Source organism: Paenibacillus gallinarum (genome assembly GCF_014836635.1).
Lineage (GTDB): Bacteria > Bacillota > Bacilli > Paenibacillales > Paenibacillaceae > Paenibacillus > Paenibacillus gallinarum.
The window spans coordinates 574,096-689,438 of the sequence record NZ_JACSQL010000001.1; the positions used below are offsets into that span (position 1 = coordinate 574,096).

Below are 115,343 nucleotides of genomic sequence, written 5' to 3' on the forward strand. Positions count from 1 at the left end.
ACGATTTAAAATAGCAAAACGGTAAAATGAAACAGTCTGAACTTCGGTTCGGACTGTTTCTCTTTTATTTGGCCGATAATGCAGGAGAGTGCACAGTTAATTCGTTTTGTTTTTTGAAGCAGAGTTCCCATGTGTTATCATATAGGGAGAAGTGAAACAAGAGAGGTGTATCTATGGAAAAGTTTATTTTGATTGATGGAAACAGTATTATTTATCGAGCCTTTTTTGCCATGCCCCCGCTGACGAATTCGAGCGGATTACATACAAATGCGGTGTACGGATTTACGACCATGCTTCTTCGGTTGCTGGAAGAACACAAGCCGACACATATGATGGTGGCTTTTGATGCAGGTAAAGTAACGTTCCGCCATGAAGGTTATGAAGAATATAAGGGAGGAAGGCAGAAAACACCGCCTGAGTTATCGGAACAATTCCCTGTACTTAAAGAACTGCTTACCGCTTTCGGTATTGCTCAGTTTGAACTATCTGGATATGAAGCCGACGATATCATTGGAACACTCACAAAACGTGCCGATGAAGCGGGCCGCGAAGTCCTTGTGGTTACGGGTGACAAGGATATGTTACAGCTGGCATCTGAGAACGTAAATATTGCATTGACTCGGAAAGGCGTATCTGAAATTGAAAATTACGGTCCAAAAGAAATTGAAGAACGCTACGGCCTTACTCCGCTCCAGATTATTGATCTTAAAGGGCTCATGGGAGATACCTCTGATAACATTCCTGGTATTCCTGGAGTAGGAGAAAAAACAGCACTAAAGCTGCTTCATCAGTTTGGATCAGTTGAAGAGGTACTAAGTAATACTTCTGAACTGAAAGGGAAGATGAAAGAGAAAATAGAAACTCACGCAGAAGATGCACGGCTCAGTAAACGGCTAGCTACCATTTACCGAGAAGTACCACTTGAGAAAACTTGGGATGACATGGTTTTTGGCGGTATTCAAGAAGAGTCCGCAGCTCCGGCCCTCGCGAAGCTGGAATTCAAATCACTGTTAGAGCGACTTGCCTTCACCGTTAAACAGGCAGATGCGGACGAGAATACACCAGAAGAAGAGGCGATTGAGACCGTTATTGTAATGGAAGATAACATAGCAGACTTGCTGCCGTTACTTCCTCGTATCAAAATTGTTCATGTTGAATCACGAGGAGACAACCCTCATCACGCTGCTTTGATTGGGATTGTGCTGACGGATTGTGAGAAATACTATTTTATCTCTCCAGAGGTGCTCTCTTCCGAAGCTTGTACAGGTATTAGAGAATGGCTGGGAGATTCGGAGAAGCCTAAACAGGGATATGATTTACACAGGGTTGATCTTGTTCTACATGCGAATGGCTTGCCATTTGCGGGAGCTGATTTTGATGTGCATCTTGCGGGTTATCTGCTCGATCCAACGGATTCAAATCAGACGCTATGGGGAGTTGCATCGAAATATGGTCTGGCTCGTCTACAGTCAGATGATGAGGTATTTGGTAAAGGGGCTAAATACAAACTTCCAGAAGAGAAGGTTGTATGCGAGTATTTATGCCGTAAAGCAGAAACGATCTCTCGTCTGATTTCTCTACAGCAGAAGGATTTGGAAGAGACAGGAATGCATGAACTTTTCTATGATCTAGAAATGCCCTTATCACGCATACTCGCTGACATGGAGAAGCAAGGAATCAAAGCGAATGTAGACGAACTTAAAGCACTTGGTTCTGAATTTGAACAGACGATATCTTCATTAGTTGCGAAAATTTATGAGATTGCGGGAACTGAATTTAATCTGAACTCGCCAAAACAGCTAGGCGAAATTCTTTTTGATAGATTGGGATTGCCGGTTATTAAGAAAACAAAGACAGGTTATTCTACAGATGCAGAAGTACTGGAGAAGCTGGCTCCGTATCATGAAATTGTTCAGCATATTTTAGAGTACCGCTCGATTGCGAAGCTACAATCGACGTATGTAGAAGGATTACTGAAAGAAATTTCAGATAAAACAGGGAAAGTGCATACGTATTATCGTCAAACGATTGCTGCCACCGGCAGACTTAGCAGTCAGTTTCCGAACCTGCAGAACATTCCGATTCGCCTGGAAGAAGGACGTAAGATCCGTAAAGTGTTTGTTCCTTCCGAAGAGAATTGGTACATTCTCGCTGCCGATTATTCGCAGATCGAACTTCGTGTGCTTGCTCACATCTCGGATGACGATAATCTAAAAGAAGCTTTTGTACATGATATGGATATTCATACAAAAACGGCAATGGATGTATTTGGAGTGGAGGAATCAGCAGTAGACAGCAATATGCGGAGATCAGCGAAAGCTGTTAACTTTGGAATCGTGTATGGAATAAGCGATTACGGTTTGTCTCAGAACTTGAACATTACAAGAAAAGAAGCATCCCAGTTTATTGAACAGTATTTTGAAGTGTTTAAAGGTGTTCGTAAATTCATGGATGATATCGTGAAACAGGCTAAACAAGATGGCTATGTAACTACGCTTCTCGGGCGCCGCCGGTATTTGCCAGAAATTAATGCAAGCAACTTTAACCTTCGTTCTTTTGCAGAACGTACAGCGATGAATACGCCAATTCAAGGAACCGCTGCTGACATTATCAAGCTGGCTATGGTTCACATGGATGCAGCACTTACGGAGAAAAAACTGAAGAGCCGTATGCTGTTGCAGGTACACGATGAATTGGTATTTGAAGTACCGGAAGAGGAATTAGAAATAATGAAGGAATTAGTACCTGAAGTGATGGGGAAAGCCTTGGAATTAGCCGTTCCACTTAAAGCAGAAGTCAGCTTCGGCAGAAACTGGTATGAGGCGAAGTAAATCCAAGTCAAAGGGTATAAGATTGCCTCAAAATCCGCTATAATGGAGGATGAGGTGAAGACATCATGCCGGAACTTCCGGAAGTAGAAACAGTCAAAAGAACATTAAATTCGTTAATCGTAGGAAAATATATAGATCGTGTTACCGTTCATTTACCGCGAATCATTCAGCGGCCAGATGATATTGATGCATTTGCTATGGAGCTTGTTGGACACACCATCCAAGGTGTGGAGCGAAGAGGTAAATTTTTGAGAATCCTACTGGATGGACTTGTACTTGTCTCCCATCTTCGGATGGAAGGACGATATGGTTTATATCCTGAAGATGAACCCTTAGAGAAACATACTCATGTAGTATTTCATTTCTCTGATGGAACAGAGCTGCGTTACAAGGACGTAAGACAATTTGGAACCATGCATCTGTTCCGCACGGGGGAAGACCTTACAAACAAACCATTGATGAAGCTTGGGCTTGAGCCGCTCGACGAATCTTTTACACTGGAAGCTTTTCGTAAAGTGATTGGGAAACGGTCAACTAAGATCAAAGTAGCTCTTCTAAATCAGGAATATGTCGTAGGGATCGGGAATATTTATGTTGATGAGTCGCTTTTTAAGGCAGGGATTCATCCTGAACAACCCGCAAATACGCTCACTGACGAGCAGTTTGAACTGCTTCATCAGTCTATCATTGATACACTCCTTGAAGCGGTACAAGCTGGCGGATCTACCATTAAATCTTATGTTAACGGTCAAGGTGAAGTGGGCATGTTTCAACATCAGTTCAAAATATATGGCCGTCAAAATCAGCCTTGTGAAAATTGTGGAACAATGATTATTAAAACAGTGGTAGGTGGACGCGGTACCCATACTTGCCCAAGATGTCAGGTGTTGACGTAACGAATTAGTATAAACAAGCTCCAGGTAAGCGAGCCTTTATGAATAGGCACCCTTTTAACCCGGTTCCCATATACTGCTAGGGCAACGCAGTCTTAGGCATTAGCCTGCTTCCTGCTTTTGAAGCAGCTTTGTGGCCTAGTTTTGGGAGGAATGAAGGGTGCCTCATTCATTGACGTTATTTTTGCTTGCTTTTGCGCTTAGTCTGGATGGCTTTGGTATAGGCATTACATACGGCCTTCGCAAAATGAAAATTCCTTGGCTATCGATCGTAATTATCTCCATCTGCTCTGGTCTTGTTATTGGAGTTTCCATGCAGCTTGGAGTTTTATTATCTACTTTCGTATCTCCGGATGTAGCATCGTGGATCGGTGCAGGGATTCTCATTGGTATGGGAACCTGGTCATTGATTCAGTCATTCAGGTCCAAAGCCGCGGATACAGAGACAGATCCTTGGAAAGAAAAGGCGAACTTATCTTCAGATACATCGTTGTCATCTCGGCAATCGGGGAAGGACAGTACGGTTGAGGGAGAATCGTCCGATTCGGAATCGAAAACAACCGTTTTTTTATTGGAAATTCAAAAGTTTGGTCTTGTGATCCAAATATTAAAGAAACCTTCCGCTGCTGATATGGACGATTCAGGAAGTATTTCGGGATATGAGGCCATGTGGCTTGGGATTGCATTATCTTTAGATGCCTTTGGCGCGGGACTTGGTGCTGCACTGCTTGGTTTACCTCCTTTATTAACCTCGGTAATGATCGCTTTTTTCAGCGGTATGTTTCTCGTCTTTGGTTTAAAGGCAGGTTTTCGTTTTGCAAACTCAAGTTTTGTACAGTCACTTACGGCTTTACCTGCAATTATGTTAATTATTATGGGAATATTGAAGCTGATTTAATTTGAGGTGAATACATGAATATTGGATTAACAGGCGGAATTGCGTCAGGTAAAAGCAGTGTTTCCAAGCTTCTTGTAAGCCTTGGAGCGATTTTAATTGATGCAGATCAGATCGCTCGGGAAGTCATGCTTCCCGGGCACCCTGTGCTTGCTGCTGTCGCGAAACAATTCGGACAAGTTGTTCTGCTGGAAGATGGATCACTGAACCGTAAGAAGCTCGGTGAGCTTGTTTTTAATCATCCAGATCAGCTTCAAGCATTAAATCAAATTACCCACCCTGCCATTCGTCAGGAGATGAGAGATCGTAAGCATAAATTCGAAGTGCAGTTCCCAGGTCGTCTTATTGTTTCTGATATTCCTCTTCTCTATGAGTCAGGACTTGAAGATGGGTATGAACAGATTATGCTGGTATATGTACCGAGAAAAATTCAATTAGAACGGTTAATGAAGAGAGATGGACTGGACAAGGATCAGGCGATCCGCCGTTTGGAAGCTCAGATGGATATAGAAGAGAAGAAGCAAAAAGCAGATATTATTATAGATAACAGCGGGGATTTCGAAGATACGAAGAAGCAAATTTTGGCCTTTTGGCGTGACGCGGGTTTATCATGAGATGGCTTCGTAAAAAAAGAGTGTTGCTTGTTATTCTTGTTTCCTTTTTATTTCTTCTATTTTTTAATACCAATTGGATGTCTTGGTTTTATCCGATTCATTATAAAGATGAGATTCGTACACAAGCAGAAGCTTATGATGTAGACCCATTCCTCGTAGCCTCCATTATTCGAGTTGAGTCCAATTATAAACTGAGTCGTGAATCGAAAAAGGGTGCCATCGGTTTAATGCAGCTGATGCCAGACACTGCGAACTGGGTTTTGGAGAAAAAACAGAAAAAGAATGTAACGATGGATGAACTGAAGCATGAACCTGAGGCAAATATAGAAATTGGTACATGGTATCTTGATTACTTATCCGATCATTTTGATGGCAATCCGATCGCAGCGATAGCGGCTTATAACGCAGGACAAGGGAATGTAGGCAGCTGGATTAAAAAAGGCTTATGGGATGGGAAACTCGACACCATTAATGAAATTCCGGTTGGAGAGACTCGGCATTATGTACAGCGGGTTATTTATTATTATAATCAGTATAAAGATATTTATAAGGAATTCTGATTCTTATCATCTCATTGGTTGAAATGCAAATAAGTGCTGGACAGGCCAGCCTAATGGCTAACCTGTCCAACACTTTATGATTACTTATTATTGAAATTGACCAGCGAGTTGTTGTTCACCGATAGTTACAAGACGTTTAGTAATGTAACCCCCGATAGAACCGTTCTCGTAAGAAGTCATGTTACCTTGGTATCCATCTTGTGGGATGCTGATACCTAGTTCTTGAGCGATCTCATACTTCATTTGCTCAAGAGCACCAGAAGCGTTTGCTACAACTAGTTGGTTAGAGTTTCCGTTGTTACCTTGTGCCATTGCCTTTCACCTCCTTGCGAGTTGGTAAAAGTATTATGTCTCGTATCTGTGATTTTCATTACACTTTTTAAAAGAAAAATAGTTGGAAAGTATATACAATAAGAGGAGTGATGTCCGTGAAATGTCCGTATTGCGCGTACGGAGGTACGAAAGTACTTGATTCTCGCCCTGCTAATGAAAACAAGTCCATTCGCAGACGCCGCGAATGTGAACAATGTAACCGCAGGTTTACCACTTTTGAAACGATTGAGGAGACACCGCTGATCGTTATTAAAAAAGATGGAAGCAGAGAAGAGTTTAGCAGAGAAAAGCTGCTTAGAGGATTGATTCGAGCATGTGAGAAACGTCCTGTATCTGTTGAACAACTTGATAATATTGCGTCTGCCGTAGAGTCCTCTTTACGAAATACTGCAGTTGCTGAAGTAGAGAGCAGAGAAATTGGAGAACTTGTCATGGAACAGCTGTATCCCGTAGATGAAGTTGCTTATGTACGCTTCGCTTCGGTATATAGACAGTTTAAAGACATTAATATGTTTATGAAAGAACTAAAAACGTTATTATCCAAAGAGCCCTACGAAGAGTAAGTATACCTATACGATAAAGGAGAATTCACTTTCATGATACATAGTCGTAAGTTATGGCTTGAATCGATGTTTCGAATAGCAGATCCTGTATTGGAAGCTTTATCGAACCGGAAATTAAAGGAACTCATGCCTGTGGATTCTCCCTCAGCGGATAGAGAAACCTATGCTTACCTCGAAGCACTTGGCAGATTACTTGCTGGAATGGCTCCTTGGTTAGAACATAAGCAGGATGGAGAAGAAGAAGTTCTAAGGAATAAGTATGCAGTAATGGCTAGACAAGCTATTGATGCTGGCACGGATCCGAATTCAGTTGATTTCATGAATTTTACAGAAGGCGGTCAGCCGCTTGTAGATGCAGCTTTTTTAGCTCACGCGATCGTGAGAGCTCCTCAGGAACTTTACGGACAGCTTGAACCGAGAGTGAAGCAGCAGCTTATTGATTGTTTGAAGAAGACTCGCCGTATAAAAGCCGTTCCTTCGAACTGGCTATTATTCTCTGCTATGGTTGAGGCGGCCTTGTATATGATGGGAGAAGAGGACTTTGATGTGATGAGAGTCGATTACGCTCTCAAACAGCATGAGCATTGGTATCTAGGGGATGGAACCTACGGAGATGGTCCGCATTTTCACTGGGACTACTATAACAGCTTCGTTATTCAGCCTATGCTTATCGATATCCATCGTACATTTAAAGGGATGTACCCTGATTGGGACTCGGCTTACGAGTTCGTACTGTCCCGAGCACGAAGATATGGCGCAGTGCTTGAACGCATGATTTCACCAGAAGGAACGTTTCCTCCAGTAGGTCGTTCGCTTGCATACCGTTTTGGTGCTTTTCAGCTGTTATCTCAACTCGCACTCATGGAAACGCTTCCTGAGGAATTGGATTGTGCAAGTGTTCGCTGTGCGCTTACCGCAGTGTTGCAAAGAACAATCACTGCCGAAGGTACATTCGATGAGAAGGGATGGCTTCGGATTGGCTTTTGCGGCAATCAACCAGATATAGCGGAAGGATATATTTCTACAGGGAGTTTATATTTGTGCAGTACCTTATTTCTGCCGCTGGGACTTTCAGGTGATCATCCATTTTGGGCAATGCCAGACGAACCCTGGACACAGAAAAAAGCATGGAGTGGGCAATCTTTTTCGCTGGATCATTCAGTGTTCTAACTATCAATTGGAGAGGTGATGAAGATGAGCAAGATGCAGATTGCAGAAAAGCTGTGGAATACCTTCTTGTTTGCTTTACTCTTTATCCTTTTTTATATTGCAGGTAAATATATAATCTTCTCTTATGTTCAATTGGATTCGTTGTTATACCAGAATTTAATTGAAATGATCTATGTTGTTATTACAGTAGTATTATCTCGATTGTTGTCTGTGACTGTATTATCATTTGAGCGAATGAATCCTAGTCATCATCGAGCCGTAAATTGAATGTTATATAAAAGGTGTTGCGTGCCTAATATGATTATTATCAGTCCCATGATTATGCTGATTACCCCAGCGAACTTAACATAGGAAAGCCACATATCACTGGGTTCTTTATCATAACCTATTCTTTTGAATAACCAAGAAACAGGACGCTTAATAGAGAGGATCCCAAGTGCTATTCTATTTGTGAGTTTGAATTTCAATAAAAAATACTTGCACCGATGCGCACTTAAATGTATAATAACTAAGTCGGAAAGTTACTGAGTTGACTTTACGTCAGATACAAATTAGTAGTCAACTACATAATTAAGGGGCCTTAGCTCAGCTGGGAGAGCGCATCGCTGGCAGCGATGAGGTCAGGGGTTCGATCCCCCTAGGCTCCATCTGTTTATCAAATAAACCACGTCCATTGGACGTGGTTTATTTTTTATGATGTTAGTACAAGTAGAAAAGGCCAGTGGGGGAACCAGGCGCCGGGCTTTTGTATGAACTCTATACGATATCGATTGTCTAATTACTAAATAGGTCTGGCAAAATATTATAAATATACTGGTTCTGCCAGTTCCAAGCATGCGTGCCGCTATCGGCTGCGAGGAAGTAAAAATTTCCCTTCTTTGTATCCGATGAATAGATGAATACATCCGTTAATTTCCTCATTGCATCGACTTGGGGCTTCAAGTTTGGATATGCGATATCAAGCTTACCCGTAGCACTGAAGATGTAATAGTCCTGCGGCTTATAACCGGATTTTTTTGCAACATTTGCAAGGTACTCTGCTGTTTTCTCTGGTTGAAGACCGCCTCCGCGCTGTTCAATGACCCAGCTGTCACCACTTAACGGAATATAATATTTAAAATAGTCTAGAGCATGAATAAAGGTATACCAAGTCGTGACCGAACCCATGGAGAAACCACCGAATGCTCGATGCTCCCGAGATGCTTTCAAATCTTCCAAACTTCCTGATTTGGCATAGGTATTATACTTGTTTTCCACCAACGGAACAATGGTGTCCATCAGTTCCTCGTGGAAGAGTGCGACGTCATTTTTACCGTCATTAAAGGTAGGCGTCACAACGATAAGAGGTTCAATATCTCCTGAGGCAATCATATTATCTAAAATTTTCTTCAATTCTTTGCTCTGGCCAGGTCCGCCGAAGAGAAGATCTTCATTCTCTCCGCCGCCATGCATCAGATAGAGAACATTGTATTTCTTATTTGCAGCTGAAGCATCATAACCGTATGGAAGATAAACATTCAATTTTTTATCGTCCGTACCACCCTTTACATTAGGCGTTTTGTAGTGAATGCTTTCAATTTTTCCTGGCTTGGTGTTTTCGGCTCGATAAGCATTCGGAAGCGGCTTGAAGTATTTCTCATTCGCGGCTTCTTCCGTCATTTCAAGCTTGCTGATTGCAGCTGTAATTGCAGCATATTGACTGTCAATTTCTTTCTGGGTAACCTTATGACCATTGAGTACGCTTTCAGACACAACGTTAGTAAGAGCATCTGTTACGATATTCGCATTTTTATAAAGCTTGAAATCAAGCTTTAGTGTATTTTCAACCAAATTAAATAGATTGTATGGATTTAATCCGCTGACATCGTTTTTTGCCTTTCCAGTAAGTAAAACTTCGCCGAATTTCGATGGATCTTGCCATGCAGTTCCTGTTGCATCAAACAAATTTAAGGAACCTATACGTTCCGATCCTATAGCATCGTTAATCTGTAATTCAATACCAAGCACTTTTCCGTTTTCTGGTTTCGTCTTCAGAGCAATTCTTGTTTCAATTACGTAACCGTCTTTCACTTTTTTCGCTGCTGTATAATACAGGTTTGGATCTCCGTTATCCACGGATAACGCATTTTCGTAGTTGACGCGGATATGCAAATCTTCTGCGCCATAGTCTGTCGTTTTGTCATTGTTCTCGTCCAGGAATATTTCCACCGAATCTTGCATGTGTGGTGTTCCAGATTGAACGGACAGATTCTTATCTTTGACTTCTGCAAGAATGTATAGTGCGCGGTCATCCCATAATGCTTTAAATGTAGCGGAGGTATCTATGTTAGCGGATACATGCTTAGGTGATACTTTATGTGCCTTATTCCATATCGGATCAACATTTCCGTCAATGACTGGGGAACCAAAATGAGCCACCATTCTTCCATTGGAATCCAAACCATCCGTACCCACAGATATTTTGCCAGGGTCTGTTTTCATGGGTGCCTCCTTAATTACGGCTTTTGTTACGAGAACATCCTTTTGTTTGAATGCAGGTTCAGCCTTTGTTGCAGCTGCAGAAATATCAGGCAATGAGCCGAGTGAAAACATAAATACCAAGGATACAATAGTTAACATTTTCAAAATGGGGTTAAGCAACAGCCTTGTACCATTCTTCAAAAGTTCTCCTCCTTTTTAAATGTGATCATTAGTATGTTTGTCACCCATTGGTTCTCTTACCGCTCAATCAGTTCCTGAATGTTCTCCCTACAAAATCATTAGACTGAATTCTTACTTTTTATTTTAGCTTTAATAATCACATCCTTTCACTTTATATTCATTGTTCGTTTCTGAGAGAATTTAACGTTAATTATTTAAAGTGTCAATATTATATTAGCATCTTGTTTGTTAACTGTAGAGGCAAAAACAACGGTAATAATAATAGAATCGGAAAAACGAATGGACGACGATAAAGTGAGTAACATGAGGCAGCCTGCATTCAAAAACCTCCACTGTATTTCGACAAAATTCGTCTCGCAGCCGGCTACAAGAGAGAGGTTATGAAGATGGTCCCTTAGAACATTCTTTTTTATGAGAAAGAAGATAACAACGCAGTATATTCATAATATATCTGCTTTATTCTTTATCAAGGGAGTCCTTTCTACGATGAGGCTATCAGTTGAAGATACGGCAACCGCAGTACCTACTTGAATATGGAGCGAATTCTCGATCCTACGGTCAAAATGAATTGGATCGTTTTCGAGATAACCTAATAAAAGTTCGATTTGATTTTCCTAAAAACTGTAATACAAATTGTATAAAATTAAGAAATAAAACAGTAAATAAAAAAATGTCGAAAAAGAGAAAAAAATGTCTTTTTTTATGAAGAAAATACCATTACAATAAGATGGCAATGTGACAATGATCATAATTTAGTAGGCCAGTCAATTTGGATTACATAAAAAAAGGAATGTCACAATCTTATAATATGGGGGAAGAGCCGCAGATGGGTGTTGTGGAAATAACCGGACAGTCGTTGTACTCCGGTGTTCAGCGAGGCAAAAAAGAAGAATGGATTTATTTAACGGCCGCTGATTTAACTTTAAACCAAGAGTATTTTTCCGATTTAACAGCCCACTATTGGATTCAGGCGGATACGATTCATGTTGCCGGATCATTGAATTTGCCAGGGCGTAATCTGACTCTGAATGCCAGAGTGATCTCTTCGGATGGAGACCTTTCGATCAGTACATCAGGAACCCTCGTTCCTAAAGAAAAGGACTTTGTTAGGCAACCTAAGGCTAATCGAGGAGATATGGCTGTCAGAAGCGGAGACAATGGTGGAGATGGCGATGATGGTTTTGACGGGGGAGACGGGATGTCCGGCGGCCATATTGTACTTGTAGCAGATTATTTCGACTTGCAAGGTCAATTAAAGCTTTCGGCAAATGGCAGCAACGGGGGTCGTGGACAAGACGGAGGAGACGGCATGAACGGCCGTGATGGAGAGAATGGAAGAGACGCGGAAACCCATTGGTTTTCATCGGATGACTCCTCAGAACCCGGTAAAGATGGAGGTAATGGAGGCAAAGCCGGTAATGCTGGGCACTCAGGAAATGGAGGAGACGCTGGGCATATTTTTGTCGGGTATGTGACTGATTGTGCTGAACAAAAGATCACAATGGAAAGTCAACCCGGAGTTGCCGGAGCTCCAACCCGTCCAGGAAAATTTGGCGCCGGAGCTAAGGGCGGAATAGGTGGCCGTAAATTTAAAGTTGTCACTGGAAGAACAACCGCGGTCAAAATAGTAAGCCAAGAGAGGGAGCTAAGCGGTTTAAATGGCAAAGATGGGGATCCGGGGATTTACGCCGCTAATCCCGTTGACGGTCAGCCCACTAACACTGGAGTTTTCCAATTACAGTATGGACAATTTTATGGAGTGAAAGTAGACAGAACAGAGATTTACACGGATTTTTCGACGCTCGATCTAGAGTCAGCCTTAAGTGCTTCTCTCGAACGCCAGATGTTAACCCTCAATAAAGCAGGGCTCGCTTATCTTACAGGCAGTGAGGAAAAACTCGAAGAGGCAGCCATTCTTCTAAATTGGTTGCAGGAAACAACACCTAATGAGAATTCGTTTGATGCGATTCGAGCTTTAGACTCCTATTCCTCTTTTCAAAAGAGTATGCTGGATACTTCCATTCAGTGGCTCTCTTTGCGTAATAAGGCGATCATTTTGCTATCGCAGTTGGGACAAGGGCTAGACTACTTCGGACATCCTTGGAACTGGGTACCACTAATGCCGCTGGATAAATATCAGGATCTAGGTAGCAACCTTATTAATGCTGCTCAGCAAGCTGAAACCCTATATCTTGATTATATAAAGGCTGACAATGATCAGAGAGGCCGAGTGAAGATACTAAAGGATGCTATAGCCGTTGCAGAGAACCGGATTAATGATTTGGAAGATCAGAGGCAAAAATCGATTATTGATGGAGAACGATTGGTATCTGAAGCGAGCGAGCTGTATGCGAGCATTTTGTCTAATGAAAAGAATCTTCAGACAGTAGCAGAAGAATTTGTAGAAGAGTTAAGATCAAAACTTGCGATGGATTCCCTTAAGGCTACCTTTGATCTGGTCGTTAACGGAGTTGCACTCGTAACCAACGTTACGCCTGCCCTAACCGCACTAAAAACAGGCGGGGCAATCGCTTCAGCTGTGAGCAACTATTGGAATACAGGAAAAACAATTGTGATTGATGATACTTTCAAAAGCGACAAGACCGTAGCAAAAGAGAAAAAAGAAAAAGAAGAGGAACTTTCTAAATCACTGAAGAATGTAAGCACTGTTTTCTCTTCCGGTCTCGGTGTATTAAAGAGTGGTGCCGAACTGGTTGATCTGCTAGGGCAGATCGAAGAGGCGCGTGATTCCTTTGGTTATAATTCATCGATGCTTGCGATGTCGCGTGAGCAATTTGACGATATGCTAAAGCCAGTCTATGGGAAGATGCCTGAGGATAAAGTCGATGGATACCGCAAAGCTTTTAATCAATATCTTAATGTTGTCGAAGACTATCAAAGCAAAACCCAATCCATTAAAGCAAAACATTTAGAGGAAGCAAGACGGTTTGCCGAATTGGAGCAGCGGCGAGCAGACGAGGACCGAATTAAACAGGCGATTGGTGATGACCTGGATGCCAGTCTGCCGTTATTTCATACATATATATTAGATCTTTATAACGGATTGAAGCTAGCTTTAACTGATTTCCTATATCAAGAATATCAGGCTTATCGATATTTGGTTCTTAGCAAGGACCTTTTCCCATTGATTCGGGATAGTCATGTAGCTGAGCTCAGTCGCATCCATGCTGAAATCACAGTGAAATTAAAAGATGCTTTGAATGCTTCAGAAAATCCAGTACAGCCCTTCAAAAATGTAACTATTATTTTCAATGAAGAATCTTTCCCAGAACAATTCGTAGCGTTACGTGAACACAAACCGGCCTTTTTCCCTTTGTCTATAGATAATCAACTCATACGGGAGAAAATTGCAGGTAAAGCGCACATGATGGTTAGTGATTGTCATGTTCAATTGCCTGGAGCCCGGCATTCGGCGGGGAGTATTCATACGGAATATACCCACTATGGTCATTCAACGTTCCTGAATTTATATGGTGAGCGGTTTGATTTTGTTCATAATAAAAGCCATGGTTTCTATGAATATGAAGTAACACCCGAAGAAGGAAAGGGAATTACAGGCGAATTTTCTGAAAAAATGATCAATCAATCCGGTGGAGCAGTAGGAGATGGGACTACCCGGATCATGCCAGGTTTATTATCCCTCTGGTCTATTGAGGTACCGCTTGAGGATCGAAGTGGTTGCAAGCTGAACGAAGGCGTTAATCTAAGTGAAGTTAAGAAAATCGTAATGACCTTGGCTGGAAAAGCGGAAGCTTATGCGCCTAAGTCTCCATCCGGCAAAATGAGTGCTTTTGCTGTGCCAAAACCTATGAATAGTAATGATATTTTTGCTGATAATGAAATGTTTAGCCTGCCAGGAAAAGAACCAGATGCGGTAACTGTTCAGGAGAAATTATCCGATTCGATTGTTATAGAACTATAAGCCCCAGAATAGAAAAAGGAGATATCGGATGAGTGATCAATATGTAGGAGAAATTCGTATGTTTGCAGGCAATTATCCTCCTAAAGGATGGGCGTTTTGCGATGGTGCGATTCTCCCGATTACAGGTAATGAGAGTCTTTACTCGATCATTGGAGTAACGTATGGCGGGGATGGAATAACGAACTTTAAATTGCCTGATTTGAGAGGGAGACTCCCGCTTCATAAAGGAACAAATAGTAAAAGCGGTACCGAATATGCAATGGGTCAAACAGGAGGGACGGAGACTGTCGCTTTAACTTTAGCGCAGCTTCCAGCGCATACACATGAAGTTAATGCTCAATCTACTGCAGGAAATATAGGCGATCCGACAAATACATTTTGGGCAGCTAGCACGTCAAAGCAATATTCGGCAGATAAGAATCCTACCGGTCTCATGAATACAGCATCCGTTTCATCAACCGGTGCAAGTAACCCGCATAACAATTTGATGCCTTATTTACCGGTTTCCTTTATTATTGCGCTTCAAGGCCTGTATCCGTCACAAGGATAATTTAAGAAAGACTAGGAGATTAAAAAGATGGCAGAACCTTTTATTGGTGAAATTCGCCTATTCGCTTTTGCATATGGAAACCCTCCACAAGGTTGGGCGGAATGTAATGGACAAATACTTCAAGTTGCACAAAATATAGCTTTATTTTCTCTAATAGGAGATCGCTTCGGTGGGGAAGCACCCCAAACGTTTGCACTTCCCGATCTTCAGGGCCGTGTGCCTCTTGGAGCGGTTAATCCATATACACCAAGTCCTTATGGCGGAGAAGAAACACATACATTAACGATAAATGAAATGCCGCAGCATACACACGATGCTCCCGCCGGATCTGACGGCGTAACTGCTAATTCGAATAATGCTACTTGGGGGACAACCGCGGGTATAACCCCTTATGCAGCTCAGACTGATAAAACGATGTCCAGTGAAGCTTTAACAGCGGCAGGAAATAGTGAGGCTCACTCGAATATGCAGCCCTACCTTGTAGTGAATTATTGTATCGCTACCATAGGTATTTTTCCGCTGAGAAGTTAATTAGGAGGTAATTAAATGGATCCGTATGTAGGAGAAATTCGATTATTTGCAGGCACATATGCACCAGTGGACTGGGCGTTATGCGATGGACAGACCCTGCAAATTCAAGAGAATACATTATTGTTTAGTGTGATTGGAACCCAATTTGGAGGAGACGGAGCGACAACCTTTCAGCTCCCCGATCTTCGCGGAAGAGCGCCTATGCATTCGGGGCAAGGCATCGGTTTAACCTCTCAAGCATTTGGGAAAGCAAACGGAGAAGCTCAGGTTACACTTCTTGAAGCGGAAATGCCGAGTCATAGCCATACTCCACAGACTCAGCCCAAGGGCAGTGCATTGAGTCCTGAAGGAGCGGTATGGACCCCTACTTCGAAAATTGGGAAGAATGCAGCGCCAAAGTATTATTCCAATACTCCTTCCGTATCCATGAATCCGCTCGCGATTGGTACGACGGGTGAGTCGCAGCCACACAATAATATGCAACCTTATACAGAACTAAATTTTATTATTGCATTGCAAGGCGTTTATCCGGAAAAGACATCCTAAGGACTACGAATTTGAGCGTTATACCTTTAATTCTCATAGAGAGCCTTATATGAAAGGACAGATTTATGTACAAACTCTATTCTAAAAGCAAGGCCATTGGGCAAGTTTTTCTTTCCTTTGTTTTAATTAGTGGGTCATTGTTCTCTGGACCTCTTACTGCCGATGCTGAAACTACAAATGCTGATATCATAACTACTAAGTTTAGTGGAACCTTGGATACTAGCTCTACTTTTGTAAGACCTGAGATGCCGGGTGATGTTTCCTATGATGAAAGTTATGAAGAAGAAGATGAGGATATCTATGATGATTCTTTGAAGGATAAAATATGGTATTTTCAAGAAGGCAAAAATAGCGCGGGATGTGGAGGTACAGATTATAGTAATTGTGGATCATGGTTTAATACACCGACCTTTTCAGATGATGGGTATCCATTTAAGGTAACGGTATGGCGATCTTATGTTAGAAATTATTTTTATAGAACCATTTCTCCATCTATTGATGGCGATTATAGTATTTTGGTAACGTCACCACCAGGCTCTGAAGCACCATTAGAAGATCCAGAAGATGATCCCAATGATACGGTCCTATATCTGTATAAAGATAAATTTGATGACCAACATCCGCTACACAATTTAATAGCCGGTAATGATGATAAGGCCGGAGTTTCTTTGTCTCAAATTAACAATATTCATCTTAAGGCTGGTGTGACCTATTATATTGTTATGACAGCATTTAAGTATGGAATTACAGGGAAAGTTGATTTTGAAGTTACTGGGCCTGGAACTGCTATTGTTAATGTCCCTAGTGATCCTAATGCACCCAATGACTCGGCTGTTCCTGCAGTCACGAGTGTGACCGTAACTCCTGACAGTGCGGATGTAGTGCAGGGGAGAAGTCAACAGTTATCGGCTAACGTAAAAGTGGTGGACGGAGCAGCACAGACAGTGACTTGGAGTAGCAGTGATGCTATAAAAGTTGCAGTAGACGAAACTGGAAAAGTGACGGTAGCCAAGGACGCTAAGCCAGGGGATTATACAATAACGGCAACTTCAACGGTGGATTCCAACAAATCGAGCACGTCTACGATAACGGTCACTTCAGCAGTTACTAGCGTTACGGTAACTCCAAGCAGTGCAGATATAACGCAGGGAGAAAGTAAGCAGCTCACAGCTACTGTTGATGTGGTGGGTGAAGCAGAACAGACAGTGACCTGGAGTAGCAGCGATGCCTTGAAGGTTGCAGTAAATGATAACGGAAATGTTACGGTAGCTACGGACGCTGAACCGGGGAAATACACGATAACGGCGACTTCAACAGTAGATCCCAACAAAACAAGTACATCAACGATTACGGTCACTCCAGCACCAGCGGTTAAAAGTGTAACCGTAACTCCAAGTAGTGCGAATGTAATGCAGGGAGAAAGTAAGCATCTGATGGCTGACGTAGAAGTGGTAGGTGGAGCAGCCAAAACAGTGACCTGGAGCAGCAATGATGCTACTGGAAAAGTCACGGTAGAGGAGAACGGAAACGTGGAGGTAGCTTCGGACGCTGATACGGGTGAATACAAGATAATGGCGACTTCTAAAGAGGATACTAGCAAGTTCGCATTGTCGGTTATAACAGTAACATCAGCACCGGCAGAGCTGACATACAGCACAGGAAAAATTTCTGATCAAACAGCAACTCTTCTGACCGAAGGATACGAAACTGGAACACAGGAAACAAAGTCCATTACCGTATCGAACACAGGAACGGGGAATTTGACGAACTTGCGAGCCGAATTGACCGCGGGGGATATTAACGCATTTGAGGTGACTACAGTCGCTGAGGCAATAAATAGTGGAGAAGAGGACACTTTTACCGTAAGAGCGAAAGATGGTTTAGCAGCCGGAACTTATACGGCAACTGTTAGCATAACCGCGGATCACCTGTCCGCCGTTACATTTCAGGTTAACCAAGTCGTAATTTCTCAAAGTATTCCTATAAATCCTCCACCACCAGTAATACCGGAACCAACGACGCCGGAGCCAACGACACCGGAACCAACAACACCGGAGCCGACAACGCCGGAGCCAACGACACCGGAACCAACAACGCCGGAGCCAACGACACCGGAACCAACAACGCCGGAGCCAACAACGCCGGAACCAACAACACCGGAACCAACAACACCGGAGCCAACGACACCGGAACCAACAATACCAACGCCAATAATTCCAGTGCCATCAGTACCTGCGACTCCAGCGCAGCCTGAGGATCATGCAGTTGAAGTTCTGGTGAACGGGAAGGTCGAAAAGGCAGGGACATTGGTGAATTCGACTATGAATAACCACAAGGTCTCGACCATTGTAGTTGATCCGGTTAAGCTTAATGAAAAGCTGGCTGCTGAAGGCGATCATGCCGTAGTAACGATTCCTGTTACTAGCGGTGCTGACATCGTAATTGGCGAACTGAATGGCCAAATGGTAAAAAATTTGGAGCAGAAGCAAGCAGTAGTGAAGATTCAAACAAACAACGCTACGTATACTTTGCCTGCGCAGCAAATAGATATTGATGCCATTTCTAATCAAATTGGACAATCGATTGCCCTCTCAGATATCAAGATTCAAATTCAAATCTCCGTACCGGAGTCGGGAATGGAGCAGGTCGCTCAAGATGCAGCGAACGATGGAGGCTTCAGCATCGTCATTCCGCCGCTTGATTTTTCCATTCAAGGTTCTTACGGGAACACGAAAGTCGATATTACCCAGTTTAAAGCTTATGTAGAACGAACCGTAACTTTGCCAGAAGGGATGGACCCTAACAAGATCACAACGGGTATTGTCGTTGAACCAGATGGTAGTGTTCGGCATGTACCCACGAAAGTAGTAGAAATGAATGGAGTCTATTCTGCAGTCATTAACAGCTTGACCAATAGCACTTATTCTGTAGTCTGGCATCCTCTTGAGTTCAGAGATGTAGATAACCATTGGGCCAAAGTTGCTGTTAATGATATGGGGTCCAGAATGATTGTGGAGGGCACGGGGAATGGTTTATACAGTCCTAATCAGGAAATTACTCGAGCAGAATTCGCCTCGATTATTGTCCGGGCTTTGGGCCTGAAAGTGGAAAACAGTATTTCATCCTTCGCTGATGTTAGTGCATCATCTTGGTATGCAGGTTCTATTCAAACCGCTTACGATTATAAGTTGATCAACGGCTTTAATGATGGTACATTCCGGCCAGCAGATAAGATTACTCGTGAACAAGCGATGGTCATTCTGTCCAAAGCTATGACCCTTACGGGCCTAAAGGAGAATTCATCTCAGCAAAATACCAATGAGATTCTAACTTCGTTTGCCGATGCTTCTAAGGTTTCTATCTGGGCAAAAGAACATACGGCAGCAGCCTTGCAAGCAGGGATTATAAACGGTAAACATATGAAAATGCTTGCTCCAAAGGATGACTTAACCCAAGCTGAAATAGCTGTTATCATGCAAAGACTTTTGCAAAAATCTGGGTTGATCTAAGCATGCAACTGAATACCTGCTTGGCAAACCTAGAGGATTGGCCGTTTCTCTTTCAAGTGTATATCGATACTCGAAAGTCTGAGGTAACTTCGTGGGGATGGAGTGAGGATCAAGTTGAAATGTTTTTGCGAATGCAGTTCGATGCTCAGACACGTTCTTATTCCTCGCATCCTGTCCCGCTGAGAGAAGAAATCATCTTCTACAAGGGGGAACGGATCGGCCGGATGTTAACCCGAGAGTTGGATGAGGTGCTAATGATCGTCGATATTGCCCTTCTTAGCGACTTTCGCAACCGGGGATTTGGAACAGAACTGATTTCCCATTATCAGAAATATGCAATGGACAAGGGGATTTCGGTCGAGCTTCATGTACTTAGTGATAACCCTGCGTACAAGTTGTATGAAAGATTAGGTTTTGTATTAACGGGTGAGACCCCTCTTTATGTAACAATGAAGTGGACTCCTTAAAGCCGCTACTACCAGAAAAGACATAAACAAAATAAGCCCAATATTGTAAGCTGACGTCAGTATTCAAACTGAGTCAGCTTTTTTTTATATGAAGACAAGCTTGACATAGGATGGTTTGCAATAATGACAATGAGCAAGATAGGTCGTTTCCGATACAGCTGGAATTAGGCGTGTCAACAGCTCACCGTTGATCGTACCGGTGCTCTCCAGCCAGCTTCCCAGATCGTTTCCCCCTTTCTGCAAAATAAGCTTGCCTTCTCCCAATAGTTTGATACAAGCGAGTAGTTTCTGCAGTGCTGAATAATAGGTATCCTCCAGATTTTCGTTCGATGCGCAAATCTCAGACCTGTCTCGATCCATTCTTCAAAATGAAGTCATGATTTTTATTAGAGACCCTATTTAATATTTCAAAGCTAGAGATCACTTGAATGTGTAGAAAATGGAGGGTGTGTGTTGGAAGGTGTTATACGAATTGATAGGGAATATATGATGTAATAGTAAACATTTTTAATAGATACACTTAGGTATGAATGAGAGAAAATGTACAAAACTAATTCAGCCGTTACTCAAATGTAGAAGTTTATTTAGTGAGTTGATTGTTTTAAAAACGAAGTTGAGCTGAAATCAGAGGAATACAACTTGAAAAAATGCCTTGCAGGTGCAATTCTCCAAAAGTTCACCAATTACCGAGTGAAGGTTACGATTATCGGGGATTTTTCAATGTATCCAAGCCAAAGCTTTAAGGATTTTATCTATGAATGTAATAGTGGAAAAGATATCTGTTACTTGCCAACGGAACAACAAACGATTGAGAAATTAAGTATATAGTAGAAAATGATCAAACTAGGAGGGGAATCATTGTCTACCATACGGTATAGCCCTTTTGAGTATCCAATGGTGAACATTCCAACAGGCGAAGTTGAACTCAGGGATGACCGGGTGAAGTCGACATGGAAAGTAACAGTAAATTCGTTTCTTCTTGCACCCGTTCCTGTTACAGCTGAGTTATATGGATGGTTTGTCTCGAAATCTGTCCAGTCCCCTAGTCATCCACAAATGCCGGTGACAGATGTTTCATGGAATGATGCGATTCTGTTCTGTAATCAGTTATCTAAGCACTCAGGTTTGGAGGAATGCTACACGGTAAGCAGTATTGACGAGAGTATCATTTGCAACTGGGAAGTGGATGGTTACCGGCTGCCAACAGAAGCCGAATGGCAGTATGCGTGTAAAGCAGGTACAGCAGGGTATAGGTACGGAGAGTTGGACGATATCGCTTGGTATGATGTAAATGCGAGCGGTATGGTGCACGAGGTGGCAGGTAAACTTCCAAATCCATGGGGCCTCTATGATATGCTCGGAAATGTATGGGAGTGGTGCTGGGATATATACGATAAAAAAGTGTATGACTCTTACCGAATCTTTCGTGGCGGAAGCTGGGCAGAGGAAGCCAGGGGCTGCGGGGCAACTTGTCGTCGCCGTAGTCATCCGACATTTCAAATAGATGATCTTGGTTTTCGTCTTGCACGGTCCTTGCCAGGCAACCATCCAATAGAGAGGGGATAACATACTTATGCGGAATCATGGAGGAGCATCTTTACCTAATAGAGGGGAAACAGGAAGGTGGAATCCCGATTTTTATTTTGCACAGCATACTCAGAATATACAGCCGCTAGGTGCCTTTACATCTGAAAAAGAGTGGGGACAGTGGAGAAAAGAACTTACAGGGCGATTGATGCCGCTTTTGGGTAAGTTTCCCGAATACCCCGTGCCGCTTGCTCCCGTGTTGTTGGAACGAACAGAACGTCCTGACCATATCCGTGAACGGGTGGAGATAACTACCTATGAAGGGCTCCGCATGCCAATGTATATTCTATTTCCCCTTGAGTCTAGGCACGAACCTCGGCCTGTAGTACTCGCTTTACATGGACATGGATATGGAAGTCGTGAGATTGTTGGTCTAGAGCCGGATGGTGCGGAGCGAGCCGAATCTCCCGGACTACACAAAGATTTTGCGATCGAATGGGTTAGGCGTGGATTTATTGTTATTGCCACAGAGTTGCTTGGCTTTGGAGACCGCAGGCTCAAGGAAGACCTCATAGATGATCCGAAAAAAAGTTCCTGTCAGCGTCTTGCCTTGGCTCTGCTGATGGCAGGAGAGACACTTGCTGGTTACCGCGTCTATGAAACGATGCGTGCGCTCGATTATATAGAGCTCAGAGAAGAGGCAGATGTGAAGCGTATAGGATGTATGGGAATTTCCGGGGGAGGCATGATTGCTTCTTTGGTATCCGCGCTCGATGAACGTATTGGCGCAGCTGTCATCAGCGGATATGCCAATACATTTGAAGACAGCATTCTATCAAGAAGTCATTGTCTCGATAATTACATTCCAGGGATCTTGCAAGAGGCAAGAATGGCGGATCTCATCGGTTTAATTGCTCCTAGACCATTGCTGATCGAAGCAGGGAGCGAGGATCAGGTATTTCCTATAGAAGGGGCTAAACGGGCATACACCATTCTCGAACAAATTTATGAAGCAGCCGGGGTAAAGAAGAAGCTGGCAGCCGACTTTTTTAACGGTGGCCATGAAATCAGCGGTCACATTGCCTACGACTGGATGGAAGAACAGTTTGGGATGGGGAACGTGAACAGAGTTTGATGTATGGAACATTATTGTCACAGGCTATGAATGTATAAAGATTGCTATTCACCAGTGGAATCTCGACGATCTCACTGGTTTTTTTGCGTTTTTGCTCATAAGAAAAGAATCTGTCAGCATGGAAGATGGATTTTTTATATAGCGAACAAAATAGTACCAATTCTCTCTGCAGAAGCACAAGAAGGATATTTATTTCACCTCATTAATGAATCAAATTCAATTGCCTAGACAGCAAATAATAATTAGTTTTTGCGAAATAGAGCATGAAAAGGGGGAGAGTTTGGTTTTTATCTGCGATAGAATTAAAGCGTTATCAAATTGGCAAGGAGGTTGTAGAGGGGGCTGTAAATTCATAAGTTTTCTTTTTTTTGTTATCTGTGATTTACAGAAGGGTGTTAAGAAAGACAGCTTAATTAATGGATGGAGGTCTATGTAATGAGTATAAAAATGAAGCCGTTCTTTGTGGCTATGATTCTGGTATTCATGCTCGTTGTGTCTGCATGTTCTGGGGGAGGTACGAGTTCCGGTGGCGATTCTGCGAAGGGAACAGAGGAACAAAAACCCGGAAGTGAGACGGTGGAACCGAAACCTGAAGAGAATAATGATCCTGTTACGCTGAAGCTCTACATTGGTACAGGAATCAGCGATGAGGAACTTAGCTCGATCATTGTAGATCCGGTCAAGGCAAAATATCCGAATATTACAATTGAACCCGTTAGACCTGACGAAGGAAAAAGGATCGAGGAATTGATTGCAGCAAATGATGTACCAGATATCATTTTTACCTGGAACGGAGATCTTGGAAAGTATGCGAACCTGGACTTGTTTGAAGATATTACTCCATTAGCAGAGAAACAAGGAATTGATCTGAATGCTTTTCAGCCATCAACCTTAGATACCATTCGTCAATTTTCATCTAACAACGAATTGTATGCGCTACCATTTAACATGAGTTTCAATATTACATTTTATAATAAAGATATTTTTGATAAGTTTGGCGTGGATTATCCGACGAATGACATGACATGGGATCAAATGATCGAACTATCTAAAAGCTTGACCCGAAACGAGAATGGTATCCAGTATCGTGGGCTTGACTCCGATAACTTGGGCCGAATGACCAGTCAGCTGGCAGCTTCGCATATCGATGGAAAAACCGAAGAGGCATCCGTTGATAATGAAAAATGGAAGCGTATTTATGAGACAGCTAAAAAAGTATGGTCTATTCCGGGCAACGAACCCCCTAAAATGATGACATTTGACGCCCCTACTAACTTTGCGACTGAGAAAAATATAGCTATCCTTCCTTCCGCTTCTTACGTATTAGGAAGATTGGCTGATGTAGATTTTAACTGGGGAGTTGTCTCCTACCCGGTGTATACGGATCTTCCGGATAATCATGGATATACAGAAGCCGGTATTCTTGGATTGACAAAAACAAGCAAGCATAAGGAGCAAGTTGTTCAGGCGCTTTCTGTTATTACATCCACAGAAAATCAGCTGGAGATGGTGCGTAACCAGGCGCGGCTTAGCCCGCTAAACGATCCGGAACTAAATAAACAGTTCGGAGCTGATCTTGAGCATCTAAAAGATAAAAATATCGGTGAGATGATCTATGAGCCGCTTCAAGCTCCTTATTTCTCCAGCTATGAGAATGATGCCCGCGGCGTTGTGTGGGATGCATTTAAAGAATATTACGCTGGAAAAGACATTAACACGACACTGCGTGAAGCGAATGAAAAAGTAAATGCACTGCTGGCTGAGAAAAAGGCTAAGTAAAGTAGATGCCGCCGATTCCTGGCTTACAGTAAAGGGATCGGCGGTTCCTTTATTTACGAGCGGATAGCCGCACCTTAGAGAGGAGGAAGGAAAGATGGCTCAAATTCATTTTCAGCAGGTAAGCAAAAGGTACGGAAAAGATAAAGAGGCGGTTGTTGACCAATTCAATTTGGAAATCTGTGATAAGGAATTCATCGTATTCGTCGGTCCTTCCGGCTGCGGTAAATCAACGACACTGCGAATGATTGCAGGACTTGAGGATATTTCAGATGGTGAGGTATACATCGATGATGTACTAGTTAATGACCTGCCTCCAAAGGATCGGGATATCGCAATGGTATTCCAGAATTATGCTTTGTATCCGAACATGTCTGTTTATGAAAATATTGCATTTGGACTCCGGCTACGAAAGCTGCCTAAACATGAAATTGATCAAGCGGTAAAAAGAGCGGCAAGAGTTCTTGAAATCGAACCTTTCCTTGAACGCAAGCCTAAAGAGCTTTCCGGCGGACAGCGTCAGCGGGTTGCGCTTGGAAGAGCCATCGTTCGTAATCCTAAAGTTTTTCTTATGGATGAGCCGCTTTCCAATCTGGACGCAAAGCTTCGGGTCCAAATGCGATCAGAGATTATTAGACTTGTGAAAAAATTGGAGGTCACGACAATTTACGTAACCCATGACCAGACAGAAGCGATGACTATGGGAGACCGGATTGTGGTTATGAAAGATGGAATCATTCAGCAGGTGGATACACCGGAAGAAATTTATAACAAACCAGTAAATACCTTTGTGGCCAGTTTCGTGGGTTCGCCTCCTATTAATTTTATGGAGGGAAAGCTGCAGGAAGCAGAAGACGGCCATCTCTTCTTTCGTACTCGGCGGTTTGATCTGGATATTCCGGGTGATCAGGAGAAGGCACTTAGGGAGCGTGGAATGCTGAATAAGACGGTGACACTCGGGATTCGCCCGGAAAATGTGGGTTTGGGGCCGTTGGTGGATGACACTTCCCCGAGCTGTGAGATTCCAGGTTCCATTCAACTGACTGAACTTATGGGGGCAGATCGATATATATACCTGGATATCGGCTTTAAGTCATGGCTCATTGCCAGAGTAAATCCGCGAAATCAGTATGCGAGGGATCAACAGCTTCATGTCACGGTAGATATGAGCAAGGCGCTTTATTTTAATAAGGATACCGGTGACCGGCTCATCGATTAAGCATGTACAGAAGGAGAGAGATGAATCATGAATGTTGTTGTATTCAAGCTTCGCCGCATGCTCATGCTTCTCATCTGTATTGGCCTAATGTATCCGCTTCAAGCTGCCAGACCGAATCTTAGTTCAGCCGAAGCAAGCCCGGTTACGGATTTGAAGTCGCTTGTAGAGGGGGACTCGGATGAGCTTACACAATCCATGGAACCTAGACAAGCAGAAATGCGGCAGGAATGGAAGAACAAGGAGATCATTGCTGGACAAGAGCAGGTTCAGATCACAGCGGAACGTCTGATCAATCATGACTCAGAGTCAAGTGTCCAAGCAGAGAGTTATAAGGGAAAGGAGAATGTACTGGTCTGGAATAGCAACATGGATTCTTCTTGGATTGAGTTTCAAACTGATATACCGGATGAAGGCTTGTATGAACTACATATCACGTATCATGTTATTTCAGATACATCCGAGAACGCACGAATCTCTTATCAGCCGATTGTGCTTTCGATGACCATTGACGGGACCTATCCATTTATGGAAGCCAGAGCTCTACCATTATTCCGATATTTTGCTGATGAAAAGCAGGTGCGTAAAGACGATCAAGGAGATGAGGTTAGGCCAAAACCGAAGCCGATCGAAGAGTGGCAGACGCAAGCTTTGCGTGATTCCGATGGGCGTTATACTGAACCGCTGTTATGGCATTTTAGCAAAGGAACTCACACGATCCGGCTCATAAGTCCGGAATCCCTAGCTATTGAGTCAATAGCACTTGTACCTCCAGTACAAACCGAGGCTTACGAGCCCCCGGTGCAACAAGAGAATACTTCTACAGAAACGATCGTTATTCAGGCGGAACAATTTGACAAGAAAAATGATGTAGCAATTCCACTTGTCTCCGAACAAGACCCGGCAATGACGCCTAAAGCTAATAATCATATTGTCTATAATTCGGTTGGCGGAGAAAGGTGGTCTTCGGGCAATCAGGCATTGACTTGGACCTTTGATGTACCAGAAAGCGGGATCTATAAGCTTGCTATGCGGACTTATCAGGGTTTTACTTCCAACAAGGCCGTATTTCGAACCATTTATATTGACGGTAAGGTACCTTTTAACGAACTCCTTGCTTACCGGTTTCCTTATGCATCCAAGTGGAAGGGCAGTGTCATCTCTAGCGAAGAAGGTGAGCCATACCGCTTTTATTTAGAAAAGGGCAGCCATACGATCCGGATGGAAGCAACCTATGCTCCGTTTTCCCCTTCCATAGAACGACTGCTTAATGTGCTGAGTGTACTGCGTGAGGTTGACTATGATGTGAAGGCCATGACGGGCAGTAAGATTGATCGCAATCGTACTTGGAATGCAGAGAAAGATTATCCCGACATTATTGAGCGTCTTGAAATCATTCAAAATGAGCTTACTGAGATAGCTAACGAAATTACAAAAATCAATGGCAAGCGAGATACTTATGTTCAAACGATTCAATCTGCAGTTCAAGATCTGAGGAGCATTAGCAAGAATCGAGACGAAATCCCTTATCATTACGAAGATATTACGAACCTGCTTGGAAAGCTTGGAAATATTCAGTCAGGGCTTAGTGCTTCTCCACTGCAACTCGATCAAATGTATTGGGTTCCAGATGAGTCTTCTTTTCCGAAGATGGAAGCCGGCTGGTGGTCAAAGACCAAAAATAGATTTGACGAATTTAGCTATTCATTTGTGAAAGAAAATCAGTTAAATGATATGGATGAAAATGTGCTGAATGTGTGGGTTGCAAGGGGCAGAGATTATGTCAATTTGCTACAGCAATATGCGGATGAATATTACACGCCCGAGAATGGTGTGAAAGTAAAAGTGAACTTGCTGAATGACCCGAATATGCTTGTTCTCGCAAACGCTGCTAATATCGTACCCGATATTGCTTTGGGTTTGACAGAAGATAAGCCAATTGACTTTGCGATCCGTAATGCGGCTGTGGATTTATCCCAATTTCATGATTATGAAGAGACAGCAGGCGCTTTCGCTCCCGGTGCGCTTCTTCCCTATTATTACGATAAAGGGATCTACGGTTTGCCGGAGACCCAATCTTTTAAAGTGCTTTTTTATCGCAAGGATATTTTGGAGCGACTGAATCTTACCGTTCCGAATACATGGGATGATGTGATTAGTATGCTGCCTACTCTTCAGCAAGATAATATGGATTTTTATTTCCCGGCGAATGATTTTTCTACCTTTATATATCAAAATGGTGCGGATTTCTTTACGAAAGATGGAATGAAGAGCGGTCTTGACAGTCCAGAAGCCTTTCAGGGCTTTAAGGATTGGACTAATCTTTATACGATCTACAGCATCGAGAAAAGCGTACCTAGTTTTTATCAACATTTTAGAGACGGTTCTATGCCAGTTGGGGTAGCTGACTACAACATGTATGTCACGATGAGTGTTGCTGCTCCTGAGCTTACCGGAAGGTGGGGAATCGCTCCGCTTCCAGGTAAACAAAGTGCAGATGGTACTGTGGAAAGATGGGCACAGGGAGGCGAACAGGCGGCTGTTATTTTTAAGAAATCAGATAAACAGCAGGAAGCCTGGGAGTTTATGAAGTGGTGGCTATCTGCAGATATCCAAGAGAAATACGGCTCCGATCTGGAGGCGCTAAACGGCGTTCAATTCCGCTGGAATACTTCTAATGTTGAGGCTTTTGCTAGACTGCCTTGGTCGAAGGAGGAACTGAAAGTCATTCTAGAACAGTGGAAGTGGTATAAGGGAGTACCTCAAGTACCTGGATCTTATTTTGTGACGCGGGAACTGAATAATGCCTGGTATCGTACTGTTCTGGATGGGATGAATTATCGTTCTTCGCTGGAGCAGGCTGTCATGGAAATCAACAGAGAGCTGCTTCGGAAGCAGCAGGAGTTCGGGCTCGTTGATAAAGAAGGACATCTGCTGAAGACCTTGGATCTGCCGCAAATCGACGAACCATGGGAAGGAGTGGATGGAATTGCCGAAAAATGAGCTGGTGGTGAATCCACAAAACATCCAGCGGCATGTCAAAGGAAACTCGAGGTTGCAGGAACTTCTCAAGACGATCTATAAACACCGGATTTCGTACCTATATATCGCGCCGTTTACCTTCTGTTTTCTGGCGTTTATATTCATTCCGATTGTGATGGCATTTGGTCTTAGTTTTACCTACTACAATGCCATCGAACCTCCACGCTTCATCGGGTGGAAGAACTTTCAATATCTATTATCTCAAGATTTGATTTTTCTTCAGCATTCGCTGCCGAATACGTTCAAGTTTGCTCTTTTCGTAGGGCCAGGCGGATATATTCTTTCTTTTTTACTCGCTTGGCTTATTGCCCAACTTCCAAACAAGGCGCGAACATGGTATGCACTTGCTTTCTATACACCTTCACTTACAGGAACCATCGCGATGGGCATAGTATGGCTTCCGTTACTAGCAGGTGACCGAATCGGTTACTTAAACAGTTTCCTAATGAAGTTTGGATTTATAGATTCTCCTATTTTATGGGTGCAAGACAAAGCCTATCTAATGGGGTCGATGATCGGTGTAACCTTATGGTCAAGTATGGGGATTGGTTTTCTCGCTATGTTAGCCGGTGTTCTCAATGTTAATCAGGAGTTATATGAAGCAGGGCGTCTTGACGGAATCAAGAGTCGGCTTCAGGAAATCTGGTATATCACCATACCATCAATGAAACCTCAGATGTTGTTTGGTGCGGTAATGGCTATTGTAGGAACACTAAAATCCGGAGAAATTGGTACGACTTTATCTGGTTCATTCCCGACACCTGAATACTCGGCACACGTTATTATCAGCTCGATTGATGATTACAGTGGTGTGCGCTATGAACTGGGCTACGCCTCAGCCATCTCAGTATTTCTACTTCTCATCATGTTCGCGGCTAATCGGTTTAGCATCAAGCTGTTCGGAACAAAGGAGGATGAATAATGCTGCTGTTCCGCAAAGCCTCAAAGTTGAAAGCGATGGACCCCTTTCAAAAGATGCTGCTTGTCGTGATGACAGCCGGTGGAATCTTTATGTTGCTGCCTATCTTTTATATTTTTAATCATGCGTTAAAGCCTTATCATGAGTTATTTCTCTATCCACCTACGATTTTTGTTAAACAGCCTACACTACAGAATTTACAGGAACTGCTTAATATCACGAAGAATTCGATTGTTCCGATCAGTCGATATTTATTCAACAGTGTTGTGGTATCAGCCGCTACCGTTGTTCTTGTAACCATCATTAGCGCACTGTGTGCCTATCCAATTTCAAAACATCAGTTTCCAGGGCATAAGCTGTTTTTCGGCACCATTCTATTGTCCTTAATGTTTGCTCCTGAAACTGTAGCAATTCCAAGGTATCTCGTTGCCGTTAATCTTGGACTTAATAATCAATACTTCGGGCACATTTTACCGCATTTGGCCGCTCCAGTTGGGGTTTTTCTACTCAAGCAATTTATTGATCAGATTCCTAAGGAACTTTTCGAAGCAGCCAAGGTGGATGGTGCAAATGAGCATGTATTATTTGCCCGAATTGTATTACCTATGGTGGGTCCTGCGATTGCAACGGTGGCGATCATCACTTTTCAGGGAGTGTGGGGGGACACCCAGACTTCAACCCTGTTTATGCAGGACGAAGCAATGAAGACGTTCCCATTTTTTCTAAATACACTCACAAGTAATTTGGCTAATAATGTGGCGCGTCAAGGGGCGGCTGCTGTAGCAGCATTGATCTTGTTTTTGCCCAATTTTTTATTTTTTCTTTTCTTTCAACGGAAAGTCATTCAAACAATGGCCCATTCCGGGATCAAGTAATTACAGCGCCTAAAATAGGAGGGGTCAGATATGAATAGAAAAGCCGGATTCCTGCTTTTTCTTTCGCTCATTATCCTTGCGGCGGCACCGGCAAAAGTAATGGCTGATGTGAAATATCCCACCTATACCCTGAACAGTTACTCGGATCTGGTATATATGCAGCCGGTTTATTATCCGGACAGTGTCTATGGGAATGATCTGACCATTCAGGACCCAGACCACCCGGACAAGACATTGCCCTCGAAACTGCAGGGGCCAAAGGATATTTTCATTGACAAAAAGGATGATATCTATATTGCGGATACAGGCAACAACCGTATTATCCAGTTGAATTCTCGTGGAGAGTTGGCTCGTTATATTACCATTCCGGACAGTCCGCTAAATAATCCAGAAGGTGTATTCGTTACGGATACTGGAGATATTTATGTTGCAGATACAGGGAATCAGCGAGTTATAAAACTAGATGCGAATGGACAGTTAGTAAAGGAATACGGACGTCCTGAGTCAAGGTATATTCCAGAGTCACTCAAGTATGATCCGGTGAAGCTGATCGTGGATAAACGAGGATTTTTGTATATTGCTACAAACGGTGGGTATCAAGGACTTCTACAACTAGATCCTGACGGTGAATTTCAATCTTTTTACGGGGCTAATGATGCAAGATTTACTGTAATGGATGGTATTAAGAGAGCCTTGTACAGCAAAGAGATGTATGCTAACGAAATTAGCAAACTTCCTGGATCGATCAATAGCGTCACTACCGATGAGGAAGGATTCATCTATACCGTTAGTGGTGGAGATATTGAGAAGAATCAATTGCGGAAGCTGAATACACGGGGCGATAACCTGCTTACCGCGGAGAGTGAATTTGGAAAAACATCGGATGGATCTTACGGAGAGTACCTGATTTCGGAAGTGAAGAAGGCTGAACAGAAAGTACAGCTTATCGACACGGCTGTGGATCGTAGTGGCAACATGGCAGTGATTGATCAACAGTTTAAATATATCAGTCACTATGATTCTACCGGGAACTTACTCTACTTTTGGGGAGGCCCAGCCCCTACGTCCTCAAATCAGTTGGGGCTGCTGCAAAGTCCAAGAGCACTTGATTTCAATTCTCGTGGAGAGTTGTTTGTGCTTGATGATCAAATGAACCTGATTCAAGGTTTTCGTCTTACCGAATTTGGAAGTCTGGTCAGTGCAGCAAATCAGTTAACTCTAAATGGGCGTTATGAGGAAAGTGAGAAACCATGGCGGGAGGTACTGCGACAGAATGCAGGGTTTACTCCCGCCGTGTTTGGACTAGCGAAAGCTGCTTACAAGAAAGGGCAATATGAAGAGGCCAAAGAGCTGTTTCGGCAAGCAGGTTCACAAGAGGGCTATTCAGACTCATTTTGGCAAATCCGATTAGTTTGGTTTCAGAAAAACTTCTCTAGATTGGTTATGTTGTTTTTAATTGTGACTGCTTTGTATGTGGGAGTTACGAAGTGGGCAGCGCGAGGGAAAAAGAGAAAGTCTTCTCAGCCATTACATGCGGAGAAGCGAACGTTCCTTACGGAGTTAAAGCATGCGTTTTATTTATTGCGCCATCCCATTGATGGTTTTACTGCAATCAGATATGAATCGAAGGCGAGCTACTTAGGAGCGGGAATCGTTTTAGCATGTGCCATTGTATCTTTGATTGCAAATGAATATATGACGAGTTTTGCCTTTAATAAAATCGTTGTTCGTGAGATTGATGTAATCTCTATTATGCTGCGTTTTCTGCTCATTTGGTTCGGCTGGGTACTGGCTAACTATTTAATCAGCTCCATTTACCGGGGGGAAGGACGGTTCCGAGACGTTTTTATTGGAAGCAGTTATTGTTTACTTCCTTTCATTTTGATTGGACTTCCACTAGCCATTCTATCAAATGGAATGACGATGTCGGAAGCTTCTATATATGGTTTTTTTGACAAAGGGATGCTTTTATGGATCGGGCTTCTGTTTTTTTGGCAGATTCAATCTATTCATAACTATAGCGTAGGCGAGACATCAATCAATATCTTATTATCAGCCTTTACACTAATCATGATCGCGGTCATGGTTTATGTCATCGGTGGGCTTGGCGGAGATTTACTATCGTTCATCAGGGAGATTTATCTGGAGGTGAGCCTGCGATGAGAAGATTTAGTAAAAAAGCAGTCTTGATAGGAATTACAGCGATAATTGCGTTTATTCTCATCGTAGCTGTAGGCATGAATATAAAGTTCGAGCTACGCTTAGCCGAATCTCCTGAAGCAGCCAAGGTATCAACTGCACAAAGCGATGGCAAGGAAGCAAGGCTGCCTGAATCAGCTACATTTAAACCTGTTGCTGAGACGGAGATTATTCAGCTGAGTGTCGATCAAGCCACCGGACATTTTATCGCGAAGGATAAACGAAACGGCCATGAGTATACATCATTTCCGGATCCTGAGCAGTGGAAGAAAGCAGGGATTAAAGGGCTTTGGAAGCAACATACGGCTTCACCTATCATGTTTCAGACCTTAAATTTTAATGACAGTAAAGCTCAGCCAAAAGAATCGGATTTACTGAAGGACGATGGCGCTGTCAAAGACTTTGAAGAAATAGAGAACGGGTACAGATTAACGTATGATCTTCCAAACGCCGGACTGGAAATTCCAATACAGGTAACGATTAAAGACGATTATATCGAGACAACAGTGCTTCGTGAAGGGATTAAAGAAAGTATAAACGGGCTCATCTGGATAAGGCTGTTTCCTTTTTTTGAAGCCGTAGAGTCGGCAGGGCAAGATGGGTATATGTTCGTTCCTGATGGTGGCGGGGCATTGATTACATTTAAAGAGCAGGCCTCGTCCACGATCCAAACATCAATTTATCAGGCCAGCGTATACGGCCATGATAAAGCCTTCCGGCTAAATGAGAGTAATTTGGAAACTAGAAGTCGCATTGTGATGCCAGTGTACGGTATGAAGTCCGGGAGCACCGGATTTATTGCAGTACTTCAGGAAGGCGAAGAATATGCGGATATCGTGGCTGCACCTGCTGGCGTATATACCAGCTTCAATTGGGTAACTTCTCAGATGAACTACCGGTCCATGTTCTACCAGACAACTAATCGCAAACAAAATCAAGGGTACACCGCTTATAACGAGAAGGAACTATTCGGAAGCGATCGAATAACACGTTACTATCTGCTTCCAGAGGATGAAGCGAATTATTCAGGAATGGCAGGGCGTTATCGGGATTATCTAATGGAGGATAAAGGAATGCAGCGAATGGAGTCTGCACCATTCATTCCGCTTTATCTTACCTTTCTTGGCGGTGACCAGGAGAAAGGAATCCTGACTGACCGCTACATTAAAGCAACGACAACGAATCAAGCCGAAAAAATGCTGCGCCAGCTATCTGATCAAGGAGTTAAACGTATGGAAGTCACCTATGTGGGCTGGCAAAAAAACGGAGTCAGTGCTTACGGTAAAGGACTCCCCGTGGATAATAGGATCGGCGGGAATCGCGGTATGGAACGCTTTGTTGAGCTGGCACATGAGTTAGGTGCTTCGGTGTATTTGGATACCGAGTATGGCTTAAATAATACCGGCGCAGGAGGATTTAAACGTAATTTTGACGGAATTGTTAATCTAGCGGGACGAAAGCTGAGCCAACTTTTCGGAAAAAGTGAGGAAGCGCCCCTTGTCAGCAACCGATTTGTAGAGGCCCAAATGAGAGGGAAGTGGGATGATTACGAAGCTTTAGACATAGATGGGATAAGTGTCAACACCATCGGGCGGGATTTGTTTAGTGATTACAATACCAAACATAAGGCAACTCGTAGTGAAGCGAAAATCCTGCAACAGTCTATTTTAAAAGAAGCTAAGGATCAGCTTGAACATGTGCAAGGGAATGGGTCAGGTTTTTATTCTCTGCCTTATCTGAATCGAATTCAGGATCTCGATGATGATTACTCTCACGATTTGTTAACAGATACTCCTATACCTTTCGCGCAAATGGCACTTCATGGTCTTATCAGTTATTCCTCTGGATACGCTAACAACCGCGAGGAGCATGAGCGGGATATGCTTAGAGACATCGAGTATGGATCGTATCCTGCATTTATTTTTACGGGCGTACCTGCGTCAGCAATGACAGATGCATATGCCTTTCGGTACTTCAGCACTCAGTTCTCGGAATGGGAATCGGAAGTGGTAAAAGAATACCAAATATTTAATGAACTATTCTCCGCGGTACAGGACCAGTTCATTGTCTCTCACCGATCTATTACGAACAGGGTGAAGGAGACGGTTTACGAAAATGGGACCCGCATTCTAGTGAATTATGGAGAAGAAGTCTATTATGACGGGGAGATATCTGTTCCTGAGCTTGGTTATACGCTCGTGAAAGGAGAGGAAGCCTCATGAAGCGACGACGAAGACTATCGGGCACAACCATTCAGTACTTAGAAGGCCTGCTGTTCATTTCTCCCTGGCTCATCGGGTTCATGATCTTTATGGCTTTTCCGCTGGGTTACTCTCTGTACATGAGTTTTCATAATGTTGAAATTTTGGCTACGGGAATTAAAACCAGCTTTGAGGGCTGGAATCACTACAAATTCATTTTGTTTACTAGCGGGGGTATTTTATACAACGATCTTATCCCGTTTCTTATTCAATCACTGATGATGCTACCTGTAATTATTGTTTTCTCGCTTATGATTGCCATTGTTTTGAACCAGCGATTTGTGGGGAGAGGATTTTTCCGTGGAGTCTTCTTCTTGCCGGTGATCTTCGCATCGGGGCAGCTGGTTCAGGAGTTTCTTAGCCAAGGCGAAGGAAAACTTAATTTTCTTGACCAATACAATATATCCGGAATTATCGCAGAGAATCTTCCAAAGACACTGGCTACACCGATTGTTGCCATTATGGATTCGTTTGTACTCGTACTCTGGTATTCGGGTGTGCAGATTTTGATTTTTCTTGCAGGACGTCAAACGATCTCAGGTTCTGTATATGAAGCTGCACGGATCGATGGAGCAAATCCTTGGGAAGTTTTTTGGAAAATCACACTGCCTGCAATGACGCCTTTTATTATGCTTAATCTCATCTATACGGTGGTGGATTTGTTTACATTTCCGACGAACCCTATTCTTACAAAGGTGAATACGTCAAATTACGGGCAATCTAGTGCGCTGGCTTGGATCTATTTCACCATCATTTTTCTTCTGCTTGGGCTGATCTTTTTCGTGTTCAAAAGGGTTACTTCATCGCGTAAAACATCTGCATAATCACAAAATATTTTGTATCCTCACAGCTTATCCTTTCACTGATTTAAAAAAACGGGAGGAAGTGTCCATCATGGAGAGAACGGACATCACGGTCAATCCAAATCATCATCCTGCCCGGCGTAAGGGGCTGCGGCTTCGTAGAATCAAACATATGATTGTGGGAAAAGAGGCCGATAAAGGTCTTCTGTATCGGCTTTTTATCTATTTCATTCTCATTACGGTGACGTATATCTACTTGAAACCTGTATTTTACATGGTCTCTTCCATGCTTAAAAATGAGGCGGATCTGATCGATCCCGCAGTCAATTGGGTTCCGCGAACGGTTTATTTCGGTATCTTACAAGATGCGTGGGACATCCTTCACTTTCCCAAAGCATTTTCTCTCAGCCTCATGGTCTCGCTCTCGGTCGCTTGTCTACAGACCTGTTCTTGCGCAGTTGCTGGGTACGCTTTTGCGAGACTGAGGATTCCTTTTAAAAAGACGTTGTTTTTTCTTCTGTTACTATCATTTATTGTTCCTCCTCAAGTAACGATTTTGCCAAATTTGATTTTTGCGGGAAAGCTGGATTTGATTCGAACCTATATCCCTATCATGCTTCCGGCTTTGTTTGGCCACGGATTTAAAGGTGCTGTGTTTGTTATCATTTATCGTCAGTTCTTTGCAAACCAGCCGAAGGAGCTGGAAGAAGCTGCGAAGATCGATGGTGCGAGTGTCTTCCGTATTTTTTACCGGGTAATGCTTCCGCTCGCTAAACCCGCAATTTTGGTCGTCTTTTTATTTTCTTTCGTATGGACATGGAATGATTTTTATCTGCCCAGTATGTATTTAACAGGATCGGAGAATGTGCCACTCTCCCTTAGTATTTCAACTGCTAATTCTACGATTCAGCAGAGACTTGCAATGGAAGGTCCTTCGATTTTTGATGAACCATTAAAAATGGCATCTTCCTTTTTATCTATTCTTCCGCCGCTCATTCTTTATATGTTTGCTCAACGCTGGTTTGTGGAAGGCGTGGAACGTACGGGACTAGTGGAATAGCTACTAAAGTTTTCATTTTTTACAGTTAACTATGAGGTGACTAGCCGAAAGGAGGTGAAGGTTTTCATACGGTTGGAGAATGACGAAGTATGGTGCGTTAGATCAATCTCGTATGATATGAACTGGAGGATGTATATGGCGAATCAGAAGAAATTGATATCTATGATGCTGGCGGTTATGGTGATGATGGCAATATTTTTCCCTTCTGTAGGTCAGGACTACAAAGCTTTCGCAAATCCAAATTACCCTTATCAGGAGATTAAGATCGTTGGCTCAAATCATGAAAACATAAATATCACAGGATTTAATGAGAATGATCCGATCAATTTTTGGCCTTCTAATGGAGAGAGTAATGAACGCTGGCGGCTAAGTACAACGGATGGTATTAACTTTAAGATCATTAATATGCGGACCGGAAAGCTACTATCAGCTTTAGCTAGCGGCATAGGTGCGGATACGGCTGCAGTTCTACGTAGTGATGAAGGTGATGAGGGGCAGCTCTGGAAATTTATCAGTGTAGAAACCGACGTTAACGGAGATGCCTTGCGCTATAAAATTGTAAGCAAAAGAGATGAATCGCTGGCATTAACGCTCGATACTTCCAATCAGAGTGTAAACCTTAAAACCTATACTGGCGAAGCGAAGCAAAAATTCAAGCTCGAAAGTGATGGTCTCATCGGCTTTGCCGGTCATGTTAATGCGGATGGGGGAGAGAAGACCGGGACAATTGGTGGTCTCCTCGGAAAAACTGTTTTCGTATCGGATCTTACTTCTTTTAAAGATGCTCTCCTGAATCCCGATCCGCTGACGATCGTCATTGCGGCAAACATCAATTCCTTAAGTGAAGTGTATGATCTGCGAATCGCTTCGAACAAAACAATTATCGGTTCTTACGGAGCGAATACACTTGTAGATCCCCGTTTACGGACGGATGATTATTTCAAAGTTCAACCGGTAAGCAACAATATCATTATTAAAAATGTGAACATTAGTGTGGAAAACCGCGAAGATGTAGTGGCCATCGCTGTATATGGATCACGCAATATCTGGATTGATCATTCCTCATTCTCTACAACGCTGCCACTGGATAAGGACGAAGTTGGGAAGTTTATTTGGGTGAATCGTTCCATTTATGCAGCTCAGGATCCTGATTTTGTCACGCTTTCGTATAACAACTTCTATCATCGCTATTGGGGTGTTGCCTTTGGAGCTGGATTTGTAGATAAGGATAGGGCAACTGCCGCATACAACAAATTTGATTCGGTCATTCACCGGACGCCGCAGCTCGGTAACGGTAAACTGCACGCCCTTAACAACTTTATGGTACGGACACATGCAGGAACGAATAATGACGGTTATTCCAGCTTGAATGTCGGTGCCGGGGGTCAAGTTTATTCTAATGCGAACCGGTTTGAAGGCTACCGAAAAGAAAGCAGCGGCTATTGGGATAATGAGGTTTCAGTAGACACAGCCGGATACTTCACGGATACAGGTTCATATACGGATAAAGCGGAGACGCCGCCATTTCCGCTTCCTTACCCGCTTCCTACACCGAGCGGAAATCCATCCCCATGGAACCCAATCACGAATTATAACTTCCAGACGCTTAAAGCATATGACGCAAACGGAATGGATGTAAAAGGTTTTGTTAATGCATACTCAGGAGCGTCTTCATTTGCTGGCGGAATAAAATACATTCATTATCCGGAACTCAGTGCTTATTTGAATTAGCAAAGTAAACTAATTTTATCGAGGGATCGGCTATGCTGGTCCCTTTTTCAGAGGGGAATCGATAATAAACATTAAAAAAGGACAAATAAAGATAAATTTAAACGATTTGAACAAGTGAACAGAGAGAATTGGTAATTTTCTTACTTTATAATGAAATCGATTCCAAATGGAGGTGTATCTATTGAATACATTCAGAAATCCGATTCTACCGGGATTTTATCCGGATCCATCGGTCTGCAGAGTTGATGAAGATTATTATATGGTCACGTCTACATTCGAGTATTTTCCTGGGGTTCCTATTTTTCATAGTAAGGATCTCGTGAATTGGAGACAGCTTGGTCATGTACTGAGCAGACCTTCGCAGCTGGAATTGGATGGATTGTTACCATCTAAAGGAATATGGGCTCCTACGATTCGTTATCACGAGGGCGCTTTCTATGTCATCACCACGATGGTGGGGAATGACAAAAGTCAGCGCAACTTTTATGTAACCGCATCTGATCCCGAAGGTGAATGGTCAGAACCCGTATGGCTTGAGGATGCACCCGGTATTGACCCGTCTTTGTTTTTTGATGAGGATGGCAGGGTCTATTACACAGGGAATAGGGTTCCTCCGGAAGGTCAGATCCATGCTAAAAATATGGACATCTGGCTTCAGGAACTGGATCTTGCGTCTGGCAAGCTGGTTGGAGAAAAGCACAGCCTGTGGCAGGGAGCACTGAAAGTAGCTCATGCGCAGGAAGGACCGCATTTGTATAAGATCGGAAGTTATTACTACCTGCTTATTGCGGAAGGTGGAACAGGAAGAACGCATGCCGTAACCATTGCACGCAGTGAGTCTGTGACAGGTCCATATGAGGGGTGCAGATCCAATCCCATTCTGACGCACCGGCATCTAGGAAGAGACGCCGAAATCGTTAACGTTGGACATGCGGAACTCATCGAAACGCAAAATGGAGAATGGTGGATGGTATGTCTAGCTTCACGCCCTTACGGCGGAAACTACCGCAACTTAGGAAGAGAGACATTTCTTGTTCCTGTCCGCTGGGAAAGCGGCTGGCCAGTAGTGGCACCGGGAATCGGTAAGATTGAGCTAGTCATGAATCGTCCGAATCTTTCTGAACATAAATGGCCGTCCCTTCCGGCATGCGATCATTTTGATACGTTAGAGCTCGAAAATTGTTGGAATTTTATCCGTACACCGCGGGAAGAATTTTGGAGTTTAAAAGAACGTCCGGGGTATTTACGGCTTCGTTTGAAGCCAGAGTCGATTACAAAACCTGAAAATCCATCCTTTGTAGGACGCAGGCAGCAACATATCAGCTTTGCCTCAAGTACAGTGATGGAGTTTAACCCGCGTTCAGAACAGGAGTCTGCAGGGCTCGTGCTACTGCAAAATAATGATTATCAGTTCCGCTTTGTATACGGGATTCGGGAAGGTAATAAGGAAATTCGCCTTGTTCGCAGATGCGGCGGGGAAGAGACGACCTTAGCCGCTCACGATCTCGATGCTTCCAAGCTGTATTTGAAAGTTGAAGCGTACCAGCAGGATTACAGCTTTTTCTACCGGGAACAAGAAGGTCCATGGGTTACGCTTTGCGAGAATGTTCTTGGTACGATACTCAGCACAGATATGGCAGGTGGTTTTACGGGAGCTTATATAGGTATGTATGCAAGCAGTGAAGGTCAGATCAGTGACAATACAGCGGATTTTGACTGGTTTGAATATATTGCCCTGACGGAGTAACAAACAAGGACTCACGATTGAAATCGAGCGAAAAAAGGAGCGGAAGAACTTATGGAAAAAATAGTACCTGAAGCATGGTCAAATGTGAACCAAAATATTGAACTGCCATCTATACCGAATCGGACTTTTGTGATTACAGATTTTGGAGCTGCAGGTGATGGTGTGACAGACAATACGGAAGCATTTCGTTTAACGATTGAAGCATGTCATCAGGCCGGCGGTGGAAAAGTGGTTATTCCTCCAGGGGTATGGAGTACAGGACCTATCGTACTGAAGAGCAGAATAAACCTGCATGCTGAGGCAGGAGCACTAATTAGCTTTAGTCAGTGTAGAGATGACTACCCGCTTATTTATTCAACGTTTGAGGGACTGGCGACTTATCGATGTCAATCACCACTGGACGGGGAAGGACTAGAAGATATAGCGATTACCGGACAAGGAATATTTGATGGCGGCGGAGAGGTTTGGCGTCCTGTCAAAAAGATGAAGCTGAATGCACGGGAATGGGAACAGCTCATCAGTAACGGAGGAGTTGTAGACAGTGAAGAGGAGGTTTGGTGGCCTTCCGTCAGTGCAATGAACGGCAGAACGCTGGTAGATCGGCTGGACCAGGAAGGATGTAAAGATAAGCAGCCATATGAGGCTGCCAGAGACTACTTGCGTCCGGCGCTCCTAAGTCTGCGGAAATGTAATCGTATCCTGCTCGAAGCAGCTACGTTCCAGAATTCGGCAGCCTGGTGTCTTCATCCATGGGCTTCCAAGCATCTAACGATTCGCTCCATTACGGTTCGTAATCCTTGGTATGCTCAGAATGGAGATGGACTGGATCTTGATTCCTGTTCTTTGGCTTTGGTCGAGAATTGTATGTTTGATGTAGGTGATGATGCGATTTGTTTTAAGTCCGGTAAAGATAAACCTGGCAGAGACTTGGGAATTCCTTGCGAGGATATCATTGTTCGAGGCTGTGTTGTCTATCATGGTCATGGAGGCGTTGTAATTGGTAGTGAAATGTCCGGCGGTGTCCGCCGCGTTCATATCACAGACTGTACATTTATCGGTACGGATATAGGAATTCGATTTAAAAGCGCACGTGGTAGAGGAGGCATTGTCGAGGATATCATTATCCAGAATATTCGGATGAGAGAGATCGCCGGAGATGCCATATCTATGAATATGTTCTACAACGGAAATGAAGGCTCCGGCATCTGGGCAGATGATAAATATCCTATATCAGATGAAACGCCAATTTTCCGAAATATTCGAATGGAGGGCATTGTTTGTCTCGGGGCCGAGTCGGCTGTTTATGCGGGAGGTCTTTATGAAATGCCGCTTTCAAATATTGAAATATCGAGTTCAATATTTCAATGCCGCAGAGGAATAAAGCTGGCCCACGCGCAGCATTTTCAGATCAGTGATGTACAATTGTATACCGATCATGGGCCTTTGATTGAACTTCATCAATGCCGTTCTGTATCAGCAGCGGGAGTGAAGGGAGAGAGTCGTGAGGAAGGAGAACGCCAAATTGCTGTTTTTGGAGCCCAAAGTGCGGATATTACCGTTCGGCGTTCCGTTGCTGAATCCATGCAGATTATAACGGGGCAAGGTGTATTAAAAGAAGAAATCAAAAGGCTCTCATACTAAACTTTCTACTTGCAATGTTGTTTTCGGTAACGTAGAGGAGAGGTACCCGTCAGTTTCTTGAAAGTCTTATTAAAATGATTGATATGTTCAAATCCCGTTTGCTCCGCAATCGACTGTACTTTATCACGTGTTTCAGCAAGTCTTTTCTGAGCTTCTCGGATGCGAACGACTTGTAAATATTCTTTAAAATGAAATCCTGTTAACTTGGAAAAGATTCGGCTTAGATAAGAAGGACTGATATAAAACTGCCGTGCGAGCTGCTCGAGTGTCAACGGCTGTGCATAATGTTCATTGATATAGTTTGCAATTTCGGATACCTTGGCGTGCATGGGATTTCTGTCTTCGATCATGACTTTTTTAGTCTGGTCACTATGAAGATGGCGATCGAGGTGAATCAGCAGCTCCGCAAGTAATGAACGAACATAAGCTACATAGTGAAGGGGCTGCTCCCTGCATTCCTTTAGCATTTGGCGCAGAAGGTGTTCAATGAAAGGTTGTTCCTTCAAGGTAAATCTTAAGAGAAGGGATTCACGAAAGGGAAGCTCCACCCCAGTACGAGGATTACCTTCCGTAAAGAATTGATGAGAGAAACTGACAAGTACACGCTCGAATTCCGGGACATCCGAACTTGCTGTGGAATGAAAATCATCTGGATTGACGACCATCATATCACCCTTTCGGGCAGTATAGACGGAACCATTCATAAAATATACTCTTTCCCCATCTAGTAAATAGTAGAGCTCATAATAAGGATGGCTATGAGGTCGCTTCATCGCGGAGATTCCACTTTTTTTCATCAACTGAATCGAAAAGGCGTGCTCGCCGATCATATGTTTTGGTTCAATACGATCACTCATAAGTTTATCCCTCCCTAGGAGAATAAGTAGAAGAATGATAAATAATACGCGCATTAATTGGTAAATTAGAACAATTGTACACAATAATGTAAACGTTCGCAATAGAGAAAAGAGGTTGATAAATTCATGGATAATAAGCAGATCATCGTTGTTTCCCAGCAAGGAACAGGAGACTTTGTGACGGTACAGGAGGCTGTGGATTCGGTGGGGATTGAACCTGTGGTGATTCAAGTCGAGCCAGGAATCTATAAAGAAAAAATTGTTATCCATAAAGATTTGCCGCCTATCACTTTTCTAGGAAAAGATCAGAAAAACACCATTCTTACTTACGATGATAATGCACATACCCTAGGGGATGACGGAAGTCCACTCGGTACTTTTCGAAGTGCGAGTCTGTTTATTTATGCGCCTGACTTCATGATGGAGAATATGACGATTGTAAACAGTTCTGGTCCAGGAACGGGTCAGGCGGTTGCCGCATTTGTCGATGCGGATCGGGCTTTGTTCAGGAAGGTACGGTTTTTGGGGGATCAAGATACTCTGTACACAGGTCCGGGAAGACAATATTATGACCATTGTTATATTGAGGGAGACGTCGATTTTATTTTTGGGCCAGCAACAGCAGTATTTGATCATTGTCATATTCACTGTAAACGAAAAGGCGGATACATTACAGCTGCATCCACACCGGAGAATGAGGAACACGGATACATCTTTCTTGATTGCGTGGTTACAGGAGGGGATGGGGTGGAGAATGTGTATCTGGGAAGACCATGGAGACCTTATGCGAAGGCCACCTGGGTCCGAACAAAAATGGATGCTTCCGTTCATCCTTCAGGTTGGCATAATTGGGGTGATCTGGAGAAGGAAAAAACATCTAGATATTCAGAATTTGGATCGTATGGACCTGGCGCGAATGACATGGAGCGGGTGACCTGGGCACAGCTCATGAGCAAGGAAGAAGCAAGCGAACTCACACCTGATTTTGTCTTGGGGGGCCTAGATCAGTGGCAGCCGGCAAAGCGTTCCGCACGGGTGTAGGAGGGAAGGCTAATGGATAATCATGCGATGCGGCTGGTGACACAGTGGATCAAAAACTATCCGATGTTGATTCATTGTACACGGGTTTCCGATCGTTGGCACTACGAACAAGGTTGCTTGTTGAAAGGAATCCATGATGTTTACAGGTATACGGGAGAGAACTATCTATTGGAATATATCCGGACGAATATGGACCGTTATGTAGAGAACGATGGGAATATCCGTACTTACCGGGAGCAGGATTACAATCTGGATCAAATCAATAATGGGAAGATGTTGCTTCAGCTCTATCGGTACACAGGAGAAGAAAAATATGCGCTGGCTGCAAAAAAGCTGATCGCACAAATGAACAATCAGCCGCGTACAAAATCTGGTGGATTCTGGCATAAAAAAATCTATCCCCACCAAATGTGGCTTGATGGTCATTACATGGCGATGCCCTTTCTAGCTGAGTACGGAACCATGTTTGGAGAGGGACGTTATATTGATGAAGCAGTACGGCAATTACTTCTTATGGAGAACAAAGCACGTGATTCACAGACCGGTCTTTTGTATCATGGATGGGATGAGAGTCGAGGTCAGAGGTGGTCAAACGCTGTTACTGGGCAATCCCCGCAGGTTTGGGGGAGGGGGATGGGCTGGTTTGCTATGGCTCTTGTGGATACATTGCCTTTTCTTGAGGGACATAAAGGGCGAGAAGAGGTAGCGGCTATGCTTCAACGTTGTTCCGAGGCAGTTCTTAACGTACAAGATACTCAGACTGGGTTATGGTATCAAGTCATGGATCAAGGCACTCGGCAAGGGAATTTCCTAGAGGCTTCAGCTTCTTCTATGTTCACCTATACTTTAAAGAAAGGAAATGCACTTGGAATACTAGGTCCGGAGATGGATGAGGCTGCTAAGCGTGCTTATCAGGGGATTATAACTAAGTTCTTGTACAAGGACCGTGAGGGTATGCTGTCTGTTAAACAGAACTGTAAAGTGGCAGGTCTTGGAGGTCAGCCTTACCGTGATGGATCGTATACCTATTATGTTTCAGAGCCTATTGTAGAAGATGATCTTAAATCGCTGGGGTCTTGCATCATGGCTCTTAGTGCGGTTGAATATCTGTAGGTCGTGCATCGTGTGAAGAATCATGTTATTTGTGAAAATAAAAGACAGGATCATGGAGTTTACCTTAGGTAAAATTCCTTTGATCCTGTCTTCTTTTGTATTAAAGGTAAAAGGAAACTTGTACTTCCTTTAATGATTTAGTACCTGTTCTTTTTTCTTGTGAAAAGCAATGGTTACAGAAGTAAGCAATAGGATCACTCCCGTAAATAAAAATCCACCGATAATACTGAGAGACAGCCATCCTAATACAGAAGATCCGGCAACTACACCTAAAGAAAAGAAGGCATAAAAGTATCCGTAAGCTTTGCCTCGCAGTTCCGCCGTGGTCGCTCTAATGAGCATCGTATTGATGGATGGGAACAAGAGCGCAAAGCCGATTCCATATAAACCGAGTACGATGTAAAGAGCGAGTGTCGTTGTTGATTGGCTAATCAGCAGCTGACTAACTCCAAGCAGGCCCATTCCAATCGCCATCGTTATCGAAGGAGCAACACGATCGAAAATACGATTCGTAGGAAGTACAAACATTAGAACAGCAATGATCCCGAATGTACTCAATAACGTGCCGCTTAATCTTGAATCATATCCAAGCGACTGCACATGCAGGGGGAGTAAATAAGCAATTACGCCTTGGGAGAACATTAAGAAAAATGCCCCGCAATATGCTTTTATAACCCCTATATTAAAGAACGATCCAGCTGATGTGTGGACGGTGACCTCTTTCTCTTTCTTAGAAACTTTATAACTACGAAGAAAGATAGCAGATAGTACGGTTAGGATAAACCCTAGTACGGCTATGCAAGTGAAAACGAAAGGTACCGAGGTTTTGTTTGCCATAATTCCGCTGAAAGCAGGTCCGATAATGGCGGCTAGCCCTACAAAGGTACCTGTGAATGCAACTTTTTTTCCTTGCTCATTATTGATCGTTGTATTTGCTGAGAAGGTGAACGCAGCAGGAACAATTAGACCAGCTACAAAACCATGAAAAATACGTACAATGATCAAAAATGTAGGTGATTCGACGAAATAATATAGCAGCAACGTACTGCTTGTTAATAGCAAACCGGCCATAAGTAACTTGAAAGGTCCGATCTTATCGGTCAGAATACCAGATAAAACATTGCCCACCGTATTGGTTAATGAATACAGTCCTACCACAAAGCCTACAATAAATGTGCTTGCCCCAACGGAAGCTGCAAATGTACTCATAACGGGCAGTTGTGCAAATAAATCGATAAAAGAAAAGAAGACAATACTATATACAATCAGGGCAGGATTAAAAGGCTTCATCTCATATTTGGTTAGAGCTTTTTTCAGCTTAAAATCCAATACAAAATTACCGAACGGGATAAAAGCGGCAATAAAGGCTACAGCTGACCACCAAATGCTCCAATCGACCCGAATAGCAGCATAAAGGATCGCAAGAGCATATAAGCAGAAGATTGCACCGTGAATACTACCCATGATCGAGACCGCTGCATCGATGCCGCCGATATACTTCATTGGCATAGCGATACATAACAAAAATAAAAATGAAAAACCATCTAATAGGCCTGTAATACGTAAAAAATTAATTGGATGTGTACGCAATTCTTTTACTCCTAATGCAAATTTTGAACATATAAATTCATTCTAACATTCTAATGGACGATAAAAAATGGGATGACAGAGTAAATTATAACGTTATTGTGAAAACTATCGATTTTATATCAAACTTCAAAGGTTGACATCAAAAATTTATTTCTCTATACTGTCAATAATCTTATATATGATATACGTTGAAAGAGCCCAGTAGCAGCTTAGTCCCTGTTCTAGAAAGCCGGGGGTTGATGGAACCCGGTACACACTAAGATCGCGAATTACACTCTGGAGTATCTCGGGTAATGCCGAGCGGAAGTGGCGAACGATACCTCGCGCAAAAAGCGGCATAAATGGCACACATAGTGTGTGGTGTTCATTTATGCAATCTGGGTGGTACCACGGTTGTTCAATCGTCCCTATGTCTACAATAGACATAGGGACGATTTTTTTTATTTGCCGTGCTGATCTATCTCTCGTTATAAGAAAACTTATGAACTTGAAGGAGTGTTATGACTGTGAATATTATTGATGAACTGGAATGGCGTGACGCCATTAATCAACAAACGGATGCGGAAGGTCTTAAAGAATTAACAAATCAAAAATCAATATCGCTCTACTGCGGTGTAGATCCAACGGGCGATAGTATGCATATTGGTCACTTGATTCCTTTCATGGTCCTCAAACGATTCCAGCTAGCTGGACATCGTCCGGTTATCCTGATCGGTGGGGCTACGGGAACCATTGGTGATCCAAGTGGGCGTCAATCAGAACGTTCACTCCAAACACTTGAAGAAGTACAAGCAAACGTGGATGCACTCACTAACCAAATGAAAAAACTGTTCATTACGGAAGGCGATAACCAAATTCGCATGGTTAACAACTATGATTGGACCCATAAGATCAATGTCATCGAATTCTTGCGTGACTATGGTAAAAACTTTAGCCTCAATTCCATGCTTGCTAAGGATGTTGTAGCAAGCAGACTCGAAAGTGGTATTTCCTTTACTGAATTCTCTTACCAAATCCTGCAGTCTCTTGACTTCTTGCATCTGTACCAGAATGAAGATGTTCAGCTACAGATCGGTGGTTCTGACCAATGGGGTAACATTACAAGCGGTCTAGATTTGATTCGGAAAAAAGAAGGAGCAGAAGCAAAAGCGTTCGGTCTTACGATTCCGCTGATGCTGAAAGCTGATGGTACGAAATTCGGTAAATCAGCGGGGGGTTCGATCTGGCTCGATCCGAAGAAAACAACTCCATTTGAGTTCTACCAATTCTGGGCTAACACAGATGATCGTGATGTAGTGAAATACTTGAAATACTTTACATTCCTCTCCAAAGAGGAAATTGATGAGCTGGCTGAAAAAGTACAGACAGAACCGCATAAACGGGAAGCTCAGAAGAAGCTTGCTGAAGAAATGACGAGATTTGTACACGGCGAGGAAATGCTTGAGCAAGCGCTTCGTATTACAGCTGCACTCTTTAGCGGAGATATTAAATCCCTTACGGCAGATGAGATTGAGCAAGGGTTTAAAGAAATGCCGACTTTTGAAGCAACGAATGAGCCAAAAAATATCGTAGACTGGCTTGTTGATCTCGGTATCGAGCCATCTAAGCGTCAAGCGCGTGAAGATATTACTAAAGGTGCAATTTCGATGAATGGTGAGCGAGTTACTGATGTGAACTTTGAAGTGACAGCAAGCGAAGCCATTGGTGGTCGGTTTATCATTATCCGTAAAGGTAAGAAAAACTACAGCTTGGTGAAAATGTCTTAGTAGACAATTAGACCTGCAGCGAATAGGAACTGGGTAAGGTTTTTGCTAATTATCTAAGCAATCGAAAACCACGGTACACTTTTACGTGTACCGTGGTTTTTTACTACCATTTAAATCTATTCTTCCGGGGTCAGCATCAATGATCTTAATAAAAACGACAATTATTTATGATTTATATAGCATATCTGAATTTTATATGTTATAATAGACATATTGAAGGTTATCCAAGTAAAACGATATGGGTTCTTAGCTCAGTTGGTAGAGCAGTTGACTCTTAATCAATTGGTCGAGGGTTCGAGTCCCTCAGAACCCATCCTATCTAAAGATGGCGAGTATTCGCCGTCTCAGACTGTAGATATACTAGTTTAAATTACTAGTTTATCTGCAGTCTTTTTTGTTTTTATGTATTTAGGGTAAAGGAAGATAGAGAACGTATTTATTTACTTTACAATAAATAAGGATAGGTGGTGTTTTGTCATGACAGTCATAAATGAAAATCAATTTATGGAACTTTCATTCCTTGAAAAGCATATTCTAGATACCGTTGATTTTTATGCTGAGCATGCAGAAGACGAAATCAACGGAGGTTATTTTAACACTTATTTGGATGATGGAACCGTGTCTGATTCCGAGATCAGACCGCTCGTAGGAACAGCTCGTTTGATTTACATTTATAGTTCTGCAGCCATTTTAACGGGTTCAGATAAATACCGTGATTTGGCGAAGCGTGGTTTAACCTACTTAGAAGAAATACATCGTGATAAAGAATATGGCGGATATTATTGGAAAGTCAAAGGGCGCAGAGTAGAGGATAACAGAAAAATGGCATATGGACATGCTTTTGCTCTTTTAGCTGCTGCTTCTGCTTATAAGGCAGATATTGCCGAAGCAAAACCAATGATAGAGCATATATACGAGATACTTGACCAGCACTTCTGGCGTGAGGAAGACGGATTGTATGTGGATGAAATAACGGCGGATTGGTCGCTAACGTCTCCTTATCGCGGACAGAATGCAAACATGCATCTGTGTGAAGCGATGATGGCAGCTTTTGAAGCTACAGGGGACGGTAAATATGATGAACGAGCCAGAAAAATTGCACATTCGGTCATGTTCAAATTACTTCCTCAGTCCGGTACAGAAATGTTATGGGAGCACTACGATGAGAACTGGAAGATTGATTGGGATTATGAAAAAGGGAATACAAAAAATGAATTTCGTCCCTATGGATTTGTGGTTGGACACTCGATTGAGTGGAGTAAACTGTTGCAACTGCTAGATCGGCATCAGCCCGAAGAGTGGCTGTTTCCAAGGGCGGAAGCTCTTTTCCGACATGCGACAAATAAGGGAGTGGATCGAAAATATGGAGGAATTGTATTCGCGATCTCTCCGGATAACAAGTCCGTTATCGATAATGATAAACTGTATTGGGTACAGACAGAGGCTCTAGGAGCCGCCGCCTTATTTGCAGCGAGAACGGACTCAGAGGAATATAAAGAGTTTTATATTTCCTTATTTGACTACTGCTTTATGCATTTTGTTGATCATAAACATGGAGGATGGTATGAGCAACTTGATCGCCGGAACGCCTTATATAGTACCTTGAAGAGTCCATCTCCTAAGGCGGATTACCATCCGATTACGAATGCGATGACTGCTATGCTCGCTTTTGGAGGCGCAGCGATGAAAACAAAACTAAAAATGTGACCGTAACGTAAAGGATTCAAGTTACATCTGTTCTTCTAGTTTGTCTACGTATAATTTAGCAGATTTCAGATCCATATCTTTTACTTCTCTGAGCTTTTTGATAGCAGCAATTTTTTGACCTTGTTGGACCATGAATAGGAGCTGTTCATCAAATGCTGTTACATTTATTTTCTGAGATGGCGTGTTAAAAGAGACAGCTTGACCTTGATTCGGATCAGAAACAGGTGAGTAGGGAGAAGAATCCGCTCGACCTGTTTGATTTCTGATAAGATCAAGTTCAAGCTGAATTTCTTTGATTTGACGTTTTACTTTCATTACGATAAGCAGCAGGATACATGATAAAAAAACCGCAAGTGTGGCAATGAGTTCTGCAGGTTCCATCTTAAGAATTCTTCCTTTCTTTTATACGATGACTACTAGACAGTGAATCGTAGGAAATTCCTTTTTATGAAAGTATAACATAGCTGTTAGATGTACATCAGGGAAGAACAGTAGGCTCGACCACAGTTAGCTGATTGACCTCTGTATTCAGATTCACAACGGCTCCAATAGGAAGGGCAGTCTTGTAAATACCGTGAGCTGTCGTAACATTAGTCATTAAGGGTTTACCTAACGGTACAATAACATCTTCAATGAGTTCTTGATAAGATACACCATAGGCTTCCAGGCAACCTGTACATTCGCCCATAATGATCCCCGCGCACTCTTCCAGTTTACCAGCTAACTGAAGATGATTTAAATAGCGGTAAACTGTATTCGTAGGCTCATGCGTCTCTTCTAGTACGAGAATTTTGTTCCTGATATCAATCTCATAAGGGGTACCCAAGGTATCAACAAAAGAAGTGAGGTTTCCTCCGACAAGAGGACCTGTCACATTTCCCGGGATGCGGCTTATCATCGGGATACTTGGAGGGTTAGAGATGCGGCGAGTAGGAGTGGGAATAGAAGTGGCTGTGAAGAACTGTTCAAAGTTGTAAGCAGGGGTCTGGAGATTGAAGTCAATTAACATCAAGCTTTGAAGTGTAATCAGATCAGCATATTGATAAAGGGCGTTAAGCAGAATGGTAATATCGCTGTATCCTGATATCAGTTTCGGGTTGTTACGTATGATATCAAAATCAAGATAAGGAAGGATTCCTGCTACCCCCGTACCTCCTCGAGTGGGAAGAATTAACCTGACCTCTTCATTTTGAAACATCGCCATTAGATCTGCCGCTCGGTCTTCATCCGTACCGGCTAGAAAACCATCTTGCTCATATACATGTTCCCCCACAATAGGATTCAGCCCTGTAGATCTCAGAACCGCAATTCGCGCATCAATCGTTGCACGGTTTAGCGGACTCCCAAGTGTGACGATTCCAACGGTATCTCCTCTACGCAGAATCGGCGGTGCAATAGCCATAGATTCTTCACCCCATTTTCAGATAGTTACAAATCTAAATACTTATTGATTATGTAGATACATAGTGAAACATACCGAAATTTTAACGATAAAAACAAATCTTACTACTGGTATAATAAGGGATAGAAACTTACAGCTAAGAAAGAGGGATGGTATGGCGACACTTACCCAACTTAAATATGTTATTGAGGTAGCCAATCGAGGTTCGATGAACGAAGCGGCCAAACGACTTTTTATATCACAACCGAGTTTATCCAAGGCAATTCGAGATCTAGAAGAAGATATCGGCATTACTATTTTCGAACGTACCAATAAAGGAATCTCGCTTTCAATGGAAGGCGTAGAATTTATGGGATATGCAAGACAGGTTGCTGAACAAGCAGAACTTCTTGAGAGTCGGTATATGAACGCTAAACCTTCCCCGCAACATTTTGCCGTATCCACGCAGCACTACGCTTTTGCTGTGAATGCTTTTGTTAAGCTGGTTCAGCAGTACGGGCAGGAGGAATATGAACTTGCACTCAGAGAAACCAAGACACATGAAATCATCGAAGATGTGAAGACGCTACGCAGTGAAATTGGGATTCTTTACTTAAATGAATTTAACAGTAAGGTGATGAGTAAATTGCTCGATGCAGCGAACCTGCATTTTCATAGTTTGTTCACAGCGAAGCCCCACATTTTTATCAGTGCGCAGAATCCGCTGGCAAGGCAATCGAAGGTTACCATTGATGATTTAGAAGAATATCCTTATCTGTCATTTGAACAGGGTGAATATAATTCATTTCACTTCTCAGAAGAAATTTTAAGCACGTTATCACATAAAAAAAGCATTCGAGTAAATGACAGAGCTACATTATTTAATCTTTTAATTGGTCTGAACGGTTATACGATTTCAACTGGGGTTTTGAGTGCGGATCTAAATGGTCATGACATTATCCCTGTACCGCTGGATTATCATGAGACGATTAATGTGGGCTGGATCTCTCATAAAAATGCGATGCTTTCAAAGCTTGCAATCGCTTATGTAGAAGCCTTGCAAGAAGCAACGCAAAAATTTGATATAGTCTAAAGTTATAACCAGCTATAGTTTATTGGAGTTACACTATAACTGATCGATCATGGTATCTTTCTATTACAAACTTATGGAATATCAATTAGATGAGATCGTAAAGGAGATCGATGATATGAGCCAAATTACAAAAGCAGGTACAGTGAGAAGTGTAACTCCTTACCGTTATGACATGGTTGGAAGTTTCTTACGCCCAGAAGCATTAAAACAAGCCAGAGCTAAATTTCAAGCAGGAGAAATCTCTGAGGCTGAATTAACAAAAGTGGAAGATCAGGAAATTATTCGTCTCGTAGAAAAACAAAAAGAAGTAGGCTTAAAGGCTGTTACAGACGGAGAATTCCGCCGTTCTTGGTGGCATCTTGATTTTATGTGGGGACTAGATGGAGTAGAGAAAGCAAGTGATGTCAAAGGCTATCCATTCCAAGGGGAAACAACAAGAGGAGAAACAGCTCGCTTGGTTGGTAAAATTGGATTTTCTTCTTCTCATCCATTTGTTTCACATTATCAGTTCTTGAAACAAGCAGCAGGTGATGACGTGGTAGCTCGTCAAACGATTCCAGCGCCAGCTCAGTTCCTATCTGAACTTTATCGTCCAGAGAATAAAGCTTCTGTAGATGAGTTCTACAGCAGTAAAGAAGAACTCGTACAAGACATTGCTAAAGCTTATCATGATGCCATTCTTGCCTTTTATGAAGCAGGCTGCCGCAGCATCCAGCTCGATGACTGTACATGGGGAATGCTGTGTGGCAAAAATTATTTAGAAGCCAAACAGCAAGAAGGCGTTAATGTTGCGGACACGGCGAAGTTGTATGCAAGGGTCAATGAGCTAGCTGTTTCCTCTTTGCCATCTGATCTGGTCGTTACGACACATGTATGCCGTGGTAACTATCATTCCACATGGGCATCATCAGGCGGATATGAACCCATTGCTGAAACCTTGCTTGGGATTGATAACATTTCAGGTTACTATCTTGAGTTCGATACGGACCGTGCGGGAGACTTCAAACCTCTTCGTTTCTTAAAAGAAGACCAACAGGTGGTACTTGGTCTATTCTCATCTAAGATTGGCGAGCTGGAGAGTAAGGAAGAGATTATAAAACGTATTGAAGAAGCAACGGAGTATGTTGATATTAACCGGATTTGCCTTAGTCCTCAGTGCGGATTTGCTTCGACAGAAGAAGGGAATATTTTGACAGAAGAACAACAATGGAACAAACTTGCTTTTATTAAAGAAATCGCAGAGCAAATCTGGCAATAATCCACATGTAATCATCCCTCTGATGCTACTCGGAAATGAGCTTTCTTAGAAAGCCATTAGCATTTCAGAGGGATTTTTTTGATTCTCGCTTCTACTTGCCAATCTCAAAAATTACCATTATAATACAGGAATATGATAGATTATGCGGCCGTGGCGGAATTGGCAGACGCGCACGGTTCAGGTCCGTGTGGGTTCACCCCCGTGGAGGTTCGAGTCCTCTCGGCCGCATCTTACTTAAGAAAGGTTCGTCACTTTGGCTCTTGCAGCAATAGTGACGAGCCTTTTTTTATTGTCCATTTTTCTTTTCCTGCGTTCTTGTTGCTACATTCCGGTAGTCAGTCGGTGACATACCAAACTCTTTGCGAAACTGTTTGGAGAAATATAGAGCATCATTAAAACCAACAGATGAGGATACTTGGTCAATGGTCAGATTTCCTACTAGCAATTCTTGAGCTTTCTTTAGCCGGACGTTCATCAAATATTGTTTAGGCGAGTATCCCGTCTTTGCTCTGAAAGCCTTAGATAAATGCGCTCTATGGTACCCAAGTGTTGAAGCGATATGCTGAATACTGATCTGCTGAGGATATTGGAGAGAGATCCAGCGTATGGCATGCTCTACTTGGCGGTCAATCATAGTCGGGAGATCTCGCTCAGGGGACCGGATCGAGTCAGCATTAGCTAGACCAAAATGATGAAGAAGCAGTCGCATCCAGCCAGATGCCTCTAAATTTTCCATCTCCGAATAAGCAGATTGCCGAAAAGAAAGACGGATTCTTCTGAATAACTCATGAGCAGTAGGTACATCTGTGGTATGCAGAACAGGTCGCTCTTTCGTTACACCTATTTTTCTTAAATAGGAGGATACGGTAACACCTTGTATTGCCACCCAAGTATAGTGCCAAGGGTCAGAGGCGTCGGCCTGATAACGAAACAAAATACCCGGAAAGATAAAAAAAGTGTCCCCTTTTTTGCAAGGGTAGGACACTCCATTACACTCAAAGATACCTTTTCCATCAAGGACGGTATGTACGAGATAATATTCATGTACAGATGGACCAATTCCATGAGAGGGTTCAGGTCTTCCTTCACCCGAAAATAAAACAGCGGGTTCATTCAGATCAGGATTGGGGTTGATGGCTACTTCGAAATGAGTGTGCTCTTGGTACATATAAGTTCCTCCCATTCTAGTTCAATGATCTAGAATCTCTCTTCTTAATAATGCAACAAACGTCCATATATGTCTTGTGTTTCTCCATATTTATTTCTCTCTTATTGTTTTATATTGAAAGCGTATCAAAAAAACAAACGATATAAGATAAACACAGTTATACAGGGTGAAACTAGCTTTTTATCAGTAGTGAGTAATGGTTTATATCTTGACGAAAGAATATTTTTTATTGCAGTTAAGGAGGAATAGAAAATGAACAAGATTACATTTATCGGGGCAGGAAGCACCGTGTTTGCTAAAAATGTGTTGGGTGACTGTATGATGACCCCTGCTTTGCAAGGTTTTGAATTAGCGTTGTTTGATATTAATCTGGAGCGACTGACCGATTCAGAGAACATGTTGAATAATTTGAAAAAAAGCGTGGGAAGCACATGCACAATTACGGCTTACACCGATCGTAAGGAAGCGCTGAGCGGAGCTAAATATGTGATCAACGCGATTCAAGTTGGCGGATATGATCCTTGTACGATTACGGATTTTGAGATTCCGAAGAAGTATGGTCTTCGTCAAACGATTGCAGATACCGTCGGAATCGGCGGCATATTCCGTAATCTGCGTACAATTCCGGTTATGATGGACATCGCTGCTGATATGCGGGAAGTATGTCCTGATGCACTATTTTTGAATTACACGAATCCTATGGCTGTGCTCACGAATGTAATGAATACATACGGAGGAATCAAAACCGTAGGTTTATGTCATAGTGTGCAGATATGTGTACCTCATATGTTTGAACATCTTGGCATAGATCAAACGGGAGTACAGGCCAAAATCGCGGGAATTAACCATATGGCATGGCTCCTGGAAGTAACGCGGGATGGGGAGGACTTATATCCTGAGATTAAGCGAAGAGCAGCGGAGAAACAAAAGGAGTCTCACGGAGATATGGTTCGATACGAGATGATGCTGAAGTTTGGATATTACATCACGGAGTCATCTGAGCATAATGCGGAATATCACCCATACTTTATTAAAAAGAACTATCCAGAACTCATTGAAAGGTTCCAAATCCCGCTTGACGAGTACCCGCGCCGGTGTGTGGAACAAATCGCAGGCTGGGAACGTATGCGCGATGAGATTGTGAATAATACAGAACTGAGACATCAGCGTACTCATGAATATGCTTCCTACATTTTAGAAGCGATTGAAACCGGTATTCCTTATAAAATTGGCGGTAATGTAATGAATCAAGGTCTTATTACCAATCTTCCGAAAGAAGCTTGTGTAGAAGTACCGTGTCTCGTTGATCGCAGTGGAATAAGCCCCACATTCGTTGGCGATCTACCCCCGCAGTGTGCAGCGCTTAATCGGACGAATATTAATACGCAGCTGCTTACCATTGAGGCAGCGATGACAGGCAAGAAAGAACATATTTATCATGCAGCAATGCTCGACCCACATACAGCAGCAGAGCTTTCTATGGATGATATCATCCGTATGTGTGATGAATTAATAGAGGCCCATAGAGATTGGCTTCCCGAATATAAATAAGTGATCCTTAGCCAGATCGGAACATATTAAGATGATATCAAGACTGTTCAGACACATATACCGTGTTAGAGCAGTCTTTTTAGTTGACAATTTGTACGTACATATTACACACTGGAGAGTGAATTCATCTTACAGGAGGCGTTTTAGTCATGGATATGAATGAACGTATAGAAAGATGGAATGAAGAGGCGAGTCATTGTGAATGTGGATCAGCACATTATAAAGTGAATATTCAGATTTTTATGGAAAAAGGAGCACTGCAAAAGATTGCACCCTATGTGGTGAGTCAAGGTTATAAGCAGGTTAGCGTCGTTTACGATGAGAATACAGGAGAGGCTGCTGGAAGAAAAGTCGCAGGCCTTCTCGGAGATGCCGGCATTTTTGTAAGTGAAGTACTCCTTAACGCTAACAAAGCAGGAGATGTAATTGCTGACGAAGCATTTATTGTAGAGCTGCTTCTGGCCCTCTCCCATAGCAGTGAGGCGGTTTTTGCCGTAGGATCAGGAACTATTCATGATCTGGTAAGGATCGTATGCTTTAAAATGAACATTCCGTTCATTTCTGTTCCGACCGCAGCTTCCGTGGATGGATTTACTTCTGCAGGAGCGCCCCTGGTTATCCGCGGGGTGAAACAAACATTTCAGGCAACAGCACCCCGTGCTATTTTTGCCGATCTAGAAGTTCTGTCTGCGGCTCCGCAGGTACTGACGGCAGCTGGTTTTGGTGATATGCTGGGTAAATTTACTTCACTTGCAGATTGGAAAGTGTCGCGTGATCTCGGAAAAGAACCGTTTTGCCCGCTCGCTTACCAAATGACAGAGGAAGCACTGAATAGATGTGTTCTTCATGTGGATGATATTGCAGAAGGGAGCGAGAAAGGCGTCTCTATCTTACTGGATGCACTCCTTGTTTCGGGAATCTCGATGCTGATGATCGATCATTCTCGCCCAGCATCAGGGGGAGAACATCACATTTCTCATCGTCTCGAGATGAAATTTATGGAGCAGGGAAGACATGCTATTCTTCATGGAGCTAAGGTAGGAGTAGCTTCTGCGCTTCTAACCGACATTTACCGTGAATTGTATCGAACAGAGAATGTATTAGCATTCGAAGCATATCAAGATTTGCCAAAAAGAGAGCAGATGCAGGACTGGCTTAGCAAGGTAGGAGGACCTGCGACACTTGCCGACATGAACGTATCAGAATCCGAGTTTAAAGATGCCATGGATATTGCTCATACCCTTAGACCCCGCTATACGGGTTTGACGTATAGAAATGAAAAAGTGGTTCCTAATATGTAATAAGTGAAAGAAGATCATGTTATCAGCCAAACTCGAACGCTAATTTGGTGAGATATACTAGACATATTGTACGTACAAATTATTAGAAAGGATGTTCCAAGCAGAAGTGTTACCTTATCTGCCTTGAAACATCCTTATGTATTAGTCTACGAATTTTGTTTTAATATGGCATCAGCAAATAAAATGGATTTCGGAATCTTGAAAAATTGCTCTGCCTGATCTTGAAATGCCGGTGAAGGCAAAGTCCCTTGATGAAGCCATTTGCGGAAGGTTCCTGGATGCACGCCGATCCAGTGACTGACGTCTGTTACGGACAAATCATGTACCATACAGAGTCCCGTAAGAATGCGATTGCTCACAGGAGAACGGGTCACCGTCCGTTTCATAAAACGAGAGGCTTCGGGCTGGCAAATGACAGGACTTGTACGAATCACTTCTTCATTGAACAAAATGTGGCGCGGATAACCAAGCAACTGACATACCTTTTCGAGATTGGTATTTCCAGGAATACGACCTTCATATACCCATGCGCTTACACTGCGAGAAGATATAGATAAATCTTCTGCTAATTGAGACAATTTAATGTCATTAGCCATGAGGACAGCAAGCAAAATACGATTGCGGACCTGACAGCGAGTCGGTCTGCGGAAACGCTTAACGCGGACGCCTTTTCCTAGATATTTGCGGTTGATCAGAGACCAGGCCTGGATTGAGTGTTGATCTTGTTGTTTAGGCATATTTCCTCCGATTTTTTAATCAAATACTACAACAAGTAATGTTCACTTTCAAGTATACAGTTAACAGTGGATAAATAACCTTTTTATATGTGATAAGTCCTTGTTAGATGAATAATGCACTATTTTTCAAACCATATAATGTATATTATATCTATTTTATAGGATGTTTTTATACGTTTTTTTTATTTCAAACATAAAAAATAGGTCTAAAATACTAATTTTATCTTTCGTAAAAACCATATTTATTTTCTTATTCTATACTAAGTAGTTGAAAGCACTGTCAAATTTTATCTGTTTTCATAGATTAATAGGAAGGAGGAAAGAAGGGGGGCTGAAAGTGAACCCAGCACTGATTAATGTAGGTTTGGTAGGAATGTTGTTTACGTATGCATTTGGGGGCTGGTCTGAACTCTTGATTTTCTTGTGTATTGCTATGGCCGTAGACTATATAACAGGTGTAGCAGCTGCAATCAGAACAAAAGATAAACTGAACAGTGAAATCGGATTTTGGGGACTGAGTCGTAAAGGGCTCATGCTTCTTGTCATTCTGATTGCCAATCAATTAGATATGTTGATGAATACGGATATGATAAAAGGAGGAGCCATTTATTTTTATTTGGCCAATGAACTGATCTCGATCACTGAAAATTTTTCTCGTATTGGTTTTCCTATCCCTAATATCTTGAAGAAAATTATTTATGTTCTGAAATCACAGTCAGATGAAGAAGAAAAGAAAGAAAAAGAATCAAATGAAAAGATGACGAGAAAGACGAACACTGTGCAAGATGTAACCAATAAAGATATAGAAGCAGAATCGGAAGAAGACTCCAATAAGTAAATATCGAAGACTTGTTGAAGGACTATCTCTTCGTAGATGGAGCCTTTTTTTGTTTACCCTGAGAGAAACAAGGCTGATAATTTTCCAATGTTCGCGTGTTTATGATATATTTTTTGTAACGTATCTAAACAACTGATAAATAAGAAAAGTCTATAGACAAAGGAGCCGATATTTATGATTAAACACATTGTATTCTTCAAACTAAAAGATCGTTCGGAGGAAGCGATTCAGCGTACGGCTGAAATTCTTCGCAGTATGGATGGAAAAATGGAATTTGTAAGATCTCTGGAGATTGGCGTAGATGTTCTAAAAACAGAGCGTTCTTTTGACATCTCTCTAACGGCAGTAGTTGATTCCCTAGAGGATCTAGAGGCTTATCAAGTTCATCCTGTTCACCAAGAAATTATCAAACATATGAGTGAAGTCAAAGACTCTGCTGTTGCAGTGGATTACGAAGTGTAAGACCATATCTTAACAAGTAGAGAGAGGGAACTTACAAGTGGGCGATTTAAAAGATGTAATGGAAACCATGTTTATACTGATCGTCATTTTAATCGCATGTCCTGTCATGCTCATCTGGTTAAAGCGGAAAAACAAACGTAACCGACAACATACGAAACGGATGTGACTTCGATGTACTACGTAAATATAGATCAAATCAATTTGCGCCTTAACACCGTTCCTGAAATTACAGCTGCACTGAGGGAAGTTTCTTCTAATTGGGATGGAAGCCTGCTGTACGGCATGGTTCAGGAGAGAGCACTACATCTCGCTATTGAGACCGTGACAGACGTTGGAAGTTACCTTATCGATGGTTTTATTCTTCGTGATGCGAGCAGTTATGAAGATATTGTTGAAATTGTTCATGAAGCAGGAGCCTTTGACGAAGAGAGTTACCGTTTATTTATGAATCTTGTATCCCTTCGTAAACCGCTCGTTCAGGACTACTATGCCTGGGATCGGACAAGTCTTCATGAGATGACAGTACAGCTTCCTGCTGTATTGGACCGTTTTGGAGAGCAGGTTCGTGCATATCTTGAGCTTGAACTTGGACCGTTTCAGAAAGCCAGAAGCTAATAAAAAGGTATCCCAGAATTATTAATAGCTAGTAAAAGCAGCACCTTTCTTCAGGAGGAATCGTCATGTCAGTTTCACAAAATACAGATCAAAAACAGAATTCAGGGTTTCACCCGGTATATATGGCCGAGCTTTTGTTTAAAGAACGTCCTGTATTTCGTGAGGAAAAATTAATGGAAGTGATGCGGCGAATGACAGGGAATGCCCGCGTGCTTAAGAAACGTTTAAAAGATGGAGCTGCCGTCCCTGTTGGAACTTCACCTTCGTCAAGCGTAGCTTCTGAGACAGAAGAGCAGGAACCTCTGGTCATTATGCATACAGAGTTCATGGTACCATTTGAGGATGGCACGGTTCCTGCACAGACTTGTATTTTACCGGTCCATGAAATTACAGACAAAAAACGATTTAAAGGTTCATTAGAGCAGTCATGGCACTGGAAAGAAGCTACGGGGGTTATTGGCGATTGCAAATATCAGCTTCGAATTCATGACTTGTTTACAGCAGCATTGCCTCACAAAGAACGGTTACAGCTTTTTCAGCAGGCACTCAGTGCTGTGCTTGAGGTTGTACCATGTGACGCTCTTTACTTTTATGGAAGTGACAAGATCGTTGAACCTGCAGCCTATACAAAGGCTCTGCAAGATGGGGATCACCTGTACGGTGCGATGAATGTTCGTTTGTATCAAGCGGGAGGAACGGAGGCTCGCCGAGAACTTGTGATGGATACGGTGGGGCTTTCTTCGCTTGGTGTTCCGGATTTTCAGTGTCACTTCTCGGGTCTCGATCCCGACCAAGTTGCACAAACATTGTTTGGTGCAGCTTATTATCTGTTTGATCAAGGGGATGTCATTCTCGACGGTCAGCTACTGGGTACAGCGGATTCGCAGCGCTGGCGCTGTGAACATCAGGAATCGATTGTATCGCCTAGAAGGTATGTTATTGATCTCGATCCAGGTTCTCCCTATTACGCTGGTCAAATCGAGCCGTAAGTGATTTTGAATAAATAATTCTCCGTAAGTGTGTCAAGTCAAGCTCTTCCTGCTTATAATGCGTTAACAAGTGATGGGCATTCGCCCGGATAGCAGGAGGAAAGAACATGATGGAATGGAGTGTGGCTGTTGCGGCGGGAGCGTTTGTTATCCTCTCCGCCTTCATGATTGCGGTGCTTATGAATTTGCGAAGACTCATTAAGCAGTTACAAGGCACCATCCTTCAGATGGAAGAACGAACGCGTCTGCTGACTGTGGATGCAGTCCAGTTGCTTCAAAGAACGGATCATACGGTGCTCATGATGCAGGAGCATATCCGTAAGACAGCTTCTTTCGTGGAATCAATGGAAGCGGCGGGAACGGTGATCAGATCGACGACGCAGCAGGTTGATCATATCAGCTCTGCGATCTCCCATTCTGTTATGCAGCATGTACAGCATGCTCATGAAGAGAATCAGCAGCGCATGAGTCCATTATTTCGTTCTCTTGATGCCGGGCTGACCTTATGGTCGACCTGGCAGCGTTTCTCCAAAGCGTCCGGTGAATCCGACCCAAGTGAGAAGGAGTGAGCTTGACATGAATGACAAAAACAAAGGTTTGCTATGGGGAACATTAATTGGAAGTATTGCAGGTTCGATTACTGCGTTGCTCTTCGCGCCTAAAGCGGGAACAGAACTGCGTCAAGATATTACAGATGGCGCAAAGCTGGTTACAGAGAAAAGTCAAGATTTAGCGACTAAGATCACGGATCAAAGCTCCCAGCTTTCGGCTAAAGTAGTGGAAAAGACGGAAGGAATCATTCAAGAATTCCGTTCCATTGGTAAAACAAAACCGGTGTTCCTTACGGTGTCATCCATCAGCAGCTCTGAAGAAGAGGCGAAAGTAGAGGAAGCTATACTTGCCGAGATTAAAAAGATTAATGAGAGAAATAATTTATAATTAAGGATTCATAAGAATCTATGAGTCAGCTGCTTAGCTGATTAAAGGTCTGCGACTTCTTCCGCTGTTTTATTACAGCAGGTGAAGTCAGGCCTTTTTGTATTGTGGAGTTGTTGAAGGCTTGTGTGAAATGGAGTAAGATGTAGGTACCTTTTTGTCTGAAAAAACATAGAGTAAAGGTGAAAAGAAGGAAATTTTTGAAGAAGGAAGCGGTGTGTTCGTGCAACAAGCTATTGCTATTTTAGACTCTGGTGTTGGAGGATTGACCGTTGCCAAAGAAGTTATGCGTCAACTTCCTCGGGAAAAAGTAATCTATTTTGGAGACACTGCCCGTACACCATACGGACCCCGTTCGTCCGAAGAAGTAATACATTTTACAGAACAGATTGTTGATTTTTTAATTCAGTTTGACCCAAAAGTTATTGTGATTGCATGTAATACAGCTACGGCTGCTGCGCTTGAGCATATTAAGAAAAAAGTAGATATTCCGGTTATTGGTGTCATTCATCCCGGGGCTCGTGCAGCAATTAGCGCTACAAAGACCGCGAACATTGGTGTAATTGGCACGGTAGGTACCATTAACAGCGGGGCTTACACCGAAGCATTGAAACAGTTATCTCCTTATGTTCATGTGGAAAGCCTAGCTTGCCCTGCACTCGTTCCACTCGTGGAACAAGGGGATTTTCGTTCGGAACATGCAAAAAATACGGTAGAAAATTCACTCTCACGAATGAAGGAATTCCCAATAGATACACTCATTCTGGGATGTACACATTATCCATTTTTGACGGATTGTATCAAAGAAGTTATGGGGCCAAGCGTGAAGTTGATTAGCTCAGCAGATGAAACTGCGAGAGAAACCAGCACCATTTTATATGATAAACGCAAGCTTGCTACGATAGAGGATACGCCGGTTCACCAGTTTTTCTGCAGCGGAGATCCGGAGATGTTCCAAAGTATAGCCCGTTCTTGGCTAGGGGAACAGATTAAGAATACGCCTGTTGTATGGCAAGTATCTAAAATGCTGTAACCTTAACTTCATTCCATTCGTATAAAAAGCAACCTCTAGTCTGATATTCATACGGACTTAGGTTGCTTTTTTGTGGTCGTGAGTTCTGATATAGATGATTTTCACGGTGGACAATGTCATTTGCATATACTGCGGTAACATACGTTTTCGTTTTCTCATAGGAGGGATAAGGATGGAACGGTATGGATATCTAGAACTGTTAAATGACCTGGATGAAATATGCTCGGGCGATCCTGGGATAAGATACGGTGTAATCGGTAAAAGCGTGATGGGGAAGGATATCCCCTATATTGCCATCGGAAGGGGGAAGGTCCATCTTCATGTCAATGCAGGGATGCATGCAAATGAGTGGCTGAATGTTCCGTGTCTGATGTTTTTTGTTAAAAACTATATCAAGGCATTGAATGAAAAAGTGACATTTCATGGTCATCCGCCGGAACTTTGGTTTGAAGAAATTACATTGTGGGTACTACCTATGTTAAACCCAGATGGGATTGAGCTCGTACTCAGTGGACCTGTGGAAGATCACCCTTGGAAGAAGGAATTACTGGAGTTAAATGCGGGAGACACAGATTTTTCAAATTGGAAAGCCAATATTCGCGGTGTAGATTTAAATGACCAATTTCCTGCGTTCTGGCAGGAGGAGGCAAGTCGACGAGAGAAAAACGGGCCGGGCCCGAGAGATTTTGGGGGAGAGAGTCCTTTGTCCGAACCTGAATCTATTGCTTTGGCAAACTGGACGAAAGAAAGAAAATTTGATGCTGTCATTGCTCTTCATAGCCAGGGTCAAGAAGTATACTGGAATTATCGTAATGCGGAACCTGCATATAGTGAGAATTGGGCTGTACAACTGGCTGATGCTGCCGGGTACAAAGCGGTGAAACTTTGCGGAAGTGACGCAGGATATAAAGACTGGTTTATTCTTGAGTTTAGAAGACCGGGATTTACGGTCGAAACAGGACTTGGTGTGAATCCGCTGCCCGTATCGCAGTACGATACGATTGCTCAGGAAGTGGAGCGGATCATGGTGACCGCAATGATGCTGGTGAGTGCAAAACAAAACGGTGAATAGGATGAAGAAGGTGCAGGAGGGAAATGATACATGCCCTCCGTATGCCTTCATTATGGTATGATAATCATATTCTGAACTTAGGAAGGAGTACATGACAATGAAATGGAGAAGGTTATTTTCATTAAAAAGATGGTCACATATTATTAGACGTTTACCTGCATTGCTCACTTCTTCTAAGGTGTCGATGTTTGATAAAATGTTATTTCTTGTTCCTGCTCTTTTATACTGGATTCTACCAGATGTGCTACCGTTCATGCCCATTGATGATATCGGGGTGACGATGCTGCTGATGAACTGGTTTGTGACAAGAGCGGAGCAAAAATATTCAATTAATGCTTCTAGTGATCTAAGTAATCGGTAAAAATGAGAGGTTATTCCTTGCGATTTAAGCTGTTCTTGATTAAAATATAATGTATTGTCAATGGACAGGCTTATAATCTTCACAATAAATGCCTGAAGCACTGATCACTATTTATAGATTCTAGGAGATGAATATACATGAAAGTAAAGATCACTCGTAACGCAGCGAAAGTATTGAAGCGCGAACTGGACTTGCCTGAGAATGAAGGGAAATTGGTACGCGTTCTGATTACGCTGGATCATGGCGATCACGTGCATTATGGTATTGATTTTGATACACAAAAAGAAAATGATGAATTGGTTTCCACAGATAAAGAAATTGATGTTTTGCTTGAAAAAGGAAAACCAATGCTTGAAAATATTAAAGTGGACTACCTTTACTTTCCAAGAGAAGGTTTTGTAATTACAGACCCTTCACAAGGGAACAATATTAATCATTAAGCCTTTGGTGAAAGAAGAAGGGGAATAAATGGCTAACGATATTAGAGTATGTGAAAAATGTAAGCATATCAAACTAAAAAGTATGGTTTCTAAACTTCAGAAGATGGCTCCTGATGCTGAAATTAAGATCGGATGTAAATCTTACTGTGGCCCATGCGGTAAACGTGCCTTTGTATATATCAATGGACGATATATCAGTGCGCCTACAGAAGATGAAGTACTTGCGAAAGCAGCTCCGTTTATAAAAAAATAAAGACCACTGTATAACCTCCCTAATTTCAAACCATGCTAACGATGTAGCAGGATTTTGAGAGAAGGAGAGTGGTTTTCGAAATGAAGCACGATCATTCCAGTTTGCAATCTTCCACTTTGGTTGCGCAGGCTTCGAGTTCCGTTAAGAAACTGCACCATGCAGTAACTGCGGCGGTATCTCAGCCTACAGAAGAGCTCGTACAGCAGGCACAGAATCGATTGGTTCGTACTGAGAATGCTGTCAGAGCTGCTGAGCAGCAAACCACATATAGCGGTGTAGAATTTGCACAGGAGATTCTCTCAGAAGAGAAAGAACGTCTTTCATCCCTGAATGTGAGCAAAAAGTAAATATTCAGTGAGCAACGGCTTTATCACCCTGCACACCCAAAAAACCTGTCCGCACGAAAGTGCGAACAGGTTTTTTTGTGTGTAAAATAATCACTCTTTAGAACGTAGCTTATGAATTAAATTGTGTGTAATAAGCCGGTCGGAAATGGCTAATTCGAATATGCTTTTTTCGTAAGATGGTTTGCAGGCATGAATATCGGTTTGTTCACCTGCGGGCATTTCATAACAAGATCCATTTTCGAACAAATGGTCTTCCGAAGGAATATATACAAGATCACTGTTAGCGAAAGCGCCAGTACGAAGTACAGTCATCCGCTTGGAGGTACTCAGTAAATCCGATCCCATAAGGTAATTCTCTTCGGTAGAGATTCCGAGAAGGTGCAGAACAGTAGGAGTTATATCGATTTGTCCGGCAGGTTCAAGATAAACCCCTGCATTGTTTCCATCCGGGAGATGCATGAGCAAGGGAACCTGGTTCATGATTTGATGCATCTCGAGATCGCTGATTGATCTGCCGAGAAACGTTTCATAATCTGCTTTTTCCTTAATGGAACTGTCATGGTCTCCATAGACGAGAAGCAGGGTATCTTCCCATAGTCCTTCTTTTTTTAATTGTTCCACAAGTTCTCCGAGCGCTGCATCTGCATAATGAATGGATTGTAAGTAATCACCCATCATTGTTCCATCGAGAGAGCCGGTATTTAGTTCTTGTAAAGAAGCAGGCATGACATAAGGATGGTGACTGGTGAGTGTAATCATAAAAGAATAGAACGGAGCGGGATTTTCCCCTTGTTCTTCCGTTATATAATTGACAGATTGTTTGAAAAAGGATTTGTCACCAAGCGACCAGCCTACGGCTTCGTCCATAATATAGTTATTTCGGTTTAAGAATTCATCATACTTCATGTTTTTATATATCGTATACCGGTTCCAAAAACTGCTCTCATATGCATGGAAAGCGGCTGTATGGTATCCTTCGCTGCCCAGGATCGATGAGAGAGAGTCATATTCGTGATCCGGATACCTAACAAAAACAGAACCTGTAGGGAGAGGATGCAGCGATATATTCGTCAGAAAATCGGCATCTGAAGTTCTTCCTTGGCCGGTTTGATGATAGAAGTTTTCGAAGTAAAGGCTATCCTTCATTAAATTGTTAAAGTGAGGCGTAATTTCTTCTCCGCCGATTTCTTTGCCAATCACAAAGTTCATAAAAGCTTCCACTTGAACAATGATTACATTTTTTCCTTTATATTTCCCAAAAGTCTCAGCCCGGATGGCTTTTCTTGCTTCTTCTTGTTTTTCAGAAAAATAAGCGATGGTTTCTTCCAGTTCTTCATTAGAGACCGATGCCTGACTATTCATACGTTCTTTGTTGTAGCGATAAACATCATAACCATGAAAAGCGAGCAGACCCGTGACATTATAAAGACTCATATTCCACCAGTTTCCTTCAAAAAGTCCTGCAGCCCAAGTTTTGCTGGAATGATGAATAGGACCGACTGTGAGTATGATACCAAGAACGAAAGCGAGTACTCCGCTTACGAGTCTGTTTCGCAAAGAAGCTTGCTTATCTGCTTTTTGTTTTTGTACAGAATGGAGAGAACTGCGGTTTCTCCTGCTTCTTCGATATAAATGTATTACATAAAGCAGCCCAAATATAGCTAACAAGATAAGATCTATAAAGAACCATAGATCACTACTGTAAATTAGAGAACGAATACTATCTCCGAGTGAACCGACTTGTCCTGTCTGAAGCAATACCGGAACGGTAATAAAATCGCCAAAATAACGATAATAGACAAGATCTGCAAAGATGATTCCCGTTAGAAGGAGATTTAATAACGATAAAGCGATGATCCGGATTCGAATGGGCAGCCACAATACCCAAAATGAAACGATGAGCAAGGAACCAGCAGCGATAATATAATCAAGCCGGCTCATATCTATATTTCTTGCGTTCAGTTCATCATGGAAATATCCGAGTTTTAGAATCATGATGATCAGAAATAGAAGATAAGGAAGATAACTTTTGAGCCAGGTGAACTTCTTGTGATTTGAGACAAGTATGGGGTTTGAGATGTTAGGCAATATGTACCCTCCAAGTGAGTTTTTTTCATATTGAGATATAGATTTTCCTGTCTTATTATATCGCCTTAAGCCAGAGTAATAAACGTCAAGGTTTGCAAAAGAAAAGATATAGCCGCGTAATAACAATTTACTAAGGGGAAAATAAAAAAAGAGGGGTAAACAATACGTTTACTCCCTCTTTGTGTATTACGACCGATCTGGTCTTGGTGGCAATGGTCCCAAAAATTGATAAAACTGAGTTTCAATCCGACCATTGTACAATTTTCTGCGTTTGTCCGCTTTTTGATTGAAATGTTTTTCGAATGATGTAGTGGAGGTAATGGCAAAGAAAGACCATGTTGGTACTTCTGCAGCAACTCTCCCTAAGGAGTAGATCAGTCTTTCAATTTCCGTTTGCTCTCCAATCCGTTCCCCGTAAGGTGGGTTTGTAATCAGACAGCCATAATCGCCTTTTAGGCGTACACGGGAAACAGGAAGAACATCAAGTTTAATCTCCTTCGCAAAACCGGCGCTTCTGACGGCAGCTTCTGCGACTTCAATCGCTTGCGGGTCAATATCACTACCTGCGATTTGCAGTGGTACATCGTCTTTCACGAGATCAAAGGCTTCTTCCCGTGCTTGGTCCCACACTTCAGTAGGAATAATCGGCCAATGCTCAGCACTAAAGGAGCGGCGCAGACCAGGGGCAATGTTCCAACCAATCATTGCAGCTTCAACCAGCAGGGTTCCAGAACCGCAGAACGGGTCATAAAACGGGCGATGCGGGCCCCATCTGCTCAGTTGAATAAGAGCGGCTGCCAGTGTTTCTTTCAGTGGAGCCTCGGTTACGAGTTTACGGTAACCACGTTTATGAAGGCCAGTTCCGCTAGTATCGAGCGTCAGCATAGCTATATCATTAAGCAAATGGACCTCAATGACCAGACGGGGGCCATCTTCCGGAAACCATTCCGTATGATGAGTCTGCTTTAGTTTTTCTACAATGGCTTTTTTGACAATCCCTTGGCAAGCGGGAACACTGGATAATTGCGATTTGTGGGAACGTCCTTGGACTGGGAATTCACCATCCGCAGGAATCCAGTCTTGCCAAGGTAGAGCTTTTGTTCCTTCAAATAGTTCATCAAACGTAGTAGCTTTGAATTCACCCATTTTAATGAGGATTCGGTCAGCACTACGTAGCCAAAGATTACATCTGGCAATATCAATAAAATCACCGGAGAACATTACCCGCCCATTCTGGGTGGTTACGTCGGTATAGCCGAGAAGTTTCAATTCTCTTGAAACGACGGCTTCTGTCCCCATTGGGGTCGTTGCAATTAATTGCAAAGGTTGCATAAAGAAACGTCAACTCCATCTTGGTCATCACTGCTGCTTATAAAGAAGCGGCAGGATTACCATTCTTATATTTTCTTATATTTGAGTGTGTTCTTGCCTGATTGAATCAGGACCAGTACAATGATATACGCACCTTTCGTCTTTCGTCTAGGGTAGACAAAAACAAGGGTATATAAAACAAACATTTATTATAGAACAATTATGTCCATAAGGAAAGTAGAATGAAGGAGGAATTGAGTGAAGTGAATATTCATCCAGACGATTATGTAAATGATTTATATAAGGAAGATCCGCTCTTGGCTGAAGTGATCCAGACGATTAAGGAAAAGGGGATGCCAGAGGTGTCCGTTGCCCCTGCCTATGGCCGATTACTAACGTTTCTCGTACAAACATCGGGAGCCAAAAAAGTGCTTGAAATCGGGGCCCTGGGCGGTTACAGTGGCATCTGTTTATCCCGAGGAATGTCTGAAGAAGGAAGACTCACCTCCCTGGAACTTAAGGAAGAATATGCGGCACTTGCACATGCCCATCTGACAAAGGCAGGGTACGGGGAGAAAGTGGAATATAAGATTGGACCTGCGGCCGACAGTCTGGAGGAACTCAAAAAAGAAGGCAAGAAATTTGATTTCTTTTTTATTGATGCAGATAAAGAGAATTATCCGGTATATCTTGAATATGCAATACAGCTGGCAAACCCGGGAGCTATTATTGCGGGGGATAATTGTTTCTTGCGCGGCAGAACGCTGAATACAGAGAAAAACGGGCCTTCCGTTCAAGCGGTTCGTAAATTTAATGAAAGCATCGCTACTGATGAACGCCTAATTAGTACCATGCTTCCCGCTTATGATGGACTTGCGCTGGCAATCGTGAAATAAGTCATCTTTCTTTATAAGTTCTCACAAAGTTAAAAGGCAGCACTCCCGCTATTACATGAGCCGGGGGTGCTGCCTTTTATACGTCTGCTTTTTCATAATATAGTTTGAATACCAGGTCCTGATTGTAGTTACCGAACCCTGTTCCAAATAATGTGGCTCCTCCGATATGTTCCGCATCTTCTTCCACGGCAATTCGAAACGTCCACTGCTTAGAACGGATGTCCACATCCTCTAGTGTAATATCTGAGATTTTATGTCCATCGATAAAGGTACCTTCCTTGTTTACACGAAGCACTTTATAAAGTCCATATTGGTTAATCTCATCCCACCACCATTCGGGTGTGAATTTGCCGCGCGATCCGCCAAAATCTCCAGGGCTCGTCCAAATACCAAGTCGTATTCCATTGAAGAAGAAAGAAATATCGGAAGGCCAATTATCATTAGCCGAAGGAGCTTCGGAAGAAATTTCAAAAGAAATTTCAAGTTCCGTAGGTTCTTCGCTTTTTAGGATAAAATTCGCAGTTCGATACTCTACATAACCTTTTGTAAACCATAGAATTTTCGCGTTTACTCTCTCCGCATCCAAAAAATATCTGGGTTCGTCAAACATACCGATTACTTTTGTGGTTGTTGCAAGGCCGCAGGTTGGCTCAACAACGAAATCACTATAATGACCGATTGAAACAATGTATTCGTGGAACCTTCGGCGTGTTCTTTCTTTTTGAGGGAAGACGATCTCAATCCCTTCGGTAGTTAGCTTACACATTTTCTTCGTTCCGTTCTGACCGGACACAAGGCTGGATGTGATAATTCCTGCTTTTTCTAGTTTTTTAACATGCATCGTCATGATTGCACTGCTTAAATTTAAAGCTTGGGCTAGTTCTTTTACGTTCATATCTTGATGTGACAGTAGTTCAATCATTCGCAGTCTGACATCACTTGCAAGTGCCTCATACACAGGGAGATATAATTCATTTGTACTAATGATCATGAAAGTGAAGTCTCCTTCGGTCAATTGGTTGTTTCAGTATATTTTTGGAATAGATGGATTAATTATATTATAAATAGTCCTAGGATACTATGCTAAGGTTTCTATGATATGTGATCATATGTATCCTTATGTCATACGCTAAGTAGATTCAAAAAAAGTAACAAGGACTTTCTTATCAAGCTTCACTTACCGGCTTGAAGAAAGTCCTTGTTATGAATTTGTTCAATTAGATCGATATAAATCAATGTTATTAGCGTGACTCAATAGACTTTCGTGAATAAAGTTTTGTCCGTACCCAAACCACATTAATGAGAAGAAGTACACCAGAGATAATAAAGAGACCTTCAATCCCAATAAAACCGGATAAGAATCCTCCGACTACAGCGCCAATCATGTTTCCTAAAGCCAGTGTACTGCTGTTAAATCCAAAGGCACGGCTTTCCATTCCGTCGGGGGTATACTTTCGAATCAGAGAGTTGACGCTTGGAAGCAGTCCTCCCATAAATACACCCATGAGGAATCGGATCGCGACAAGCTGCCATACACTATTTACGAAAGCTTGAGGAATCAGTGTTAAGGCAGCTCCAATCAGCGCGAAAGTCAAAATACGATGAGACCCAACCTTATCACTCAGTTTACCGAGTAGTGGAGAAGTGATCATATTTGAAATTCCGGCTACTGCACTAACTACTCCGGCAAAAAAGGCGAGGTTTTCTGCTGTACCATGGAGCTTATGTACATATAGCGGTAAGAGTGACATCGGGCTTACCATTGCAAACTGCAGAAGAAATGTAACTGCAAATAGCGCAGGTAATTGAGGTGCTTTTGTCAGCTCACGTAAACCTTCCATAACCGATTGCTGGGGCAGATGTGAAGCTTCTTCCCGATCGAATTTTTCTCTAACCAAAAAGAGTGCCAGCATGGACGCAATAAATATAAGTGAACCTGTAATGTAAAAGATAGGTCTGAATCCTACGAGATCGGCTAGAATTCCGCCAATGAGAGGGCCAAGGATTGTACCTGCTACTTGTCCAGATTGAACAGTTCCCATTGCAAAGCCCATTTGTTTCTTCGGTGTCGTTCCAGAAATGAGTGCTACAGCGGCGGGATTAAAGCCGGATATTGTACCGTTTAATAAGCGAAGGAACAACAGATGCCAAGGACTGGTAGCTAGTCCCATAAGGGCGATTACAATCGCCATTCCAAATCCGGAACGAAGCAACATGATTTTTCTGCCATATTTATCTGCGAGTTTTCCCCACAGAGGCTGAAAGATAAATGATGTCAAAAAGTTAGCGGCAAAAATAAAACCTGCCCACAGTCCGATTTCTCGTTCTCCCGTTACACCAAGGTCTTGGGCCAGATAAAGGGACAGAAACGGAGTTACCATTGTCATGCCTGCATTTACGAGAAACTGTCCGAACCAGAGCACAATGAGATTAACTTTCCATGATTTCAAGGCGCCAGTTCACTTCCTTTCTGCCGTTTCTTAAGTTGAGTGTTTCCATTACTTCAGTATAACACACTGAATTTTTGTTAACGGTTAAGCAGTTTAATGATAGAAATTCTTTACAACATCTTCAGATGTCTTTCATGTTAGGCAGAAAAGCTTCATCTAATTGTCAAGGGATGTTCGTTTTCCTATCCTTGTTACCTGTTCATAAAAAGGGCATAATAAAATAAAGACTTGAGAATAGGGGAGGCCCCAAAATGGCATACAATAATACGTTTATAGAAGCCAGCTTCAAAAGACAAGTAGATCGGTTGCCTGTATGGTACATGAGACAAGCAGGGCGCTATGACCCTGAATATCGGAAGATAAAAGAAAAATACACACTTTTGGAGATTTGTAAACAGCCGGAACTTGCAGCTGAGGTGACGATGTTACCCGTACGCAAGCTAGGTGTGGATGCAGCTATTCTTTATTCCGACATTATGAATCCGGTAGCTTCTCTTGGTATTGACTTTGACATCGTTAAAGATGTTGGGCCTGTCATCGATAATCCAATTCGCTCAGCGGCTGATATAGATCGTCTTAAGCCCATTGATGTCGATAAGGATCTATCTCACATCATGGAGACCATTCAAATATTAAATAACGAACTTCAAGTTCCGCTCATTACTTTTGCAGGGGCTCCTTTTACAATTGCAAGCTATTTAATTGAAGGTCGCCCGTCGAAGAATTACATACGGACGAAAGAGATGATGTATAGTGAGCCAGCTCTGTGGTTTACATTAATGGACAAACTTGGAGATATGGTAATTACTTATGTTCGTCATCAGATTGAAAATGGAGGAAAAGCTTTTCAGGTGTTTGACAGCTGGGTAGGAGCTCTTGCCCCACAAGACTTCAAATACTATGTACTGCCTACCATTACTCGTATTTTTGATGAACTGTCGGATCTAAAAGTACCTAAAATATACTTCCCAGGCGTGAGTTCAGGTGAACTGCTACCTACGCTGCATGATATTAAAGCTGATATTATTGGACTTGACTGGAGAGTCTCTATTACGGAAGGTCGCTTACGACTCGGTGAGAAGTTTGCCGTACAAGGTAATCTGGATCCTTACGTGCTGACTGCTCCAATGGACACCATTAAGCAATATGCCAAAGATATTATTGATCAAGGCATTCAGTCACCTGGCTATATATTCAATCTGGGGCATGGTCTATTCCCAGAGGCTTCGATAGAAAAACTGAAAGAACTTACGGATTATGTTCATGAATATTCAGAGCAAGCCATTCGTGCACAGAAGTCAACCGTTTCTTAAATAAGACTTAACAAGGGTGGGACAAAATAATGAATCAAATCGGTGTACTCGTCATGTCGTATGGCACTCCTCAAAGTATGGAGGATATTGAAGCATATTATACACATATCAGACGCGGGAATAAGCCATCAGAAGAGCAACTCGCTGAACTTACCGAGCGATATGAAGCGATCGTTGGCGGAGTTTTTCCGCTTCGCGAGAATACGAACAAGCAGGTGGAATCGTTAGAGCAAACTTTGAAACAGGATGCTAGAACAGCAGGTAAGGAGTACCGATGTTATCAAGGTTTGAAGCATGCGAGCCCATTTATTGAAGACGGAGTAGATGCGATGGCGGCGGATGGCATCAAAAAAGCAATTGGTATCGTACTCGCTCCTCATTACTCTACGATGAGTGTTGGATCTTACATTAAGAGAGCCGAAGCAAAAGCAGAGGAACATGGGATAGAGATGAGCTTTATTGAATCCTATCATTTACATCCTAAGCTCATAGAGGCACTTACCAAGCGAGTGAGCACGAAGCTGAACGATTTTGAAGAGGCGGGAGCGATCCGTAAAGACGTTCGGGTATTGTTTAGTGCTCATAGTCTGCCAGCAAAAATCGTAGAGATGGGTGACCCTTATCCAGAACAACTGCTTGAGACTTCCAAGGTTGTAGCGAAACAAGCCGGGGTAGATCGTTGGCAGTTCACTTGGCAAAGTGCAGGTAGAACAGCCTCGCCGTGGCTTGGACCGGATATACTTGATACACTGCAGGAGCTTAGCAAAGAAGAGGTTGAGGATGTACTAGTAGCACCTATTGGTTTTGTATCGGATCATTTGGAAGTATTGTATGATCTGGATATTGAAGCAAAAGCAGTAGCTAAAGAACTCGATATGCGTCTTATGCGCATTGATTCGCTGAATAGTGACCCGCTATACATGGAAGCACTCAGTGATGTCATCATTAGACGAGCTGATGAAAAATGGAACGCTTAATAAGTAGTAACCTTTTATAAGGTGTCATTTACCATAATTCTTATTTAAATAACCGCAAGCGGCTCTTTGATACGAGCACAGCTTTGCGGTTATTTTGTTTGCCTGCCTATAACTCTCTTTGCCACTATGAATTCACACCAAAAATCCTTTAAATGGTATAATAGATTCGTTTGATAGACTCGTAAGGTTACTTTGCTAGTCAATTACAAGAAAAAGGAGATTTTATGCTACCCTCAAGAACAAATAGAAGTAAAGTGGCGAAAAGAAAAAAACAACGTAAAAGAACCCAGCGATGGATAACCATAAATATGGTATTGGTTCTACTTGTTGCAGGTGTTTTTATTGCGATTAGAACTGGAGACATGTCGCGGACCTTAAGTGATAATCAGGATCAAGCAGCTAATCAGGTAAATGGTCCTGACTTATCAAATTCCGATTCGGAGAGCAACGAGAAACCTGCTGATGATACGGAACAAGATCTAGCCGATAAGGAAGAAGATATAGATGATAAGCAGCAGGCCATAGAAGAACAAGCTCCAGATCCAGATCCGATCTTAGAAGAGGGACAAAAGCTGGAATCTCAGTCTGAATCACAAATAGAGCAAAGCTTGAAAAACGAATCTGATGAGAAAATCAATGATGAATCGAATAAATCAGAATCAGCGAAAGAACCAGTGAAGGAAGAAGTAGCAGAAGAAGAGAAATTAGTAAATACGTCTGCTAAAGAGTCAATTACTATGCACTTTGCAGGGGATGTTCAATTCTCAGGTAAAGTAGAGGATTTATTATTGAAGAAAGGGTTCGACTATCCATATCAACACTTGGGCTCCTTGTTTACAGATGACGATCTTACATTTGTTAACTTGGAGACTCCTGTTACTACAGGTGGAGTAGCGGCACAAAATAAAAGCTTCGTATATAAATCATCCCCGAAAGCTCTCAAATCACTAGCTGCTGCGGGTGTGGATGTGGTAAACCTGGCCAACAATCATATATTGGACCAAGGAGTAAAGGGTCTTACGGATACACTTACGCATCTGAACAACAATAAACTTAGCTATGTGGGTGCTGGTCTGAATCGAAAGGAAGCCTATAGCCCTGTTTATTACGAAAAAAATGGGATCAAAATTGCTTTACTAGGTTTTACTAGAGTTATGCCTGAGGCCAGTTGGCGGGCAGAAGCAGGAAAACCTGGTGTCGCAGACGCATACAATAGTACGGAAGCGGTAAAAGCCATAAAGCAAGCTAATAAAAAAGCGGATTTAGTGATTGTGATGGCTCATTGGGGAAAAGAGCGGCAGACCACTCCTGATGAGAACCAAAAAAACCTGGGCTATGAATTTATTGATGCAGGCGCAGATCTTGTCATTGGCGGTCATCCCCATGTACTTCAAGGTTTGGAATCCTATAAAGGGAAATGGATCGCCTATAGCACGGGTAATTTCATTTTTTCAAGATCAGCTACTGCGGAAACTTGGAAAACAGCCATATTTGAGGCGACATGCCAAAAAGACGGGAATTGCGGTATCAAATTATTACCTTATCATGCAGAGCTGGGGCAACCTGTTCCGATGAACAAGAAAGAGGGCACAGCACTGTTGCGTGAGGTTCAAAGCAGGTCATTCGGAGCTGAAATAAGTGAGGATGGGACGGTCTCATCCATAAAATAAGTCGTTCCTGCAAAGAGGGTGAGGTTAGATGGATAATCCATGCGTAGCACATCGCGGGTATTCTTCACTTGCTCCCGAGAATACAATAGCTGCGTTTAAACTGGCTATGGAGCAAGAGCAGGTTTCTTGGATTGAGCTTGATGTGCAGCTCTCTAGTGATGGAGTTCCTGTGGTAATCCATGATTTTCGGCTGGAACGAACAACGAACGGCAGTGGAAATGTAAGAGATCATACACTGGCAGAACTAAAAAAACTGGATGCCGGAAGCTGGAAATCAAAGAAGTATGCGGGGGAACGTATCCCTACACTGACGGAAGTGCTTGAACTTACCAAGGGGAAAGTGAAGCTTAATATTGAGCTGAAAACGGTCGGTAACATGTATCCGGATTTGGCGGCTTCTGTTGTTGGAAAACTGTACGGCGTATGGAAACCTCGTGATTATGTCATTACCTCTTTTGAGACGAAGGCATTACGACAGGTAAAACGAATCCATCCGGAAATTCCCACAGGGCTGATTATTAATGCATCTCCTGCAGATCTTGCAAGGCAGCTCGAAGAACTAGGATGTCATTTTCTATCCATTGGATATCCTTATGTCACCAAGTCGCTAATAAAGGAGATGAATAGTAAAAATATTAGAGTCATGGCATGGACGATTGATTCATCACGTATCATGCGTAATATTGCGGCGCTTGACCCAAGTATTATGCTGTGCACGAATCGACCTGAATTGTGGAACAAGGCGAATTCCAGGAAGTTATCGAAATTATTCAAACCTAATTCATTCAAGTAGACATGACAAGAGGAGAGAAGAGATATGCACAAAACAATTCGAAATGTATATTGTGTGGGGCGAAATTACCGGCTTCATGCGGAAGAACTAGGGAATGCAGTTCCGGAAGAACCTATGATTTTCATGAAACCATCTCATGCACTTGTAATGATGAATGGACAGACTCTTGCACTACCTGAAGGACGCGGAGAAATCCATTATGAAGCAGAACTTGTCATCAAAATTGGAAAAGAGGTTTGTCCTGGAGAGGTTATAAATCAAGTAGTGGAATCCTACGCTTTCGGCATTGATTTTACCCTGCGAGATGTACAGTCTAAGCTAAAAAGCAAGGGGCATCCATGGACAGCAGCGAAAGGGTTCCTTGGTTCTGCTCCCATTAGTGAGTTTATGCCTTTTGAAGGAATAGATACGCTCATAGAATCCGATTTTACGCTGAATAAGAATGATGAGGAAGTGCAGCGGGGCAATATTCAGGACATGATCTTTAGTCTTCAGGACATCGTAGATTATGTAGCCCTGCATTATGGACTTGGTGAGGGAGACATTATATTTACAGGAACGCCTGCAGGTGTTGGACCAGTCAAGTCTGGCGATATGCTAAAACTAAGCTTTGCCGGTGAAGATATAGGCAGTATTACTATCAAATAACCTGATGAATGATAAAGGAACTAAATAAGGACACGCTTTTGCGACTATCCTGATTCAGATAGTTGTGATTGCGTGTTTTTTAATATTGTCTGATCCAATAGCTGGACTGACTCGGCATGGATCCGCGTGTTATACTATTGAAATATAAAATAGATGTACAGGAGAACTGACTCTTATGGATTGGATATTGGGCACTTTATTTGCACTCCTCGTGGCTGGTGCTGCCTATAGGAAGAAATCATTGACAGGATCGGGTTTTGCTGCAGCTGTTGTGATGGGTGCAGTATACTATGGAGCAGGCAATTTATTCTGGTTCGGTACATTGCTGCTATTTTTTATTACTTCGACCCTGCTCTCGAAATATAAGAAACGTGAGAAGCGTGAATTAGAAAAATCCTATGCTAAGACGGGAAACCGGGATGCTACTCAAGTATTTGCAAATGGCGGACTAGGGATGATATTAGTCATTCTATATGCTCTTTTTCCACATCCCGTGTGGATGTATGTTTTCATTGGGATCATGGCAACTGTTACAGCAGATACGTGGGCTACTGAAATTGGAAGTCTTAGCCGTAGAACACCGAGATCAGTCACTACACTGCAACCCGTAGCTCCTGGGGCTTCTGGGGGTGTGACATTGACGGGTAATATGGCATCCATGTCAGGGGCGCTTCTTATTGGTGTGGGGGCCTATCTTTTCTTACAAGTAACAGGGCAGGAGATGTCAACTTCCTTATTAGAATTTGCACTAATTGGGCTTATCTCTGGGTTCGCTGGGGCTTATCTTGATTCCCTTTTAGGAGCGATGGCCCAGCGAATGTATAGCTGCTCTATATGCGGTAAAGAAGTGGAAGTGCATGAGCACTGCGGCGTTAGAACGATAAAAAGTCGTGGTTTAGGCTGGATGAGCAATGACCTTGTGAATTTACTAAGTTCCTTGTTCGGCGGAGCTCTGGCAGGTATTCTGGGATACTTTATATTTTAAATAACTAGATTTGTAGGGTGGTGATAAATATGGATCCAATAGACAAACAGGAAGCAATCTTGGACGCGGGTTATCATCTATTTGGGATGAAAGGTTTTTACGAAACCAAAATGTCCGAAATTGCGGAAGAGGCTGGCATCGCCAAAGGGACTATTTATTTATATTTTAAAAATAAAGAAGCCCTTTTTACAGCAGTTACCCGCAGAGATTGTGATCGTTTTCTTCAGTCAGCCAGAGCTATTTTAAAAGACTCTTCTATGAACATGCAACAGAAATTAATCGTTTTCGCGCGGAATCATTTAACATATTATTATGAGCGCCGCCAGCACACAAAGCTGTTCTTTATGACGCCAAATAATGATCCTGAACTTATGGAGTACATGAAGCGTTTTTTACAGGAGTATATGTATATTGTACAAGAAATGCTCACGGAAGGCGGACTACCAGAACCGGAACTCTATGCCGTATCTTATATTGGTATTTTAGACCGGCATAAAATGGATATCATGGTTAAACCGAATTTTGGAGCAGAGGAACTGGAGAAAAGAGTGAAGTTTGCCAGCAACTTATTCATCAATGGTTGCGGTAAGGAGCTTACGAGCTCGTACTTCACCTAATAAACAGCACATACAAGATTCATCTAAATTGAAGTAAAGTAGGGAAATTTCATAATGAATATAATGACAGTTGAAAACATTTCCAAAAGCTATGGAGAAAAGATTCTTTTTAAAGACGCCTCTTTTGGTATGAATGATCAAGATAAAATCGGAATTGTTGGTGTAAACGGAACAGGTAAATCAACATTTCTTCGCGTGATTGCTGGTAAGGAACAAGCAGATGAAGGAAATGTGGCAATCGGTAATCATGTACGGATCGAGATGTTAGATCAGAACCCGGACTATGACCCGGATATCACGGTATTGCAGCAAGTATTTCAAGGCGACTCACCCGAAATGCAGGTTGTTCGCAGCTATATGGAAATTATGGAACTATTAGAACTAAAGCCTAATGATGAAACGCTGTTGCAGAAACTAACTTCATTTAGCGAAAAGATGGAAGAACATGATGCATGGCAGCTAGAGAGTGAAGCCAAGACGATTCTTTCTAAACTCGGAATTCATCAGATTGATGCGAAAATGGGCAGTTTATCCGGTGGACAGCGAAAAAGAGTAGCGCTTGCCGCGGCACTCATCCATCCATCAGATCTGTTAATACTGGATGAGCCTACGAACCATATTGATAACGATTCTGTGGTTTGGCTGGAACAGTATTTGCAAAAACGTCGCGGTGCGCTTCTTATGATTACGCATGATCGCTATTTTCTGGATCGAGTAGCCAATGTCATGATTGAACTTGATCATGGACGTCTTTTCCGGTATGAAGCCAACTACACTAGATTTCTAGAACTGAAGGCAGAGCGTGAAGAGAGAGAAGCGTCATCAGAGCAAAAACGGCAAAATTTATTACGCAACGAACTTGCTTGGATTCGCCGCGGAGCAAAAGCGCGGACGACAAAGCAAAAAGCAAGAATTGACCGCTTTGAAAAATTGAAAGATCAGGATACTCTTCATCGCTCCGGAGATCTGGAAATGTCGGTGGCTTCTGCTAGACTGGGCAAGAAGATTTTAGAAATAGAGCATCTGTCTAAAAAAATCGAAGATCGCACCTTGGTGGATGATCTAAGTTACATCGCGGTTCCTGGTGATCGGGTAGGTATCGTAGGGCCAAACGGCAGTGGTAAATCAACGCTACTCAATATGATTGCAGGACAAATACAGCCTGATTCTGGTGAGATTGTGGTAGGACCTACCGTTAAACTGGGTTATTTTACGCAAGAACATCAAGAAATGGACGAGAATCTGAGAGTTATCGAATATATTAAAGAAGAGGCAGAAGTGATTCGTACGGGAGACGGAGAGACCATTACAGCAGCTCAGATGCTGGAACGATTCTTATTTCCTCCTGCAGCGCAGTGGACGTATATTTCCCGTTTATCAGGGGGAGAAAAGCGCCGTCTGTATTTGTTAAGAGTCCTTATGTCTGCACCTAACGTACTTCTTCTAGATGAGCCTACGAATGATCTGGATATTAGTACCCTAAGTGTTCTTGAAACCTATTTGGAAGATTTCCCTGGTGTTGTTATCGTGGTATCCCATGATCGTTATTTCCTTGATCGCACGATTGATAAAGTGCTTGCCTTTGAAGGCGAGGGACAGGTGAGAGTACATGTAGGGGACTATTCTGAGTATGCGGAGTGGCTTGCCAAGAATGGTCAAGAGCCTCGAAAAGAGCCGGTAAAGAAAGAAACAGTGATAGAGAAAAATGATTCTCCAGCTGCATCCATGAAGTCTGAAGATTCGTCAAAAACGAAATTGAAGTTCAGTTTTAAAGAGCAACGGGAATATGAGCAGATCGATGCGATGATCGAAGCTGTAGAGCAGAAGATAGAGGATCTTACTTCTCAGATGGAAGCAGCTTTTGCTGATGCGTTAAGACTTCAAGAACTAATGCAGGAACAGAAAGAAGCGGAGAAAGAACTGGAACAGTTAATGGAACGATGGACTTATTTAAATGAACTAGCCGAGCAGATCGAACAGAACAAAAAGTAAGTGGAAAAATAGGGGCCGCAGTCCTGGAAGTATCAGAAGGGGGAGAATGCCTGTGTAACAAGAAACGAATGAACGCCTCGCATTGTTGAAGGAAAAAGGCAGATTGCTTCACAAATGGACTTCCAGAGAAGAAAACCTGCAAGAACTTGAAAAAAGGGGAGAAGAACTCCTTTATGTCCGAACATCTGCGTGCAGAACAAAAGGATGTAGATCAACTCTTAAAGACTTCGTTGTCTTCTTTATTTTACAGTTTGGTGGGGAGAAAAGAAGAGAAGCTGGAGAAAGAGGAGAAAGAACTTCTAGAGAGTAAAGCATTATATGACGAAGCGAACCGTGCTCTTGAAGATATTCGCAAACAGCTGGCTGAAGTTAGAAGCGAGATTGCAGCTTTGTATGAATGGCAGCACTGGAAACAAGAATACGATGAGCTTATGGCTGACAAACAGAAAAGCTTGGTAGATTCAGATGCTTTTATTCAGAAGTGTTTGGAACATGAGGTCAAGATTAAAGGGCAACTGAAAGAGATTGAGGAAGCAGAGACAGCAGGCAATCGAGTGCTCAATAGTCTCGATGAGGCTGCGGAATCTTTAAAATCAGCGGGGAATTGGGGAACTTACGATATGCTTGGTGGAGGAATGATCTCCACACATATTAAACATAGCCGAATTGGGGATGCAGAGGATCATGTTCATGATGCTCAGTTATATCTTCGTAAATTCCAGGAAGAGCTTCGTGATGTCGATGTCATCCTGAACAGTAATTTTGAAATTCAAGGCTTGCTTACTTTCGCGGATTATTTTCTTGATGGATTTTTTAGTGACTGGTTGGTACAAAATAAAATCCATGATGCCCAGGATAGCGTAAGTAGTGGTATGGGAGAGGTGGGTCGAGTTTTAATCAAACTTGATTCCACGAAGCAGAAACTACTTGGTGAACTTAAAGATTGGGAGGACAAGCGGAAGAGAGCGGTAGAAGAAGCTTAGCAGTCGTGAAATGCATCCCCTAGAACATATCGGTTATACGCTCAGAGCTTCTAATGTCCATTCTAAGGGCTATACTTCAAGTGTATGAATTCCTATCATATGATAAGAAAATAAGACCCCGAGAGGGGTCTTATTGTTTAAGAAGAATATGAAGTTCGTACATTTTTTCATGAGTTGGAGAACCTTGTATACTACGAATTTTATCACGCATTTTTTCTACCTTAATTTCGTGATGATCGTTGTAATTGTTCAATCAAAAAGAGATTTAAGCAGTGATGTAAGCAGCTAGCAGTCTAGCTGTATTGATTACTGCTTTTTTATGTGTACGTTCCATAGCATGGGAAGCATGTACACCAGGTCCGATCAAAGCCGCACGAATATTGTTACCGCCGCGTAGTGCAGCTGTAGCATCCGAACCATAGAAAGGGTAGATATCGACAGCGTAGTCGATGTCAGAAGCTTTTGCTAGTTCAATCAGCCGGGATGTCATTTCATAATCATAAGGTCCCGAAGAATCTTTTGCACAGATCGACACGTCGGTTTCTTTACAAGACAGATCGTCTCCAATACAGCCCATATCCACAGCAATCATTTCATCAATATCACTTGGAATATAAGCCGTACCGTGACCAACTTCCTCATAGTTGCTGATTAATAGTTTCACTTGATGTTTAGGCGTCCATTGATTACTCTTAGCGGATTCCAGTAAGGCAAAGAGGGCAGAGACACTTGCTTTGTCATCCAGATGGCGAGATTTGATATACCCGCTGGCAGTGAACTCGGCACGTGGATTAAAAGAAATGAAATCGCCTACTCCGATTCCTAGATCCAAAACATCTTGTTTTGTTTCTACAAGCTCATCGATTCTGATTTCCATATGATTCTCTTCTCGTTTGAATTCTCTGGCACCTGCATAGACGTGAACGGATGGAGCTGTAGACATAATTGTACCTGTATAGGACTTGCCGCTACGAGTATGAATGATGCAATACTCATTTTCAATGGAATTCATCATGAATCCACCGATGGATGTTAATTTTAATGTTCCGCTAGAGGTAATAGAACGAACCATAGCACCCAGTGTATCGACATGAGCACTTAACGCGATAGTTCTGCTATTGTCCTCACCTGGAAGCGTGATAATGGTGCCGCCTTTTGCATTGCGCTCATACGAAAACCCAAGTCTCGACACTTCTGCTTCGATAAATTCCATAATGTGATGAGTAAACCCACTAGGGCTCGGAGTGTTAAGTAATTTATCGAGTAATTGTAAAGTATATTCCTCATTGATTTGAATGCTCATCGTTCGATCTCCCTTGTCATGTATTGTATCTGACCCTGCTTGAAAAAACTGCTGTAAATCATGGAGAATCCCTTGCCGACTATTGGCAAGGGATTCTAGGTATAATATTTTATTTCGTAAGCTGTTCCATTTGGGTGATTACCTCTTCGAACACGGCCATAGCCTCTCGAATCGGTTCTGGGGAAGACATATCAACACCTGCTTTTTTCAGGATATTGATAGAGTAGTCACTTCCGCCGCTTTGCAGGAAGCCAAGGTAACGATCTACTGCAGGTTGACCTTCTTCCAGAATCTGTTTGGAGAAGCTTGTTGCTGCAGAGAACCCGGTTGCATATTTGTAAACGTAGAAGCTGTTGTAGAAATGAGGGATACGTGCCCATTCCATTTCAATATCCTGATCAACTACCATATCTTCTCCATGATACTTTTTGTTTAGATCATAGTAGATCTCGGAGAGGAGTTGAGGTGTTAAGGATTCTCCTTGTTCTGCACGTTCGTGAATGATTTTCTCGAACTCAGCAAACATCGTTTGACGGAATACGGTTGTACGGAACTGATCTGCATAATAGGTGAGCAGATACAATTTCTCTTTTGGTTCTGTTGATTTTTTAAGCATGTAATCCATCAGCAGAGCTTCATTCGTTGTAGACGCAACTTCAGCCAAGAAAATGGTGTACTGCGCGTCTCTATATTTCTGTGCATGGTCTGAGAAATAGGAGTGAAGAGCGTGACCCATTTCATGAGTTAACGTGAACATGCTGTTCAAATTATCTTTATGATTCAGGAGTACATAAGGATGTGTGCCGTAAGCGCCCCAGCTATACGCTCCTGTGCGTTTATTTTCATTTTCGTATACATCGATCCACCGGTCGTTAAAACCTTCCTGAAGAGCATCCAGGTACTTCTCACCAAGAGGCTTCAAGCTCTCTTTAACGGACTTTTTCGCTTCATCGTAGGAGATATCCATTTTGTATTCATCAACGAGAGGAGCGAAGAGATCATACATATGCAGTTCATCTACTCCGAGCAGTTTCTTGCGCAGTTTCATATAACGCTGAAGTAGCGGCAAGCTTTCATGGATGGTATCAACGAGGTTCGTATACACTTCGGTTGGAATGTTGTCACCATAGAGGGACATTTCCATAACGGAAGGGTATTTACGAACCGTTGAATAGAAAATGTTTTTATTTACACTCGCGCTAAGCGTAGCAGCGATCGTATTTTTATTTTTCGCGTAAGTGCTGTAGACCGCTTTGAATGCTCTTTCACGCACTTCACGATTTGGGTTCTCTAGGAACTGAATATAGCTACCGTGAGTTAATTCAACTTCGTTTCCATGCTCATCTTTGATTTTCGGGAATTTGAGATCGGCATTATTCAGCATGCCAAAAATCGTCTGCGGAGCTTGAGACAAGTTACCAACTTGAGCAAGTAAAGCTTCTTCCGCTTTTGATAGAACATGTGCTTTTTCGCGTTTCATCTCTACTAACGTGAATTGATACGGCTTAAGAATAGGATTTTCGATAAAAGCATCGAGTTCCTTATCCGGTAAAGCGAGAATTTCCGGAGTCACAAAAGATAAAGATTCACTAACCTGCACACTCAATTTCTTCGCCTTTTGAGAAAGTGCTTGATATGTAGGGTTTGCCGTATCTTCATCATGATGCATATGAGCATAAACATATAAACGTTCTGTTTTGAGAGAAATATCATCCTCGAGTTCAAAACAGGATTTTACAGCTTCCGCTTGACTCAGTTTGCCTTGGAATTCTGCTGCTTTCTTGGTCAAGGTTTTGACCTCTTCATATTCTTTATCCCATGCAGCTTGATTCTCAAATAAATCCTGCAGGTTCCACTGATCCTCTAAAGGTACTTCACTTCGTTTCACTACTTTACTCATATTCATCCTCCTTTGATGATCATTAAATAAAGATGGGCCGGAACGGTCAGCTTGTGCATGAGCAGTCCCATTCGTAAACAACAGACTGGCGGCAAGCACAAAAAGCAATGTCTTTCGGGCATACACTAGCGGTTCCTCCTTAATGTAAGGCACTAAAACATAGTATGACCGTTCCGGTAATGAAATATTTGAAAGGAAGTAACCGCCAGGGTACCAGGTAAGCGGTTAGCTGCCCATTGTTAACAAACTGTACATAATAAGGAAGAAGGCGAACGCAATCATTAAAATAGAAATAATAGCAAGCGGCCTACGAAGTCTTTGTGGAAGCGAGTCTTTTTTCACAATAACGACAACGCCGAGCAGGAAGGCAGAAACAATAAATATAAGTATGTTACTGCTAACATCCATATATTTTATACCTCTTTGAAAGCAGCCATGATTTCAGCCCATTCTTCTTCTCTGTCTACAAAATCTTCTTTAGGAAAACGGTTTTTTGCCCAATGCATAAGAGCAGGTCTGCTCATAAATGTGTGAGTATCTTCTCCCCACTGATCAGAGATTTCACGAAGTACTATATAACGACCTTGTACTTCTACAGTCATCATATTCCATTTGTCTTTTTTATATATTTGATGTTTTTTAATCATGTGCATTTCTCCATTTGCGGTTTTGGTAAAATGATACCTTACCCAGGTTCCAGAAGCAAATTATTTTATGGTTTTGATCAAAACAGTAATTGCATTGTAAAAACTTATGCAGTATAATATAGACATTCGCCATAGATGGCGGCATTTTTAGGAGGTTGTTCATTTGAAAGGTACAGTTAAATGGTTTAATGCAGAAAAAGGTTATGGTTTTCTTCAAGTTGAAGGCGGCGACGATGTATTCGTTCACTTCTCCGCTATTCAAGGAGACGGATTCAAAACTCTAGAAGAAGGTCAAGCGGTAGAATTCGAAATTACTGATGGAAACCGTGGTCCTCAAGCAGCTAACGTAATCAAACTGTAAGAATTTTTCCGTACTTATCGGATTTCTTATACAAGTTTGTTTGAATCGTGTATTGAAAGCGCAGTTTTCCCGATCAGGGGAGCTGCGCTTTTTTTGATTGTTCCTGTGATTATATTCACACGTGCTATACTATTAAATGTGATAAAAAATGGACAGAGGGCTAATGTTCATTCAATATAAATAAGTGACTTAGATTATTTGTACAAAATGGCATGTCATATTATAATGGGTATTGGTTTGAACAGGTATGAATATGTAAAGAACAAAGTGGAGGCACCGTCATTTGATTAACCAAAAACAAAGTAATCGTAATGTTCCACGGGGGCCCATTGGACTAATGAACCGGGTATATAGACATATTTTCCCGGGAGTCAGACAAGAACTTAGTCGAATTAAAATGAGAGCAGAAGAGATTCCAGACCCGGAGCTTAGAACACAGGCACTTGCCAGTATTGCAAGCAAACAGTTTCACTGCGAAGGAGGCGCTATTTATGCGGCCGCCAATTTGTCGATGAAGGATATCCTTATTCCACTCATCGTATCGTATCAAACGATCAGTGATTATTTGGATAATTTATGCGATCGAAGCACTTCCATGGATGCCGAAGATTTTAGGCTGCTACATAAATCGATGCTTGACGCGGTTAATCCTGACGCGAAATTAGTAAATTATTATGCGCTTCGTAAGGAACAAGAAGATGATGGATATTTGCATAGTCTTGTATCTACTTGTCAATCCTGCTTAAAGAGGTTGCCCGGCTATTCGGCTGTTAAACCTTATGTTCAAGATTTGGTAGGACTCTATGTCGACTTACAAGTATACAAGCATATTAAGCCTGGACTTCGTGAACAAGCTTTACTCGATTGGTGGGAACTTCATAAGCAGCGCACGCCGGAATTACAATGGAATGAGTTTGCAGCAGCTACGGGTTCAACACTAGGGGTATTCATGCTTTTCCTTGCTGCTACAGACCCACATCTAGATGATGTTGAAGCTTCCTCTATTCATGCATCCTATTTCCCGCATGTGACAGGGCTACACATCATGCTCGATTATTTAATCGATCAGGAGGAAGACAGACAGGGCGGGGATCTTAACTTTTGTAATTATTACGAAAGTGAGGACGAAATGATCGAACGTATCGCCTATATTGTTGATGAGGCTCGCAACGACGTTTCAAACATTCCTGCAAGTTCTTTTCACCGGATGATTATTGAAGGACTGCTTGCACTATACTTGACTGATCCTAAGGTCAGCGAGCAGCAGGAGGTTCGTTCCGTCTCCAAAAGGTTACTAAGAAATAGCCCGCTAACTAGACGCTTTTTCTTGGTCAATACCAAATGGATTCGTAAACATATGTATGAGAAATAAGAGGAGGAAATCATAATGTCAGCAGTCAAAAAAATTGCAGTGTTAACTAGTGGAGGAGACTCTCAGGGGATGAACGCCGCTGTTCGTGCCGTGGTACGCAGTGGACTTTACTATGGGCTTGAAGTATTTGGTATTCAACGTGGGTATCAAGGTCTCTTGAATAATGATATTCGCCAAATGGACCTTCGCAGTGTTGGAGATATTATTCAGCGCGGTGGAACCGTACTTCAATCTGCACGTTGTAAGGAGTTTATGACACCAGAAGGTCAGCAAAAAGGTGCAGACATTTTGAGAGAGCACGGCATCGACGGTCTTGTCGTTATTGGCGGGGACGGATCTTATCAAGGGGCTAACAAGCTGAGTAAACTCGGAATTAATACGATGGCTCTTCCTGGTACAATTGACAATGATATCTCTTATACGGATTACACGATCGGTTTTGACACAGCTACAAGTATTGTAGTGGATGCCATTAACAAACTTCGTGACACGATGTCTTCTCATGAACGTTCTTCTATCGTAGAGGTTATGGGTCGTCATTGCGGCGATATCGCTCTTCATGCAGGACTAGCATCTGGTGCTGAAACGATTCTGGTTCCAGAAGTACCATTTGACATGGATGAAGTTGCAAATCGAATGAGATCAAACTTTGAGCACGGTAAACGTCACAGTATCATTGTCGTAGCTGAAGGCGTTGGTAAGGGTGAAGATGTGGCTAAAGAAATTATGGAGCGCTGCCCAGCATATGAGCCGCGAGTAACCGTTCTTGGCCATATTCAGCGTGGGGGTACGCCAACTCCTTTTGATCGTAACTTAGCTAGCCGCCTAGGCGATTTTGCTGTTCGTAGCTTGATCGAAGGTGAGTCCGATAAAGCTTGTGGGATTATCAATAATCAATTGACCCTTACAGACATCGACTTAGTAGTTAATACGAAAAAACCGATTAATATGGAATTGTATAATCTTGCACTTCGCCTTTCACAATAACCTATATAAATTAACCAAAAAGCTGCTCAGTGAATACCTTTCGGTACACTGAGCAGCTTTTTTTAATGATTAGTTGAATTTTTTTTGATTATAACGGCGTTGTATGTTAACTAGACGCCATAACAAGGCAAATGCACCGCACCCAAGACCGGTGATTAGGCCGACCCAATACCCATAAGGTCCGAGAGTTGTATAAGTAGCGGTTATAAACCCGATTGGCAGTCCAATTACCCAAAAAGCAATAAAGGTAATGATAAAAGCAGGGGAAACATCCTTGTATCCTCGTAATGAACCTTGTACCGGTGTGGCTACAGCATCGGAAATTTGGAAGAAGATTGCATATACTAAAAAATGCTGAATCAGATCAATGACAATGGGGTCGGTGGAATAAATACCAGCAACCTGCTCGCCGAATACGATAAGCACTACAGCAGTAAGTAAGGATAACGTTACAGCACTGCCGATTCCGATCATGCTGTACTTCTTGGCATCCTGTAGACGTTTTGCTCCGACCTCAAAACCGACAAGAATCGTGAGTGACATACTGATACTGAGAGGAATCATGTATAAGGTAGAAGCAAAGTTTAAAGCGGCTTGGTGGGCTGCAATTGTTGCCGTATCAAATCTACTCATAAATAAAGTAACGGCTGAGAATACAGAGGTCTCAAAAAATATCGCAAAACCAATGGGTACACCAATCGTCAAGAGTTCTTTCCATTTATGAATAGAAGGACCATGCCACTTCCGGAATACGCCATACTCGGCAAAAGGGCGAATACGATGTACTACAACGATGGAAATGAAGAAAATAATCCAATAAGTACATGCTGAAGCAATACCCGCACCAACCCCGCCTAGACGAGGGAAACCAAAATGCCCGAATATGAGTAGATAATTCAGTAAGATATTGATTGGCAAAGAAATGAGCGTAATGATCATCGTTATTCTTGTTTGTCCAAGGGAATCCATAAAGTTACGGAGTACGGTATATCCAAAGAGTGGGATAACCCCAAATGAAATGGCGCAGAGGAAATAATAAGCTACCGTTTGGACCCGGTCTTCAAGACTCATAAATTCCAAAACAGGGCCAATGACGAAACTTCCCACAATAAGAATAAGAATCGCGATTGTAACAGCAAAATAGAGTGCCTGTATTACATTGAAACGCACATCATTCTTGCGCCCGCTGCCGATCAACTGAGATACAATCGGTGTAATTCCCATAAGAATACCGCTGAGACCAGTTTGAATAGGAATCCAAAGACTCGCTCCGATGGCTACACCTGCTAAATCTTGTGGGCTAAAGTGCCCAGACATATTGGTGTCGAAAAAAGTGATTGCTGATAACGAAATCTGCGTAATGAGGATGGGGAGCAAAATAATAAGAAATTGCTTCCACTTTTGCGATGTAGTAAATGTCTGATTCATGTCTATTCTCCATTTATCTTATTATCTGTGATTTGTGAATGCACACAAAGAAATATTTTAATAGATGTGCGGGAGAATGAACAGAGTAATTTCTTTCTATATGAGTGAAAAAGAGAAGGGGATGTAAACCTAAAAAAACCGCTATGCCGAAAGATCGGCAATAGCGGCGGCGTGCGGTTTTATTGTAAATACATATTGTCTTGCTGTTCACAAATACTGTACTGAATGATTTCCATAGCATCCTCTGGTTCCAAAATTCCGAATCCATCCCGAAGCACAATTAACGAATTGAGTTCATGTTGCCTTAAAGTGGGGAGCATTTCTGGAAACCATTTCGTGACGATATCAGACAGTTTTACCCTTTCCATTTCCACAAATAATCACCCTTTCCTCACTTAGAATCATTCAGCAAAGAATCATTCATTGCCTGGAAAAGCCATGTGCTTGGTGAAATTACGGATAGACAAGATAAGCTCTTGAGAACATGGGTTGCAATACGAGTATGCATTCATAGTATACCACAAGGCCCTTAAATATTACACTTGACAAACACCCTAATTCTTCCTAAAAGACCCCATAATCCCAACGGTTTCTACGATGTTAACAAACGCCTTCGGATCGGTATCCTTAATAATTTGCTTTATTTCGTCGAGCTCATATTTAGTCGTTACTGTCATCAGCATATCTTTTTCGTGATCAGTGAAGGCACCCTGTGTTCTGATTTTGGTGACTCCTCGCTGTCTTGGCAACAATTTTTTTAGCATGATATCTGTCTCATTGGTAACGATAAATAAAGTCACTTTTACATGCCCAATATGAATAAGATCTATAATTTTGCCTGTAATGTAAATGGATAATACAGAGATTAAGGCAATATTCCAGTCATCATTCAAGTATCCGGCAAGCATAATGATAATCCCGTTCATACACGCCATAATAGTTCCAATTGGAAAATCTCGGTACCGGGTAATAATGGAAGCAACGATATCCAGTCCTCCAGATGAACCTCCTGCCCGATAGGCCAAGCCAGTTCCTACACCAATCAGCACCCCGCCAAATACGGAAGAAAGGAGGGGGTCTACTACAACGGCAGTTACAGGTACTAAATTTAGCATCCACGTCGTCGCTATAACATTCACAATGCTAAAAGTGATAAACCTTCTACCGAGCATAAACCAACCGGCAACAAGGAGTGGAATGTTAAAAGCAAAGTACATGAAATTAAAATTTAGGCTGGTGAAATATCCGATCAGCATGGACACACCAGAAATACCCCCACTTAGAAGCTCATGAGGGATTAGAAAAAGATTGAAGCCTGCTGCAATAATGGCACCGCCTATAAAAACAAGAACGGATTTTGTAAGTAATTTAAACACTTTCTCACCTCAACAATAATTCATATTATAATGCTAGCTGGTAATTGTAAATCGTTTTGTGATATAATATTGTTTAGATGTTCTTGAGTAGGTCGCTTTTTTCGGAAAAAGCATGTTTTGTTTTCAGCAAGTTTCAATTAAACATCATATGTAGTTTAGTCAATAATAGAGAGAAAGTATTCTCTAAATTATTGAAAAAGGTGAAATCGTGCAGAAAACTTCGCATGATCAAACAGCCAATAAATGTAACGCTACTTAAGAATACAGATAAACGAAGTGGATTTGTCCACATGTCCACCATATAAAAGGAGTTTGAAAAAATTTGACAACTTTCTCAGAATTTAATTTGGAACCTAAGGTTCTACAAGCTATTACAGAACTAGGATTCGAAGAAGCGACACCCATTCAATCTAAATCGATCCCATTAGCACTTGGCGGAAGAGATTTGATTGGACAAGCACAAACAGGTACAGGTAAAACTGCTGCATTTGGTATTCCACTTATCAGCAAAATCGAAAAAACGGACGAAAAAATTCGTGCACTGATTATGGCTCCTACACGTGAACTTGCCATTCAGGTAGCAGAAGAAATCGAGAAACTTTCTCGTTTCAAAGGAATCCGCACTCTTCCAATCTACGGCGGTCAAGATATTGTTCGCCAAATTCGCGCTTTGAAAAAGAAACCACAAGTGATTATCGGTACACCAGGTCGTTTGCTTGACCACATCAACCGTAAAACAATCAAACTTGAAGATGTACAAACTGTAGTTCTTGACGAAGCAGATGAAATGCTCGATATGGGTTTCATGGAAGATATTCAATCTATCCTGAAACAAGTTCCGAAGGAGCGTCAAACGATGTTGTTCTCGGCTACAATGCCTACTAACATCCAAAAGCTCGCACAACAATTTTTGAATAACCCAGAGCACGTATCTGTTATCCCTAAACAAGTAAGCGCACCGCTTATTGAGCAATCTTATATCGAAGTGCCTGAACGTCAAAAATTTGACGCACTGAGCCGTTTGCTTGATATGGAATCTCCTGAGCTTGCTATCGTATTCGGTCGTACGAAACGCCGTGTAGATGAGCTTGCAGAAGCTTTGCAAAAACGTGGATACTCTGCAGATGGTCTTCATGGTGACCTTTCTCAAAATCAACGTGATGCTGTAATGCGTAAATTCCGTGATGGAAGCATTGATGTACTCGTAGCTACAGACGTAGCAGCTCGTGGACTTGACGTTTCTGGTGTAACGCATGTAATTAACTTTGACCTTCCGCAAGATCCTGAGAGCTATGTTCACCGTATTGGTCGTACAGGCCGTGCAGGTAAAGAAGGTGCAGCTTACTCTTTCGTGACTCCGCGTGAGATTGATCATTTGCACTTCATCGAGCGTGTAACTCGTCACCGTATTCCGCGTAAACCGCTTCCTACACTTGCAGAAGCAATTGAAGGTAAACAACGCGTAACAGCAGAGCGTCTTCTTGAAATTGTACAAGATGGCGAACTTAACGAGTACAAAGGAATCGCTATTCAAATGCTCGAGCAGTACGATTCTGTACAACTTTTGTCTGCAGCTCTTAAACTCCTTACAGGAGACAAGAAAGATGCAGCAGTTGAACTTACACCTGAGGATCCGATTCGTGCTAAACGTCGTAAACCAGATGTTCGTTCTAGTGGACGTAAGCCTTCTGGCAGCTACGGTGGTAATCGCAGCGGCGGCGGCGGATACAACCGCAGTGGTAGCGGTAGTGGAAGCAGCAGCAGCAACAGAGGCGGATACAGCAGTGGTGGACGTAAAGAAGGCGGATATAATCGTGACCGTGATCGCGATCGCAGCAAACCGCGTTCATACAGCAACAGTAACAGCACTACTGGTAGCAGCAGTAACAACAATAGCGGTGAGCGTAGACCTCGTCGTGAAGATTCTTCATTTGAATAAGATACAAAAAGAAGACGAAGCATATGATGCTTCGTCTTTTCTGTTATTTAACAGAAGAATGTTTTAGAAATAATGACAAGCAGGATGAATAAGACGAGGATCGTACCTGTGGAGAACCAATCAAAGCCACCTGTACCACAACCGCCAACAACAGGACCACAGCCGTAAGACATTGCGTTCACCTCCTTAGGATCAGAAGCTTGCTTTGCTCTTGTAATACACGTTATCCTATGGACGAATCAAGAAAAATGACTAGATGTATGCCTAAAGGTCTAATAAATAGGCTTCTATCTTTATATTTCGGTAAAATATACATATTTTTATAAATGGAAAGCCTCGTATTTGTGCGAGATGCTAGCTTTTCATTATAGTTATGCGGTATAGTTACTAGTAGAGATCACGAATAACTCTGGATTTTCTTGAGCGGTCATTTTACATTATGAATGGATATTTTTTGCTAACAGAGCTGCGTTTGCCTTGTATTCATACATAATATAAAGCGCTACTCGGATTCGAGAATCCGCATCTAAGATGATACATAGGGCTGAATTTCGGCATCATTGGAATTTTTCCTGTGTGTAAGGAGGAGAATAATTTTGGAGTTTAAGGGAGCAATGGGAGGCATATACCGCCTTACGGAATGGATTAGTAGATTTGCAGGGGCTAACCTATTATGGGTACTCTGTGCTTCACCATTCTTTTTCTTTACGATTGTGAAGATTCTCGTTATGGGTCAGGGGATGACGAATGAATCGTTGCAAATGAACTGGGCTATCGCAATTGTGGCACCGTTTACATTCTTTCCTGCAACAGCGGCATTATTCAACGTAGTTCGTAAGTGGGTTATGGGGGATGCTGATGTCCCTGTTTTCAAAACCTTTTTTGCTGGTTACAAAGATAACTTCAAGCAAAGTATGTTAGGCGGTATTTTTTACACCATTCTATTTATTGTGATGTATTTGGATTACACCGTATACATGACACAATTTAAGAATTTGCAGTTGATTGGTATTATTATGCTGATTCTATTATTATTGCTTGGTGTTTCAATGTTTAACTTCTTTTCGATGGTGGTTCATTATCACATGTCGATAGGATTGATTCTTAAAAATGCGGTGCTCATTACGTTAATCCGTCCCTTCCGTGTATTCTCAACTCTCCTTGGAGCGGGATTAGTAAGTTATATTGGTGCACAGTATCCAGCGTTATTCTTTTTCTTTATTGGCAGTATAATTGCATGGTTTGCTTTCTTTAATTTCTACGCTACTTTCACCAAGATGCAAGAGCAAATAGAGAAAATGCAAGCAGATCAAGAAGACGAAGATGGGAATCGAGAAGAACCATCCTCTGACTCACGTGCAGAATTGAAATAAGAAGTAATAAGAAGAGTCGTGATGATTAGCATATTCTGTTTTCTTATTTACATTTACATGGAATAGCGCTATAATTGTTTCTACATCCTGCGATGTTCGTATCGGTTATTCGTTGTTTTTGAACCAATGACTATGTCTCGGGAGATCAAACGAGGTGCGGCTGAAACGCCCTGTCTATATGACATGGGGACTTCATAAACAGCTCTGAGATCACCCACCTGCTATCGCAGGTTCAGAAGACAATATAATCGGACGGCATTTGCGGGAATCCTTTTTAGGATTTAAGAAACATCTCCACGTACTCTGTAAGGGTGCTTTGAGATGTTTTTTTAGTTTTATTAGAAATGGTGAATAGACAGCAGCTCATCAGTCTTCCCGTTCTAATTACGAATGGATTTCATTATAATTACATAGGTTGTTTCTGCTCTCTTTTGTTCTGCGATAGAGAATGTTACACTAGATTCAGAAAAAGAGAACGGCTATATATAAAGGGGGAAGGGTCTTGTCACTCAAAAGAACACTTGTCGGTATTATCCGCAGTATGGAGGGAACAAGCGATCGAGCTAAGGATCCCAAAATGAAAACGCGTTACTATAACTTGTCTAGAGACAAGGCATGGGATGAAATTTCTTCTCTAATGAAGAAGATTCCTGGTTACAAGGTACTTCATGAGGTGCCTTCTGTTGGTGAAATTACGATGGAGAAACGCACTACATTTGGTCGTACATTAGACATTACGGTTACTTTAATTCAAGTGACACCTGTCCGCACGGCAGTAGATATTTATTCTGCTTCAAAAGGTTCATTAGGGGATCTTGGAGCGAACTATCGAATTATACTACAAATTTTTGATATTATTGATAAGAAGCTCTCCAGGTATAGAGTGACCGGAGAATAAAATAAAAAGCGAGCAAGGACAAGTCCTCGTTCGCTTTTTTTGTATGACAAGAATTACAGAAGTTCTTTCACTGCTTGAATAGCTGTTTCATAGTTAGGAGGCTCTGTCATTTCTGCCAGGTACTCTACATATGTAATTTTGTCGTTCGCATCAATAACAAAAATAGAACGCATATCAAGTTGGAATTCTTTAATGAGAACACCATATGCTTCGCCAAAGGAGTTTGTTTTGTAATCCGAAAGGGTTACCACTTTATCCACGCCTGCCGCACCGCACCAACGAGCTTGTGCAAAAGGTAGATCCGCGCTTACTGTTAAAATGACTACATTCTCTCCAAGAGAAGCAGCTTCTTCGTTGAAACGGCGAGTTTGTGCATCGCACACACCTGTATCAAGAGAAGGAACGACACTGATTAGCTTAATTTTTCCAGCATAGTCAGAAAGATTTACTTCAGTGAGCAAGTCTTTGTTTAGTGTAAAGTCGGGAGCTTGATCTCCCACTTTCAGTTCAGGTCCGATCAGTGTGAGGGGACTACCTTTAAATGTGGCTACGCCACTACGTTCTTGGGACATCTATGTCTACCTCCTTGAAATTGGTTATCTTCATACTTATCTATTATAATCGTATTAGTAAGTTCATGTCCAATAGAGGGCATTTATGAAAGGGTGTAGTTATGATTTTTTTGCGTTATGAGAACTGGAAAGGTTACATAAAGTATTATCCGATAACCACGATACTGCTTGCAGCTAACGTCATTATGTTTATGGTATTGCTATTCAATGGGGGATCAGAGAATCCATTCACCTTATTGAAGTTTGGGGCATTAGCTAACATCCCACCATTGAATGATGAAATATGGCGTTTATTTGCTTCGATGTTCCTTCATTCTGGATTTGATCATTTGTTCTTTAATTGTTTTGCCTTGCTGGTATTTGCACCGCCGCTGGAAAGATTACTCGGTTGGTGGAAATATGCTTTTTTATACGTAGCAAGTGGTTTTATTGGTAATTTGATCACACAGGGTTATTATAATAACCTGTCGTCACCAACGTATGCGGTGGGAGCATCAGGTGCAATCTATGGTGTCTATGGTGCATTTTTATATATAGCTATTTTCCAGCGCAACAAGATGGATGAAGCCTCAAGGAAAGTGATGTATACCATTTTAGGATTCGGTATTATTTTTTCTTTGGGCGTAGCCAATATAAATTTAGCTGCTCATTTTGGTGGGCTGATTGCAGGCTTTTTCATATACGGTTTATTAATTAGATTATTTAAACAGAAGCATCGTTGATTCATTCGTGCTTGCATGATACAGTAGAGTCAAGAAGAATATCATTGGTATACTTGGATGGTTTTAGTAGATTGGAGCGATTAAACGAGTGGAACTACGACAGTTGCAGTACTTTTTAAAGGTTGCACAGAAAGAACACGTGACTCAAGCTGCGGAAGAGCTTCATGTAGCACAATCCGCAGTAAGTCGCCAGATTCATCATCTTGAAGAGGAACTCGGAGTCGACTTGTTTATGCACAAGGGAAGAAATTTGCAACTTACTCCTGTGGGACAATTATTCTGTAAAAGAGTAGAGGGGATTCTTAAGGACTTGGATCGGGCTGTTGGTGAGGTACATGAATTTTCGGACCCTGAAAAAGGGGAGATTCGTATTGGTTTCCCGCATAGTCTTGGTATCCATCTTATTCCTTCTGTCGTTTCGGAGTTTAGAAAGCGCTATCCTAATGTGAAATTTAAGTTTAAACAAGGTATGTACCCAACATTGATTAGAGATGTATTATCTTCAGAAGTAGATTTGGCATTTATTTCTCCTTTTCCTGAGAAGCATGAGCAAATCGGCGGGGATGTCGTTCTTACAGAAGAGTTATTTGCCATTTTACCTCAAAATCATCCCCTTGCTGGAGAAGAAACCATTCGATTGGAACAATTAAAGGAAGATAAGTTTATCTTATTTAGCAAAGGTTATTCTCTAAGGCCGATCGTATGGCATGCTTGTTTAGAAGCAGGATTTACACCGAGGATTGCATTTGAAGGAGAAGAGACCGATGCGATTCGTGGTCTTGTAGCAGCCGGGATGGGAGTAAGTGTTCTTCCGGAAATGGCCTTATTTCAAACCAACCCGCTTCAACCTGCTAGAGTAAGGTTATCAAGCCCGAGAGTCACGCGTTCAATCGGACTTATTCATCGAAATGATGAGAAATTACCGCTCGTTGCGCAGTCTTTCCGCTCATTTTTACTTGATTACTTTGGCTTAGAAAATAACAAAACCCCAGTCAATTAAGACTGGGGTTTCTTATATATTCGCTATTCACGGTTGCTTGTGAAGATCGCAATATATCTAATAAGCTCAAGCAGTGAGATAAGAGCAGCTGCAACATAGGTCAGAGCTGCGGCATTAAGAACTTTACCAACGCCACGTTCTTCTTCTCTCTGAATATAGCCTTCTTGTACAATAATGTCACGAGCACGGTTGCTGGCATTAAATTCAACGGGAAGGGTAATCAATTGGAAAGCTACCGTTACAGAGAAGAAAATGATACCAATACCAATTAAGTTAAATGCATTAAAGAGAAATCCACCCAAAATAAGAAACGGTGCAATACCCGATGCAAAGTTCACGACTGGGAATATTTTGTGGCGCAATACGAGCATTGGGTAATGTTCTTTATGCTGAATGGCGTGACCTACCTCGTGAGAGGCAACAGAAATGGCTGAAATCGATCTTTCGTAATACACTGGCTCTGACAGACGAACCACACGGTGAATCGGGTCATAGTGGTCAGAAAGAGCTCCACGCACAGGCTCAATCGGTACATCCTGAAGTCCATTTAGATCAAGCATGCGTCTTGCCACATCATAGCCCGTCATTCCTGTTGTGTTTTCCACTTTAGCCCATTTGTTAAAAGTACCTTTTACTCGGAACTGAGCCCAAAGTGACAATATAAATGCAACGATAATTAGAACATACAAAAACCCCATAAATTTACCTCCATTCTTATAAATAACTACATCATGGAGCTTTCAAGCAAAATCTTCAGTGCTTCCATACAAGCGGCACTTTTCGTTAATAACCCGGCTACGACTTTGTGCTGATGGGTTGGTTTCATGTCTTGAAGGAGAGGTTTCAGTTCATTCATTTCTCGTTCAAGCTGCTGTACATGAATTTCCAGACTGTTAAGTTTGCTTGTAACCTGCTCATTCGAGGAAACGGAGCTCCATTTTTCTAAAGATTGTTTAATCTCATCGAGACTATACTTCTCTAGTTTCATCTGGATAATACGTTCGAGACGAGACAAGGTTTCATGATTGTATAATCTATAGTTTTTTTGTGTACGTTGCTCTGGCGTAATTAGCCCAAGCTTCGTGTAATAGTCAATCGTACGTTCACTGACACCGGCAGCTTTCGACAATTCACCGATTCGATACAGCTTCATATCCCCATCGAGAAACACTCACCTTTCTCTATTCAATAAACAACATGATACATGAAGAAGAACCGTACAGTCAAACGTCACACTTTTTAGGTCATTATATACACTTGTTCTCATAATTAGTCAAAAAAATAATTGTAAATGGTAACGATTTCATGTAGAGATATACATTGTAAATATGATGTGGTAGTGATTATAATCTACAAATGAATAGGACAGGAGGCAGGAAACATGGAACCTTTAAAATCTACAGGTCAAAGTCCATTAAAAAATAGGGTTAACCTGAAAAATGTAGACTCCGCCTTTACATTGAAGCAAGCTCGTATGAAGAGACAAGAGGAATTACAAAATGGTATAGATGAAACAAATATACTGGATTGGTATCAACACGTTAATGATTTGCATGATGCCATTGCGAGGAAGGCGATAGAACTCACAGAAAAGGAAATGTGGAAGGAAGGATTTGGTCAGGCGCCCGTACCTTATGCTTTCGTTGTATTTGGCAGCTCTGGAAGAAGGGAAGCTACGCTGTGGAGCGATCAGGATAACGGAATGATTATCAGTGATGAGGAGCATCCAGACAAAGAACGTTTTTTCAAAGAGTTTGGTATAAGACTAAGTAATATGCTGGAGTCAGCAGGTTATGCAAAGTGTGAAGGTAAAGTAATGTGTTCTGAAGCATTATGGGCAAGAACGCTCTCGTCTTGGAGGGAACAACTTAGTGAATGGTCGAGTGACTTACAATGGGAACCGGTACGCTATTTCATCATTGCTGCGGATATGAGACATGTCGCTGGAGATCTCGCTTTATCTAACCAGTTCCAGGAATACTTTTCTTCCTTATTTGAATCCACGCCTGATTTATCAGCAGCTGTATTACGCAACACCGTCAAGCATAAAGCTACCTTAAATATTCTTGGTCAAGTGGTGAAGGAACGTTTTGGAGAACATGCTGGGGAATTTGATGTGAAATACGGTATGTATATTCCGCTTGTGAATAGCGGGCGCTATTTCGCTTTACAGCACGGTCTAAAAGAGACAAATACACTACAACGCTTAAAGAAACTTTCGACTTTGGAAGCTGCTCCGTCCAATCTCATTGAACCATGTGAAAAAGCATTCTTGATTGCACTGCATTTAAGAAGAAGCGCTCAAATGAAGGAAGATCATGGTGTACTATCAAGCAGCGGATATATTGATCAGTCCCGATTAAAAGAGAAGAACACATTGTATGAACTTAGGGTAGGGTTGTCTGCTGTCAAGAAAGTACATCGGAATCTGCAAAGGCAACTTCGGTTTGCCGAGAGGGGTAGGATATGAAAGAGCCGAGCAGGGGGAATAACGGTTTTTGGAACTCGTTCAGACAAGGCGGAGTACCGTCTGCGATCGCTTCCATGATGGGGACTCCTACGGCACAGCAAATGGCTTTTTTGCGATCTCTCATGAGAGAAAATCGACGGCCGGAAACACTTCGGACGCCACTAAATGAACTGGATGCGGTTGTATTTGATTTAGAGACAACAGGTTTTGCTCCCCAGCATGGAGATGAGATTTTGTCTTTTGGTGCTGTGCGAGTTATAGGTGGTAAAGTGATAGAAGAAGAACAGTTTTATACTCTTGTAAAAACGAAGAACAGTATTCCGGAGCACATAGCCGAGCTTACTGGAATCACAACAGAGATGACCCAGAATGCTCCTCAGCTTTTGAATGGACTGCATGATTTTATGTCCTTTGTAGGTGGGCGTGTTCTTGTAGCTCATGCGAGTGCACATGACAAATCTTTTCTAAATGCTGCACTGTGGAAAACCTCAAAAGTGAGACTAAGCCACCGCGTCATTGATACAATGATGCTAGCAAGATGGCTTGAACCGCAGCGGTCTGGTTATGGACTAGATGAATTGCTCCAATCCAAAGATATCGAAATTAAGGGGAGACATCATGCACTGGAAGATGCGATGATGACAGCTCGCTTATGGGGGGCCTATCTTGATGAAATCTCTAAGATGAATGTGGTAACCTTGTCTGATTTATATAATCATCTAAGTCACGCATAGTGCAGCAGGTCTTAGACAGTATCTATGATCTTGTTGTACCACCTCATAAGCTGTTAGTTCGATTAGCTGAGCTTTGGGATCGATTCCGGCAATGAGATACACCTCCATTAATTGTCCGTAAGACTGCAAATTCTGAAGATCCTCAGCTGAGGGAAGCGGAGCGGAAACAGGGTGCGTGTGAAATAGACCTATTAAATCAGGAGAAGTTAGTAGATGATGAACCCACACTTTAGGTTCGAGCTCAAAGTGATGAGTAGGATCTGCTGCCACGTTCTTGATAGGGATAATGGAATGGATGTCAACAGAATCGTCAATTGACGAGGTACCTAGTAGTAAACCGCATCCTTCAGAAGGCCAGGATGTATGGAAGTGATTTTTTATTTGTTCGTTAGTTGCAGCCGTCATTCGGATGATCATGTTAAGAAGCTCCTTCTTCTTTTATAGATAAGAAACATGCGGCTCCTTTTTAGAAAAGGAGTTTTTTATGATATAATTAACCAAAATTAGGGGTAAAATGAGATCAATAGGATATCAATTGTGGAAGCATATATAGTCTATAACAATGAAAAAGGATGGGCAAATGAAACGTAACTTGTATATATGGGCTGGGATTCTACTGCTGATCGGTTTTGCTTTTTGGCAAACGAGTAATAAAGAAGGGGGGCTGTCTATTCAAAATGTATTCCAAACGGACAACCCTATTCCTACGGAAACGGGTGCGAAAGCAGGACTGCTTGCTCCACCTTTTGAGTTAAAAGGACTTGAGAATAAAGAAACTTATAAAGTAGGCGGGGCAAGAGAAAAAGCGCTCCTGCTTAATTTTTGGGCTTCTTGGTGTGATCCTTGTAAGATGGAAGCTGGATCGTTAAATCTGCTTGCGAAAAACTACAAAGATGCGCTTGATGTATACGGAGTTAATGTAACGAAATATGATACTGTAAAAGACGCGAAACAATTTGTTGACACATTTAAACTTCAATTTCCAATCCTAACGGATGAAGATGGCGCTGTTTATGATTTATATAAAGGAATGGCATTTCCGACGAACGTTCTGATTGACAAAAACGGCGTGATCCAAGAAATAATTCTAGGTATTCTTACAGAGGAAGAACTAGAGAAGAAAGTCCAGGCACTTGTAAATAAATAAAAAGAGGTTGCAGATGATGAGATCTGCAACCTCTTTTTGCATATATAAGATCAGAGCTTAATGGTTTACTAATCCTTGCTGCGGCAAAGCATCCGGTTCAATGAACTCGGAAGGATCTTCCTCTAGAAGTGCATACCGGAAACTGTGCACGAGTGCCTCCCAGCTGGCTTCAATAATATTCTCAGAAACGCCTACGGTGTTCCAGGAATCAGTGAAGTTTTTGGATTCGATGAGAACCCTAACTTTGGCAGCTGTCGTATCTTTATCGTCAAGGACTCTAACTTTATAGTCGGATAAATGCATGTTTTTTAAAGAAGGATAGTAAGTGATGAGTGCTTTACGAAGTGCATTATCCAGTGCATTCAGCGGACCGTTACCTTCTGCAGCAGTATAGTGACTGCGTCCACCAACGTTTATTTTGACAAAAGCTTCGGAAACAACTGGTTTGCCGACATTTTTCTCAACCAACATCTTAAAAGACTCAAAAGTGAATAGTTCTTGCATATCACCGTTTGCTTCCCGAATGAGGAGTTCAAGAGAAGCATCTGCTCCTTCAAACTGATAGCCTTGATGCTCGAGATCTTTAATTTTGTCAATTACGTTTTTGGTCTGTTCACTGGTTGGATCAAATTCAATTCCCATGTCTTTGGCTTTGGAAACAATATTGCTCTGTCCTGCAAGCTCAGATACAAGTACTCTTTGTTTGTTGCCGACTTGTTCGGGAACGATATGTTCATAAGTACGAGAATCACGCATAATTGCCGATACATGAATGCCGCCTTTATGAGCAAAAGCTGCGTTACCTACATAAGGCTGGTTTACCGGCATATTGACATTCGCGATCTCGCTGATATATCTAGCCACATTGGTTAACTGTGCAAGTTTTTCTTCTTCAACGCATTCGTAACCGAATTTTAGCTGAAGATTTGGAATGACGGAGCACAGATTAGCATTACCACAACGCTCACCGTAGCCATTGATCGTTCCTTGGACTTGTCTTGCTCCAGCAGAGATGGCTGCCAGTGTATTGGCTACCGCCAGCTCACAGTCGTTATGGGTATGGATGCCGAATTTTGCATTTGGCAGTTGCTCTGTCAGGGACGAGACCACCTCATGTACTTCATGGGGCATCGTTCCGCCGTTCGTATCACACATTACAAGCCAGTCGGCACCTGCTTCATATGCTTTTTTCATTACAGAAACGGCATACGCCGGATTGTTTTTATAACCGTCAAAAAAGTGCTCCGCATCAAAAATGACCTCTAGTCCGCTTTGTTTCAGGTAACGGATGGAGTCATAAATCATTTCTAAGTTTTCTTCCAATGTCGTTTGGAGTGCAGTATGCACATGAAAGTCCCAAGACTTGCCCACGAGCGTAGCTGCATCTGCGCCGGATTCAATAATGCGATTCAGATTGGCATCTTCCGCAGCAACACTGCCCTTGCGGCGTGTACTGCCAAAGGCTACGATTTTTGCAGAAAGTCCGAGTTCCTGAACTCGCTTGAAAAATTCAATATCTTTCGTGTTACTTCCTGGAATGCCGCCTTCAATATACTGTACACCAAGAAAATCAAGCTTCTTGGCAATATGTAATTTGTCGTCTACAGATAAACTGATTCCTTCACCTTGTGTGCCATCGCGAAGTGTAGTATCGAAGATGGAGATGGACTTAGACATGATATGTAATCCCCCTTTTAAGAAGTCACCCTTACCTTTATAATTTTACTATTATATCAGTTCTTACCTGGAAAGTAAGATGTTATTTTGTAATTATTGTAGAAGAATTCATTTATTTTGGATGTAATCCGGTGTACTTAAGGAGATATTAACGGTAAAATAAAGTTTTGAGGAGTCGCTTTTATATCTATTTAACGAGTAAAAGAGTAAGGAAGGTATCCACATGGAGAACGTAAAGGATTATTATCCTGTGAAGGGACGCGTCATTTTACATGTAGATATGAATGCTTTTTATTGCTCAGTTCATGCTGCGGAAAGGCCTGATCTTTATGCAGGGAAACCAACAGCTGTTGCGGGTAGCAGTGAAAAGCGTAAAGGAGTTATCGTAACCTGTTCTTACGAAGCACGTAAACTAGGGATCAGTACAGGAATGGTCGTAAATCAGGGACTTCGAAAATGTCCCGACCTTATCGTCATTTCACCTGACTTTCATCTATATCGTAAATACTCCAAGGCATTTATGAAGATCGCCTATGAATATACGCCGGAACTTGAGGCCACATCAATTGATGAATGTTATTTGGACATTACGGGTTCAAAACAATTTGGTACACCTATCCAGATTGCAGAAGAAATTCAAAGAAGAATTAATGAAGAACTAGGAATTCCTTGTTCTATAGGGATTGCCCCTAATAAACTGCTGGCGAAGATGGGCTCAGATATGAAAAAGCCGAACGGCATTACCGTTCTTAGGCTGCGGGATGTTGAAAAAATACTATGGAGTAAGCCATGCGGGGAATTGTTCGGAATTGGTCATAAAACAGCAGAAAAACTTCGGAAACTTAACATTATGACGATTGGGCAGCTTGCGAAGGCAGATGAGCAGATGCTCAAAGATTATTTTGGCGTACTGGGAACATGGATGAAGCAAGCGGCTAATGGAATCAGTCATTCACCTGTACTCGCTGATCGTGAACCGAATAAGTCGATAGGGCACACCACAACACTTCCTGAAGATATTTCTAATGAAAGCGACATTAACCGGGTACTGCTGAATATCAGTGACCAAGTGGGGCGCCGTTTGAGAAGACAAGGAATGATGGCAGGCGGGATTCAGATTACCATTCGCACACCTGATATGAAGACCATTACTCGGTCCCATGCGCTGCAGGTACCTACTGATTATGACAAGGACATATATAAAGAGGCTGTGAATTTATTTTATCGGCAGTTTGGTGCAGGGAAACCAATTAGGTTGCTCGGAATTACGCTGCAAAACCTGATTCCCAAGAGTGAATCTGTAGTGCAGCTTGATTTATTTGATTATCAAGAACAGCCGAAGAAAGAATCTCTTATTAAGGTAATGGATACACTAAGAGATAAATTTGGTGAAAATGCGGTGGTAACTGCTGGGATGCTGGGAGACGATCCTTCCACCCTGATTCGTAACTATAAATCACGTGGAACATCCTTACAAAAAGATAATCTTTCTCTCCCAGAATAGGGACTTGACAATGTCCTGAATACAGGTCAAAATGATTTGTATTTGTTATCAGTTTGTATTAAACTGTTTGTTAGTATAGGTAAAACCTACTGTTTGTTGTGTTTAAATATAGGAGGCAGATAAGAAATGGCTAAGTATACTTGGGTAGAAAAAGATACATGTATCGCTTGCGGTGCTTGTGGTGCAACAGCGCCAGATATTTATGATTACGATGATGAAGGTCTTGCGGAGGTAATCTTCAGCGGGGATGCGAACCACGGTAACGCAGAAATCCCAGAAGATCTTCATGAAGATATGCAAGACGCTTGTGATGGTTGCCCTACAGATTCCATCAAAGTGGCAGACACACCATTTAACATGGAAGGTTAATCTTAATCTATTTCAGATGATCGCCTTGGTACCGAGTTTCGGTGCCGGGCGTTTTTTTATAAAAAGATGCCATACAATCTATGGATTCCGGCACAGGCCGAGGACAGAATAAGGCCTAAGCTTGTCCACGGCCAAACGAATCCGGATAAAGCGTATCACAAGCTAAATTAAGGGTTTGTCGATTCGCCGATAATGACGAAGACAGCAATTAAGATAATTAGGAGCAAAACACTTAGTGCGGTCCAGAACAAGGCTTTCCGATTTACTTCTTCTTTCTTTTGCTGCAAGCTTGGTTTCTTCCTCTTTTGAGACATGGCAGATGCTCCTTTCACGGCAAAAGTTAGGTTTTATCATAAGCTTTCTCTATTGTATTCAAACTGGGATAAATTATCAAAGTATTATATCTCTCTGGATCTTCGCAAAAGGGTAGGGGGTTAGGTCTCTATCCCTTTTCTTTTGCAACAAAAAACGCTAAACTGGAGAGTAGAGGGGATGCTGGTGATATCAAAAAGCAAGCTGTATTCATACTATATGTTGTGAGTTTACATACGATATAGCTAGATATAGCAACAGTGTTTTGATACATTTGTAAGCACCCATAATAGATCTAGTAAACGGAGTGGATGATTTGCTGTATCGTAATTTCGGAAAACCTTTTTTCTTCGCAATGGACGCTGAAAAAGCACACCATCTTGTTATAGGCAGTCTGAACAAAGCAGGCCGAATACCAGGAGGAGTGAACTTACTTCGTTCCATGTATCGTGTACGTGAAACAGCGGATCTTGCTACCGATTTATTCGGTCTCCATTTTCCATCGCCTATAGGTCTTGCTGCGGGACTGGATAAGAATGGGGAAGCTGTTCCTGGATTTTCTTCCATTGGGTTTGGATTCATGGAAGTGGGAACCGTAACGCCAGAACCACAACCTGGAAATGAACAGCCAAGACTGTTCAGACTTCCTCAAGATGAAGCACTTGTTAACCGAATGGGATTTAATAACCAAGGTGCAGCAGCAATGGCAACCGTTTTGTCCGGCCTAAAGGAAAGACCGATACCGGTTGGAATTAATATTGGAAAAAACAAGATCACTGCGAATGAGGATGCTCCATTAGATTATCGCAAGTGTATCGAAATGTTGTATTCGCATGCTGACTTTTTTGTTGTAAATATCAGTTCTCCAAATACACCAGATCTGCGCAGTTTACAGCACGGAAGTGAACTTAGTGATTTGCTTGCAGCTGTTATGGATCAGATGAAGAAAGAATCTCAGAAATCAGGCGTTAAGAAACCTGTTCTGGTCAAGATTGCTCCGGATGTAACTGAGGTTGAACTGAAATATATGGTGGATACGATTTCAAAAAGCGGTGTTTCGGGTATCATAGCTACGAATACAACAATAAGCCGCGAAGGATTGACTCATGAGAATGCGAAAGAAACAGGTGGACTGAGTGGTAAGCCACTTCGTGATCGTTCAACAGAAATCATCAGCCAGGTTTACCGTCAAACGAATGGGAAGCTCCCTATAATCGGATCGGGAGGCATTTTTACAGCTAAAGATGCTTACGAGAAAATTAAAGCAGGAGCAAGTCTGGTTGAGATTTATACCGCACTTATTTATGAAGGTCCTGAAATTAATCAACGTCTTCATGAGGGACTCAGGGAACTGCTTCGTAAGGATGGATATCGTCACATATCCGAAGCGGTTGGAGCCGACCATAGATAAGTAGCTGGTAACTATAATGAATTAAGCTTTAGGTATGAGCATAAGACAGGAGGCATAGGCAATGGACGGAAGAGACTGGGGGACATTTTTGCTTCCTTACGAACAGGCCGTAGAGGAACTTAAGGTTAAGTTTAAAACAATGCGGGCAGAACTTAAAAAACGTGAAGAGTATGCACCTATCGAATTCGTAACCGGTCGCGTCAAGAAAATTTCAAGTATCTTGGATAAAGCCAAACGGCTTTCCGTGCCCATGAATGAAATTGAAACCGGGATTGAGGATATCGCAGGTATTCGGATTATGTGCCAATTTGTGGAGGATATTCGCAGAGTGGCCGAGTATATTCGGGAACGGAAGGATTTAAAAGTTCTTTATGAAAAGGACTACATTACCAATTTCAAGGAAAGCGGTTATCGTAGTTTCCATATGATTATTGAGTATCCTGTCCAGACAGCGCTTGGTCAAAAGCATGTGCTTGCTGAGATCCAGATTCGAACCCTAGCGATGAATTTTTGGGCTACCATTGAACATTCCTTGAACTACAAATTTAGAGACAACCTGCCTGATATGGTAAGAGAGCGACTAAAGAAAACGTCTGAAGCCGCCTTTATTCTGGACAATGAAATGTCCGCAATACGGCTTGAAATTCTGGATGCACAAAAAACATTTGAAGATGAATCCAGTATCATTTCCAAGACACTGGCCATCATTCATCAGTTGTATTTTTATCACCTGATTGATGAAGCGATTGATGCACAAGAGAAATTTAATACGTACTGGCAAGCTCATGATATCGAGGCGATTAAGCATTTATCCGGAGAAGTAAAAGGACTGCTTAACAAGGCAAGAAAAAGCAGTGAAACCGATGAATTCTAAATATGACCCGCTCTATGTCGATTACCTGGTCTATTTTAACCGGGATCGAGATTATTTTGAGTGTCATGAAGTACTCGAGGAATTGTGGCTTGCAGAGGATCGTGAGCCTGTATATAAAGGATTGTTGCAAGTCGCGGTTGGAATGTATCATTATCGGAATCAGAATCTGCGCGGGGCACAGTTAATGCTTACCAGTGCTGTCCAGATTCTTGAACCTTATCCGGAACAGCTCATGGGCATAGAACTTGGACTTCTTCTCTCATCTTGCCGTAATGCACTGGAGAAACTGCAACATTCGGGTCAAACTCCGGTACCTTATCATGATTATACAATCGTGATTTCGGATGATGAACTGGAAGAAGCGGTATATCAGAGATCGAAGGAATTAAAACCGAATATACCTCAGCGGAGAAGTCCGACACGCGGGAAAGTGTACGAGGAACGAATGAAAGCAATGGGTAAAAACGGATTCACATCCTAATCATATAAACCCCCGACTCTTCACTGATAAAGTGAAAGAAATCGGGGGTTTATATGATTATATATTTAGCTTTTGGCAGGATTAACCGGGATGTACTTCGTTAGAAGCAGGAGCACCTTCGGGAGCATATTTATCATCAATAAAGGTTTGGATTTCCTCAATCGATTTACCTTCTGCTTTAAGCTCTACGGTATCTCGTAGTTCTTCTAGACAAATACCGCACTGAGCACCGTGATCGGTCCATGTCACTTCACCTTTCTCTTCAGAAGCGATGAAGCAGCGGTACAGTGAATCATGAGCTGATTCATAATCCATACATCCACAGTAACAGTTGAGCATTTTTAGCTCCTCTTTAACTTGTCCGACAAGAGCGTAGGTCGCTTGAGTGTTATCTGTATATTTTGCGAGGAACTCAGGCATTTCTGAGAGAGAGGCACTTGCCTCATACTGTTCGCTTTCTTTACCATGCATGGTGTGGTCGTGTCCTGCTTCATTTTGCCCGCAGGCACTCAGTGCAAGGCTACCGAAGACTAGACCGGCGAAGAGGGTTCCATACCATTTGGTTTTCAATTCACAGCATCTCCTTTATATTTCATAAAGAATGCTTTGATATCATCTTCCGTATAGCCAGTATTCGTGCCTTCTTCTTGGATACCACCAACAAGACGTTCTTTCTCTACACCCTTCTCAAAATAAACGAGGGTTGGTGTATATTCAATATTGTAATCTCTCCAGCCGCTGTCAAATTCTCTTAAATTAAACTGCGGAAGATCAACGCCTAAATCGCCAGCAATCGGCATTAGTTTCGGTGTCGTTGCACGGCAGTGAGGACAATCAGAAGCAAAGAAATATACGAAAAAGTCTTCTTTGTTTTCAATTTTTCCCTTGAGTTCTTCCGGCAGGATGATATTCTGATAATTCGGGTCATCTAATATTTCGAGTGTTGATGCACTCAGTTTCGACTGAGGAAGCCCATATACTTCATTAATATTTTTGTTATTGATCATATTCATGGTGACAAGTGCGCCGATCAGTATGACAAATGCAGTAATAAAGGCAATAATAGCAGTGTTCGGTTTTTTGTTTTTCTTACCGGTATAGCCTGTCTTTGATTTGGTTTGTGTTTTAGAACTCATTGTTCATCCCCCGTCGATATGATAAATTATGGAACTGGCTTTAGATGCCCTTCATTATACAACATTACGCATTGTAGTGGAACAGCAATCCGGGGATGAATTTAGTTAGATAAGGTACAGGCTACGACAGATATTCTAATTACAGAACAGAATGATCGTAATCTTATAGCGTTATAACTGCCTTTACGCTTTACAGAGCGTACGTAATCTTTGCTTTTGAGTAATATGAACAATTTGTGAAGTCTTGTTTCAAAAAAATAAAATCCGGCAGGGTGGAGGTGGACTTCAGTATGAGTCAGCAAATAAATCAAAAGAAAACGGTGAAAAAGTTGCGTATAGATAAAATTTTAAGTCATATGGGATATGGCACTCGTTCGGAAATTAAGAAAGCAGTAAAGAACGGGTATGTTACGGTGAATGGAAAGCGAATCAAGGACAGTGGGATGCAAGTCGATCCTTATGAGGATTTGATTGAGATTGACGGTGAAACGGTGAAGTACAGAGAGTTCATATATCTGATGCTTCATAAGCCACCAGGGGTTATATCGGCTACAGAGGATATAAGGGAAGAAACCGTCATTGATCTTCTGGATCTAGAATATGCATTGTTTGAGCCTTTTCCGGTAGGACGTCTGGACAAGGATACGGAAGGACTGCTGATTCTGACGAATGACGGGCAACTCTCACATAATTTGTTGTCTCCGAAGAAGCATGTACCCAAAACTTATGAAGCAATTGTCTCTGGGGAGATCGGAGAGAAAGAAATCCTTGCTTTTAAGCAGGGTGTAACACTCGATGATGGATACACAACGAAACCGGCGGTACTAGAGATCACCTCTGTCGATTCTGGCGAAGAGGGAAAGACTTCCCGCGTATTAGTTACGATTCATGAGGGAAAATTCCATCAGATTAAACGGATGTTTGAAGCTGTTGATTCAGAAGTCTTATATCTAAAGCGCATCTCTATGGGTGCTTTACAGTTAGACCCATTGCTTCCTATTGGATCTTATCGTGAACTGACGGAGGAAGAACTGAATATTCTCACCGGGGCAGATCTTGCAAAATAATAAAGAAATAAAGGATGGATAGATTATGAATTATAAACTGATTGCTCTAGATGTAGATGGTACTCTTCTACATGATAATCATGAATTATCTGAAGAGAATAAAAATAGTATCAAGGCAGCAGCTAGCCGGGGAGCAGAGTTTGTACTTTGCACCGGTAGAGGCCCGGTTAATACGATTCCGCTTATGGAGAAAATGGGACTCGGAGGTTATGTGATCACACATAACGGAGCCGTTACCGTTGATATAAAAACGCAGGAAGTGATCGACCAGTTTCCTATGGATGCGGAAGGACTACAGCCTTATGTAGATTATTGCCGAGAGCATGGAATTCATTTTGATGTGAATACGGCGTTTGGATTGTATGTTGATAAAGCAGATCAAATGTCCACTAAAGTGCGCGGTATGTATGATGAGGTTTTTCTTGAACCTTTGAATTTGCCACACTGGTCAGAATTAAGTGAACCGGTCGTTAAATTTTCGGCATTTGGGGATCTTGATACGATGAATCAGCTCGAAAAAGAATGGAACACTTGGAACAGCCCGTTTTATATGGTCCGCAGTGGTGACTTCTTCCTTGATCTTATGCATAAGGATGCTTCGAAAGGAGAGGCACTCAAACGTCTTGCAGCGAGCAGAGGAATTGAGCGGGAGCACGTTCTGGCTATGGGGAATTATTTTAATGATATTACGATGCTGACATTTGCAGGTAAAGGCATAGCGATGGACAATTCGCCTATTGATGTAAAGGCAGCTGCTGACGAAGTTACCCTCTCTAATAATGAAAATGGAGTTCATCATGCACTCGAAAAATTTGTGATCGGCGTTAAGTAATATTCTTCCTTGTCCCAGGGTACTACTATGTATATCAGAAACTCTTAAAGCAAGAGTGAAATGGTCTACAGGAGGTTAACAAAACATGAGCTATCATATTCGGCTTCGGCCTGATTTGCGAACAGCAAATGGAGAAGTTCAAGATATTATGATTGAAGACAGGTATGCCGGCACGCTTATTCTTGTCTTCCGGGAAGGCCATCGGCTTGCAGGGAGTGTCCAGCTCGATTCGCAAAGTGTTCCGCCGGATGCCAAAGAAGAGATTCTTACTTATGTAAAGCAATATTTACTGCAATTTCGTGATGCGGTAGATGCCGAACATTTTAATATATTGTTAACCTGGGGCGAGGTGGAAAGTGTCCTTGGAGATGAGGATGATTACGAGGAAGACTCGCTGCCTTCGTCATCAGAGTCTATCATTCCGGAACCATCTCCTCTTTTTCTATATGAAGATGAGAGCGGTGAAATGCAGATTGAGCTGATATCTGCCGGACGATTTGTGTCTCAGTTTGAACTGCAAAATGGGAATGGACAGACGATAGCTCATGCGATTCTAAAGCAGTATGGTACCGATATCCAGGGAGAAGTAGACTGGCTGAAGGAACCGCTTGAAGAGGAACTTGAGTCTGCAGAAGAACTTTTAGTCGCCGAGGTGGATGATGGGGAGATTGATACCATTACCATTGAGATGAGATATAAAGATAATATGATTACTATCCTTGAACTCGTCAGGCAAGATCATGTCTCTTACACGGCATCTGATGAGGCAGATGGTCCTGATTGGGATGAAGATGGAGTAGAGCTGCAATCTATCTTGGATCACGATGAAGAGGAAGCAGAAGAATCCTGTTATGTGAGGCTGGTTCGTCACGATCATGAGATTGTATCCTACGATCTATTTCTTCAGGAGCACGGAGGATTACCTGTCGCTTCCGCTACCCTAGATATAAGTGAAGTAGCCGTTTCAGGATATATTGATTTCTATATAGAACTCTCGGAGGAACAGCGTCATGATCTTGTCTTAGTACTCTCCAAAGAAGTTGAAAAAGAGACCGATATAAAACAGCTGCATATTACGATGTTATATCGTAATGTTGTTATTGATGAAATGCTGCTTAGTTCGGACGAGGATTGAAAATAAATAGCGTTATAAAACAAAAAGGCATCCTTTTAACGGTGCCTTTTTGTTATGCGTATAAAAAGGAAAAAGACGCTTAGTTGTCCTCTGTTTTTATGAAAAGAATGGGTACCTTCTTTACTAATTTACATAAGCTAAGATATCATGATGAAAGAATTACTCGATAAGATGACTACGAGAAAGGGGCTCTAATACATGCGATTGCTCCAAGCATTATTTTTCCCTCCTGAACAGCCAGGCGGGGTATCATCCATGATTCCTTATATGCAAGAACGTTTTAGCAGCCCAAGATGGGAGATGGAATTGTTCTCCTTGCCAAAACGGATTCGGAATAAAGGTACTGAAGAAGTTGTATTTGATACGTTTGATTGGACTCTTTATCAGGACAGTCCTGTGGTCTCCAAATATATTCAAACATACCGTGATTACTTATGGTGGGTGAAGCTCCGGCTACATAAATCTTATGATCTTATTCATGCACATCATCCCATTACCGGACTTGCTATGAAAGAAGCATTTCCTGAGGTTCCCCTCATTCAAACCATTCACTCTAGTTACGAGAGAGAACTTATTCTCAACGGTAGAATTAAAGAGGGGGGACTGGAACATAAGTTTCTAACTTCGCTCTATAGAGAAATGGAAGCTAAAGCGGATGGTCTCCTTACGGTTTCTGAATCATTTAAGGACTACTTGAGACCGTATATACAGCATCCTGAGAAGATTGATATTATTCCTAATGGTTTTGATGAGAAACGGTTTAAGCCTGTCCCTCACGAGAATGAAGTACCACAGCTTGTCACTGTATGCCGTCTTGTCCCTGCAAAAGGGATTGATACGCTGCTGAGAGCTTGTTATGAGCTGAAAAAGAAAGGTCACGACTATGTCCTTCATATTATTGGGGATGGGCCGATCCGTTCCGAACTTGAGAAGTTAGCACAGGATCTCGGCATATATAACGAAACTATTTTTTATGGATATACGCTCCATCCCGAGGAGTTTATGCCGTTCTTTGATATCTTTGTTCTTCCCTCGAGAGCAGAAGCGTTCGGTTCGGTATTTGCAGAAGCAGCACTTAGCTCACTTGCACTTGTAGGTACGGATATCGGAGGAATTGCAGAACAAATCGAAGATGGAGTGAATGGTCTGTTAGTTCCCGAGAATAACCCTATTGCTCTTGCTGAAGCACTGGAGAAAGTCATTCTTGATCCATCGTATCGATATGAGCTGGCCCGTACGGCAAGTGAGAAGGCAAAATCTGAGTACTCGCTCAGCCGTTCTGTTAATTTGCTTAAGAAGCTGTATTTGCAGTACGAAGTATCCAGTTAAGAAGAGTTACTGTTTGCTGCGAAAGGAACCGAGTGGGCTTTTGATTAGATGAAAAACCCAGACCATCGCAAGTAACCCATAAACGGGATATAGGATAGATAGTAAGGAACTAAACCCAAACTGACTTACTAAATAACAAGTTAACATGATGAACAAGGTGATAAGTTTAGGCGATACTTGGATATGCTGACGCACTTGTAAAGTGATTCCATAAATATCCGCAACAAAAGTACTGAAAATTTCCAAAAAGATAAGAACAATATAGACAATCTGTATGGCGGCCCCCAAAGCAAATGCAATACTCCCCATTGGAATCTCGAACTGCCGAATTCCAGGCATATAAGCGGAGATAGCGAA

General features: G+C 42.2%; 110 protein-coding genes, 3 tRNA genes, 1 other RNA gene, 1 pseudogene and 1 other annotated feature (2 of these 116 only partly in view). Of the genes and pseudogenes, 85 read left to right on the plus strand and 30 right to left on the minus strand.

What is annotated here, in order from left to right:
• The 6 genes from H9647_RS26110 to H9647_RS02830 all read left to right on the plus strand — a co-directional run.
• On the plus strand, nucleotides 1–25 hold the 3' portion of the coding sequence (locus H9647_RS26110; RefSeq protein WP_318245248.1) for a glycine betaine ABC transporter substrate-binding protein. The gene continues 1,574 nt to the left of window position 1, outside the view; 25 of the gene's 1,599 nt are visible here — the last part of the coding sequence; its start codon lies off the left edge, out of view; the stop codon is at nucleotides 23–25.
• Between the two features lie 148 nt (nucleotides 26–173).
• The gene (gene polA / locus H9647_RS02810; protein ID WP_191797970.1) at nucleotides 174–2,831 is read left to right on the plus strand and encodes a DNA polymerase I; all 2,658 of its coding nucleotides are present in this window, start codon (nucleotides 174–176) and stop codon (nucleotides 2,829–2,831) included.
• A gap of 65 nt (nucleotides 2,832–2,896) precedes the next feature.
• Nucleotides 2,897–3,727 (plus strand): DNA-formamidopyrimidine glycosylase, encoded by an 831-nt coding sequence (mutM, locus tag H9647_RS02815; protein ID WP_191797972.1) that lies wholly within the window; start codon nucleotides 2,897–2,899, stop codon nucleotides 3,725–3,727.
• 157 nt (nucleotides 3,728–3,884) lie between these two features.
• Complete coding sequence (locus tag H9647_RS02820; RefSeq protein ID WP_318245249.1) at nucleotides 3,885–4,622, plus strand: manganese efflux pump; 738 nt, start codon at nucleotides 3,885–3,887, stop codon at nucleotides 4,620–4,622.
• A gap of 14 nt (nucleotides 4,623–4,636) precedes the next feature.
• Complete coding sequence (gene coaE, locus H9647_RS02825) at nucleotides 4,637–5,233, plus strand: dephospho-CoA kinase (RefSeq protein ID WP_191797973.1); 597 nt, start codon at nucleotides 4,637–4,639, stop codon at nucleotides 5,231–5,233.
• Entirely contained in the window at nucleotides 5,230–5,793 is a 564-nt protein-coding gene (locus H9647_RS02830; RefSeq protein ID WP_191797974.1) for a lytic transglycosylase domain-containing protein, read from the plus strand. Before coaE ends, H9647_RS02830 begins: the two co-directional genes overlap by 4 nt.
• 87 nt (nucleotides 5,794–5,880) lie before the next feature.
• On the opposite strand, the gene H9647_RS02835 is transcribed toward H9647_RS02830, so the two are convergent.
• On the minus strand, nucleotides 5,881–6,105 hold the full coding sequence (locus H9647_RS02835; protein WP_191797975.1) for an alpha/beta-type small acid-soluble spore protein: 225 nt from the start codon (nucleotides 6,103–6,105) through the stop codon (nucleotides 5,881–5,883).
• A gap of 116 nt (nucleotides 6,106–6,221) precedes the next feature.
• On the opposite strand from H9647_RS02835, the gene nrdR reads away from it, so the two are divergent.
• The 4 genes from nrdR to H9647_RS02855 all read left to right on the plus strand — a co-directional run bounded on the left by nrdR (nucleotide 6,222) and on the right by H9647_RS02855 (nucleotide 8,506).
• On the plus strand, nucleotides 6,222–6,689 hold the full coding sequence (gene nrdR / locus H9647_RS02840; RefSeq protein ID WP_191797976.1) for a transcriptional regulator NrdR: 468 nt from the start codon (nucleotides 6,222–6,224) through the stop codon (nucleotides 6,687–6,689).
• A gap of 33 nt (nucleotides 6,690–6,722) precedes the next feature.
• Nucleotides 6,723–7,859 (plus strand): DUF2264 domain-containing protein, encoded by a 1,137-nt coding sequence (locus H9647_RS02845; protein ID WP_191797978.1) that lies wholly within the window; start codon nucleotides 6,723–6,725, stop codon nucleotides 7,857–7,859.
• Nucleotides 7,860–7,883: 24 nt separating this feature from the next.
• Entirely contained in the window at nucleotides 7,884–8,126 is a 243-nt protein-coding gene (locus tag H9647_RS02850; RefSeq protein ID WP_191797980.1) for a hypothetical protein, read from the plus strand.
• 307 nt (nucleotides 8,127–8,433) lie between these two features.
• A tRNA-Ala gene (locus H9647_RS02855) sits at nucleotides 8,434–8,506 on the plus strand.
• A gap of 127 nt (nucleotides 8,507–8,633) precedes the next feature.
• Here the strand turns inward: H9647_RS02855 and H9647_RS02860 are convergent.
• On the minus strand, nucleotides 8,634–10,520 hold the full coding sequence (locus tag H9647_RS02860; protein ID WP_225229010.1) for a sugar-binding protein: 1,887 nt from the start codon (nucleotides 10,518–10,520) through the stop codon (nucleotides 8,634–8,636).
• Nucleotides 10,521–11,289: 769 nt separating this feature from the next.
• Here H9647_RS02860 and H9647_RS02865 point away from each other — a divergent pair.
• From H9647_RS02865 to H9647_RS02890, 6 genes are all read left to right on the plus strand, one after another.
• A complete protein-coding gene (locus H9647_RS02865; RefSeq protein WP_191797982.1) occupies nucleotides 11,290–14,463 on the plus strand; it encodes a hypothetical protein in 3,174 nt (1,057 codons plus the stop codon).
• A 28-nt stretch (nucleotides 14,464–14,491) separates the two neighbouring features.
• Entirely contained in the window at nucleotides 14,492–15,013 is a 522-nt protein-coding gene (locus H9647_RS02870; RefSeq protein ID WP_191797984.1) for a phage tail protein, read from the plus strand.
• A gap of 27 nt (nucleotides 15,014–15,040) precedes the next feature.
• Nucleotides 15,041–15,544, plus strand: coding sequence for a phage tail protein (locus H9647_RS02875; protein WP_191797986.1), 504 nt, complete (start codon nucleotides 15,041–15,043; stop codon nucleotides 15,542–15,544).
• A 15-nt stretch (nucleotides 15,545–15,559) separates the two neighbouring features.
• Nucleotides 15,560–16,090, plus strand: coding sequence for a phage tail protein (locus tag H9647_RS02880; protein WP_191797988.1), 531 nt, complete (start codon nucleotides 15,560–15,562; stop codon nucleotides 16,088–16,090).
• Between the two features lie 65 nt (nucleotides 16,091–16,155).
• Entirely contained in the window at nucleotides 16,156–19,599 is a 3,444-nt protein-coding gene (locus H9647_RS02885) for an S-layer homology domain-containing protein (protein ID WP_191797990.1), read from the plus strand.
• A 20-nt stretch (nucleotides 19,600–19,619) separates the two neighbouring features.
• The gene (locus tag H9647_RS02890) at nucleotides 19,620–20,066 is read left to right on the plus strand and encodes a GNAT family N-acetyltransferase (protein WP_191797991.1); all 447 of its coding nucleotides are present in this window, start codon (nucleotides 19,620–19,622) and stop codon (nucleotides 20,064–20,066) included.
• Nucleotides 20,067–20,150: 84 nt separating this feature from the next.
• Here the strand turns inward: H9647_RS02890 and H9647_RS02895 are convergent, their stop codons facing one another.
• Nucleotides 20,151–20,426 carry a hypothetical protein gene (locus H9647_RS02895; RefSeq protein WP_191797993.1) on the minus strand — a complete coding sequence of 92 codons (276 nt, stop codon included), beginning with the start codon at nucleotides 20,424–20,426 and terminating at the stop codon, nucleotides 20,151–20,153.
• A gap of 234 nt (nucleotides 20,427–20,660) precedes the next feature.
• On the opposite strand from H9647_RS02895, the pseudogene H9647_RS02900 reads away from it, so the two are divergent.
• The 15 genes and pseudogenes from H9647_RS02900 to H9647_RS02970 all read left to right on the plus strand — a co-directional run.
• Nucleotides 20,661–20,894 (plus strand): annotated as a pseudogene (locus H9647_RS02900) (DUF4180 domain-containing protein); the annotation flags it as partial.
• A 6-nt stretch (nucleotides 20,895–20,900) separates the two neighbouring features.
• Complete coding sequence (locus tag H9647_RS02905; protein ID WP_191797995.1) at nucleotides 20,901–21,632, plus strand: formylglycine-generating enzyme family protein; 732 nt, start codon at nucleotides 20,901–20,903, stop codon at nucleotides 21,630–21,632.
• Between the two features lie 7 nt (nucleotides 21,633–21,639).
• The gene (locus tag H9647_RS02910; protein WP_191797997.1) at nucleotides 21,640–22,728 is read left to right on the plus strand and encodes an alpha/beta hydrolase family protein; all 1,089 of its coding nucleotides are present in this window, start codon (nucleotides 21,640–21,642) and stop codon (nucleotides 22,726–22,728) included.
• Nucleotides 22,729–23,163: 435 nt separating this feature from the next.
• Nucleotides 23,164–24,507 carry an ABC transporter substrate-binding protein gene (locus H9647_RS02915; RefSeq protein WP_191797999.1) on the plus strand — a complete coding sequence of 448 codons (1,344 nt, stop codon included), beginning with the start codon at nucleotides 23,164–23,166 and terminating at the stop codon, nucleotides 24,505–24,507.
• Between the two features lie 94 nt (nucleotides 24,508–24,601).
• Nucleotides 24,602–25,723, plus strand: coding sequence for an ABC transporter ATP-binding protein (locus tag H9647_RS02920; RefSeq protein WP_191798001.1), 1,122 nt, complete (start codon nucleotides 24,602–24,604; stop codon nucleotides 25,721–25,723).
• 27 nt (nucleotides 25,724–25,750) lie between these two features.
• Nucleotides 25,751–28,723: an extracellular solute-binding protein gene (locus H9647_RS02925; RefSeq protein WP_191798003.1), complete on the plus strand. Its 2,973-nt coding sequence runs from the start codon at nucleotides 25,751–25,753 to the stop codon at nucleotides 28,721–28,723.
• A complete protein-coding gene (locus H9647_RS02930; RefSeq protein ID WP_225229011.1) occupies nucleotides 28,704–29,684 on the plus strand; it encodes a carbohydrate ABC transporter permease in 981 nt (326 codons plus the stop codon). Before H9647_RS02925 ends, H9647_RS02930 begins: the two co-directional genes overlap by 20 nt.
• Nucleotides 29,684–30,556: a carbohydrate ABC transporter permease gene (locus H9647_RS02935; RefSeq protein WP_191798005.1), complete on the plus strand. Its 873-nt coding sequence runs from the start codon at nucleotides 29,684–29,686 to the stop codon at nucleotides 30,554–30,556. The genes H9647_RS02930 and H9647_RS02935 overlap by 1 nt, the downstream gene beginning before the upstream one ends.
• A 30-nt stretch (nucleotides 30,557–30,586) precedes the next feature.
• Nucleotides 30,587–32,719, plus strand: a complete 2,133-nt coding sequence (locus tag H9647_RS02940; protein ID WP_191798007.1) for a YIP1 family protein — start codon at nucleotides 30,587–30,589, stop codon at nucleotides 32,717–32,719.
• Nucleotides 32,716–34,977 (plus strand): DUF5696 domain-containing protein, encoded by a 2,262-nt coding sequence (locus tag H9647_RS02945; RefSeq protein WP_191798009.1) that lies wholly within the window; start codon nucleotides 32,716–32,718, stop codon nucleotides 34,975–34,977. The genes H9647_RS02940 and H9647_RS02945 overlap by 4 nt, the downstream gene beginning before the upstream one ends.
• On the plus strand, nucleotides 34,974–35,840 hold the full coding sequence (locus H9647_RS02950) for a carbohydrate ABC transporter permease (RefSeq protein WP_191798011.1): 867 nt from the start codon (nucleotides 34,974–34,976) through the stop codon (nucleotides 35,838–35,840). Before H9647_RS02945 ends, H9647_RS02950 begins: the two co-directional genes overlap by 4 nt.
• A gap of 70 nt (nucleotides 35,841–35,910) precedes the next feature.
• Complete coding sequence (locus H9647_RS02955) at nucleotides 35,911–36,879, plus strand: carbohydrate ABC transporter permease (RefSeq protein WP_191798013.1); 969 nt, start codon at nucleotides 35,911–35,913, stop codon at nucleotides 36,877–36,879.
• Nucleotides 36,880–37,014: 135 nt separating this feature from the next.
• Nucleotides 37,015–38,610 carry a pectate lyase family protein gene (locus H9647_RS02960; RefSeq protein ID WP_225229012.1) on the plus strand — a complete coding sequence of 532 codons (1,596 nt, stop codon included), beginning with the start codon at nucleotides 37,015–37,017 and terminating at the stop codon, nucleotides 38,608–38,610.
• Nucleotides 38,611–38,791: 181 nt separating this feature from the next.
• On the plus strand, nucleotides 38,792–40,357 hold the full coding sequence (locus H9647_RS02965) for a glycoside hydrolase family 43 protein (protein WP_191798015.1): 1,566 nt from the start codon (nucleotides 38,792–38,794) through the stop codon (nucleotides 40,355–40,357).
• A 51-nt stretch (nucleotides 40,358–40,408) separates the two neighbouring features.
• Nucleotides 40,409–41,998, plus strand: coding sequence for a glycoside hydrolase family 28 protein (locus H9647_RS02970; RefSeq protein ID WP_191798017.1), 1,590 nt, complete (start codon nucleotides 40,409–40,411; stop codon nucleotides 41,996–41,998).
• A 5-nt stretch (nucleotides 41,999–42,003) separates the two neighbouring features.
• On the opposite strand, the gene H9647_RS02975 is transcribed toward H9647_RS02970, so the two are convergent.
• On the minus strand, nucleotides 42,004–42,855 hold the full coding sequence (locus H9647_RS02975) for a helix-turn-helix transcriptional regulator (RefSeq protein ID WP_191798018.1): 852 nt from the start codon (nucleotides 42,853–42,855) through the stop codon (nucleotides 42,004–42,006).
• Nucleotides 42,856–42,981: 126 nt separating this feature from the next.
• Between H9647_RS02975 and H9647_RS02980 the strand changes: the two genes are divergently transcribed.
• Entirely contained in the window at nucleotides 42,982–43,896 is a 915-nt protein-coding gene (locus tag H9647_RS02980; protein ID WP_191798019.1) for a pectinesterase family protein, read from the plus strand.
• 12 nt (nucleotides 43,897–43,908) lie between these two features.
• Nucleotides 43,909–45,009, plus strand: a complete 1,101-nt coding sequence (locus tag H9647_RS02985; protein WP_191798020.1) for a glycoside hydrolase family 88/105 protein — start codon at nucleotides 43,909–43,911, stop codon at nucleotides 45,007–45,009.
• A gap of 129 nt (nucleotides 45,010–45,138) precedes the next feature.
• Here H9647_RS02985 and H9647_RS02990 read toward each other — a convergent pair whose 3' ends face one another.
• Nucleotides 45,139–46,599 carry an MFS transporter gene (locus H9647_RS02990; RefSeq protein WP_191798021.1) on the minus strand — a complete coding sequence of 487 codons (1,461 nt, stop codon included), beginning with the start codon at nucleotides 46,597–46,599 and terminating at the stop codon, nucleotides 45,139–45,141.
• Nucleotides 46,600–46,778: 179 nt separating this feature from the next.
• Nucleotides 46,779–47,011, plus strand: a binding site (T-box leader).
• A 94-nt stretch (nucleotides 47,012–47,105) separates the two neighbouring features.
• Here H9647_RS02990 and tyrS point away from each other — a divergent pair.
• From tyrS to H9647_RS03005, 3 genes are all read left to right on the plus strand, one after another.
• A complete protein-coding gene (gene tyrS / locus H9647_RS02995; RefSeq protein ID WP_191798022.1) occupies nucleotides 47,106–48,365 on the plus strand; it encodes a tyrosine--tRNA ligase in 1,260 nt (419 codons plus the stop codon).
• 240 nt (nucleotides 48,366–48,605) lie between these two features.
• Nucleotides 48,606–48,678 (plus strand) — tRNA-Lys (locus H9647_RS03000).
• Between the two features lie 164 nt (nucleotides 48,679–48,842).
• On the plus strand, nucleotides 48,843–50,072 hold the full coding sequence (locus H9647_RS03005; protein ID WP_191798023.1) for an AGE family epimerase/isomerase: 1,230 nt from the start codon (nucleotides 48,843–48,845) through the stop codon (nucleotides 50,070–50,072).
• A 21-nt stretch (nucleotides 50,073–50,093) separates the two neighbouring features.
• Here the strand turns inward: H9647_RS03005 and H9647_RS03010 are convergent, their stop codons facing one another.
• On the minus strand, nucleotides 50,094–50,453 hold the full coding sequence (locus H9647_RS03010; protein ID WP_191798024.1) for a hypothetical protein: 360 nt from the start codon (nucleotides 50,451–50,453) through the stop codon (nucleotides 50,094–50,096).
• Nucleotides 50,454–50,550: 97 nt separating this feature from the next.
• Entirely contained in the window at nucleotides 50,551–51,474 is a 924-nt protein-coding gene (locus H9647_RS03015; protein WP_191798025.1) for a S66 peptidase family protein, read from the minus strand.
• 154 nt (nucleotides 51,475–51,628) lie between these two features.
• Between H9647_RS03015 and H9647_RS03020 the strand changes: the two genes are divergently transcribed.
• The 3 genes from H9647_RS03020 to H9647_RS03030 all read left to right on the plus strand — a co-directional run bounded on the left by H9647_RS03020 (nucleotide 51,629) and on the right by H9647_RS03030 (nucleotide 54,032).
• Nucleotides 51,629–52,546 carry a LysR family transcriptional regulator gene (locus H9647_RS03020; protein WP_191798027.1) on the plus strand — a complete coding sequence of 306 codons (918 nt, stop codon included), beginning with the start codon at nucleotides 51,629–51,631 and terminating at the stop codon, nucleotides 52,544–52,546.
• A gap of 115 nt (nucleotides 52,547–52,661) precedes the next feature.
• A complete protein-coding gene (locus H9647_RS03025) occupies nucleotides 52,662–53,804 on the plus strand; it encodes a 5-methyltetrahydropteroyltriglutamate--homocysteine S-methyltransferase (protein ID WP_191798636.1) in 1,143 nt (380 codons plus the stop codon).
• A gap of 144 nt (nucleotides 53,805–53,948) precedes the next feature.
• Nucleotides 53,949–54,032 (plus strand) — tRNA-Leu (locus H9647_RS03030).
• A gap of 58 nt (nucleotides 54,033–54,090) precedes the next feature.
• On the opposite strand, the gene H9647_RS03035 is transcribed toward H9647_RS03030, so the two are convergent.
• Nucleotides 54,091–54,972: an AraC family transcriptional regulator gene (locus H9647_RS03035; protein WP_191798029.1), complete on the minus strand. Its 882-nt coding sequence runs from the start codon at nucleotides 54,970–54,972 to the stop codon at nucleotides 54,091–54,093.
• 252 nt (nucleotides 54,973–55,224) lie between these two features.
• On the opposite strand from H9647_RS03035, the gene melA reads away from it, so the two are divergent.
• Nucleotides 55,225–56,523 (plus strand): alpha-glucosidase/alpha-galactosidase, encoded by a 1,299-nt coding sequence (melA, locus tag H9647_RS03040; RefSeq protein WP_191798031.1) that lies wholly within the window; start codon nucleotides 55,225–55,227, stop codon nucleotides 56,521–56,523.
• A 149-nt stretch (nucleotides 56,524–56,672) separates the two neighbouring features.
• On the plus strand, nucleotides 56,673–57,824 hold the full coding sequence (locus H9647_RS03045; RefSeq protein WP_191798033.1) for a sn-glycerol-1-phosphate dehydrogenase: 1,152 nt from the start codon (nucleotides 56,673–56,675) through the stop codon (nucleotides 57,822–57,824).
• Between the two features lie 146 nt (nucleotides 57,825–57,970).
• Here the strand turns inward: H9647_RS03045 and H9647_RS03050 are convergent, their stop codons facing one another.
• Entirely contained in the window at nucleotides 57,971–58,561 is a 591-nt protein-coding gene (locus H9647_RS03050) for a helix-turn-helix domain-containing protein (RefSeq protein ID WP_191798035.1), read from the minus strand.
• Between the two features lie 337 nt (nucleotides 58,562–58,898).
• Between H9647_RS03050 and H9647_RS03055 the strand changes: the two genes are divergently transcribed.
• The 13 genes from H9647_RS03055 to H9647_RS03110 all read left to right on the plus strand — a co-directional run bounded on the left by H9647_RS03055 (nucleotide 58,899) and on the right by H9647_RS03110 (nucleotide 65,907).
• Nucleotides 58,899–59,399, plus strand: coding sequence for a phage holin family protein (locus H9647_RS03055; protein WP_318245250.1), 501 nt, complete (start codon nucleotides 58,899–58,901; stop codon nucleotides 59,397–59,399).
• A gap of 174 nt (nucleotides 59,400–59,573) precedes the next feature.
• The gene (locus H9647_RS03060) at nucleotides 59,574–59,861 is read left to right on the plus strand and encodes a Dabb family protein (protein WP_191798037.1); all 288 of its coding nucleotides are present in this window, start codon (nucleotides 59,574–59,576) and stop codon (nucleotides 59,859–59,861) included.
• A gap of 37 nt (nucleotides 59,862–59,898) precedes the next feature.
• Nucleotides 59,899–60,027 carry a hypothetical protein gene (locus tag H9647_RS25940; RefSeq protein WP_263621304.1) on the plus strand — a complete coding sequence of 43 codons (129 nt, stop codon included), beginning with the start codon at nucleotides 59,899–59,901 and terminating at the stop codon, nucleotides 60,025–60,027.
• Between the two features lie 5 nt (nucleotides 60,028–60,032).
• Nucleotides 60,033–60,476: a DUF86 domain-containing protein gene (locus tag H9647_RS03065; protein WP_191798039.1), complete on the plus strand. Its 444-nt coding sequence runs from the start codon at nucleotides 60,033–60,035 to the stop codon at nucleotides 60,474–60,476.
• A gap of 65 nt (nucleotides 60,477–60,541) precedes the next feature.
• On the plus strand, nucleotides 60,542–61,465 hold the full coding sequence (locus tag H9647_RS03070; RefSeq protein WP_191798041.1) for a DUF4261 domain-containing protein: 924 nt from the start codon (nucleotides 60,542–60,544) through the stop codon (nucleotides 61,463–61,465).
• A 107-nt stretch (nucleotides 61,466–61,572) separates the two neighbouring features.
• A complete protein-coding gene (locus H9647_RS03075; protein ID WP_191798043.1) occupies nucleotides 61,573–62,034 on the plus strand; it encodes a DUF948 domain-containing protein in 462 nt (153 codons plus the stop codon).
• Nucleotides 62,035–62,041: 7 nt separating this feature from the next.
• On the plus strand, nucleotides 62,042–62,404 hold the full coding sequence (locus tag H9647_RS03080; protein ID WP_191798044.1) for a YtxH domain-containing protein: 363 nt from the start codon (nucleotides 62,042–62,044) through the stop codon (nucleotides 62,402–62,404).
• A 220-nt stretch (nucleotides 62,405–62,624) separates the two neighbouring features.
• On the plus strand, nucleotides 62,625–63,434 hold the full coding sequence (racE, locus tag H9647_RS03085; protein ID WP_318245259.1) for a glutamate racemase: 810 nt from the start codon (nucleotides 62,625–62,627) through the stop codon (nucleotides 63,432–63,434).
• 172 nt (nucleotides 63,435–63,606) lie between these two features.
• The gene (locus tag H9647_RS03090; RefSeq protein ID WP_191798047.1) at nucleotides 63,607–64,506 is read left to right on the plus strand and encodes a M14 family metallopeptidase; all 900 of its coding nucleotides are present in this window, start codon (nucleotides 63,607–63,609) and stop codon (nucleotides 64,504–64,506) included.
• A 97-nt stretch (nucleotides 64,507–64,603) separates the two neighbouring features.
• Entirely contained in the window at nucleotides 64,604–64,867 is a 264-nt protein-coding gene (locus H9647_RS03095; RefSeq protein ID WP_191798048.1) for a hypothetical protein, read from the plus strand.
• A gap of 137 nt (nucleotides 64,868–65,004) precedes the next feature.
• Complete coding sequence (locus H9647_RS03100) at nucleotides 65,005–65,307, plus strand: iron-sulfur cluster assembly accessory protein (RefSeq protein WP_160032985.1); 303 nt, start codon at nucleotides 65,005–65,007, stop codon at nucleotides 65,305–65,307.
• 28 nt (nucleotides 65,308–65,335) lie between these two features.
• Nucleotides 65,336–65,560: a DUF1450 domain-containing protein gene (locus H9647_RS03105; protein WP_191798050.1), complete on the plus strand. Its 225-nt coding sequence runs from the start codon at nucleotides 65,336–65,338 to the stop codon at nucleotides 65,558–65,560.
• Nucleotides 65,561–65,640: 80 nt separating this feature from the next.
• Nucleotides 65,641–65,907, plus strand: coding sequence for a hypothetical protein (locus H9647_RS03110; protein WP_160032987.1), 267 nt, complete (start codon nucleotides 65,641–65,643; stop codon nucleotides 65,905–65,907).
• A 90-nt stretch (nucleotides 65,908–65,997) separates the two neighbouring features.
• Here H9647_RS03110 and H9647_RS03115 read toward each other — a convergent pair whose 3' ends face one another.
• The gene (locus tag H9647_RS03115) at nucleotides 65,998–67,995 is read right to left on the minus strand and encodes an LTA synthase family protein (protein ID WP_191798052.1); all 1,998 of its coding nucleotides are present in this window, start codon (nucleotides 67,993–67,995) and stop codon (nucleotides 65,998–66,000) included.
• A gap of 186 nt (nucleotides 67,996–68,181) precedes the next feature.
• Nucleotides 68,182–69,327 carry a THUMP domain-containing class I SAM-dependent RNA methyltransferase gene (locus tag H9647_RS03120; protein WP_191798054.1) on the minus strand — a complete coding sequence of 382 codons (1,146 nt, stop codon included), beginning with the start codon at nucleotides 69,325–69,327 and terminating at the stop codon, nucleotides 68,182–68,184.
• Between the two features lie 221 nt (nucleotides 69,328–69,548).
• On the opposite strand from H9647_RS03120, the gene H9647_RS03125 reads away from it, so the two are divergent.
• Complete coding sequence (locus tag H9647_RS03125; protein WP_191798057.1) at nucleotides 69,549–70,202, plus strand: O-methyltransferase; 654 nt, start codon at nucleotides 69,549–69,551, stop codon at nucleotides 70,200–70,202.
• Between the two features lie 76 nt (nucleotides 70,203–70,278).
• Here H9647_RS03125 and H9647_RS03130 read toward each other — a convergent pair whose 3' ends face one another.
• Entirely contained in the window at nucleotides 70,279–71,193 is a 915-nt protein-coding gene (locus H9647_RS03130; protein ID WP_191798059.1) for an ArsR/SmtB family transcription factor, read from the minus strand.
• A gap of 250 nt (nucleotides 71,194–71,443) precedes the next feature.
• On the minus strand, nucleotides 71,444–72,652 hold the full coding sequence (locus H9647_RS03135) for an MFS transporter (protein WP_191798061.1): 1,209 nt from the start codon (nucleotides 72,650–72,652) through the stop codon (nucleotides 71,444–71,446).
• 251 nt (nucleotides 72,653–72,903) lie between these two features.
• Here H9647_RS03135 and hemE point away from each other — a divergent pair, with 251 nt between their 5' ends.
• The 9 genes from hemE to H9647_RS03180 all read left to right on the plus strand — a co-directional run bounded on the left by hemE (nucleotide 72,904) and on the right by H9647_RS03180 (nucleotide 82,630).
• On the plus strand, nucleotides 72,904–73,965 hold the full coding sequence (hemE, locus tag H9647_RS03140; RefSeq protein WP_191798063.1) for a uroporphyrinogen decarboxylase: 1,062 nt from the start codon (nucleotides 72,904–72,906) through the stop codon (nucleotides 73,963–73,965).
• Between the two features lie 29 nt (nucleotides 73,966–73,994).
• On the plus strand, nucleotides 73,995–74,942 hold the full coding sequence (gene hemH, locus H9647_RS03145) for a ferrochelatase (protein WP_225229014.1): 948 nt from the start codon (nucleotides 73,995–73,997) through the stop codon (nucleotides 74,940–74,942).
• 224 nt (nucleotides 74,943–75,166) lie between these two features.
• Entirely contained in the window at nucleotides 75,167–76,612 is a 1,446-nt protein-coding gene (locus H9647_RS03150; protein WP_191798065.1) for a CapA family protein, read from the plus strand.
• Between the two features lie 28 nt (nucleotides 76,613–76,640).
• Nucleotides 76,641–77,405, plus strand: coding sequence for a glycerophosphodiester phosphodiesterase (locus tag H9647_RS03155; RefSeq protein WP_191798067.1), 765 nt, complete (start codon nucleotides 76,641–76,643; stop codon nucleotides 77,403–77,405).
• A 24-nt stretch (nucleotides 77,406–77,429) separates the two neighbouring features.
• Nucleotides 77,430–78,053: a fumarylacetoacetate hydrolase family protein gene (locus H9647_RS03160; RefSeq protein WP_191798069.1), complete on the plus strand. Its 624-nt coding sequence runs from the start codon at nucleotides 77,430–77,432 to the stop codon at nucleotides 78,051–78,053.
• A 175-nt stretch (nucleotides 78,054–78,228) separates the two neighbouring features.
• Nucleotides 78,229–79,038, plus strand: a complete 810-nt coding sequence (locus H9647_RS03165) for a DUF92 domain-containing protein (protein WP_191798073.1) — start codon at nucleotides 78,229–78,231, stop codon at nucleotides 79,036–79,038.
• 29 nt (nucleotides 79,039–79,067) lie between these two features.
• Nucleotides 79,068–79,655, plus strand: a complete 588-nt coding sequence (locus H9647_RS03170) for a TetR/AcrR family transcriptional regulator (protein WP_191798075.1) — start codon at nucleotides 79,068–79,070, stop codon at nucleotides 79,653–79,655.
• 54 nt (nucleotides 79,656–79,709) lie between these two features.
• Nucleotides 79,710–81,647 carry an ABC-F family ATP-binding cassette domain-containing protein gene (locus tag H9647_RS03175; RefSeq protein WP_191798078.1) on the plus strand — a complete coding sequence of 646 codons (1,938 nt, stop codon included), beginning with the start codon at nucleotides 79,710–79,712 and terminating at the stop codon, nucleotides 81,645–81,647.
• 173 nt (nucleotides 81,648–81,820) lie between these two features.
• On the plus strand, nucleotides 81,821–82,630 hold the full coding sequence (locus tag H9647_RS03180; protein ID WP_191798080.1) for a hypothetical protein: 810 nt from the start codon (nucleotides 81,821–81,823) through the stop codon (nucleotides 82,628–82,630).
• Nucleotides 82,631–82,895: 265 nt separating this feature from the next.
• Here H9647_RS03180 and H9647_RS03185 read toward each other — a convergent pair whose 3' ends face one another.
• The 4 genes from H9647_RS03185 to H9647_RS03200 form a co-directional block, all read right to left on the minus strand.
• Nucleotides 82,896–83,933 (minus strand): M42 family metallopeptidase, encoded by a 1,038-nt coding sequence (locus H9647_RS03185; RefSeq protein WP_191798081.1) that lies wholly within the window; start codon nucleotides 83,931–83,933, stop codon nucleotides 82,896–82,898.
• Between the two features lie 109 nt (nucleotides 83,934–84,042).
• Entirely contained in the window at nucleotides 84,043–85,833 is a 1,791-nt protein-coding gene (pepF, locus tag H9647_RS03190) for an oligoendopeptidase F (RefSeq protein ID WP_191798639.1), read from the minus strand.
• Nucleotides 85,834–86,058: 225 nt separating this feature from the next.
• The gene (locus tag H9647_RS03195) at nucleotides 86,059–86,241 is read right to left on the minus strand and encodes a hypothetical protein (protein WP_191798084.1); all 183 of its coding nucleotides are present in this window, start codon (nucleotides 86,239–86,241) and stop codon (nucleotides 86,059–86,061) included.
• Nucleotides 86,242–86,246: 5 nt separating this feature from the next.
• Nucleotides 86,247–86,480 (minus strand): hypothetical protein, encoded by a 234-nt coding sequence (locus H9647_RS03200; protein WP_191798086.1) that lies wholly within the window; start codon nucleotides 86,478–86,480, stop codon nucleotides 86,247–86,249.
• A 163-nt stretch (nucleotides 86,481–86,643) separates the two neighbouring features.
• Here H9647_RS03200 and H9647_RS03205 point away from each other — a divergent pair, with 163 nt between their 5' ends.
• The 3 genes from H9647_RS03205 to pfkA all read left to right on the plus strand — a co-directional run bounded on the left by H9647_RS03205 (nucleotide 86,644) and on the right by pfkA (nucleotide 89,200).
• Entirely contained in the window at nucleotides 86,644–86,841 is a 198-nt protein-coding gene (locus H9647_RS03205) for a cold shock domain-containing protein (protein ID WP_160033010.1), read from the plus strand.
• A gap of 337 nt (nucleotides 86,842–87,178) precedes the next feature.
• Nucleotides 87,179–88,213 (plus strand): tetraprenyl-beta-curcumene synthase family protein, encoded by a 1,035-nt coding sequence (locus H9647_RS03210; RefSeq protein WP_191798640.1) that lies wholly within the window; start codon nucleotides 87,179–87,181, stop codon nucleotides 88,211–88,213.
• Between the two features lie 15 nt (nucleotides 88,214–88,228).
• Entirely contained in the window at nucleotides 88,229–89,200 is a 972-nt protein-coding gene (gene pfkA / locus H9647_RS03215; RefSeq protein ID WP_191798090.1) for a 6-phosphofructokinase, read from the plus strand.
• Between the two features lie 69 nt (nucleotides 89,201–89,269).
• On the opposite strand, the gene H9647_RS03220 is transcribed toward pfkA, so the two are convergent.
• From H9647_RS03220 to H9647_RS03230, 3 genes are all read right to left on the minus strand, one after another.
• Nucleotides 89,270–90,628, minus strand: coding sequence for an MATE family efflux transporter (locus H9647_RS03220; RefSeq protein ID WP_191798092.1), 1,359 nt, complete (start codon nucleotides 90,626–90,628; stop codon nucleotides 89,270–89,272).
• A gap of 179 nt (nucleotides 90,629–90,807) precedes the next feature.
• Nucleotides 90,808–90,996, minus strand: coding sequence for a hypothetical protein (locus tag H9647_RS03225; protein WP_191798095.1), 189 nt, complete (start codon nucleotides 90,994–90,996; stop codon nucleotides 90,808–90,810).
• Between the two features lie 186 nt (nucleotides 90,997–91,182).
• Nucleotides 91,183–92,004: a YitT family protein gene (locus H9647_RS03230; protein ID WP_191798097.1), complete on the minus strand. Its 822-nt coding sequence runs from the start codon at nucleotides 92,002–92,004 to the stop codon at nucleotides 91,183–91,185.
• A gap of 322 nt (nucleotides 92,005–92,326) precedes the next feature.
• Here H9647_RS03230 and H9647_RS03235 point away from each other — a divergent pair, with 322 nt between their 5' ends.
• Nucleotides 92,327–93,943 carry a DEAD/DEAH box helicase gene (locus tag H9647_RS03235; RefSeq protein WP_191798099.1) on the plus strand — a complete coding sequence of 539 codons (1,617 nt, stop codon included), beginning with the start codon at nucleotides 92,327–92,329 and terminating at the stop codon, nucleotides 93,941–93,943.
• Nucleotides 93,944–93,990: 47 nt separating this feature from the next.
• Here the strand turns inward: H9647_RS03235 and H9647_RS25945 are convergent, their stop codons facing one another.
• On the minus strand, nucleotides 93,991–94,116 hold the full coding sequence (locus H9647_RS25945) for a hypothetical protein (RefSeq protein ID WP_263621305.1): 126 nt from the start codon (nucleotides 94,114–94,116) through the stop codon (nucleotides 93,991–93,993).
• A gap of 423 nt (nucleotides 94,117–94,539) precedes the next feature.
• On the opposite strand from H9647_RS25945, the gene H9647_RS03240 reads away from it, so the two are divergent.
• The 3 genes from H9647_RS03240 (at nucleotide 94,540) to H9647_RS03250 (ending at nucleotide 96,214) form a co-directional block, all read left to right on the plus strand.
• A complete protein-coding gene (locus tag H9647_RS03240) occupies nucleotides 94,540–95,316 on the plus strand; it encodes a YesL family protein (protein WP_191798102.1) in 777 nt (258 codons plus the stop codon).
• An 81-nt stretch (nucleotides 95,317–95,397) separates the two neighbouring features.
• Nucleotides 95,398–95,588, plus strand: a non-coding RNA gene (gene ssrS / locus H9647_RS03245) — 6S RNA.
• 230 nt (nucleotides 95,589–95,818) lie between these two features.
• Nucleotides 95,819–96,214 carry a DUF1499 domain-containing protein gene (locus H9647_RS03250; protein ID WP_191798105.1) on the plus strand — a complete coding sequence of 132 codons (396 nt, stop codon included), beginning with the start codon at nucleotides 95,819–95,821 and terminating at the stop codon, nucleotides 96,212–96,214.
• 53 nt (nucleotides 96,215–96,267) lie between these two features.
• On the opposite strand, the gene tpx is transcribed toward H9647_RS03250, so the two are convergent.
• Complete coding sequence (gene tpx / locus H9647_RS03255) at nucleotides 96,268–96,786, minus strand: thiol peroxidase (protein WP_191798108.1); 519 nt, start codon at nucleotides 96,784–96,786, stop codon at nucleotides 96,268–96,270.
• A 101-nt stretch (nucleotides 96,787–96,887) separates the two neighbouring features.
• Between tpx and H9647_RS03260 the strand changes: the two genes are divergently transcribed.
• Entirely contained in the window at nucleotides 96,888–97,508 is a 621-nt protein-coding gene (locus H9647_RS03260) for a rhomboid family intramembrane serine protease (protein ID WP_191798112.1), read from the plus strand.
• A gap of 88 nt (nucleotides 97,509–97,596) precedes the next feature.
• Complete coding sequence (locus H9647_RS03265) at nucleotides 97,597–98,508, plus strand: LysR family transcriptional regulator (RefSeq protein ID WP_191798114.1); 912 nt, start codon at nucleotides 97,597–97,599, stop codon at nucleotides 98,506–98,508.
• Between the two features lie 23 nt (nucleotides 98,509–98,531).
• On the opposite strand, the gene H9647_RS03270 is transcribed toward H9647_RS03265, so the two are convergent.
• Both H9647_RS03270 and H9647_RS03275 read right to left on the minus strand, forming a co-directional pair.
• Nucleotides 98,532–99,206 carry a zinc metallopeptidase gene (locus tag H9647_RS03270; protein ID WP_191798117.1) on the minus strand — a complete coding sequence of 225 codons (675 nt, stop codon included), beginning with the start codon at nucleotides 99,204–99,206 and terminating at the stop codon, nucleotides 98,532–98,534.
• 26 nt (nucleotides 99,207–99,232) lie between these two features.
• On the minus strand, nucleotides 99,233–99,661 hold the full coding sequence (locus H9647_RS03275; protein ID WP_191798119.1) for a MerR family transcriptional regulator: 429 nt from the start codon (nucleotides 99,659–99,661) through the stop codon (nucleotides 99,233–99,235).
• A 228-nt stretch (nucleotides 99,662–99,889) separates the two neighbouring features.
• Here H9647_RS03275 and H9647_RS03280 point away from each other — a divergent pair, with 228 nt between their 5' ends.
• Both H9647_RS03280 and H9647_RS03285 read left to right on the plus strand, forming a co-directional pair.
• Complete coding sequence (locus H9647_RS03280) at nucleotides 99,890–100,978, plus strand: DUF294 nucleotidyltransferase-like domain-containing protein (RefSeq protein ID WP_191798121.1); 1,089 nt, start codon at nucleotides 99,890–99,892, stop codon at nucleotides 100,976–100,978.
• Nucleotides 100,975–101,712, plus strand: a complete 738-nt coding sequence (locus tag H9647_RS03285) for an exonuclease domain-containing protein (RefSeq protein ID WP_191798123.1) — start codon at nucleotides 100,975–100,977, stop codon at nucleotides 101,710–101,712. Before H9647_RS03280 ends, H9647_RS03285 begins: the two co-directional genes overlap by 4 nt.
• Here the strand turns inward: H9647_RS03285 and H9647_RS03290 are convergent.
• Nucleotides 101,698–102,129: a M67 family metallopeptidase gene (locus H9647_RS03290; protein WP_191798125.1), complete on the minus strand. Its 432-nt coding sequence runs from the start codon at nucleotides 102,127–102,129 to the stop codon at nucleotides 101,698–101,700. The genes H9647_RS03285 and H9647_RS03290 overlap by 15 nt on opposite strands.
• A gap of 163 nt (nucleotides 102,130–102,292) precedes the next feature.
• Here H9647_RS03290 and H9647_RS03295 point away from each other — a divergent pair, with 163 nt between their 5' ends.
• On the plus strand, nucleotides 102,293–102,859 hold the full coding sequence (locus H9647_RS03295; protein WP_191798127.1) for a TlpA family protein disulfide reductase: 567 nt from the start codon (nucleotides 102,293–102,295) through the stop codon (nucleotides 102,857–102,859).
• A gap of 57 nt (nucleotides 102,860–102,916) precedes the next feature.
• Here H9647_RS03295 and cimA read toward each other — a convergent pair whose 3' ends face one another.
• The gene (cimA, locus tag H9647_RS03300) at nucleotides 102,917–104,536 is read right to left on the minus strand and encodes a citramalate synthase (protein WP_191798130.1); all 1,620 of its coding nucleotides are present in this window, start codon (nucleotides 104,534–104,536) and stop codon (nucleotides 102,917–102,919) included.
• Between the two features lie 223 nt (nucleotides 104,537–104,759).
• Here cimA and H9647_RS03305 point away from each other — a divergent pair, with 223 nt between their 5' ends.
• Together H9647_RS03305 and H9647_RS03310 are read left to right on the plus strand one after the other, a co-directional pair.
• Nucleotides 104,760–106,040, plus strand: coding sequence for a DNA polymerase IV (locus tag H9647_RS03305; RefSeq protein WP_191798132.1), 1,281 nt, complete (start codon nucleotides 104,760–104,762; stop codon nucleotides 106,038–106,040).
• Nucleotides 106,041–106,166: 126 nt separating this feature from the next.
• On the plus strand, nucleotides 106,167–106,409 hold the full coding sequence (locus H9647_RS03310) for a ferredoxin (protein ID WP_191798134.1): 243 nt from the start codon (nucleotides 106,167–106,169) through the stop codon (nucleotides 106,407–106,409).
• A gap of 167 nt (nucleotides 106,410–106,576) precedes the next feature.
• Here the strand turns inward: H9647_RS03310 and H9647_RS03315 are convergent, their stop codons facing one another.
• Nucleotides 106,577–106,723, minus strand: coding sequence for a hypothetical protein (locus H9647_RS03315; RefSeq protein WP_191798136.1), 147 nt, complete (start codon nucleotides 106,721–106,723; stop codon nucleotides 106,577–106,579).
• A gap of 314 nt (nucleotides 106,724–107,037) precedes the next feature.
• Between H9647_RS03315 and H9647_RS03320 the strand changes: the two genes are divergently transcribed.
• The 3 genes from H9647_RS03320 to H9647_RS03330 all read left to right on the plus strand — a co-directional run bounded on the left by H9647_RS03320 (nucleotide 107,038) and on the right by H9647_RS03330 (nucleotide 109,487).
• On the plus strand, nucleotides 107,038–108,132 hold the full coding sequence (locus tag H9647_RS03320; RefSeq protein WP_191798138.1) for a quinone-dependent dihydroorotate dehydrogenase: 1,095 nt from the start codon (nucleotides 107,038–107,040) through the stop codon (nucleotides 108,130–108,132).
• Nucleotides 108,133–108,193: 61 nt separating this feature from the next.
• Nucleotides 108,194–109,006 (plus strand): GTP pyrophosphokinase, encoded by an 813-nt coding sequence (locus H9647_RS03325; protein ID WP_191798140.1) that lies wholly within the window; start codon nucleotides 108,194–108,196, stop codon nucleotides 109,004–109,006.
• Complete coding sequence (locus H9647_RS03330) at nucleotides 108,996–109,487, plus strand: DUF309 domain-containing protein (RefSeq protein ID WP_191798142.1); 492 nt, start codon at nucleotides 108,996–108,998, stop codon at nucleotides 109,485–109,487. The genes H9647_RS03325 and H9647_RS03330 overlap by 11 nt, the downstream gene beginning before the upstream one ends.
• 81 nt (nucleotides 109,488–109,568) lie before the next feature.
• Here H9647_RS03330 and H9647_RS03335 read toward each other — a convergent pair whose 3' ends face one another.
• Together H9647_RS03335 and H9647_RS03340 are read right to left on the minus strand one after the other, a co-directional pair.
• Nucleotides 109,569–110,057, minus strand: a complete 489-nt coding sequence (locus tag H9647_RS03335) for a PCYCGC motif-containing (lipo)protein (protein WP_191798144.1) — start codon at nucleotides 110,055–110,057, stop codon at nucleotides 109,569–109,571.
• Nucleotides 110,054–110,623 carry a thioredoxin family protein gene (locus H9647_RS03340; RefSeq protein ID WP_191798146.1) on the minus strand — a complete coding sequence of 190 codons (570 nt, stop codon included), beginning with the start codon at nucleotides 110,621–110,623 and terminating at the stop codon, nucleotides 110,054–110,056. Before H9647_RS03340 ends, H9647_RS03335 begins: the two co-directional genes overlap by 4 nt.
• 290 nt (nucleotides 110,624–110,913) lie before the next feature.
• Here H9647_RS03340 and H9647_RS03345 point away from each other — a divergent pair, with 290 nt between their 5' ends.
• From H9647_RS03345 to H9647_RS03360, 4 genes are all read left to right on the plus strand, one after another.
• The gene (locus H9647_RS03345) at nucleotides 110,914–111,690 is read left to right on the plus strand and encodes a pseudouridine synthase (RefSeq protein ID WP_191798148.1); all 777 of its coding nucleotides are present in this window, start codon (nucleotides 110,914–110,916) and stop codon (nucleotides 111,688–111,690) included.
• 25 nt (nucleotides 111,691–111,715) lie between these two features.
• The gene (locus H9647_RS03350) at nucleotides 111,716–112,522 is read left to right on the plus strand and encodes a Cof-type HAD-IIB family hydrolase (protein WP_191798149.1); all 807 of its coding nucleotides are present in this window, start codon (nucleotides 111,716–111,718) and stop codon (nucleotides 112,520–112,522) included.
• A gap of 85 nt (nucleotides 112,523–112,607) precedes the next feature.
• Nucleotides 112,608–113,657 (plus strand): hypothetical protein, encoded by a 1,050-nt coding sequence (locus H9647_RS03355; RefSeq protein WP_191798151.1) that lies wholly within the window; start codon nucleotides 112,608–112,610, stop codon nucleotides 113,655–113,657.
• 198 nt (nucleotides 113,658–113,855) lie between these two features.
• A complete protein-coding gene (locus H9647_RS03360; RefSeq protein ID WP_191798153.1) occupies nucleotides 113,856–114,986 on the plus strand; it encodes a glycosyltransferase family 4 protein in 1,131 nt (376 codons plus the stop codon).
• 6 nt (nucleotides 114,987–114,992) lie between these two features.
• Here H9647_RS03360 and H9647_RS03365 read toward each other — a convergent pair whose 3' ends face one another.
• Nucleotides 114,993–115,343, minus strand: the 3' portion of a protein-coding gene (locus H9647_RS03365) for a YkvI family membrane protein (RefSeq protein ID WP_191798155.1). The gene runs 699 nt beyond the window's last position; only the last 351 of its 1,050 coding nucleotides appear in the window; its start codon lies beyond the right edge, outside the window — the gene reads right to left on this strand; its stop codon occupies nucleotides 114,993–114,995.

Excerpts from the sequence above, each read along its gene's own strand:
- polA (WP_191797970.1), top strand. The coding sequence starts at position 174 with ATGGAAAAGTTTATTTTGATTGATGGAAACAGTATTATTTATCGAGCC.
- mutM (WP_191797972.1), top strand. The coding sequence starts at position 2,897 with ATGCCGGAACTTCCGGAAGTAGAAACAGTCAAAAGAACATTAAATTCG.
- coaE (WP_191797973.1), top strand. The coding sequence starts at position 4,637 with ATGAATATTGGATTAACAGGCGGAATTGCGTCAGGTAAAAGCAGTGTT.
- H9647_RS02830 (WP_191797974.1), top strand. The coding sequence starts at position 5,230 with ATGAGATGGCTTCGTAAAAAAAGAGTGTTGCTTGTTATTCTTGTTTCC.
- H9647_RS02835 (WP_191797975.1), bottom strand. The coding sequence starts at position 6,105 with ATGGCACAAGGTAACAACGGAAACTCTAACCAACTAGTTGTAGCAAAC.
- H9647_RS02845 (WP_191797978.1), top strand. The coding sequence starts at position 6,723 with ATGATACATAGTCGTAAGTTATGGCTTGAATCGATGTTTCGAATAGCA.
- H9647_RS02850 (WP_191797980.1), top strand. The coding sequence starts at position 7,884 with ATGAGCAAGATGCAGATTGCAGAAAAGCTGTGGAATACCTTCTTGTTT.
- H9647_RS02870 (WP_191797984.1), top strand. The coding sequence starts at position 14,492 with ATGAGTGATCAATATGTAGGAGAAATTCGTATGTTTGCAGGCAATTAT.
- H9647_RS02875 (WP_191797986.1), top strand. The coding sequence starts at position 15,041 with ATGGCAGAACCTTTTATTGGTGAAATTCGCCTATTCGCTTTTGCATAT.
- H9647_RS02880 (WP_191797988.1), top strand. The coding sequence starts at position 15,560 with ATGGATCCGTATGTAGGAGAAATTCGATTATTTGCAGGCACATATGCA.
- H9647_RS02885 (WP_191797990.1), top strand. The coding sequence starts at position 16,156 with ATGTACAAACTCTATTCTAAAAGCAAGGCCATTGGGCAAGTTTTTCTT.
- H9647_RS02895 (WP_191797993.1), bottom strand. The coding sequence starts at position 20,426 with ATGGATCGAGACAGGTCTGAGATTTGCGCATCGAACGAAAATCTGGAG.
- H9647_RS02905 (WP_191797995.1), top strand. The coding sequence starts at position 20,901 with ATGATCAAACTAGGAGGGGAATCATTGTCTACCATACGGTATAGCCCT.
- H9647_RS02910 (WP_191797997.1), top strand. The coding sequence starts at position 21,640 with ATGCGGAATCATGGAGGAGCATCTTTACCTAATAGAGGGGAAACAGGA.
- H9647_RS02915 (WP_191797999.1), top strand. The coding sequence starts at position 23,164 with ATGAGTATAAAAATGAAGCCGTTCTTTGTGGCTATGATTCTGGTATTC.
- H9647_RS02920 (WP_191798001.1), top strand. The coding sequence starts at position 24,602 with ATGGCTCAAATTCATTTTCAGCAGGTAAGCAAAAGGTACGGAAAAGAT.
- H9647_RS02925 (WP_191798003.1), top strand. The coding sequence starts at position 25,751 with ATGAATGTTGTTGTATTCAAGCTTCGCCGCATGCTCATGCTTCTCATC.
- H9647_RS02930 (WP_225229011.1), top strand. The coding sequence starts at position 28,704 with ATGGAATTGCCGAAAAATGAGCTGGTGGTGAATCCACAAAACATCCAG.
- H9647_RS02935 (WP_191798005.1), top strand. The coding sequence starts at position 29,684 with ATGCTGCTGTTCCGCAAAGCCTCAAAGTTGAAAGCGATGGACCCCTTT.
- H9647_RS02940 (WP_191798007.1), top strand. The coding sequence starts at position 30,587 with ATGAATAGAAAAGCCGGATTCCTGCTTTTTCTTTCGCTCATTATCCTT.
- H9647_RS02945 (WP_191798009.1), top strand. The coding sequence starts at position 32,716 with ATGAGAAGATTTAGTAAAAAAGCAGTCTTGATAGGAATTACAGCGATA.
- H9647_RS02950 (WP_191798011.1), top strand. The coding sequence starts at position 34,974 with ATGAAGCGACGACGAAGACTATCGGGCACAACCATTCAGTACTTAGAA.
- H9647_RS02955 (WP_191798013.1), top strand. The coding sequence starts at position 35,911 with ATGGAGAGAACGGACATCACGGTCAATCCAAATCATCATCCTGCCCGG.
- H9647_RS02960 (WP_225229012.1), top strand. The coding sequence starts at position 37,015 with ATGGCGAATCAGAAGAAATTGATATCTATGATGCTGGCGGTTATGGTG.
- H9647_RS02970 (WP_191798017.1), top strand. The coding sequence starts at position 40,409 with ATGGAAAAAATAGTACCTGAAGCATGGTCAAATGTGAACCAAAATATT.
- H9647_RS02975 (WP_191798018.1), bottom strand. The coding sequence starts at position 42,855 with ATGAGTGATCGTATTGAACCAAAACATATGATCGGCGAGCACGCCTTT.
- H9647_RS02980 (WP_191798019.1), top strand. The coding sequence starts at position 42,982 with ATGGATAATAAGCAGATCATCGTTGTTTCCCAGCAAGGAACAGGAGAC.
- H9647_RS02985 (WP_191798020.1), top strand. The coding sequence starts at position 43,909 with ATGGATAATCATGCGATGCGGCTGGTGACACAGTGGATCAAAAACTAT.
- H9647_RS03005 (WP_191798023.1), top strand. The coding sequence starts at position 48,843 with ATGACAGTCATAAATGAAAATCAATTTATGGAACTTTCATTCCTTGAA.
- H9647_RS03010 (WP_191798024.1), bottom strand. The coding sequence starts at position 50,453 with ATGGAACCTGCAGAACTCATTGCCACACTTGCGGTTTTTTTATCATGT.
- H9647_RS03015 (WP_191798025.1), bottom strand. The coding sequence starts at position 51,474 with ATGGCTATTGCACCGCCGATTCTGCGTAGAGGAGATACCGTTGGAATC.
- H9647_RS03020 (WP_191798027.1), top strand. The coding sequence starts at position 51,629 with ATGGCGACACTTACCCAACTTAAATATGTTATTGAGGTAGCCAATCGA.
- H9647_RS03025 (WP_191798636.1), top strand. The coding sequence starts at position 52,662 with ATGAGCCAAATTACAAAAGCAGGTACAGTGAGAAGTGTAACTCCTTAC.
- H9647_RS03035 (WP_191798029.1), bottom strand. The coding sequence starts at position 54,972 with ATGTACCAAGAGCACACTCATTTCGAAGTAGCCATCAACCCCAATCCT.
- melA (WP_191798031.1), top strand. The coding sequence starts at position 55,225 with ATGAACAAGATTACATTTATCGGGGCAGGAAGCACCGTGTTTGCTAAA.
- H9647_RS03045 (WP_191798033.1), top strand. The coding sequence starts at position 56,673 with ATGGATATGAATGAACGTATAGAAAGATGGAATGAAGAGGCGAGTCAT.
- H9647_RS03050 (WP_191798035.1), bottom strand. The coding sequence starts at position 58,561 with ATGCCTAAACAACAAGATCAACACTCAATCCAGGCCTGGTCTCTGATC.
- H9647_RS03060 (WP_191798037.1), top strand. The coding sequence starts at position 59,574 with ATGATTAAACACATTGTATTCTTCAAACTAAAAGATCGTTCGGAGGAA.
- H9647_RS03065 (WP_191798039.1), top strand. The coding sequence starts at position 60,033 with ATGTACTACGTAAATATAGATCAAATCAATTTGCGCCTTAACACCGTT.
- H9647_RS03070 (WP_191798041.1), top strand. The coding sequence starts at position 60,542 with ATGTCAGTTTCACAAAATACAGATCAAAAACAGAATTCAGGGTTTCAC.
- H9647_RS03075 (WP_191798043.1), top strand. The coding sequence starts at position 61,573 with ATGATGGAATGGAGTGTGGCTGTTGCGGCGGGAGCGTTTGTTATCCTC.
- H9647_RS03080 (WP_191798044.1), top strand. The coding sequence starts at position 62,042 with ATGAATGACAAAAACAAAGGTTTGCTATGGGGAACATTAATTGGAAGT.
- H9647_RS03090 (WP_191798047.1), top strand. The coding sequence starts at position 63,607 with ATGGAACGGTATGGATATCTAGAACTGTTAAATGACCTGGATGAAATA.
- H9647_RS03095 (WP_191798048.1), top strand. The coding sequence starts at position 64,604 with ATGAAATGGAGAAGGTTATTTTCATTAAAAAGATGGTCACATATTATT.
- H9647_RS03100 (WP_160032985.1), top strand. The coding sequence starts at position 65,005 with ATGAAAGTAAAGATCACTCGTAACGCAGCGAAAGTATTGAAGCGCGAA.
- H9647_RS03105 (WP_191798050.1), top strand. The coding sequence starts at position 65,336 with ATGGCTAACGATATTAGAGTATGTGAAAAATGTAAGCATATCAAACTA.
- H9647_RS03110 (WP_160032987.1), top strand. The coding sequence starts at position 65,641 with ATGAAGCACGATCATTCCAGTTTGCAATCTTCCACTTTGGTTGCGCAG.
- H9647_RS03120 (WP_191798054.1), bottom strand. The coding sequence starts at position 69,327 with ATGCAACCTTTGCAATTAATTGCAACGACCCCAATGGGGACAGAAGCC.
- H9647_RS03125 (WP_191798057.1), top strand. The coding sequence starts at position 69,549 with ATGAAGGAGGAATTGAGTGAAGTGAATATTCATCCAGACGATTATGTA.
- H9647_RS03130 (WP_191798059.1), bottom strand. The coding sequence starts at position 71,193 with ATGATCATTAGTACAAATGAATTATATCTCCCTGTGTATGAGGCACTT.
- hemE (WP_191798063.1), top strand. The coding sequence starts at position 72,904 with ATGGCATACAATAATACGTTTATAGAAGCCAGCTTCAAAAGACAAGTA.
- hemH (WP_225229014.1), top strand. The coding sequence starts at position 73,995 with ATGAATCAAATCGGTGTACTCGTCATGTCGTATGGCACTCCTCAAAGT.
- H9647_RS03150 (WP_191798065.1), top strand. The coding sequence starts at position 75,167 with ATGCTACCCTCAAGAACAAATAGAAGTAAAGTGGCGAAAAGAAAAAAA.
- H9647_RS03155 (WP_191798067.1), top strand. The coding sequence starts at position 76,641 with ATGGATAATCCATGCGTAGCACATCGCGGGTATTCTTCACTTGCTCCC.
- H9647_RS03160 (WP_191798069.1), top strand. The coding sequence starts at position 77,430 with ATGCACAAAACAATTCGAAATGTATATTGTGTGGGGCGAAATTACCGG.
- H9647_RS03165 (WP_191798073.1), top strand. The coding sequence starts at position 78,229 with ATGGATTGGATATTGGGCACTTTATTTGCACTCCTCGTGGCTGGTGCT.
- H9647_RS03170 (WP_191798075.1), top strand. The coding sequence starts at position 79,068 with ATGGATCCAATAGACAAACAGGAAGCAATCTTGGACGCGGGTTATCAT.
- H9647_RS03175 (WP_191798078.1), top strand. The coding sequence starts at position 79,710 with ATGAATATAATGACAGTTGAAAACATTTCCAAAAGCTATGGAGAAAAG.
- H9647_RS03180 (WP_191798080.1), top strand. The coding sequence starts at position 81,821 with ATGTCCGAACATCTGCGTGCAGAACAAAAGGATGTAGATCAACTCTTA.
- H9647_RS03185 (WP_191798081.1), bottom strand. The coding sequence starts at position 83,933 with ATGAGCATTCAAATCAATGAGGAATATACTTTACAATTACTCGATAAA.
- pepF (WP_191798639.1), bottom strand. The coding sequence starts at position 85,833 with ATGAGTAAAGTAGTGAAACGAAGTGAAGTACCTTTAGAGGATCAGTGG.
- H9647_RS03195 (WP_191798084.1), bottom strand. The coding sequence starts at position 86,241 with ATGGATGTTAGCAGTAACATACTTATATTTATTGTTTCTGCCTTCCTG.
- H9647_RS03200 (WP_191798086.1), bottom strand. The coding sequence starts at position 86,480 with ATGATTAAAAAACATCAAATATATAAAAAAGACAAATGGAATATGATG.
- H9647_RS03210 (WP_191798640.1), top strand. The coding sequence starts at position 87,179 with ATGAACCGGGTATATAGACATATTTTCCCGGGAGTCAGACAAGAACTT.
- pfkA (WP_191798090.1), top strand. The coding sequence starts at position 88,229 with ATGTCAGCAGTCAAAAAAATTGCAGTGTTAACTAGTGGAGGAGACTCT.
- H9647_RS03220 (WP_191798092.1), bottom strand. The coding sequence starts at position 90,628 with ATGAATCAGACATTTACTACATCGCAAAAGTGGAAGCAATTTCTTATT.
- H9647_RS03225 (WP_191798095.1), bottom strand. The coding sequence starts at position 90,996 with ATGGAAAGGGTAAAACTGTCTGATATCGTCACGAAATGGTTTCCAGAA.
- H9647_RS25945 (WP_263621305.1), bottom strand. The coding sequence starts at position 94,116 with ATGTCTTACGGCTGTGGTCCTGTTGTTGGCGGTTGTGGTACAGGTGGC.
- tpx (WP_191798108.1), bottom strand. The coding sequence starts at position 96,786 with ATGTCCCAAGAACGTAGTGGCGTAGCCACATTTAAAGGTAGTCCCCTC.
- H9647_RS03260 (WP_191798112.1), top strand. The coding sequence starts at position 96,888 with ATGATTTTTTTGCGTTATGAGAACTGGAAAGGTTACATAAAGTATTAT.
- H9647_RS03270 (WP_191798117.1), bottom strand. The coding sequence starts at position 99,206 with ATGGGGTTTTTGTATGTTCTAATTATCGTTGCATTTATATTGTCACTT.
- H9647_RS03275 (WP_191798119.1), bottom strand. The coding sequence starts at position 99,661 with ATGAAGCTGTATCGAATCGGTGAATTGTCGAAAGCTGCCGGTGTCAGT.
- H9647_RS03280 (WP_191798121.1), top strand. The coding sequence starts at position 99,890 with ATGGAACCTTTAAAATCTACAGGTCAAAGTCCATTAAAAAATAGGGTT.
- H9647_RS03285 (WP_191798123.1), top strand. The coding sequence starts at position 100,975 with ATGAAAGAGCCGAGCAGGGGGAATAACGGTTTTTGGAACTCGTTCAGA.
- H9647_RS03290 (WP_191798125.1), bottom strand. The coding sequence starts at position 102,129 with ATGATCATCCGAATGACGGCTGCAACTAACGAACAAATAAAAAATCAC.
- H9647_RS03295 (WP_191798127.1), top strand. The coding sequence starts at position 102,293 with ATGAAACGTAACTTGTATATATGGGCTGGGATTCTACTGCTGATCGGT.
- cimA (WP_191798130.1), bottom strand. The coding sequence starts at position 104,536 with ATGTCTAAGTCCATCTCCATCTTCGATACTACACTTCGCGATGGCACA.
- H9647_RS03305 (WP_191798132.1), top strand. The coding sequence starts at position 104,760 with ATGGAGAACGTAAAGGATTATTATCCTGTGAAGGGACGCGTCATTTTA.
- H9647_RS03310 (WP_191798134.1), top strand. The coding sequence starts at position 106,167 with ATGGCTAAGTATACTTGGGTAGAAAAAGATACATGTATCGCTTGCGGT.
- H9647_RS03315 (WP_191798136.1), bottom strand. The coding sequence starts at position 106,723 with ATGTCTCAAAAGAGGAAGAAACCAAGCTTGCAGCAAAAGAAAGAAGAA.
- H9647_RS03325 (WP_191798140.1), top strand. The coding sequence starts at position 108,194 with ATGGACGGAAGAGACTGGGGGACATTTTTGCTTCCTTACGAACAGGCC.
- H9647_RS03330 (WP_191798142.1), top strand. The coding sequence starts at position 108,996 with ATGAATTCTAAATATGACCCGCTCTATGTCGATTACCTGGTCTATTTT.
- H9647_RS03340 (WP_191798146.1), bottom strand. The coding sequence starts at position 110,623 with ATGAGTTCTAAAACACAAACCAAATCAAAGACAGGCTATACCGGTAAG.
- H9647_RS03345 (WP_191798148.1), top strand. The coding sequence starts at position 110,914 with ATGAGTCAGCAAATAAATCAAAAGAAAACGGTGAAAAAGTTGCGTATA.
- H9647_RS03350 (WP_191798149.1), top strand. The coding sequence starts at position 111,716 with ATGAATTATAAACTGATTGCTCTAGATGTAGATGGTACTCTTCTACAT.
- H9647_RS03355 (WP_191798151.1), top strand. The coding sequence starts at position 112,608 with ATGAGCTATCATATTCGGCTTCGGCCTGATTTGCGAACAGCAAATGGA.
- H9647_RS03360 (WP_191798153.1), top strand. The coding sequence starts at position 113,856 with ATGCGATTGCTCCAAGCATTATTTTTCCCTCCTGAACAGCCAGGCGGG.